Annotated in this window: 121 protein-coding genes, 1 other RNA gene, 2 pseudogenes and 3 other annotated features (1 of these 127 running past the window's edge); of the genes and pseudogenes, 108 read left to right on the forward strand and 16 right to left on the reverse strand. The window is 40.7% G+C overall.

Annotated elements, in window-relative coordinates; all coding sequences use genetic code 11:
- From BMZ06_RS00005 to yajC, 33 genes and pseudogenes are all read left to right on the forward strand, one after another.
- Positions 1–791: reverse transcriptase domain-containing protein (locus BMZ06_RS00005; protein WP_342708195.1), on the forward strand; the 791-nt coding region annotated here is incomplete at its 5' end.
- Positions 686–1,012 carry a group II intron maturase-specific domain-containing protein gene (locus BMZ06_RS21190; RefSeq protein ID WP_342708197.1) on the forward strand — a complete coding sequence of 109 codons (327 nt, stop codon included), beginning with the start codon at positions 686–688 and terminating at the stop codon, positions 1,010–1,012. The genes BMZ06_RS00005 and BMZ06_RS21190, both read left to right, overlap by 106 nt.
- A 689-nt stretch (positions 1,013–1,701) precedes the next feature.
- Positions 1,702–2,454, forward strand: a complete 753-nt coding sequence (locus tag BMZ06_RS00010) for a prepilin peptidase (RefSeq protein ID WP_089748915.1) — start codon at positions 1,702–1,704, stop codon at positions 2,452–2,454.
- 153 nt (positions 2,455–2,607) lie between these two features.
- A complete protein-coding gene (locus BMZ06_RS00015) occupies positions 2,608–3,450 on the forward strand; it encodes a hypothetical protein (protein WP_089748917.1) in 843 nt (280 codons plus the stop codon).
- Positions 3,451–3,612: 162 nt separating this feature from the next.
- Positions 3,613–4,179: a Maf family protein gene (locus BMZ06_RS00020; RefSeq protein ID WP_089748919.1), complete on the forward strand. Its 567-nt coding sequence runs from the start codon at positions 3,613–3,615 to the stop codon at positions 4,177–4,179.
- Between the two features lie 59 nt (positions 4,180–4,238).
- Entirely contained in the window at positions 4,239–4,910 is a 672-nt protein-coding gene (gene radC, locus BMZ06_RS00025; protein ID WP_175477756.1) for a RadC family protein, read from the forward strand.
- A gap of 159 nt (positions 4,911–5,069) precedes the next feature.
- Positions 5,070–6,110 carry a rod shape-determining protein gene (locus BMZ06_RS00030; protein WP_089748923.1) on the forward strand — a complete coding sequence of 347 codons (1,041 nt, stop codon included), beginning with the start codon at positions 5,070–5,072 and terminating at the stop codon, positions 6,108–6,110.
- 11 nt (positions 6,111–6,121) lie between these two features.
- Complete coding sequence (gene mreC, locus BMZ06_RS00035) at positions 6,122–7,003, forward strand: rod shape-determining protein MreC (RefSeq protein ID WP_089748925.1); 882 nt, start codon at positions 6,122–6,124, stop codon at positions 7,001–7,003.
- Positions 7,000–7,527, forward strand: a complete 528-nt coding sequence (gene mreD / locus BMZ06_RS00040; RefSeq protein WP_089748927.1) for a rod shape-determining protein MreD — start codon at positions 7,000–7,002, stop codon at positions 7,525–7,527. Before mreC ends, mreD begins: the two co-directional genes overlap by 4 nt.
- A 37-nt stretch (positions 7,528–7,564) precedes the next feature.
- Positions 7,565–8,251 (forward strand): septum site-determining protein MinC, encoded by a 687-nt coding sequence (gene minC, locus BMZ06_RS00045; RefSeq protein WP_089748929.1) that lies wholly within the window; start codon positions 7,565–7,567, stop codon positions 8,249–8,251.
- The gene (gene minD, locus BMZ06_RS00050) at positions 8,244–9,041 is read left to right on the forward strand and encodes a septum site-determining protein MinD (RefSeq protein ID WP_089748931.1); all 798 of its coding nucleotides are present in this window, start codon (positions 8,244–8,246) and stop codon (positions 9,039–9,041) included. Before minC ends, minD begins: the two co-directional genes overlap by 8 nt.
- 134 nt (positions 9,042–9,175) lie before the next feature.
- Entirely contained in the window at positions 9,176–9,946 is a 771-nt protein-coding gene (locus tag BMZ06_RS00055; RefSeq protein WP_089748932.1) for a M23 family metallopeptidase, read from the forward strand.
- Positions 9,933–10,790: a site-2 protease family protein gene (locus BMZ06_RS00060; protein WP_089748934.1), complete on the forward strand. Its 858-nt coding sequence runs from the start codon at positions 9,933–9,935 to the stop codon at positions 10,788–10,790. Before BMZ06_RS00055 ends, BMZ06_RS00060 begins: the two co-directional genes overlap by 14 nt.
- An 11-nt stretch (positions 10,791–10,801) precedes the next feature.
- Positions 10,802–12,235 carry a ribonuclease E/G gene (locus tag BMZ06_RS00065; RefSeq protein WP_175477751.1) on the forward strand — a complete coding sequence of 478 codons (1,434 nt, stop codon included), beginning with the start codon at positions 10,802–10,804 and terminating at the stop codon, positions 12,233–12,235.
- 36 nt (positions 12,236–12,271) lie between these two features.
- Positions 12,272–12,345 (forward strand) — a sequence feature (ribosomal protein L21 leader region).
- 13 nt (positions 12,346–12,358) lie between these two features.
- Positions 12,359–12,667, forward strand: coding sequence for a 50S ribosomal protein L21 (gene rplU, locus BMZ06_RS00070; RefSeq protein ID WP_089748938.1), 309 nt, complete (start codon positions 12,359–12,361; stop codon positions 12,665–12,667).
- 12 nt (positions 12,668–12,679) lie between these two features.
- The gene (locus tag BMZ06_RS00075; protein ID WP_089748940.1) at positions 12,680–13,009 is read left to right on the forward strand and encodes a ribosomal-processing cysteine protease Prp; all 330 of its coding nucleotides are present in this window, start codon (positions 12,680–12,682) and stop codon (positions 13,007–13,009) included.
- Positions 13,010–13,023: 14 nt separating this feature from the next.
- A complete protein-coding gene (gene rpmA, locus BMZ06_RS00080) occupies positions 13,024–13,314 on the forward strand; it encodes a 50S ribosomal protein L27 (protein WP_014643890.1) in 291 nt (96 codons plus the stop codon).
- A 159-nt stretch (positions 13,315–13,473) separates the two neighbouring features.
- On the forward strand, positions 13,474–13,992 hold the full coding sequence (locus tag BMZ06_RS00085; protein ID WP_089748942.1) for a Spo0B domain-containing protein: 519 nt from the start codon (positions 13,474–13,476) through the stop codon (positions 13,990–13,992).
- 13 nt (positions 13,993–14,005) lie between these two features.
- Positions 14,006–15,286: a GTPase ObgE gene (obgE, locus tag BMZ06_RS00090; RefSeq protein ID WP_089748943.1), complete on the forward strand. Its 1,281-nt coding sequence runs from the start codon at positions 14,006–14,008 to the stop codon at positions 15,284–15,286.
- A 17-nt stretch (positions 15,287–15,303) separates the two neighbouring features.
- The gene (locus BMZ06_RS00095; RefSeq protein WP_089748945.1) at positions 15,304–15,753 is read left to right on the forward strand and encodes an ACT domain-containing protein; all 450 of its coding nucleotides are present in this window, start codon (positions 15,304–15,306) and stop codon (positions 15,751–15,753) included.
- A 14-nt stretch (positions 15,754–15,767) separates the two neighbouring features.
- Positions 15,768–16,643, forward strand: coding sequence for a prephenate dehydratase (pheA, locus tag BMZ06_RS00100; protein ID WP_089748947.1), 876 nt, complete (start codon positions 15,768–15,770; stop codon positions 16,641–16,643).
- A 169-nt stretch (positions 16,644–16,812) separates the two neighbouring features.
- Positions 16,813–16,960 (forward strand): annotated as a pseudogene (gene safA / locus BMZ06_RS21230) (SafA/ExsA family spore coat assembly protein); the annotation flags it as partial.
- 924 nt (positions 16,961–17,884) lie between these two features.
- Positions 17,885–18,847, forward strand: coding sequence for a phosphotransferase (locus tag BMZ06_RS00110; protein WP_089748950.1), 963 nt, complete (start codon positions 17,885–17,887; stop codon positions 18,845–18,847).
- Between the two features lie 32 nt (positions 18,848–18,879).
- Positions 18,880–19,617, forward strand: coding sequence for an NAD(+) synthase (nadE, locus tag BMZ06_RS00115; protein ID WP_089748952.1), 738 nt, complete (start codon positions 18,880–18,882; stop codon positions 19,615–19,617).
- A gap of 73 nt (positions 19,618–19,690) precedes the next feature.
- Positions 19,691–20,254 (forward strand): YhcN/YlaJ family sporulation lipoprotein, encoded by a 564-nt coding sequence (locus tag BMZ06_RS00120; RefSeq protein WP_089748954.1) that lies wholly within the window; start codon positions 19,691–19,693, stop codon positions 20,252–20,254.
- Between the two features lie 73 nt (positions 20,255–20,327).
- Positions 20,328–21,080, forward strand: coding sequence for a YebC/PmpR family DNA-binding transcriptional regulator (locus BMZ06_RS00125; protein ID WP_089748956.1), 753 nt, complete (start codon positions 20,328–20,330; stop codon positions 21,078–21,080).
- Positions 21,081–21,160: 80 nt separating this feature from the next.
- Entirely contained in the window at positions 21,161–21,730 is a 570-nt protein-coding gene (locus BMZ06_RS00130) for a BofC C-terminal domain-containing protein (protein ID WP_089748957.1), read from the forward strand.
- Between the two features lie 189 nt (positions 21,731–21,919).
- On the forward strand, positions 21,920–22,537 hold the full coding sequence (gene ruvA / locus BMZ06_RS00135) for a Holliday junction branch migration protein RuvA (RefSeq protein ID WP_089748959.1): 618 nt from the start codon (positions 21,920–21,922) through the stop codon (positions 22,535–22,537).
- An 18-nt stretch (positions 22,538–22,555) separates the two neighbouring features.
- Positions 22,556–23,557 carry a Holliday junction branch migration DNA helicase RuvB gene (ruvB, locus tag BMZ06_RS00140; protein WP_089748962.1) on the forward strand — a complete coding sequence of 334 codons (1,002 nt, stop codon included), beginning with the start codon at positions 22,556–22,558 and terminating at the stop codon, positions 23,555–23,557.
- Positions 23,554–23,754, forward strand: coding sequence for a DUF2905 domain-containing protein (locus BMZ06_RS00145; protein ID WP_014643877.1), 201 nt, complete (start codon positions 23,554–23,556; stop codon positions 23,752–23,754). Before ruvB ends, BMZ06_RS00145 begins: the two co-directional genes overlap by 4 nt.
- A gap of 19 nt (positions 23,755–23,773) precedes the next feature.
- On the forward strand, positions 23,774–24,799 hold the full coding sequence (gene queA / locus BMZ06_RS00150; RefSeq protein WP_089748964.1) for a tRNA preQ1(34) S-adenosylmethionine ribosyltransferase-isomerase QueA: 1,026 nt from the start codon (positions 23,774–23,776) through the stop codon (positions 24,797–24,799).
- A 37-nt stretch (positions 24,800–24,836) separates the two neighbouring features.
- On the forward strand, positions 24,837–25,973 hold the full coding sequence (tgt, locus tag BMZ06_RS00155) for a tRNA guanosine(34) transglycosylase Tgt (RefSeq protein ID WP_175477752.1): 1,137 nt from the start codon (positions 24,837–24,839) through the stop codon (positions 25,971–25,973).
- A 15-nt stretch (positions 25,974–25,988) separates the two neighbouring features.
- The gene (gene yajC / locus BMZ06_RS00160; protein WP_089748968.1) at positions 25,989–26,252 is read left to right on the forward strand and encodes a preprotein translocase subunit YajC; all 264 of its coding nucleotides are present in this window, start codon (positions 25,989–25,991) and stop codon (positions 26,250–26,252) included.
- A 45-nt stretch (positions 26,253–26,297) separates the two neighbouring features.
- On the opposite strand, the gene BMZ06_RS00165 is transcribed toward yajC, so the two are convergent.
- The gene (locus tag BMZ06_RS00165; protein WP_089748970.1) at positions 26,298–26,681 is read right to left on the reverse strand and encodes a TIGR04086 family membrane protein; all 384 of its coding nucleotides are present in this window, start codon (positions 26,679–26,681) and stop codon (positions 26,298–26,300) included.
- A gap of 127 nt (positions 26,682–26,808) precedes the next feature.
- Here BMZ06_RS00165 and BMZ06_RS00170 point away from each other — a divergent pair, with 127 nt between their 5' ends.
- Complete coding sequence (locus tag BMZ06_RS00170; protein WP_089748971.1) at positions 26,809–28,098, forward strand: ArsB/NhaD family transporter; 1,290 nt, start codon at positions 26,809–26,811, stop codon at positions 28,096–28,098.
- A 10-nt stretch (positions 28,099–28,108) separates the two neighbouring features.
- On the forward strand, positions 28,109–28,807 hold the full coding sequence (locus BMZ06_RS00175) for a YetF domain-containing protein (protein WP_425431741.1): 699 nt from the start codon (positions 28,109–28,111) through the stop codon (positions 28,805–28,807).
- A gap of 22 nt (positions 28,808–28,829) precedes the next feature.
- Here the strand turns inward: BMZ06_RS00175 and spoVB are convergent, their stop codons facing one another.
- Positions 28,830–30,386: a stage V sporulation protein B gene (spoVB, locus tag BMZ06_RS00180; protein WP_089748976.1), complete on the reverse strand. Its 1,557-nt coding sequence runs from the start codon at positions 30,384–30,386 to the stop codon at positions 28,830–28,832.
- Between the two features lie 476 nt (positions 30,387–30,862).
- On the opposite strand from spoVB, the gene secDF reads away from it, so the two are divergent.
- The 6 genes from secDF to dtd all read left to right on the forward strand — a co-directional run bounded on the left by secDF (position 30,863) and on the right by dtd (position 39,370).
- Positions 30,863–33,139, forward strand: coding sequence for a protein translocase subunit SecDF (gene secDF, locus BMZ06_RS00185; protein WP_089748978.1), 2,277 nt, complete (start codon positions 30,863–30,865; stop codon positions 33,137–33,139).
- Positions 33,140–33,331: 192 nt separating this feature from the next.
- On the forward strand, positions 33,332–33,661 hold the full coding sequence (locus BMZ06_RS00190; protein WP_089748980.1) for a LapA family protein: 330 nt from the start codon (positions 33,332–33,334) through the stop codon (positions 33,659–33,661).
- A gap of 57 nt (positions 33,662–33,718) precedes the next feature.
- Positions 33,719–36,046: a single-stranded-DNA-specific exonuclease RecJ gene (gene recJ, locus BMZ06_RS00195; RefSeq protein ID WP_089748982.1), complete on the forward strand. Its 2,328-nt coding sequence runs from the start codon at positions 33,719–33,721 to the stop codon at positions 36,044–36,046.
- The gene (locus tag BMZ06_RS00200; protein ID WP_014643866.1) at positions 36,036–36,548 is read left to right on the forward strand and encodes an adenine phosphoribosyltransferase; all 513 of its coding nucleotides are present in this window, start codon (positions 36,036–36,038) and stop codon (positions 36,546–36,548) included. The genes recJ and BMZ06_RS00200 overlap by 11 nt, the downstream gene beginning before the upstream one ends.
- A 144-nt stretch (positions 36,549–36,692) precedes the next feature.
- Positions 36,693–38,897, forward strand: a complete 2,205-nt coding sequence (locus tag BMZ06_RS00205) for a RelA/SpoT family protein (RefSeq protein ID WP_089748984.1) — start codon at positions 36,693–36,695, stop codon at positions 38,895–38,897.
- A 26-nt stretch (positions 38,898–38,923) separates the two neighbouring features.
- Positions 38,924–39,370 (forward strand): D-aminoacyl-tRNA deacylase, encoded by a 447-nt coding sequence (dtd, locus tag BMZ06_RS00210; protein WP_089748985.1) that lies wholly within the window; start codon positions 38,924–38,926, stop codon positions 39,368–39,370.
- A gap of 69 nt (positions 39,371–39,439) precedes the next feature.
- Here dtd and BMZ06_RS00215 read toward each other — a convergent pair whose 3' ends face one another.
- Positions 39,440–40,498 carry an N-acetylmuramoyl-L-alanine amidase family protein gene (locus tag BMZ06_RS00215; protein WP_089748987.1) on the reverse strand — a complete coding sequence of 353 codons (1,059 nt, stop codon included), beginning with the start codon at positions 40,496–40,498 and terminating at the stop codon, positions 39,440–39,442.
- Positions 40,499–40,660: 162 nt separating this feature from the next.
- Positions 40,661–40,880, forward strand: a binding site (T-box leader).
- A gap of 72 nt (positions 40,881–40,952) precedes the next feature.
- Between BMZ06_RS00215 and hisS the strand changes: the two genes are divergently transcribed.
- The 3 genes from hisS to ssrS all read left to right on the forward strand — a co-directional run bounded on the left by hisS (position 40,953) and on the right by ssrS (position 44,275).
- Entirely contained in the window at positions 40,953–42,233 is a 1,281-nt protein-coding gene (gene hisS / locus BMZ06_RS00220; RefSeq protein WP_089748988.1) for a histidine--tRNA ligase, read from the forward strand.
- Between the two features lie 2 nt (positions 42,234–42,235).
- Positions 42,236–43,999, forward strand: coding sequence for an aspartate--tRNA ligase (gene aspS / locus BMZ06_RS00225; RefSeq protein ID WP_089748990.1), 1,764 nt, complete (start codon positions 42,236–42,238; stop codon positions 43,997–43,999).
- Between the two features lie 83 nt (positions 44,000–44,082).
- Positions 44,083–44,275: non-coding RNA, 6S RNA (ssrS, locus tag BMZ06_RS00230), on the forward strand.
- A 58-nt stretch (positions 44,276–44,333) separates the two neighbouring features.
- Here ssrS and BMZ06_RS00235 read toward each other — a convergent pair.
- Together BMZ06_RS00235 and BMZ06_RS00240 are read right to left on the reverse strand one after the other, a co-directional pair.
- On the reverse strand, positions 44,334–44,996 hold the full coding sequence (locus BMZ06_RS00235) for an RsfA family transcriptional regulator (RefSeq protein ID WP_089748993.1): 663 nt from the start codon (positions 44,994–44,996) through the stop codon (positions 44,334–44,336).
- Between the two features lie 137 nt (positions 44,997–45,133).
- Positions 45,134–46,408: a replication-associated recombination protein A gene (locus BMZ06_RS00240; RefSeq protein WP_089748994.1), complete on the reverse strand. Its 1,275-nt coding sequence runs from the start codon at positions 46,406–46,408 to the stop codon at positions 45,134–45,136.
- Positions 46,409–46,817: 409 nt separating this feature from the next.
- Here BMZ06_RS00240 and BMZ06_RS00245 point away from each other — a divergent pair, with 409 nt between their 5' ends.
- The 19 genes and pseudogenes from BMZ06_RS00245 (at position 46,818) to BMZ06_RS00340 (ending at position 64,926) form a co-directional block, all read left to right on the forward strand.
- Positions 46,818–47,480: a YczE/YyaS/YitT family protein gene (locus BMZ06_RS00245; protein WP_089749420.1), complete on the forward strand. Its 663-nt coding sequence runs from the start codon at positions 46,818–46,820 to the stop codon at positions 47,478–47,480.
- The gene (gene cymR, locus BMZ06_RS00250) at positions 47,434–47,853 is read left to right on the forward strand and encodes a cysteine metabolism transcriptional regulator CymR (RefSeq protein WP_014643856.1); all 420 of its coding nucleotides are present in this window, start codon (positions 47,434–47,436) and stop codon (positions 47,851–47,853) included. The genes BMZ06_RS00245 and cymR overlap by 47 nt, the downstream gene beginning before the upstream one ends.
- A gap of 19 nt (positions 47,854–47,872) precedes the next feature.
- Complete coding sequence (locus BMZ06_RS00255) at positions 47,873–49,024, forward strand: cysteine desulfurase family protein (RefSeq protein ID WP_089748996.1); 1,152 nt, start codon at positions 47,873–47,875, stop codon at positions 49,022–49,024.
- 5 nt (positions 49,025–49,029) lie between these two features.
- Entirely contained in the window at positions 49,030–50,142 is a 1,113-nt protein-coding gene (gene mnmA / locus BMZ06_RS00260; RefSeq protein ID WP_089748998.1) for a tRNA 2-thiouridine(34) synthase MnmA, read from the forward strand.
- Between the two features lie 65 nt (positions 50,143–50,207).
- Positions 50,208–50,866: pseudogene (locus BMZ06_RS00265) on the forward strand (tetratricopeptide repeat protein).
- A 21-nt stretch (positions 50,867–50,887) separates the two neighbouring features.
- On the forward strand, positions 50,888–53,212 hold the full coding sequence (gene recD2, locus BMZ06_RS00270) for an SF1B family DNA helicase RecD2 (RefSeq protein WP_089749000.1): 2,325 nt from the start codon (positions 50,888–50,890) through the stop codon (positions 53,210–53,212).
- 20 nt (positions 53,213–53,232) lie between these two features.
- Positions 53,233–54,048: a sugar phosphate isomerase/epimerase family protein gene (locus BMZ06_RS00275; RefSeq protein WP_089749002.1), complete on the forward strand. Its 816-nt coding sequence runs from the start codon at positions 53,233–53,235 to the stop codon at positions 54,046–54,048.
- A 240-nt stretch (positions 54,049–54,288) separates the two neighbouring features.
- On the forward strand, positions 54,289–55,356 hold the full coding sequence (locus BMZ06_RS00285; protein ID WP_089749006.1) for an AI-2E family transporter: 1,068 nt from the start codon (positions 54,289–54,291) through the stop codon (positions 55,354–55,356).
- A gap of 41 nt (positions 55,357–55,397) precedes the next feature.
- Positions 55,398–55,611: a binding site (T-box leader), on the forward strand.
- A 95-nt stretch (positions 55,612–55,706) separates the two neighbouring features.
- Positions 55,707–58,343, forward strand: coding sequence for an alanine--tRNA ligase (alaS, locus tag BMZ06_RS00290; protein ID WP_089749008.1), 2,637 nt, complete (start codon positions 55,707–55,709; stop codon positions 58,341–58,343).
- 63 nt (positions 58,344–58,406) lie between these two features.
- Positions 58,407–58,679, forward strand: coding sequence for an IreB family regulatory phosphoprotein (locus BMZ06_RS00295; protein WP_014643848.1), 273 nt, complete (start codon positions 58,407–58,409; stop codon positions 58,677–58,679).
- The gene (ruvX, locus tag BMZ06_RS00300) at positions 58,676–59,092 is read left to right on the forward strand and encodes a Holliday junction resolvase RuvX (protein WP_014643847.1); all 417 of its coding nucleotides are present in this window, start codon (positions 58,676–58,678) and stop codon (positions 59,090–59,092) included. Before BMZ06_RS00295 ends, ruvX begins: the two co-directional genes overlap by 4 nt.
- 15 nt (positions 59,093–59,107) lie before the next feature.
- A complete protein-coding gene (locus tag BMZ06_RS00305) occupies positions 59,108–59,392 on the forward strand; it encodes a DUF1292 domain-containing protein (RefSeq protein ID WP_014643846.1) in 285 nt (94 codons plus the stop codon).
- A gap of 128 nt (positions 59,393–59,520) precedes the next feature.
- A complete protein-coding gene (mltG, locus tag BMZ06_RS00310) occupies positions 59,521–60,654 on the forward strand; it encodes an endolytic transglycosylase MltG (protein WP_175477753.1) in 1,134 nt (377 codons plus the stop codon).
- Positions 60,655–60,759: 105 nt separating this feature from the next.
- Positions 60,760–61,389 (forward strand): O-methyltransferase, encoded by a 630-nt coding sequence (locus BMZ06_RS00315; protein ID WP_089749010.1) that lies wholly within the window; start codon positions 60,760–60,762, stop codon positions 61,387–61,389.
- Positions 61,390–61,444: 55 nt separating this feature from the next.
- Entirely contained in the window at positions 61,445–62,086 is a 642-nt protein-coding gene (udk, locus tag BMZ06_RS00320; protein WP_089749012.1) for a uridine kinase, read from the forward strand.
- A 172-nt stretch (positions 62,087–62,258) separates the two neighbouring features.
- A complete protein-coding gene (gene greA, locus BMZ06_RS00325) occupies positions 62,259–62,735 on the forward strand; it encodes a transcription elongation factor GreA (protein ID WP_089749013.1) in 477 nt (158 codons plus the stop codon).
- 415 nt (positions 62,736–63,150) lie between these two features.
- Positions 63,151–63,918 (forward strand): YrrS family protein, encoded by a 768-nt coding sequence (locus BMZ06_RS00330; RefSeq protein ID WP_089749014.1) that lies wholly within the window; start codon positions 63,151–63,153, stop codon positions 63,916–63,918.
- A 19-nt stretch (positions 63,919–63,937) separates the two neighbouring features.
- Positions 63,938–64,630 (forward strand): 5'-methylthioadenosine/S-adenosylhomocysteine nucleosidase, encoded by a 693-nt coding sequence (gene mtnN / locus BMZ06_RS00335; RefSeq protein WP_089749016.1) that lies wholly within the window; start codon positions 63,938–63,940, stop codon positions 64,628–64,630.
- 68 nt (positions 64,631–64,698) lie between these two features.
- Positions 64,699–64,926 carry a YrhC family protein gene (locus BMZ06_RS00340; RefSeq protein ID WP_089749018.1) on the forward strand — a complete coding sequence of 76 codons (228 nt, stop codon included), beginning with the start codon at positions 64,699–64,701 and terminating at the stop codon, positions 64,924–64,926.
- 42 nt (positions 64,927–64,968) lie between these two features.
- Here the strand turns inward: BMZ06_RS00340 and sigK are convergent, their stop codons facing one another.
- From sigK to sda, 8 genes are all read right to left on the reverse strand, one after another.
- The gene (sigK, locus tag BMZ06_RS00345; protein WP_089749020.1) at positions 64,969–65,682 is read right to left on the reverse strand and encodes an RNA polymerase sporulation sigma factor SigK; all 714 of its coding nucleotides are present in this window, start codon (positions 65,680–65,682) and stop codon (positions 64,969–64,971) included.
- A 160-nt stretch (positions 65,683–65,842) separates the two neighbouring features.
- A complete protein-coding gene (mnhG, locus tag BMZ06_RS00350) occupies positions 65,843–66,217 on the reverse strand; it encodes a monovalent cation/H(+) antiporter subunit G (protein WP_175477754.1) in 375 nt (124 codons plus the stop codon).
- Positions 66,198–66,509: a Na(+)/H(+) antiporter subunit F1 gene (locus BMZ06_RS00355; protein WP_089749023.1), complete on the reverse strand. Its 312-nt coding sequence runs from the start codon at positions 66,507–66,509 to the stop codon at positions 66,198–66,200. Before BMZ06_RS00355 ends, mnhG begins: the two co-directional genes overlap by 20 nt.
- A complete protein-coding gene (locus tag BMZ06_RS00360) occupies positions 66,509–66,985 on the reverse strand; it encodes a Na+/H+ antiporter subunit E (protein ID WP_089749024.1) in 477 nt (158 codons plus the stop codon). The genes BMZ06_RS00355 and BMZ06_RS00360 overlap by 1 nt, the downstream gene beginning before the upstream one ends.
- A 6-nt stretch (positions 66,986–66,991) precedes the next feature.
- Complete coding sequence (locus tag BMZ06_RS00365; RefSeq protein WP_089749026.1) at positions 66,992–68,476, reverse strand: Na+/H+ antiporter subunit D; 1,485 nt, start codon at positions 68,474–68,476, stop codon at positions 66,992–66,994.
- A complete protein-coding gene (locus BMZ06_RS00370) occupies positions 68,469–68,807 on the reverse strand; it encodes a Na(+)/H(+) antiporter subunit C (RefSeq protein WP_014643833.1) in 339 nt (112 codons plus the stop codon). The genes BMZ06_RS00365 and BMZ06_RS00370 overlap by 8 nt, the downstream gene beginning before the upstream one ends.
- Positions 68,808–68,810: 3 nt before the next feature.
- A complete protein-coding gene (locus tag BMZ06_RS00375) occupies positions 68,811–71,150 on the reverse strand; it encodes a Na+/H+ antiporter subunit A (RefSeq protein ID WP_089749028.1) in 2,340 nt (779 codons plus the stop codon).
- A 269-nt stretch (positions 71,151–71,419) separates the two neighbouring features.
- Positions 71,420–71,581 (reverse strand): sporulation histidine kinase inhibitor Sda, encoded by a 162-nt coding sequence (gene sda / locus BMZ06_RS00380; protein ID WP_089749030.1) that lies wholly within the window; start codon positions 71,579–71,581, stop codon positions 71,420–71,422.
- A 325-nt stretch (positions 71,582–71,906) separates the two neighbouring features.
- Here sda and BMZ06_RS00385 point away from each other — a divergent pair, with 325 nt between their 5' ends.
- From BMZ06_RS00385 to BMZ06_RS00420, 8 genes are read left to right on the forward strand one after another with little or no spacing between them, the layout of a single operon-like run.
- On the forward strand, positions 71,907–72,431 hold the full coding sequence (locus BMZ06_RS00385; protein ID WP_089749032.1) for a YqeG family HAD IIIA-type phosphatase: 525 nt from the start codon (positions 71,907–71,909) through the stop codon (positions 72,429–72,431).
- The gene (yqeH, locus tag BMZ06_RS00390; protein ID WP_089749034.1) at positions 72,431–73,531 is read left to right on the forward strand and encodes a ribosome biogenesis GTPase YqeH; all 1,101 of its coding nucleotides are present in this window, start codon (positions 72,431–72,433) and stop codon (positions 73,529–73,531) included. The genes BMZ06_RS00385 and yqeH overlap by 1 nt, the downstream gene beginning before the upstream one ends.
- 11 nt (positions 73,532–73,542) lie before the next feature.
- On the forward strand, positions 73,543–74,379 hold the full coding sequence (gene aroE / locus BMZ06_RS00395; RefSeq protein ID WP_089749036.1) for a shikimate dehydrogenase: 837 nt from the start codon (positions 73,543–73,545) through the stop codon (positions 74,377–74,379).
- A gap of 1 nt (position 74,380) precedes the next feature.
- Positions 74,381–74,671 carry a ribosome assembly RNA-binding protein YhbY gene (gene yhbY, locus BMZ06_RS00400; RefSeq protein WP_089749038.1) on the forward strand — a complete coding sequence of 97 codons (291 nt, stop codon included), beginning with the start codon at positions 74,381–74,383 and terminating at the stop codon, positions 74,669–74,671.
- A gap of 12 nt (positions 74,672–74,683) precedes the next feature.
- Positions 74,684–75,259, forward strand: coding sequence for a nicotinate-nucleotide adenylyltransferase (locus BMZ06_RS00405; protein ID WP_089749040.1), 576 nt, complete (start codon positions 74,684–74,686; stop codon positions 75,257–75,259).
- The gene (yqeK, locus tag BMZ06_RS00410; RefSeq protein ID WP_089749043.1) at positions 75,240–75,800 is read left to right on the forward strand and encodes a bis(5'-nucleosyl)-tetraphosphatase (symmetrical) YqeK; all 561 of its coding nucleotides are present in this window, start codon (positions 75,240–75,242) and stop codon (positions 75,798–75,800) included. Before BMZ06_RS00405 ends, yqeK begins: the two co-directional genes overlap by 20 nt.
- A 43-nt stretch (positions 75,801–75,843) precedes the next feature.
- Entirely contained in the window at positions 75,844–76,197 is a 354-nt protein-coding gene (gene rsfS / locus BMZ06_RS00415; protein WP_014643824.1) for a ribosome silencing factor, read from the forward strand.
- Positions 76,198–76,201: 4 nt separating this feature from the next.
- Positions 76,202–76,933 carry a class I SAM-dependent DNA methyltransferase gene (locus BMZ06_RS00420; RefSeq protein ID WP_089749045.1) on the forward strand — a complete coding sequence of 244 codons (732 nt, stop codon included), beginning with the start codon at positions 76,202–76,204 and terminating at the stop codon, positions 76,931–76,933.
- Between the two features lie 93 nt (positions 76,934–77,026).
- Here the strand turns inward: BMZ06_RS00420 and comER are convergent, their stop codons facing one another.
- Positions 77,027–77,836, reverse strand: a complete 810-nt coding sequence (gene comER / locus BMZ06_RS00425) for a late competence protein ComER (protein WP_089749047.1) — start codon at positions 77,834–77,836, stop codon at positions 77,027–77,029.
- 77 nt (positions 77,837–77,913) lie between these two features.
- Between comER and BMZ06_RS00430 the strand changes: the two genes are divergently transcribed.
- From BMZ06_RS00430 to BMZ06_RS00440, 3 genes are all read left to right on the forward strand, one after another.
- Positions 77,914–78,477, forward strand: a complete 564-nt coding sequence (locus tag BMZ06_RS00430; protein ID WP_089749049.1) for a helix-hairpin-helix domain-containing protein — start codon at positions 77,914–77,916, stop codon at positions 78,475–78,477.
- A 70-nt stretch (positions 78,478–78,547) separates the two neighbouring features.
- The gene (locus tag BMZ06_RS00435) at positions 78,548–79,108 is read left to right on the forward strand and encodes a ComE operon protein 2 (protein ID WP_089749425.1); all 561 of its coding nucleotides are present in this window, start codon (positions 78,548–78,550) and stop codon (positions 79,106–79,108) included.
- Positions 79,105–81,369 carry a DNA internalization-related competence protein ComEC/Rec2 gene (locus tag BMZ06_RS00440; RefSeq protein WP_089749051.1) on the forward strand — a complete coding sequence of 755 codons (2,265 nt, stop codon included), beginning with the start codon at positions 79,105–79,107 and terminating at the stop codon, positions 81,367–81,369. The genes BMZ06_RS00435 and BMZ06_RS00440 overlap by 4 nt, the downstream gene beginning before the upstream one ends.
- 40 nt (positions 81,370–81,409) lie before the next feature.
- Here BMZ06_RS00440 and BMZ06_RS00445 read toward each other — a convergent pair whose 3' ends face one another.
- Positions 81,410–81,544, reverse strand: coding sequence for a YqzM family protein (locus BMZ06_RS00445; protein WP_089749053.1), 135 nt, complete (start codon positions 81,542–81,544; stop codon positions 81,410–81,412).
- Between the two features lie 351 nt (positions 81,545–81,895).
- On the opposite strand from BMZ06_RS00445, the gene holA reads away from it, so the two are divergent.
- Positions 81,896–82,918: a DNA polymerase III subunit delta gene (holA, locus tag BMZ06_RS00450; protein ID WP_089749055.1), complete on the forward strand. Its 1,023-nt coding sequence runs from the start codon at positions 81,896–81,898 to the stop codon at positions 82,916–82,918.
- A 94-nt stretch (positions 82,919–83,012) separates the two neighbouring features.
- Here the strand turns inward: holA and rpsT are convergent, their stop codons facing one another.
- Positions 83,013–83,273 carry a 30S ribosomal protein S20 gene (rpsT, locus tag BMZ06_RS00455; protein ID WP_014643816.1) on the reverse strand — a complete coding sequence of 87 codons (261 nt, stop codon included), beginning with the start codon at positions 83,271–83,273 and terminating at the stop codon, positions 83,013–83,015.
- Positions 83,274–83,433: 160 nt separating this feature from the next.
- Here rpsT and gpr point away from each other — a divergent pair, with 160 nt between their 5' ends.
- From gpr to BMZ06_RS00620, 33 genes are all read left to right on the forward strand, one after another.
- Positions 83,434–84,525 (forward strand): GPR endopeptidase, encoded by a 1,092-nt coding sequence (gpr, locus tag BMZ06_RS00460; RefSeq protein ID WP_089749056.1) that lies wholly within the window; start codon positions 83,434–83,436, stop codon positions 84,523–84,525.
- A gap of 96 nt (positions 84,526–84,621) precedes the next feature.
- Entirely contained in the window at positions 84,622–85,770 is a 1,149-nt protein-coding gene (gene spoIIP / locus BMZ06_RS00465) for a stage II sporulation protein P (RefSeq protein ID WP_089749058.1), read from the forward strand.
- Between the two features lie 22 nt (positions 85,771–85,792).
- Positions 85,793–86,080, forward strand: a complete 288-nt coding sequence (locus BMZ06_RS00470; protein WP_089749060.1) for a hypothetical protein — start codon at positions 85,793–85,795, stop codon at positions 86,078–86,080.
- A gap of 90 nt (positions 86,081–86,170) precedes the next feature.
- Positions 86,171–87,985, forward strand: coding sequence for a translation elongation factor 4 (lepA, locus tag BMZ06_RS00475; protein ID WP_089749062.1), 1,815 nt, complete (start codon positions 86,171–86,173; stop codon positions 87,983–87,985).
- A gap of 75 nt (positions 87,986–88,060) precedes the next feature.
- Entirely contained in the window at positions 88,061–89,200 is a 1,140-nt protein-coding gene (gene hemW, locus BMZ06_RS00480; RefSeq protein WP_089749064.1) for a radical SAM family heme chaperone HemW, read from the forward strand.
- A 98-nt stretch (positions 89,201–89,298) separates the two neighbouring features.
- Entirely contained in the window at positions 89,299–90,321 is a 1,023-nt protein-coding gene (hrcA, locus tag BMZ06_RS00485; RefSeq protein WP_089749066.1) for a heat-inducible transcriptional repressor HrcA, read from the forward strand.
- A gap of 119 nt (positions 90,322–90,440) precedes the next feature.
- A complete protein-coding gene (gene grpE / locus BMZ06_RS00490) occupies positions 90,441–90,983 on the forward strand; it encodes a nucleotide exchange factor GrpE (protein ID WP_089749067.1) in 543 nt (180 codons plus the stop codon).
- 41 nt (positions 90,984–91,024) lie between these two features.
- The gene (gene dnaK, locus BMZ06_RS00495; RefSeq protein ID WP_089749070.1) at positions 91,025–92,854 is read left to right on the forward strand and encodes a molecular chaperone DnaK; all 1,830 of its coding nucleotides are present in this window, start codon (positions 91,025–91,027) and stop codon (positions 92,852–92,854) included.
- A gap of 148 nt (positions 92,855–93,002) precedes the next feature.
- Positions 93,003–94,124, forward strand: a complete 1,122-nt coding sequence (dnaJ, locus tag BMZ06_RS00500) for a molecular chaperone DnaJ (protein WP_089749071.1) — start codon at positions 93,003–93,005, stop codon at positions 94,122–94,124.
- A gap of 212 nt (positions 94,125–94,336) precedes the next feature.
- Entirely contained in the window at positions 94,337–95,281 is a 945-nt protein-coding gene (prmA, locus tag BMZ06_RS00505) for a 50S ribosomal protein L11 methyltransferase (RefSeq protein WP_089749073.1), read from the forward strand.
- Positions 95,282–95,287: 6 nt separating this feature from the next.
- Positions 95,288–96,043, forward strand: a complete 756-nt coding sequence (locus tag BMZ06_RS00510; RefSeq protein WP_089749075.1) for a 16S rRNA (uracil(1498)-N(3))-methyltransferase — start codon at positions 95,288–95,290, stop codon at positions 96,041–96,043.
- A 91-nt stretch (positions 96,044–96,134) separates the two neighbouring features.
- Complete coding sequence (deoC, locus tag BMZ06_RS00515) at positions 96,135–96,806, forward strand: deoxyribose-phosphate aldolase (protein ID WP_089749078.1); 672 nt, start codon at positions 96,135–96,137, stop codon at positions 96,804–96,806.
- A 493-nt stretch (positions 96,807–97,299) separates the two neighbouring features.
- On the forward strand, positions 97,300–97,473 hold the full coding sequence (gene rpsU, locus BMZ06_RS00520; RefSeq protein ID WP_089749081.1) for a 30S ribosomal protein S21: 174 nt from the start codon (positions 97,300–97,302) through the stop codon (positions 97,471–97,473).
- 22 nt (positions 97,474–97,495) lie between these two features.
- Positions 97,496–97,942, forward strand: a complete 447-nt coding sequence (locus BMZ06_RS00525) for a GatB/YqeY domain-containing protein (protein WP_089749083.1) — start codon at positions 97,496–97,498, stop codon at positions 97,940–97,942.
- 121 nt (positions 97,943–98,063) lie between these two features.
- Positions 98,064–99,422: an NfeD family protein gene (locus BMZ06_RS00530; protein ID WP_089749085.1), complete on the forward strand. Its 1,359-nt coding sequence runs from the start codon at positions 98,064–98,066 to the stop codon at positions 99,420–99,422.
- The gene (gene floA, locus BMZ06_RS00535; RefSeq protein WP_089749087.1) at positions 99,419–100,414 is read left to right on the forward strand and encodes a flotillin-like protein FloA; all 996 of its coding nucleotides are present in this window, start codon (positions 99,419–99,421) and stop codon (positions 100,412–100,414) included. The genes BMZ06_RS00530 and floA overlap by 4 nt, the downstream gene beginning before the upstream one ends.
- Before the next feature lie 30 nt (positions 100,415–100,444).
- On the forward strand, positions 100,445–100,957 hold the full coding sequence (locus BMZ06_RS00540; protein WP_089749089.1) for a hypothetical protein: 513 nt from the start codon (positions 100,445–100,447) through the stop codon (positions 100,955–100,957).
- A gap of 69 nt (positions 100,958–101,026) precedes the next feature.
- Complete coding sequence (yqfC, locus tag BMZ06_RS00545; protein WP_089749091.1) at positions 101,027–101,311, forward strand: sporulation protein YqfC; 285 nt, start codon at positions 101,027–101,029, stop codon at positions 101,309–101,311.
- A 10-nt stretch (positions 101,312–101,321) separates the two neighbouring features.
- Positions 101,322–102,509, forward strand: a complete 1,188-nt coding sequence (gene yqfD, locus BMZ06_RS00550) for a sporulation protein YqfD (RefSeq protein ID WP_089749093.1) — start codon at positions 101,322–101,324, stop codon at positions 102,507–102,509.
- Positions 102,510–102,511: 2 nt separating this feature from the next.
- The gene (locus tag BMZ06_RS00555) at positions 102,512–103,474 is read left to right on the forward strand and encodes a PhoH family protein (protein WP_089749095.1); all 963 of its coding nucleotides are present in this window, start codon (positions 102,512–102,514) and stop codon (positions 103,472–103,474) included.
- 336 nt (positions 103,475–103,810) lie between these two features.
- Positions 103,811–104,278: an rRNA maturation RNase YbeY gene (ybeY, locus tag BMZ06_RS00560; RefSeq protein WP_089749427.1), complete on the forward strand. Its 468-nt coding sequence runs from the start codon at positions 103,811–103,813 to the stop codon at positions 104,276–104,278.
- Positions 104,253–104,633, forward strand: coding sequence for a diacylglycerol kinase family protein (locus tag BMZ06_RS00565; RefSeq protein ID WP_089749097.1), 381 nt, complete (start codon positions 104,253–104,255; stop codon positions 104,631–104,633). Before ybeY ends, BMZ06_RS00565 begins: the two co-directional genes overlap by 26 nt.
- Positions 104,634–104,711: 78 nt before the next feature.
- On the forward strand, positions 104,712–105,617 hold the full coding sequence (era, locus tag BMZ06_RS00570; RefSeq protein ID WP_089749099.1) for a GTPase Era: 906 nt from the start codon (positions 104,712–104,714) through the stop codon (positions 105,615–105,617).
- An 88-nt stretch (positions 105,618–105,705) separates the two neighbouring features.
- Positions 105,706–105,867, forward strand: a complete 162-nt coding sequence (locus BMZ06_RS00575) for a YqzL family protein (RefSeq protein WP_425431742.1) — start codon at positions 105,706–105,708, stop codon at positions 105,865–105,867.
- 21 nt (positions 105,868–105,888) lie between these two features.
- The gene (recO, locus tag BMZ06_RS00580; RefSeq protein WP_089749103.1) at positions 105,889–106,632 is read left to right on the forward strand and encodes a DNA repair protein RecO; all 744 of its coding nucleotides are present in this window, start codon (positions 105,889–105,891) and stop codon (positions 106,630–106,632) included.
- A gap of 302 nt (positions 106,633–106,934) precedes the next feature.
- Positions 106,935–107,822 (forward strand): glycine--tRNA ligase subunit alpha, encoded by an 888-nt coding sequence (glyQ, locus tag BMZ06_RS00585; RefSeq protein WP_089749105.1) that lies wholly within the window; start codon positions 106,935–106,937, stop codon positions 107,820–107,822.
- Positions 107,815–109,899, forward strand: a complete 2,085-nt coding sequence (gene glyS / locus BMZ06_RS00590) for a glycine--tRNA ligase subunit beta (protein ID WP_089749107.1) — start codon at positions 107,815–107,817, stop codon at positions 109,897–109,899. The genes glyQ and glyS overlap by 8 nt, the downstream gene beginning before the upstream one ends.
- A gap of 83 nt (positions 109,900–109,982) precedes the next feature.
- Complete coding sequence (gene ccpN, locus BMZ06_RS00595) at positions 109,983–110,612, forward strand: transcriptional regulator CcpN (protein WP_089749109.1); 630 nt, start codon at positions 109,983–109,985, stop codon at positions 110,610–110,612.
- Positions 110,613–110,640: 28 nt separating this feature from the next.
- Positions 110,641–111,453 (forward strand): pyruvate, water dikinase regulatory protein, encoded by an 813-nt coding sequence (locus BMZ06_RS00600; RefSeq protein WP_089749110.1) that lies wholly within the window; start codon positions 110,641–110,643, stop codon positions 111,451–111,453.
- 247 nt (positions 111,454–111,700) lie between these two features.
- Positions 111,701–112,171 (forward strand): YaiI/YqxD family protein, encoded by a 471-nt coding sequence (locus BMZ06_RS00605; protein ID WP_245755916.1) that lies wholly within the window; start codon positions 111,701–111,703, stop codon positions 112,169–112,171.
- Positions 112,172–112,206: 35 nt separating this feature from the next.
- A complete protein-coding gene (gene dnaG / locus BMZ06_RS00610) occupies positions 112,207–114,021 on the forward strand; it encodes a DNA primase (RefSeq protein ID WP_089749430.1) in 1,815 nt (604 codons plus the stop codon).
- Positions 114,022–114,059: 38 nt separating this feature from the next.
- Positions 114,060–115,202 (forward strand): RNA polymerase sigma factor RpoD, encoded by a 1,143-nt coding sequence (gene rpoD, locus BMZ06_RS00615; protein WP_089749116.1) that lies wholly within the window; start codon positions 114,060–114,062, stop codon positions 115,200–115,202.
- Positions 115,203–115,294: 92 nt separating this feature from the next.
- A protein-coding gene (locus BMZ06_RS00620; RefSeq protein ID WP_089749118.1) for a hypothetical protein crosses the window boundary here: on the forward strand, positions 115,295–115,343 show its start. It continues 494 nt past the right edge of the window; the window shows 49 of its 543 coding nt (coding positions 1–49); it begins with the start codon at positions 115,295–115,297; its stop codon lies beyond the right edge, outside the window.

Below are 115,343 nucleotides of genomic sequence, written 5' to 3' on the forward strand. Positions count from 1 at the left end.
TAGGTATCCCTACGGTGATGGATCGCACGATCCAACAAGCACTTAACCTCTATCTTCAATCGATGTATGACCCAACGTTTTCCACGCAAAGTTACGGATTCCGACCAGGAAAAAGAGCCCATGATGCGGTGAGACAGGCGAAAACCTATATCAATGAGGGGTACATTTGGGTTGTGGACATCGACCTCGAGAAATTCTTCGACCGAGTCAACCACGATCGCCTGATGCGAACGCTAAGTTTTCGCATCAAAGACCCTGGTGTACTTCGCCTCATTCGAAAATATCTCCAAGCAGGAATTATGGAAGGCGGGCTCACGACTCCAAATCGGGAAGGAACTCCCCAAGGGAGTCCATTAAGTCCTCTCCTTTCGAATATTGTGCTCGATGAACTGGATAAAGAACTGGAATCTAGAGGCATTCGCTTCGTTCGGTTCGCTGATGACGTGCAAATGTATGCAGGGTCCAAACGTGCCGCCGAACGTATCCTCAAGAATATGACAAACTTCCTCGAAAAGACGCTAAAACTCAAGGTCAACCGAGAGAAAAGTGCGGTAAGCCGTCCGTGGAAACGTAAGTTTCTCGGGTTCAGCTTTACACCTTCGGTGAAAGGGAAAGCTAGAGTGCGCGTCCATAAGGATTCGGTTCACAAGGCCAAGCAACGTTTACGCCAATTAACAAGTCGAAAGTGGAGTACCGATATGAAATACGAATTAAGAAAATCAATGAATTTCTTACCGGATGGTATAACTACTTTCAGTTGGCGGAAACGCCTTCTGTCTTCAAAAGAATGATGGAATGGCTGAGGAGAAGACTCCGAATGATTCGATGGAAAGAATGGAAGTTGCCTAAGACTAAGGTGAAGAATTTAATGGCCCTGGGAGTGACGAAGGCGAAAGCCTTCGAATGGGGAAACACAAGAAAAGGCTACTGGCGTATAGCCAGTAGCCCTATTCTCCATCGCACATTCAATGACCATTATTGGCAACGTATGGGTTTGAAATCATTGAACTAACGTTGAATTTTATGAAACCGCCGTATACGGAACCGTACGTACGGTGGTGTGAGAGGACGGAGGTTAGTCACCTCCTCCTACTCGATTATGATTTCAAACGATGGTGATACTTTTTTTTAAGGATTTATTATACAATCGGTCCGGATACTCGAAGACTCAGTTTCGAGATGCTTTGTGCACGTTACGATATGAGGAGAGGGCGTGGGAAATAACTCGTCTTGTTCCATCACCCAGACACTCGAGACATAAGCCGTTCATCAACGGATTGGAAAACTGCCATCCTTTTGATGCTCGGCTTAAGCTGGTCGTGTCTTTCGGGGCGATTCCACATTTGAACACTTTCCTATGGACCTACACGACGTAGGGTCGGAAAGCGAATCGCCCCCCGAAAGACCTTAATCCTAAACTATAATTCGAAATCAAGTATTCAAATATCGGGAGCTTACCTGTAATAGTTTACCGTAGAATTTAATCAAGTTGATATAATGAGGGAGGACAAACAGGGGGTCTTATTTTATAATTGAAATTAATTAATGAGAAAGGAGGAAATATTGAGTTAAAAAGAATAAACCAACTCCTATAGATCCCCCACAGTACTCCACAACAAATGCGAAGCTAACTAAGAAAAAGCATCCTTCTAGTATTACGATCTCCCCCCCAGAAAATTATAGATCCGAAAGGAGAAATTGATGAACACTTTGCTCTTGCTCTATATACTTACAACTGGGCTGATTCTAGGCTCCTTTTACCACGTAGTCGGAATTCGCTTGCCGGTAAGAACTCCATTTCTTACTGGCCGCTCTCAATGTCCCCATTGTCAAACTAAATTGCAGCCTATCGATCTGATCCCTCTTTTCTCTTATCTTCTCACCAAAGGTGCATGCAGGCATTGCTGTACTCACATATCCCTCTCTTATCCAATTGTAGAAGCCTTAACGGGAGTTTTGTTTTTAATCTCATATATCGTTTATGGATGGACACCTTCTTTTTTGGGTGCCTGTTTACTCATTAGTTTAAGTATCATGGTAACTGTCAGTGATCTTAGATACATGCTAATTCCAGACCTTCTCCTTATTTGGTTTGCAGCTATATTTATTATCTATAGAATCCTATATCCGCTTCACCCATGGTATTCCTCAGTAAACGGAGCGTTTATATCCCTTCTTTTAATTGCTTTTATAATTATTCTAAGTAAAGGAGGAATGGGGGCTGGAGATATGAAACTTTTAGGAGTGCTGGGAATTCTCCTTGGAACTCAACATGTACTGGTGACCTTTTTTATAGCTGTATTCATTGGTACGGTAACCAGTCTGCTCATGGTCGGTTTGAAACGTAGTGGTCGTAAAGACCCTGTGCCATTTGGTCCTTCTATTGTTTCCGCTGCAGTTATTGTGTATTTTTTTGGAGAAAACTTAGTTGTTTTATACCTGTCATCCTTTTAGGCTTGGGTACCTCAAATCGTATAATTGTAAAGAAGCTTACTGGACAGGTAGAGGCAGCAAGTGAAATTGTCGAAACAATGCTGACAAATTTCAACGTTGTTTTTGTGGTTGCTGTGATAGGGTTGGGACAAACCTTGCAGGAGTGATTAAACGATGGAATCGAATAAAAAAATAACCATATCTTTCCGCAATGAAAAAGAAAAAGTTCCTGAAAATGAAATAATCCAGGCGAAAGAGGAGGTTGCGGCTTCAGATCCAGACCCAAATAAGATAGAAGAGATACCGGTATTAGAAATTCGAAAACCGCACCCATCACCCACTAAGAAAAAGAAGTACGAGAAGAATTCAGTAAAGTATTTGGTCGTTGCTGCTTCTTCAGCACTCTTATTAAGCTTAGGACTCGGTTTTTTACTCCTGCGTATGTTTGTTACCCTGACCGACGAAACTACCGCTGGTAAAGAAATGGTACCGGCCGCAGTCCCTTCTGAAGAAGCTGTTACAGAGCAGGTTGCTGCTGTAAATCCCAACGCTGTTGAAGCCTACTTGGTTCAGGCAGGAGTTTTTACAACAGAAGAAAAAGCTTTCCAGTGGAAAAGTAAGTTGACTGCTCTATCTGTTTCTTCTATGGTTTGGGAAAGGGATCATCAGTTTTATTTATTTGCAGGAAGCGCGCAGACGGAGACCGAAGCTTCTCAAATAGCTGCAGAGTTATCTTCACGTAGTATCGAAACGTACGTAAAACCCTGGTCTGTGTTGAAGGGAGAAGGATCCTTAACAGGAGAAGAAGCCAAAACGTTTGATCTTTTGATTGATCACTTGGAGAATTTTTCAATTGATCAGCTTTCCGATGCAGATCGTCAGAAGCTGCTGAGCACCCTGGAGAAACAGGAACCAAATTCTCCGTTAATCTCTGCACTGCAAGGATGGGATCAACGTGACAATTACCATTTGAATTGGCTGAAGGTAGCTTATTCTCTTGAAAAAATGATGGAATAGAAAGTAAAGGTCTCTCAATGTAACAAATTTTTAAGAAATTCCCTATGGGATACTTCTTTTTTACTTGTTTTTGGTAACTGGAAATTCTGTTTATGTAAATCAAAGATTGACAGAGATTCCTGTAAAATGAGAATACCTCATGTAGAGTAAGGAGCTTAGTTAATGCCAACACTTATACTTGGATCGCAATCACCCAGAAGGAAAGGATTGCTAAAAGAAGCCGGGTACGAGTTTTTACTACGAGTTTCCGGCACAGACGAAGAATTAGAAAAAGGCGTTCCGCCAGAACAAGCGGTCAGTTATTTATCAAAACAAAAAAGCTTGGCTATCCCTATTGAGGAAAATGAAGTGCTGCTTACAGCCGATACCCTCGTGTCTATAGATGGAGAGATCCTTGGAAAACCTGCTGATGAGAGTGAAGCTTTTAGTTTTCTTACAAAATTAAGCGGTCGCACACATCAAGTGCATACAGGAGTCACATTACGTTCCAAGGAACACATCCATACGTTTGTTGTCAAAACAGATGTTACGTTCTTTTCCCTATCTGATAAGGAAATTTATAAGTATATGGAGTCAGGGGAAGCGTGGGATAAAGCAGGTGGTTACGGCATACAGGGGAAAGGAGCGCTTTTTGTAAAGTATATTCATGGAGATTACTACAGTGTAGTAGGCTTACCTATAGCTAAAGTCGTAAGAGAGCTTGAAGCCTTTGGAGTTTTGCTGGGCTAACGTTCTCTACATGAGGAATGAGTTATAAGGGAGCGAAGAGGGTGACAAATGCAAGTATTATGATTAAGGATGTACCCAAGGAGGATCGTCCCAGGGAAAGACTATTGGAAATAGGCGCTTCTCATCTTTCCAACCAGGAACTACTTGCCATTCTTTTAGGAAGCGGCACTAAAAGAGAGTCAGTTATGGATTTGGCTCAGCGTCTTCTTATTCATTTTGAAGGAATTTTATTACTAAAAGATGCGAGCCTTGAAGAATTGACCGCTATCAGGGGGATCGGCGTAGCAAAGGCCGTTTTGATTATGTCGGCTATTGAAATAGGAAAGCGGATGCAGCAAATGAAGCCGGTGGAAAGATATATGATTCGCAGCCCTGAAGACGGCGCCGATTTCGTTATGGAAGAAATGCGTGACTTAAAACAGGAGCATTTCATTTGTTTATTCCTGAATACTAAAAATCAGGTACTCCATCGCCAGACCATCTTCATCGGAAGCTTGAATGCTTCGATTGTTCATCCTCGCGAGGTTTTTAAAGAAGCCGTGAAACGCTCGGCTGCCTCCATTATATGTGCCCATAACCATCCTTCCGGAGATCCTACTCCTTCTCAAGAGGATATTCAGGTAACAAGAAGATTACAGGAGTGCGGAAAGATGATCGGTATCGAACTACTGGATCATCTTGTCATAGGAGATCAAAAGTTTATATCTTTAAAAGAAAAAGGATACTTGTAACACTATCTATTTTATCTAATTTTTCGTATAATTGAATAGATGGAGATAAAAGGCGCCATTTATAGGAATCTCTTATAAATAGGCGCTTCTTCTAATCCACGAAAAGGCTTATGCCTGACCCCGCCTGAGCAATGCGGGCACTTAGAAAGGAAGATTGAATTGGGTCTATTTGGTTTTTCTCAAGACTTAGGAATTGATTTAGGTACTGCGAATACACTTGTTTATCTAAAAGATAAAGGGGTTATTGTAAGGGAACCTTCTGTCGTAGCCAAAAATAATCAAACAGGTGAAATTCTGGCCGTAGGGAATGAAGCTAGAAAAATGATCGGCCGTACTCCTGCGTACATAACTGTCATTCGTCCAATGAAGGACGGGGTCATAGCGGATTATGAAACCACAGCTCAAATGATGAAATACTACATTCAAAAAGCGTTAAAAACCAGATCTACATTTGCGAGTAAGCCAAACATTATGGTCTGTGTTCCATCCGGTATTACTATGGTGGAAGAACGTGCAGTCATTGATGCTACTAAACAAGCAGGTGCTAAAGAAGCATTTCCAATAGCGGAACCTTTTGCAGCGGCGATCGGAGCTGGACTACCTGTATGGGAACCTACCGGAAGCATGATTGTAGACATTGGAGGAGGCACCACTGAAGTAGCCATCCTTTCCATGGGTGGAATCGTAACCAGTCAATCTATACGTGTAGCCGGTGACGAAATGGATGATTCTATCATTCAGCACGTCAGGAAAAAGTATAACCTTATGATTGGGGAAAGAACGGCAGAAGAAGTAAAAATGGAACTGAGCGGTGCGGGCAGTATTCAAGGCAATGATGAAATGGATATTCGCGGCCGTGATCTGCTCACAGGTCTTCCTAAAACGATTACGGTTCACTCGGAAGAAATTATTAATGTCGTTAAGGATACAGTAGATACAATTATTGAAACAATTATTAATACGTTGGAAAAGACGCCTCCTGAACTTGCTTCAGACATTATGGAACGTGGCATTGTCTTAACGGGTGGTGGAGCATTACTTAAGAATTTGGATACTGTCATCAGTGAACGTACAGAGATGCCTGTCTTTATTGCAGAAGAGCCACTGGATTGTGTAGTCATTGGAACTGGAAAGTCTCTTGAAAATATCCACCATTTCAGAGCCCAGCCTAATGTAGCAAGCCGAGCGAAAATGGATTAGGCGGTCAAGATATGCCAAGCTTATTCCGAAGAAAAAGATTAATGGCAGTATTAATCGGCTTCATTGTATTGGTTGCTTTGATCGGATTTTCGATTCGGGATCGTGACTCTTTAACTACGCCTGAGAAATTCTTTAAAGATACGGTAGGATGGATGCAGAGTATCATCCATAAACCTGTTAGTCTAGTTGACAACTCCGTGGACAATATTCAAAATATGTTTGAAGTGTATGAACAGAATCAGGTTTTAAAAGCGCGTCTTTCCGAGTACAAGGGCGTTATCAAAGATAATCAGCGGTTAAAGAATGACAATGCAGAGCTGCGAAAAACGATGGGGAAAACGGAATCATTGAGTGATTATTCACCTATCCAGGCTACAGTTATAGCCAGAAGCTCGGACAGGTGGTTCGAGCAGATGACCATTAACCGAGGCGAAGAACATGGAGTGGCCAAGGATATGGCTGTATTGACCAGTGAAGGAATGGTAGGGAAAATTAAATCCGCTGGAGCCTTTCATTCGACTGTACAGCTACTGAGCGGGTTTGATCGGTCCAATAAGATTTCCTCGTGGGTGGTAAGAAAAGATAAAAATGAGGCATTTGGTTTAATAGAAGGTTACGATGGAGAAAGTGGCAGATTACTGCTGAAAGGTATTAAGCTGGACAAAGAATTGAAAAAAGGGGATACCGTCATTTCTTCAGGTCTCGGCGGTGTTTTTCCTAGTAATCTGCGAATAGGTACAGTGGAAGAGGTTGTTAACGATCAGTTCGGTTTAACAAAAACCGCATACGTAAAACCTTTTGCTGATCTATTTAATATCAACCATGTTATCGTGGTTGACCGCTCCGTGCAGACCGTTGAAAATGAGGATCAGAAAGAGGATGGAGATTCATGAAAAGGTATTACATCGCTCTGATCTGTCTGCTTCTTCTAGTGATGCAGGGGATGGCTATGAGTTTGTTACCCTCTAAGCTTGTATATTCAAATCTATTAATGACCCCTCACTGGGTACTTCTTTTTTTATTAATAGTTGCTATATTTTATGACCGGGACAAAACTTATTTTGCTGTCTGGTACGGGATGGCATTTGGTCTATTGCTCGATATTGTATATACTGGCATACTTGGAGTTTACATGGTAACTTATGCACTGGTCATCTATGTAATTCACGGTATTAATAAAACGATTCATTCGAATTTTATCGGAGCTTCACTATTAGTGATCCTGGGGATCATTTTGTCCGATACATTACTATACGTAATCTATTCATTTGTACAAATCACTTCTATGCCATGGGGTACTTACCTTATCCTGCGACTGCTGCCTACTGTGGCAGCTAATATGATCTTCTTTATTATTTTATATCCTGTCGTGAAGGATCGGATTACACAATGGTCAGAAGTAATAAATAACGCTTAGAATTTTGTAAAATGTCTAAGGTCTGAGGTGACAGCCTGTGACGGCAAACGATCAGAAAGTATTAATTAAAGGAACTAGAGATGGATTGACACTTAGTTTAGACGATCAGTGTGCTTACAAGGAAATTCTGAAGGAATTACAAAGTAAGCTGTCTATGAAAGGCATTACTGATGAAGAACCTATGATTCATGTGACGATTCAATTGGGTAAACGTTTTGTGACGAAAGAACAAAAAGAGGAACTTGTCGACCTCATTAAAGAAAAGCAAAAGCTTGTAGTGGATCGTATTGAATCAGATGTTATTACGAAAAAAGAGGCTTTTGAATGGAAAGAGAATACAGAAATTACTCCGATCGCCAAGACCATTCGTTCTGGACAATTGGTGGAGGTACGCGGGGATTTACTGCTCATTGGAGATGTTAATCCAGGCGGAAGTATTTCGGCAACTGGCAATGTATATGTGCTTGGCAGCCTCAAAGGCGTGGCTCATGCCGGGGTTGAAGGGGACACAGAGACGGTAATTGCTGCCTCTTATATGCAGCCGAGCCAATTGCGAATTGCCGACCAGGTTAGCCGTGCCCCCGATTATGAAACGGAAGGTGTATATATGGAGTGCGGGTTTATTGATGAACAGGAAGGGAAGATTCGCATCGACCGATTACAGGAAGTTGTGAAGAAGAAACCGGATCTTGCAAGTTTTGAAAGGAGAATGAGGAATGGGTGAAGCGATAGTAATTACCTCCGGAAAGGGAGGGGTTGGAAAGACCACAACTACCGCCAATCTGGGGACCGCTTTGGCCTTACAGAACAAAAAAGTGTGTCTGGTGGATACAGATATCGGTCTCAGGAATTTAGATGTTGTGATGGGTCTTGAAAATCGTATTATCTACGATATTGTAGATGTAGTTAATGAACGCTGCAAAACAAAACAAGCCCTTGTAACCGATAAACGTTTTGACTGTCTGCATTTATTGCCGGCAGCCCAGACTTCCGATAAATCCGAGGTGACTCCAGAAGGAATTAAAGAAATTGTGGAAGAATTGAAGCAAGATTATGATTATATTATAATCGATTGTCCCGCGGGAATTGAACAAGGATATAAAAATGCTGTGGCCGGCGCTGATAAAGCTGTGGTCGTTACAACTCCTGAAAAATCAAGTGTTAGGGACGCAGATCGCATTATTGGTCTTCTTGAACAAGAAGAAATAGAAGCACCTAAACTTATAATAAATCGTATAAGAAATCACATGATGAAAAGCGGAGATATGCTGGATGTAGACGAAATCGTTTCGGTCCTATCCATCGATTTGCTTGGTATTGTGGTAGATGATGACTCAGTTATTACCGCATCTAATAGCGGAGAGCCAGTAGCAATGAAGCCAAATTCCAGAGCTTCAATAGCTTACCGAAACATCGCTCGCAGAATATTGGGTGAAGCGGTGCCGCTAATGAATCTAGATGAAGATAATGGAATGTTCTCAAAAGTAAAACGTTTCTTTGGAATGCGCACATAAATTTTGAAAAAGAGCGGCCTGTTTTATAAAAAACCGGCCGCTCTTTTTTGTGGGCAGCGGACAAGCTTTTACACATATATCCCTCTCTATCTCCATAGAATGTAAAAAAAGATGGCGGAAAGAGAGGGATTATTTTGAGGAGAGACATTGAACACGTCCGTAAAAATATATCAGAGCGTAAGAAAAAAAAGGTTCAGGGCAGCTACGAGCTTCCTAAAAAGTCGTTTGTTCCACCTCAGGATGAAGAAATGCATGGCTATCCACCTTTGTTATCAAATAGTGATTATGAAAAAAAACGACCTCTTCCTGAGTTCCGAAAAGAGACAAGTCGTCTGGGGGTTCAGTTGTTTTTTTCTGTTCTATTATTTGCTGCTGTAGCTCTAGGCAAACAGACAGATATTGCTTTCCTTAATGGGCCCGAGGAATGGATAACTTCTCAACTTCAGGAGGACTTTCCATTTGCTACAGTTACGGCCTGGTATAGTGAACGCTTTGGAGAGCCTTTACAGGTGGTTGCTCCTAAACCATCCTCCACGGAGGAAAATATCGCCATGCCCGTGAATGGAACTGTCACTACATCTTTTCAGAATGATGGTAAGGGAATAGTGCTAACAACGGAAAATAATTCGGAGATAAAGGCTGTCAGAGAAGGAACCGTTATTTTTGCAGGAAATGATGAAGATACTCAAAAGACAGTAATTGTGCAGCACGAAGATGGCTCGAAAAGCATTTACGGATATTTATCCTCCATTGATGTTCATCTTTATGAACATGTACAAGCCCAAAGGAATGTAGGCTCTGTAAAATCGGAAGAAGGGAAATCAGCGGAGTTCTTTTTTGCTATTGAGAAAGATAAAAAATATTTAGATCCTGTAGAGGTAATAAAAGTGGATGAAAGTTCTTAATTTACTCCCAAGCATTCATATCCATCCTCTCTTCTTTCTATTAGCTATTTCTGCATTCCTAACTGGGGCTATTTATGAATTTGTTATCCTGTTTTCTATTGTTATGATCCATGAACTGGGGCATTTTTTTACCGCTAAGCATTTTGGGTGGAGAGTTACGAAAATAGAATTCTGGCTATTCGGAGGTGCTGTGGTCAGTGAAGAACATAATACACGTCCTTTTCGTGAGCAAGTAAGCGTGATTCTGGCAGGACCGCTGCAGCACATTTGGATATTTGCTGTACTTACTATCTTGCAAGTAACTATGGGACCTCATCCGCTCTTAAGTGTAGCTGGTTTTTATAATGGAGTTATATTTCTGTTCAATCTTCTTCCAATCTGGCCATTAGATGGAGGGAAAATAATATTTTATATGATGAATCAGGCAGCAAGTTTTAGAAGAAGCCTCATGCTTACTTTATTCTTTTCATTCCTTGCTATACTTCTGATTGGCAGCTGGCTTACGCTGGACGAACGATGGACGTTTGCAGGTATTCTTCTGGCTGCTTTTTTAATTGTGGAAAATGTTCTGGAATGGAGAAGAAGAACTTACACCCAAATGAGGTATTTAATGCATTGTGCTCTTGAGGACCGCCGTCATTTAAGACCTATATATATAAACGTCCCCAAAGAAATGCTGGTACGAGATGCATTGAAAAATATTAGAAGCAACCGAAATCATCTTTATGTATTGAAAGACTCCCCCCTTTTCTATATAGTAGATGAGCAAGAATGCCTGCAAGCGTATTTTGAAAAGAAAGATTCTGATTTACGCTTAAGGGATCTACCTAAAATTGCATTATGAAGAGGGATGACATGAGGGAAATTGTTTTCCATACACTAACTTCTGAGAAAACAGGAGTTGTGATAGAGAATAATCGTATCAATGAATATGTGATAGACCGCCCCGGAGTAAAGGCGCTTACTGGGGCTGTTTTTGTTGGCAGAGTGGAGAACATTGATCATGGACTTCAGGCGGCCTTTGTTGATATAGGAGAAGGGAAGCATGCTTTTCTAAGGAAGCCTGCTATTCCATGGGCTAAAGAATCGATTCATACCACTTTAAAAGAAGGAGAGTACTTATTTCTTCAGGTAATAAAAGAATCTAAGGGTAATAAAGGGCCCCAGGTTAGTGCAGATATCACTCTTCCAGGTCTTTATACAATCTATCAACCCTATGGTGGGAAAACTTCTATTTCGAAGAAACTAACTTCTGCTTCAACAACTCATCTTCAATTAGAACTTGAGGAAAGGCTGAGCCCTGTAGAAGGTTGTATCATTCGCACGGCTGCCGCTGAAGTTAACCCCGCTCAAGTGCTCAAAGAGCTGGAAGTGTTAAAGGAGCAGTGGTTGAAAATAACAACGCAACAGCTTAGAAAACCTCCACGTCTCTTATGGAAAGATGAGATTATTCCTAGCCAGTTAATTAGAAAGTTCCCGCTAAATACCTTGGAAACTATCATCGTAGATAGGGTAGAGGAAAGCGAACGATTAAAAAATTCATACCCATCAATTAAGGATAAAATCAGCTGGAACCCTAAACGAACAAATGAAGTAGCCCGCAGGTTACAGGATCTTCAAATGGAGCTGATCGACTCTCGCTTGGAGATTGATGGCGGAATCGAGATTGTAATAGAAATAACGGAAGCAATGACAGTTATTGATGTAAATAGTTACAAATATAAAGGAAAAGCTTTTTCCAACTCACAAACTTTAGATGTGAACAGGCGGGCAGGGAAAGAAATTCTAAGGCAGCTGCGCTTAAGAAATATCTCTGGAATAATAATAGTGGATTTTATATCTATGAAAGATACTTCAGCTGCAGATCAACTCATAAAAGAAATGAAGAATCTCGCGAAACAGGATTTAGTACGCACGCAGATTTTAGGGATTACACGCTTAGGTTTAATGGAAATTACTCGCAAAAACGAATGGATGAGCCCAGTCCAGTTATTACAGGAAAATCCTGAATCTGTGTTTACGATTGAAACGGCTGTTTACCGGCTTGAACGTGAACTTCTTTTTGGAGCAGGAAAAAATCAAGAAGCTATTCTCCTGTCTATAAATCCTCAGCTTAAAATTGTTAAAAAACAATTGCTTTCAAGCAGTATTTCTAGTAAAATTCCACAGGAGCTGTTTGTTAGGGAGGATCCAAGTGTTTCTCACTATCAAATTGAGCTTGAAGGGTCCGTGGACATGATTCGTGAAGTGATTCATAAGCGAGGTTATCATGTTGACAACGTGTTTTGAACTGTGGTAACATTGTTTTGTTATTCTAGTAGCACTTCGATGCTACAACCGCACAGAACAGGTTTAGAAAAACCGTTTCCGGTACCTGAATGGCGAGTCTGAGTAAATCGAGGAGGTGCAATTATGTACGCAATTATTGAAACTGGTGGTAAACAAGTTAAAGTTGAGAAAGGCCAGGAGATCTATGTTGAGAAAGTAAACGTAGAAGCTGGTGACACTGTAACTTTCGACAAAGTTCTATATGTAAGTGGAGACGATTCTAAAATCGGTGCTCCTTACGTAGATGGTGCTTCTGTAACGGCTAAAGTTGAAAAACAAGGCCGTCAGAAAAAGCTTACCGTCTTCAAATATAAGCCTAAAAAGAACTATAAGCGCAAACAAGGTCACCGTCAGCCGTATACGAAACTTGTCGTTGAAGATATCAACGCGTAAGGGTCGAACGGTATGATTAATGTGTCGTTGTTTCGTTCACAGGGAGATATCACAGGTTTCGAGATTTCTGGACATGCTGAGAGCGGACCATATGGTCACGATCTAGTATGTGCAGCAGTTTCAGCTGTATCTTTTGGAGCAGTCAATTCGCTGGTGAGTCTTTGTGAATTCGAACCACATGTCGAGCAGGGTGGAGAAGGCGGTTTTCTTAAAATTGTTCTTCCTGAGGGACTGAATAAAGAAACTTATTCTAAATCCCAACTGCTACTCGAAGGCATGCTGGTTTCGCTTCAGACAATTGAACAGGAATACAACCAATATATTACAATATCAAACCAATAAGGAGGTGGAGACCCATGCTACGTCTTGATTTGCAGTTTTTTGCCCAGAAAAAGGGTGTAGGTAGTACAAAAAACGGCCGTGACTCTGAGTCTAAGCGTCTTGGAGCTAAGCGTGCAGACGGACAAACGGTAACTGGTGGTTCTATCCTTTACCGTCAACGCGGTACAAAAGTTTACCCTGGAGCTAACGTTGGCCGCGGCGGCGATGACACATTGTTCGCTAAAGTGGACGGAGTTGTCAAATTCGAACGTTACGGACGCGACCGCAAAAAAGTCAGCGTTTATCCTGTTGCTCAGGAAGCGTAAACTGAATAGTGTACGGGTTCATACGTAAATTGAAGCCGCGCTGTGCCTTTTGCATAAGCGTGGCTTTTTTTTATATAAAAATTCGAAGATTATTTTAGTTTCCTGCCTATGTTTGCTATACTTTTTATTATTATGGATGACCGAAGGAGCTGACCCCCGTTGGATGACAAAGAGATCATTACGCTGCTCAGACATAAGCGTCATGACTGGATGAATCAAATTCAGCTGCTTCAGGGATACGCATCTCTAGGGAAGCAGGAGCGGTTATTTGAGCAAATCGATGACATAAAAGAAGAAGCTGAAAATGAAAGAAGAATATTGAATAGTGATGCAGTCGCTTTTCCTATTTGGCTAATATCGTTCAATTGGAAGTACGACTATTACAGAATTAAATACTCTTTGAGTGAAGAAGTTGATTTATCCCGTCATGATCAAAAGCTGACGGCTTATGGCGAGCGTATGATTGAGTTGATGAATGACTACAGGGTGGATGATGAACTCTATGAGGGAACCGTCCAAATTTATAAGGGCATAGATGAGCATTCGTTAGGGTTAAGCTGGGAGTGGGATGGCCGCTTCCGGCACACAGAAACTTTTATGGAAGAGTTAAATCAGGCAGGGTTTATAGCCACTATTTTAGAGGAAAGAGAACTATCTATCGAAATGATGGTAGATTGAAGAGGTGAAGAGGATGTTTGTTGATCAGGTTAAAGTATTTGTTAAAGCTGGAGATGGAGGGAACGGTTTAGTTGCCTATCGTCGTGAGAAATATGTTCCAAAAGGCGGACCAGCCGGTGGAGACGGTGGTAATGGCGGGAACGTTATTTTTGAGGTGGATGAAGGGCTGAATACCCTAATGGATTTTCGGTACCAGCATCATTTCAAAGCGGCTCGTGGAGAAAATGGTATGAATCAGAAACAGCATGGTAAAAATGCGGATCCTCTAGTGGTCAGCGTTCCTCCTGGAACAACCGTAAAGGATGCGGACACAGATAAGGTCATTGCTGACTTAACTGAACATAAACAGCGGGCAGTAATAGCAAAAGGCGGAAGAGGCGGCCGTGGCAATGCCAGGTTTGCTACCGCAAGAAATCCTGCACCAGAAATTGCTGAGAATGGTGAACCTGGAGAAGAACTTGATGTGGTCGTGGAATTAAAATTGTTGGCTGACGTAGGGTTAGTAGGATTTCCTAGTGTAGGTAAGTCAACGTTTCTTTCTGTGGTAACTGCAGCAAAACCTAAAATTGCAGATTATCACTTTACCACTTTATCCCCCAACCTGGGAGTGGTGGAAAGTCAGGATCACCGCAGTTTTGTAATGGCGGACCTCCCTGGATTGATTGAAGGCGCCCATGAAGGTATCGGACTTGGTCATCAGTTCTTACGGCACGTTGAGCGAACACGGTTGCTGCTTCATGTTGTGGATATGTCGGGTCTGGAAGGACGCGATCCTTACGAAGATTATGTCACAATTAATAATGAGCTATCTTCTTATGACAAGAGACTTGAAAAACGACCTCAAATCATTGTAGCCAATAAGATGGATATGCCGGATTCGGAAGAGAACCTGAAGGTATTTAAAGAGTATTTAGATAAAGATGTTATGGTTTTTCCTATATCTACAATAACTCGTGAAGGGCTGGATGAACTTCTTTACACGGTAGCTGACAAATTGGATCAAATACCGAAGCAGGAAGAAACTGTTGAAGAAGTCGATGAGCGAGTTGTTTATAAATTTGAAAAAGAAGAAGCTCCTTTCCAATTGACAAGAGCAGATGATGGAGCTTATGTATTATATGGTGAAAAGATTGAATCCTTATTTAGACGAACGGATTTCTCCAGGGATCAGTCCATTAACCGTTTTGCCAGACAAATGCGCAGTATGGGTGTGGATGATGCTTTAAGAAAACGAGGAGCGAAAGATGGGGATACAGTCAGAGTACTTGATTATGAATTTGAATTTGTAGATTAATGAGGGGAGAGGATTGGATGACGGATTATAACGAAAAATTTTATTTAGTCCGTAGTGACATTCTCCCTGAAGCCATGAAAAAAACCATAGAGGCTAAAGCGCTATTAGAACGAGGTAAAGCTGAATCTATATTTGAAGCTGTTCAGCATGTAGGACTGTCAAGGAGTGCTTTTTATAAATATAGAGATGCTGTATTTCCTTTTCAGGCAATGGTAAAAGAGCAGATGATTACTCTTTTCTTTCATTTAGAAGACCGTGCCGGTACATTATCCAATTTATTGCGCACGGTGGCACAGTCCGGGTGCAATGTACTTACCATTCACCAGACGATACCATTACAGGGAAAAGCGAATGTTACCTTGTCACTGAATACGACTGGAATGGTTGGTTCAATAGAGAGGATGCTGCAGCAGCTTCATAAACTCGACTTTGTGGATAGAGTAGAAATTCTAAGTACGGGAGCTTAATTGGAGGGGAAGATATGGCGGAACAACGGATTGGGTATTTAGGACCTAAAGGAACATTTACAAAAATGGCTGTCGACGGCTTGTTCGATGGTGGTACTTATATTGGATATGAAAGCATACCAGCCTGCCTGGATGCAGTGGAAAACGGTGAGGTAGATACGGGAGTAGTTCCCCTTGAAAACGCTATTGAAGGGTCTGTCCACTTGACCATAGATTATTTGGTTCATCAGGTGAATCAGTCCATTATTGCTGAATTGACAGTACCGATTAAACAGCATTTGCTTGTGCATCCAGATCATCATAACCATGACCTTAAAAAAATTTACTCTCATAGTCATGCGATTGCTCAGTGTCACCAATATTTACACAAGAATTACCCGCAAGCAGAGCTTGAATATACTGCTTCCACCGGAAGGGCTGCTGAAATTGTAGCGGATATGGGGACTGGAGCAGCAGCGATTGGAAATCATCTGGCTGCAGAAGAGAATGGGTTGAAGATTCTTGCTGAGAACATTCATGACTACGATAATAACCATACGCGTTTCGCAGTAGTCCAAAAAAATCCTATGACATTAAAGGTAAAAGACCAATTCGTAACAAAGCAGAAGACCACAGTAATGGTAACGCTGCCTAAAGATTATGTGGGGGCTCTTCACCAGGTCCTGGCAGCCTTTGCCTGGAGAAAGATGAACTTATCAAAAATCGAATCAAGGCCAATGAAAACCGGGCTTGGCAACTACTTTTTCTTAATAGATGTTGATCAGCCATACGACCAGATCCTCTTTCCTGGAGTGCAGGCCGAACTAGAAGCTTTAGGGTGTCAGTTGAAAATTCTTGGGACTTATCCAAGTTACCAATTAGATATCCCTTCTCCTATTCGGAGAGCTTAATTTATGCCTCGTCGAAACCTTGTTTATATCAAGGTTTTGGCGAGGTTCTTTTTATTATTCAAAAGAAATATAGGCTTTTTCATCAATCTTTTGGCTTAAACTGCATAGAGTGTTATGAAGCTATTATTGCCTTTTTAGTTTTTAGATTCACAGGAAGGGAGTTGCAATGGTGAGAATTCACATTGTGCAAAAAGGGGATACACTCTGGAAGATTGCCAAAAAGTATGGGGTAGATTTTGAAGAATTGAAATCAGTTAATACCCAGCTTTCTAATCCTGATATGATCATGCCGGGTATGAAGATTAAGGTTCCGCAAGGCACGAAGCAAGTCAAGAAAGAAGCGCCTAAGCAGATGATGCCGAAGAAAGAAATGCCTTCCATGCCACCTTATAAAGACACATCACCTAAACCGATTCCTGTCATCAAAGAGGACGAGAAAAAGCCTGTCAAAAAAGGTGTTATGGATAAACCTATGATGCCTGTACAGCCTATTCAAATGAATATGCCGATTCAAATGCCAAGTATTGACCAGCAAATGCAAAATTATTACACGACTTTTCACTTACCTCAAATGCCAATGCCGAAAGCTCCGAAAGAAGAAGAAATGGCTTCTGAGGAATCGCCAAAAGACGGCGGGAAATCACATTATCAGGAGTCCTCTCAGCAGCCTTACTATCAGCCTATGCAACAGCAGCCCATGCAGCAGCCTATGCAACAGCCAATGCAACAGCCAATGCAACAACAGCCAATGCATCAACAGCCAATGCAGCCTCAATTGGTGCATACAGACTTTTATTGTTGCCCGCCTCATCCTGTAATGATGCCAGCTTATATGCCTATGCAGATGCCTTCCCAGCATAATATGCCTATGTACCCTCACCAGCAAGGCTATATGGGAGCAGAATATGAGGAAAGTTCCTCACCTATGGTCCAGGGAGCTCAAGCAGGAGGGGACTGCGGATGCAGCGGGGACGGTGCTGGGGGGCCTCAGGACTGGTCTCCGGCAATGGGATATGGAGGTCAGCCAATGTATCCGGGTTATCACCATCATGGCTACCCTCACCATGGTTACCCTCAAGGCTATGGTCCTATGCAATACCCAATGGGCGGTTGGGGACCGCATCAGGGCGGAGGCCCCTATGGAATGAGTCCGTACAGCATGCCACAATCGATGGGGAGTGATTACTCGCAGGCAGGGCCAATGGGACCTTATCAGGGTCCTTGGCGGGACGATGATGTAGATGAAAGTTGAGCATACAGAAGGCGATTCATATACGGATCGCCTTTTTCAATGGCTCTGGCAAGAAGAAAAATTACCTATTAGATTAGAAAAGGTAATTAAGCCTAAAGTTTATAAAGTCCGCTATAATGATCATCCGATGATATTAAAAGGATACAGGAGAGCGCAAACGTTAGAACAGCAGATCAACTTCTTTCAGGATTGGAACTATGCCTCAATCTCAGCTGCTCGTCCTCTGCCTTTTCAAGACAATATCTACACAAAAAGTAAGCTGGGGTGCGCGTGGGGGCTTTTTGAATGGGTCCAAGGTAAACATGCGGATTTTGACAATCATTATGATAGAGAAAAAGCTGTGCAAGTGCTGCAGCAATTTCATCGCACTACCAAAGGGATCGCTACTTTAGCTATCCCACGAGATCCACTTTATATTAAATGGGAAAGACGTTTGGAGCAATTTGAGGAAACGCAGGATGTCTTTTCAGAGTACAGAAAAAGAAGTATCTATCAAGAGCTTCGTTTAAACATGATCATCCAACTTGAACGCTTTTCTAATCATCCTTGGGGAGAAGTAGAAGAAAAGGCATGGGAAAATAACGAATGGCTGCACGGCGATGTCGCTCATCATAACTTTATAATTAATAATAAACATGAGATAAAACTAATTGATTTTGATTTGTTACACACCGGACCTCATCTATATGATCATATTCAATTGGGGCAGCGGTTTCTTCCTTATCTGGAGAATCAGCGAGCTTTACTTCTTCAGTATTTCAAGCACACTCCGGACCCTGACATTTGGCTAAAAGGAGTATTGGTTCCTGCCGATCTTCTCAGAGAGTGGTTGTACGGTTATAGACGATGTCTTAGGGGGGAAGTATCTTTTTCCAAGCATATAAAAAAATTAGAGAAAGCATGGGAAAGCCGGAGGAAGTTTGTCCGATATGCTGAACATATGCTAAGATAAAGTATCATATGTGTGAGAGGATGAACAATCCGGTGGAACATAAAGTTAATGAATTAGTTACATGGTTACGAGAACAAGTGGAACAGGCAAATGTAGAAGGCTTACTTGTAGGAGTGAGCGGGGGAATTGACTCCGCGGTAGTCGCAAACTTAATTAAACGCGCTTTTCCAGATCAGTCTCTTGGAGTGATTATGCCTTGTAAAAGTCAGGGAAGCGACCAAAAACACGCTGAAGTAGTGACTAACGCATGCGGTTTATCCTCGATAACAGTAGATTTGACTGAAACTCATGAAGTTATGTTTCAAACAATCAAAAGCCAACTCAAATCAGACGGAATCTTCGACGCTAACCAGGAAAAACTGGCAGACGCAAATTTACGTGCAAGGCTGCGTATGAGTACATTATATGCCATAGCTCAGAACCATAAATATTTAGTAGTAGGTACAGATAATGCTGCTGAATGGTACACCGGATACTTTACTAAATACGGGGATGGTGGAGTGGATCTCGTACCATTAGTTCACCTGCCAAAAGGTGAAGTGCGCGAAATGGCTGCTTATTTAGGCGTTCCTGATGAAATAATAAATAAACAGCCAAGTGCTGGGCTTTGGGAAGGTCAGACAGACGAAAATGAAATGGGAACAAGTTATAATAAAATTGATGCCTTCCTACGCGGCGAAGAAATTCCTGAAGAAGATAGAAAGATTATAGAGTCCATGCATAAAAAATCAGCTCACAAACGTAATCTTCCCCCTTCACCGCCTCAATAAGCTGTTGGGTAAAATTAACTGTTTAAAACATTCTCCTGAAACCATAGTAATGGTAAAAGGAGAATGTTTTTTTATGTGGAAATATTTTATGGTTCTAATGTTTACAATTTTACTAACGGCTGGATGTGGTGCACAGCCTGATGAGCAGACTGGAGACGAAACCACTTACTACGAACCCATCACCTATGGAGGGGACCCTGGCATCAAACGAAGAGGCCAGATTCCCACTGGAGAAGACAGCTGGTTCAAACGTACAGCAGAAGAAGAATTCCGTAACTCCAAATTTAAAGAAACCAACAGAGGGCATGATAATGCGTTTAACAACGAAGAGTCCATGACGATCATGAAGAAGGTTAATGAATTAGAAGAAGTCACGATGACTCAGGCTTTTACGGATGATAAGAAAGTGTATATCGCGGTGATGATTAATCCATATAACCGCAGAGATCAGTCCATTCCTAAAAAGGTTGAGGCAAAAGTCAAAGAAATCACAGATAAACCAATCATCATCTATACCAATAATAATAATTGGGATCACATGAAGGATTTGAACGCCAGGTTAAAAGCTTCGCAGGCTCCAGCTCAGCTAAAAAGTCAGATCAGAGATTTCTTTCAGCAAAACCAGACCGGTAAGTAAGTCGCTTTATTCTCACCGGGAAATTGTGGTATATTGATGAAGGAAAAGATTTGCTTTGGAGAGGAGAATGTCCATGGCTGGTCATTCAAAATGGAGTAATATAAAACGCCGAAAAGGCGCACAAGACGCCAAACGGGGTAAGCTTTTCATGAAGCTGGCAAGAGAGATATTCATGGCTGCCAGGCAAGGCGGCGGGGATCCAGAGATGAATCCCAATCTGCGCTTGGCTGTAGATAAAGCTAAATCAAATAATATGCCGAATGAAAATATCGATCGTGCCATTAAGAAAGCAACAGGTGATCTTGAAGGAGTAAACTATGAAGAGTACACCTATGAAGGCTATGGTCCTGGCGGTGTAGCTGTTATGGTTAAGGTATTAACAGATAATAAAAACCGGACCGCGGCAGACGTGCGGCATGCCTTTAATAAAAACGATGGAAATCTTGGTGAAAATGGCTGCGTCTCCTTTATGTTTGACCGCAAAGGCTATTTAGTGGTTGATCGCGGGGAAACAGAGGTGGACGAAGAAGAAATGATGCTTGAGGTAATCGAAGCCGGAGCGGAAGAAATGGAAACCACAGAGGATCAATTCGAAATTTACGCTGAACCTGAAACCTTTTCTGAAGTGAAGGCTTCGCTTGAAAAAAGCGGGTATTCATTTGTGACGAGTGAAGTTACGATGATTCCAGAAACGTACACGCCTCTGGATGAAGAGGGCGTAGAAAAGATGCTTAAATTAATTGATATGCTTGAGGATAACGATGATGTTCAAGAGGTATATCATAACTTAGATGCTGATGAAGCCATCTTAGAGAAATTATCTTAATCGCTGTCTTTCTATCATAATAACTTCTGTTCCTGGACATACTAGGGACAGAAGTTATTTTTTAGTTAGGGGGACCTGCGATGAATCGATGGTTATGGATTATACCGGCCAGTTTAATTTTTGCAGGATGGCAATGGTTTGCTGCGGAAGAAGAAGTCTCTCTTAGAGCAGAGGATTTATCTCATCAAAGAACGGTCATTAATAAAACACAAGAAAATGCTGTGGAAACTCTAGTGAATCCGGAACCTTTAACGATAAAGGTGGTATTGAAGCAAAATTATCTGGATGGTGTAACAGAGACCATTAATAAGGAAGAAACGATATGGTCTATGGTGGATTTCTGGTCGACTTATGAAGGATGGTCCATAGAATCTCAGGAGCTGGATCAGATTGTTTTCAAAAGACAAGTGGAAGATATCTCACCACTGACTAAGCAGCAGGGGTATTTTGGACTTACGGAAGATGGAGAACTGGCAGTATTTGAGGGCGCTCCCTCTCAAGGGAAGGTTATAGAATCCTTTAAACCTATCCCTATAGAACCATTAGAATCGAAGAGAAAGTCAGAATTGATAGATGGTATTAAAATTAAGGATGCCTCTCATTTTGAGCAAGTCGTTAAGCAGTATGCAGGAGAAGAACAGCCGCTATGAATGCTCATAGACGGCTGTTTTATTTTTGTGTAAGTTGGGAGCCTCGATTATTTTTGAAACAAGTTGATTAAATCTGGTTGAACACGGCAGGAATCTACATTTTTCTTCCGGTTCTGTCATGGGCGAACATGTGCTTGTGTGTTACAATAGAGAGTGCTAAGCAATACAGGTAAGAGAGGACTTCCAACTATGATTACTTATGTAAAAGGACAATTAAGCTTAATTGAAGATGCGTCTATAATTCTTGAAACAGGCGGTATCGGTTATGAGATTCTATGTGCTAACCCTTACAACTTTCAAGATTATTTAAACCGAGAGATCAAAGTTCATACATACCACTATATCCGAGAAGATCAACAAACATTATTTGGCTTCAGGAAAAAAGAAGATAAACAGCTGTTCGCCCAACTTTTAAATGTTTCTGGAATCGGTCCGAAGGGTGCTTTAGCTATACTTGGTACGGTAAGTGTGCCCGAGTTCGTCTCAGCTATTGAACAGGAAGACGATAAGTACTTAACTAAATTCCCTGGTGTCGGAAAAAAGACCGCGAGACAGATGATATTGGACTTGAAAGGCAAATTGATTGTATGGCTGCCTGATGAGCAGAATGAAGATACAATTTTCTATCAAGAGGAACTAACTTCAAAAGAAAAAAGAGAGCGTATAGAAGATGCACTTGAAGCATTAAAGGCTTTAGGATATACAGAAAAAGAAATTAAATTGGCACGAACAGAACTTCAAAAAACCAGTGAAGGCAGTGTTGATGATTATGTAAGACAAGGGTTACAGATATTGATGAAGTCATAACTGGAAGGGGGAACTAATGTGGAAGATCGAATGATTTCCGGCGAGTTGCAGGAGACAGATCAGGACATTGAACTTAGTTTGAGACCGGAAACGCTCAAACAGTATATTGGTCAGGACCAGACTAAACGAAATCTGCATATTTTTATTGAAGCAGCAAAGATGAGAGAAGAACCTCTGGACCATGCACTTCTCTACGGCCCTCCTGGACTCGGGAAAACGACGCTTGCTTCTATTATTGCCAATGAAATGGGGGTGCAGTTCAGGACAACGGCTGGACCTGCCATTGAGAGGGCGGGAGATCTGGCGGCAATTTTATCTTCACTGGAGCCTGGGGATGTTCTTTTTATAGATGAAATTCATCGATTACCAAGATCGGTAGAAGAAGTGCTCTACCCGGCCATGGAAGACTTCTGTTTGGACATTGTAGTAGGCAGCGGCCCCAGTGCAAGATCAATGCGCCTTGATCTGCCTCCATTTACTCTGGTCGGAGCCACCACAAGGGCCGGTTTGTTATCGGCTCCGCTTCGAGACCGATTCGGTGTTCACAGCAGGTTAGAATATTATGAAACAGAAGCTTTATGTTCGATTGTAGAGAGGACGGCAGATATTTTTCATGTGGAAATTGATCTTAATGCTGCTGTGGAAATTGCCCGGCGTTCGAGAGGAACACCGCGTATTGCCAACCGATTATTTAAACGGGTGAGGGATATAGCTCAGGTCAAAGGTGAATCCGTGATCTCTCTCGAAACGACACAAGAAGCGCTAGAAATGCTTCAAGTAGACGCTGAAGGACTCGATTATATAGACCACAAGCTTTTAAAAGGCATTATGGATGGGTTTCGAGGTGGACCAGTGGGGCTTGATACTATTTCGGCTACAATTGGAGAAGAGTCTCAGACTATTGAGGATGTGTACGAGCCGTTTCTTCTTCAAATTGGATTTATACAAAGAACTCCGCGTGGACGTGTCGTAACACCTAAAGCATACGCTCACTTCCATAGGGAGGTGCCCGGAACTTGACTGGGTTCGGAAAAATATTTATTGTTATAGGGATTGTATTTATCGTGATAGGACTTTTATGGAGTTTTGTTGGCAGACTTCCAGGTGATTTGTCTTTTAAAAAAGGGAATACAACCTTTTATTTTCCAATTATGACGTCCATTGTTGCGAGTATTGTTCTATCACTTATATTTTATATTATTGGTAAAATACGCTAAGGAAGAATAGGGGATTTAAATGGATATTAAGCAGTATGATTTTGAACTGCCCGAAGAGCTTATTGCTCAGGTTCCGCTTCAGGATCGTTCTTCTTCACGCCTCATGGTTTGCGACCGGAGCGCTGAAACAATAGAACATTACCATTTTTCAGATATTGAACGGCTATTAAAGCCAGGCGACTGCCTCGTTTTAAATGATACACGCGTACTCCCGGCAAGGCTATTTGGAGCAAAAGAAGACACGGGAGGAAAAGTAGAGGTTCTTCTCCTTCATCAGGATTCGAAAGACGAGTGGGATGTACTTATCAAACCTGCTAAAAAAGTAAAACCAGGTTCTCGTATTGTGTTCGGGGACGGACAGTTAATAGCCGAATGCACGGAGCTTCAAGAGCATGGAGGAAGAAAAGTCAGGTTCTCTTATGAGGGGATTTTTATGGAGGTACTGGAATCCCTTGGTGAGATGCCGCTTCCCCCTTATATTAAGGAGCAGCTGTCGGACAGGGAACGTTACCAGACTGTATATGCGAAGGAAGAAGGATCTGCAGCAGCACCTACTGCCGGACTTCATTTTACTAATGAACTACTTGAAAACCTTCAAGCTTCCGGTGTAACTATAGCCTATCTCACCCTTCATGTCGGCCTTGGAACCTTCCGTCCTGTTAGTGTCGATAAGGTGGAAGACCACGATATGCATGCTGAGTTCTACCAAGTATCTCAAGAAACGGCTGACCAATTGAATCAGGTGAAAAAACAGGGAGGTCGAATTATCTCTGTAGGTACAACTTCCACAAGGACTTTGGAAACAATCATCCGTGATTACGGTACTTTTCAGGAAGCTAGCGGATGGACGGATATATTTATCTATCCACCCCAAAAGCTGAAAGCGATTGACGGACTGATTACTAATTTTCATCTGCCTAAATCCACGCTGATTATGCTTGTCAGTGCCTTTGCGGGTCGTGATTTTGTTCTGGAAGCATATGCTAGAGCTGTGGAGAATAAGTATCGATTTTTCAGCTTTGGAGATGCGATGCTGATTATTTAGTTAGATTATTGCTTGAAGTGGAGAAAGGAAAGAAATAATGGCAATCACATATGAATTAATTAAAACATGTAAACAAACTGGTGCACGTCTCGGCAAAGTTCATACCCCTCACGGATCATTTGAAACTCCAATGTTCATGCCGGTAGGTACGCTTGCAACGGTAAAAACGATGAGTCCCGAGGAACTTGAGCAAATGGGAGCTCCAATTATACTTTCTAACACGTACCATTTGTGGCTGCGTCCCGGGGAAGATATCGTTGAAGAAGCAGGAGGTCTTCATTCTTTCATGAACTGGAATGGATCGATCCTTACAGATTCAGGAGGATTTCAAGTATTCAGCTTAAGTGACTTGAGACAGATTGAAGAAGAAGGTGTGCATTTCCGTAACCATATCAGCGGAGAGAAGTTATTTCTTTCACCTGAGAAAGCCATGCAGATCCAAAATTCACTTGGTGCTGATATTATGATGGCTTTTGATGAGTGTCCTCCGTACCCGGCCGAGCATGACTATATGAAAAAGTCAGTGGAGCGGACCAGTCGTTGGGCTGAACGATGCCTGGAAGGCCACCAGAGACCTCATGATCAGGGGCTATTTGGGATTATCCAAGGAGGAGAATATGAAGATTTGCGCCGCCAAAGCGCAAGAGATCTTACTTCAATGGATTTCCCAGGTTATGCTATTGGAGGGCTTTCCGTTGGTGAGCCGAAAGATGTTATGAACCGAGTGCTTGATTTTACGGCTCCTCTCCTGCCTGATGAAAAACCACGTTATTTAATGGGAGTAGGCTCACCCGATTCACTAATTGACGGAAGCATGCGGGGCATAGATATGTTTGATTGTGTTCTGCCGACCCGGATTGCACGTAATGGTACATGTATGACTTCTAATGGCCGATTGGTTGTCCGTAATGCAAAATTCGCCCGGGATTTTCGCCCGATTGATGAAAATTGTGACTGCCATACGTGCCGCAATTACAGCCGCGCGTACATCAGACATCTTGTTAAATCAAGTGAAACATTTGGCTTTAGATTAACTACTTATCATAACCTGTATTTTCTGTTAAAATTAATGAGGCAAGTGCGTGAAGCCATTAAAGAAGATCGACTCGGAGACTTTAGAGAAGAATTCTTTGAACAATATGGTTTCAATAAACCAAATGCGAAGAACTTTTAGAAGGGGGGAAATTAAATGGATACATTAGTCGGTTTATTACCAATTATTCTAATGTTTGTCATTTTCTATTTCCTATTAATTCGTCCGCAGCAAAAGAAACAGAAAAAAGTACAACAAATGCAGGCGGACTTGCAAAAAGGCGATAGAATCATCACAATCGGAGGTCTCCATGGTACGGTCCATGCTATAGATGAAGGATCTCTAGTTATTACGGTACAGGATGGAACGCAAATGAAATTCGATCGTTCATCTGTTCGTGAGAAACTAAATCAGGACTAATGATTACAATCCCGCTGTATTTGCAGCGGGATTTCTCATGTTCAATTATCTTTTTGCCGTTCGTCTTGGCAAATTGACCCCAATCATACCTCCGAGCCAGGCTGCTAGAACCAATCCTCCGAAATAACTGAGCTGCGGCAGTGATATCCATTGGTTCTCAAAAATGATTTGGAATAAAGCCATAGCCGCTACGAAAATTAGACCTGTCATAACCCCGGAAAGCCACCCCTTCTGCTCTCCTTTGTAAGCAGCCATCATTCCACCAAATGCTAAAATACTTAAACCGGTGATCAGGGCTGCTTGATTAAGGGTTTGATATTCCATAGATGTAAAACGAAGGAAAAGAGCCAGTACAGCCGCTGAAATAATCATGAGTAGAAGAATAGAGCCGATTCCATATCCAAGGACGCCCTGCGTAAATTTTTTCATAAAATAAATCCCCCTTCTTAAGCTTGTCATTAACACTATATGCATGTTTAAGCCTTAGATAGAAGTAGATATTTTCCTACTTACTTGAATACGTATAGAGTAAAGACCTTATAAAAGGGGAAGGTGTATGGCAACTCTACTTGCATTACTCATATTCGTAGCGAGCTATGTTTTAATTATGACGGAGAAGTGGAATCGGGCACTTGTAGCCTTAGCCGGCGGTGTTCTTCTATTAGTGACGAAAGTGTACGAGTGGGAGGAGGCATTTGGGTTTATTGATTGGGAGACAGTGGCTTTGCTTTTTTCTATGATGGTGCTGGTTTCCATTACGAAAAAAACCGGCGTATTTACCTATATGGCTATTCGTTTAGCTCAGATGGTGAAAGGACGTCCTATACCTTTGCTTGCCGTAAGTGCAATATTTACTGCTGTTGGCTCTGCCTTTTTAGATAACGTAACAACCGTTCTGCTATTCGTTCCTGTACTCCTTACATTAATTGACCGATTACAACTTCCGGCTTTTCCTTATTTACTTGTTACGATATTCAGCTCAAATATCGGCGGGACTGCGACTTTGATCGGTGATCCACCTAACATTATGATAGGACAGGCGGTAGAGCATTTTAGTTTTCTATCCTTTATTTATCATTTAGGTCCAGTGGTGCTCGTGATTTTTGGATCTGTGTTAACTATCTTACTGCTTATATTCCGCAAGCAATTAATCTACAATCCGGAACTAGCTGCTGCTCTTTTGGAAATGGACGCGCGTGAACATCTAAAGGTCTCCCGTTTATTATTCCAGTCCGTTTCTGTACTGATTTTAACCATCATGGGTTTTATGATGCATCCATTTGTACATATGGATATTACCACCATTGCTGTCAGCGGAGCTTTATTACTCTTGTTTTTAACTGACAAAGAGCTCGATGTTGAACACGTTTTTCAAGAGGTGGAGTGGGTAACCTTATTCTTCTTCATGGGGTTGTTTATGCTGGTAGGCGGCTTAGAAACAGTCGGTGTTATTGATGAACTGGCCCGTATGATGGTGTGGGTTTCTGGAGGGGATCTGCCTATTACTTCAATGGTCATGTTATGGAGTGCGGGTTTGCTTTCAGGGGTAGTAGACAATATTCCGTTTGTGGCAGCTATGATTCCAGTTGTGCAGGAGCTCCAGGGTTACGGAATGATGAATGTGGATCCTATATGGTGGTCACTTGCTTTAGGTGCATGTCTTGGAGGGAATGGAACGCTGGTGGGCGCATCGGCGAATGTTGTGGTAGCGGGTATAGCTGCGAGTCACCGTCAGCCCATACCGTTTCTTAAATTTTCAATTTATGGAATTCCTGTCCTGATTTTATCTTTATTGATCGCGTCCATTTACGTTTACTTTAGATATTTGCTTCCCTTTTCATCATAAAAAAGTAAGAATGGGTCATCTTATAAGAGAGTATCCTCTTGAAAGGTCGTGGGCACGAGTGGCTTTCCTGGCTCTTATATTAAGAACCCTTCTTACCTATTTAATTATTCTATTTGTGTTTCGATTTATGGGCAAAAGAGAAATCGGTGAACTGAGTGTCATGGATTTGGTTGTTTTTATTATGCTCGCTGAAATCGGAGTGTTTTTAATTGAACAACCTGATTCTTCGATCTGGAAATCAGTCGTCCCAATGGCGGTGTTATTAATTATACAACTCGGCAGTGCCTGGATATCATTAAAGAATCAGAGGTTTAGAACATGGTTTGATGGAAAGCCTTCTGTTATCATTAAACACGGTAAAGTAGACGAATACGAGATGAAACGGCAGCGCTATAATTTTAATGATTTACTTATACAATTGCGTGAACATGGGATTCAACAAGTAAATGATGTAGCTTATGCTATCTTAGAACCTTCAGGTAAACTCTCGGTTTTTGAAAAAGATGATCAGGGTCATTCCTCATATGCTGTAGTCCTCGTCGCGGATGGAGAAATTCAATATAGCGGATTGAAAAACGTACGTAAAAATAAGAACTGGCTTTTAAATGAACTTAAAAAACAGGGATATGATTCTGTAGATAAAGTTTCTTTATGTACTATTAATGAGGAAGGCGAAGTTTCTATAGATGAAAAAAATCAATTTCAATAAAATAACCGCTTTCTATAAGCGGTTATTTTTTATGAAAGATTTTCTTCCACGGTATCAACTTCCACTCGTCTTTGCGTAAAAGTTTGAATAGAAACAGAAGTGCCAGATAAAGAAGCGTAAGGATGAAACCCATCCATAGGAGCTGTGGAATCGGCCTGCTTTCATGAAGCAGGTACTGCTTCATTGTGAAACCAACGTAGCCGGTAATACCAACAACCAGTGCGAAACGGATAAACATGTCCAGTGGGAGGGTCATGACTTTGTGTTTAATAAGTACTCCAAGATGCAGAAGAGTAACAACAACAACGCCTACTACCATAGCTATGGCCACACCGTGAATTCCAAACTCGGGGCGGGAGCTTAAACTGACTAATACAATAAATTTAATAATCGAACCAATTAGCGTGTTCCACATCGCGGGCTGTGCTAAATCTAATGCTTGCAAAGTAGCCTGCAGCGGTGACTGAATGTAATGCAGCAAGAAAAATGGAGCCATAAACTGAAGCATAAAAGCAGCTTGGCTGGTACCGTACACCGTCATGAGGATAACGGCAGGGAAAATCATGAAAACGACTGTAATGACGCCTCCGGAAGCTAATGAAAGGCGGATGGACTGCATAATTCGGTACTGAATGGTTTCTTTTTTACCTACAGCCGCTGCTTCACTAATTGAAGGAACAAGGGCAGTTGAAAGAGCATGGGTTAAAAAAGTAGGTAAGAAAAGCAAGGGAAGTACATATCCAGTGAGTTCCCCGTATAGTTTAGTTGATTCTGTTGCAGCGAAGCCAGCTATAGCAAGACTCTGGGCAACAAGAATGGGTTCAAAGAAATAGGTAAGGGAACCGATAAAGCGGCTGCCCGTGGTAGGAAGCGCGATAGCCATTAACTCTTGAAAAGTTTGTCTTCCTTTCCCCACGTGTTTTTTCCAGGTCTTGCGCAGTTTAAACGATTTTTGCAGATTGAACTGTCTCAGCATATAAATCAATGAAACGAATTCACCTAAAACCACGGCCGCCATAGCTCCTGCTGCGGCATATTCGACACCATAAGGATAAAGGAGTTTAGTTAAAACTAGTACTCCTCCGATACGGACTACCTGCTCAATAACTTGAGACAGAGCCTGAGGCTTCATATTCTGTCTTCCTTGAAAATAACCTCGAATTACCGACGCAACAGCAATGATGGGTATAATCGGTGTGACCACTAATAAAGGAAAAAGAGCACGCGGGTCAGTTAGAAAATAGGAAGCGATAACAGGGGCAAGTATAAATAAAGCGCCTGTAAAGATAATACTTAAGGAACCGGTAATCGATAAGGAGACTATTAAGATACTTTTAATTTTCTTCTCATTACCTGTGGCTTCAGCTTCCGATACGCGTTTTGATATAGCTACAGGAAGACCGAACTGTGTAATGGTAATGGCAAGAATCAGAGTAGGCAGGGCCATCATATAAAGCCCTACTCCTTCGGCTCCCATCACACGAGCAACAACAATCCGGTTGATAAACCCAAGCAGACGAGTGACCAGCCCCGCAGCTATCAGGATGAGGGCCCCATGTAAAAAGGTTTGCTTAGACATAAAAACAATCCGCCTTCTCAAAGTATTAAAATTCAGCTACAATGAAGTATATGCTTAGCCTTGGACAAGGCATGACAAAGGTTTAGAATTAACGAGAAGAGAGGGCGGGGACAGGAAAATAGTAAAAAATTTTCATAATAGATCAATGATTAGAAGCCGCCAAAAATTGTGCGAAGTTGTTCAAAAATATGATCACTCTTTTGTTACATAGATGATGGATTGCCTCGCACGCTCTATAAACAGCTTGATTAGAGAATAAGGATCGAAATATCACATAACACAGGGTGGATAGAATTCTTAACTGGACCATAGAAACGACTTTGGATGTTGTCAAAAATAAAAATAGTAGTAAAATTGGTACGGATAGACAAACAACGAAACCCTGACAACTTAGGAAACAGACACGTACTTACTGCAAGTACATAAGTTTTTCAAAAATGAACAGGCGGGCAAGATTAAAGGAGGAAATGAACGTTATGGTGAAACGGGGGCGTATCGTCGCCTTTTTTCTAGTAGTGCTTCTATTAGCGGCTACAATAGGGACGACTGTAACAGGTGTAACTAAAAATATAAACTTAGGACTGGATCTGCAGGGTGGATTTGAAATCCTGTATGATGTGGAGCCTTTGAACGAAGACCAGGAAGTTAACGATAATGTCCTGGAAGCGACCGTTGAATCCCTGAACAGACGAGTGAATACCCTGGGGATTAGTGAAACGAATATTTCCATTGAAGATGGCGGACGTATCCGAGTTCAACTCGCTGGAATTCAAGATCAGCAGGAAGCCCGGGATTTACTGGCTACTACAGCTGAACTTTCTTTCCGCGGCGCGAATGGAGAAGAATATTTAGATGGATCAGACCTGGTGGAGGGAAGCGCCCAGCAAACCTATGATCAGAACAATGCTCCGGCTGTTTCTCTTGGCGTAAAAGATCCTGGTAAATTTTATGATGTTTCTGAAGAGGTTGTTAATACCCCTGATGATCCAAATACGCCTTATCCAGAGGATGTGCTGGTTATATGGCTTGATTATGATGAAGAAACGTCCTTTGCTGAAGAGTATGGAAAGGCCGATCCGGCTTATCTATCAGCACCAAGATTTCCAGATGGACCAGTTAGAAGTTCCACTGTACAGATTACAGGGGACTTTACAGTAGAGTCAGCGAAAGAACTAGCGGATCTCTTAAATGCAGGTTCCCTTCCAGTAAATCTGGAAGAAACCTATTCTACCTCAGTAGGAGCTCAATTCGGTGAACAGGCGATGAATAAAACGATCGTGGCTGGTGCCATTGGTATAGCTACTATTTTCTTATTCATGATGGCTTATTACCGCTTTCCAGGAATCATAGCGGTTGTGACATTGACCGCATATGTTTATCTAATATTAGTGGTCTTTGAAGCCATGAACGGGGTGCTAACCCTCCCAGGGATAGCTGCTCTTATACTCGGTGTAGGTATGGCGGTTGATGCCAATATTATTACCTATGAAAGAATTAAAGAGGAATTAAAAGCCGGCAAATCAGTGATGTCAGCTTTTAAAGCTGGTAATAAACGTTCTCTAGCTACCATTCTCGATGCGAACATTACCACACTGATCGCAGCTACTGTCCTTTTCATCTTTGGGACAAGTTCTGTAAAAGGCTTTGCTACGATGCTGATTGTAAGTATTTTAGTCAGCTTCATTACCGCTGTATATGGAACGCGTCTTCTTATGGGGCTATGGGTCAAGAGCCGCTTTTTAAATAAACGGCCTAAGTGGTTCGGTGTGAAGCAGGAAGATATTCATTCTCTTGAGGATGGCGAAGAAGTTGAAGCAACGGTTATGAACCGTAGGTTTGACTTTGTTGGTTTAAGGAAAAGGTTCTTTGCAATTTCCATTATCTTGATTGCAGCCGGTATTCTGGCTCTTGCTGTTTTCCGTCTGAACCTGGGTATTGATTTTACAAGCGGCTCAAGGGTCTCCATTTTATCTGATGGAAATATCAATGCTTCACAAGTTGAGGAGACCATGGAAGAAGAGTTTAACGTTATCCCTAAGAAAGTAGTAATATCGGGAGACAATGATGAAATTGCTGTGGCTCGTTTTGACAGCGAATTAAGTAAAGATAAAGTTGGAGAAATTCAAAGTTACTATGAAGATGAATTCGGCAATACGCCAAACGTAAGCACGGTATCCCCTGTAGTTGGTCAGGAGTTAGCTAAGAATGCAGCATTGGCTGTTTTGTATGCATCTATCGGGATTATTATTTATGTAACCATTCGATTTGAGTTTTTCTTTGCAATGACAGCTATCATAGCCCTGCTTCACGATGCTTTCTTTATCATTGCCCTCTTTAGTCTTACAAGGCTTGAGTTTGATATTACAATTATAGCTGCGATCTTAACGATTGTCGGTTATTCAGTTAACGATACCATCGTTACGTTTGACCGGATTCGTGAAAACTTGAAGCTTAAGAAGAAGGTCAAGTCCTTTAAAGAACTCGCTAAAGTTGTGAACGACAGCTTGATGCAGACATTAGCCAGAAGTATTAATACGGTGATCACCGTAATATTCGCAGCAATAATGCTTATGTTATTTGGAGCCTCGTCGATTACAAACTTCGCCTTTGCTCTTGTAGTAGGACTACTTGCAGGAACGTATTCTTCCTTATTTATTGCCTCACAGCTATGGCTGATCTGGCGTGGGAAGAACATCAAAGATAATCCGATTCAGTTTGTTAAGAAGAAGAAAACAGATGGACCTCAAGTGTGACCAAATGAAGCAGCCTCATCTACGGATGAGGCTGCTTTTTTGATTGAGAATTAGCAAATTTGGGTATAGTTAAATGAATAGTATTATTGATCTAAAAAGCTTTATAAATGACTTTTGGTTTATAAAAGCAAGATTAAACGATCAATTTCTGGCTTTTAAAAACAGATAAGTATGATAAAAGGAGGAAAAAACGTGAAAGGGCAATCTTACATTATTTTTGCACTTATTTTTGCTTTAATTATTGCTATATTTGCTGTGATCAATGTGGAACCTGTACAAGTTAATTATATGTTTGGGACAGGTGAAGCGCCTTTAATCCTGGTTATCTTAATATCCGTTCTATTAGGCGGGCTTGCTACGGCGTCTGTAGGAGCCGTTCGTTACTTTAAGTTAAAGAGAGAAAATCGTTCTTTGAAGCAAAAAGTCAATCAATCTACCGAGTCTGCACCTTCTACTGGTATTGGGGAAGACCCTGAAGCAATTGATTCTAACGAAGATAATGAGAATAGAAATGTTACGTAAAAGTCGTTTGCCACCCCTCGTCCCCTCTTGTATAATAGATGGGTCAGGGGTGAACTTATGATACAAAGTAAGATGAAATGGCAGTTTACATATAATGATAATGTTGAAGGATTTGAGGTTCAGAAAGGTCTGACCCCTTTAACACAGCAAATGCTTGAGAAGCGGGGCATTATAGAGCCGGACGCCGTTGAGCAGTTTTTGAACCCTTCTATTAACTATTTACATGATCCATTCCTAATGGAAGGGATGGATAAAGCAGTAAAACGAGTTAAAGCTGCAATTGATCGTCAAGAGTCCATTCTTGTTTTTGGAGACTACGACGCGGATGGTGTTAGCTCAACGACTTTAATGATTGAGGCTTTAAGAGAAGCTGGCGCTAATTGTGATTTTTATATACCCAACCGTTTTACAGAGGGCTATGGACCAAATGAAGAAGCCTTCTTATTCGCGAAGGATTCTGGATATTCCGTAATCATTACGGTTGATACGGGAATTGCAGCCATTCATGAAGCGGAAGTAGCTAAACAACTGGGAATGGATCTGATTATAACCGATCACCATGAAGTTCAAGAAGTATTACCAGATGCCTATAGCATCATTCACCCAAAAACCTCCAGCCGCTATCCATTCCAGGAATTGGCGGGGGTAGGTGTTGCTTTTAAATTTGCGGAAGCTTTACTAGGAAGATTTCCTAAGGATTATCTGGATCTGGTCGTCATTGGGACCATTGCCGATCTGGTTCCGCTTCAGGGAGAGAACCGAGTACTGGCTTCGATGGGCCTTTCGGCTATTTCCCAATCAAAACGCCCAGGAGTACAGGCTTTGCGTGAAGTTTGCGGCATTGAAGGTGAGATGAATGAAGAAACGATTGGATTTACCATCGGTCCTCGTATGAATGCTGTAGGACGATTGCAAGACGCTACTCCGGCAGTGGAATTGCTTCTTTCTAATGAGAGGGAAGAGGCTCAGCAGATCGCTTCATTTATTAATCAAATTAATCAGGAACGTCAGAAAATAGTGGCAGAGATTGCCAAAGAGGCAGAAGAGCTGCTATCTTCAAGGTCTGAGGATCTTGAAAACGTAATCGTGGTTGCTAAAGAAGGTTGGAACCCGGGAGTCTTAGGGATCGTTGCTTCTAAACTTGTGCGTCAATTCGACAGACCTGCTATTGTTCTGGGAATTGACCCTGAAAAGGGAGAAGCAAAAGGTTCTGCTCGAAGTATCGATGCGTTTGATCTCTTTGCTAATTGTATGGAAGTCAGGGACCGTTTTCTTCATTTTGGAGGTCATGCTCAAGCGGCAGGAATGACTTTAGAAGTAGAGAAAATTGACGAACTAAGAACAGCACTAAACGATCTTGCAGAGCAGAAGTTAACGGAGGATGACTACCAGCAAGTATTGGATATTGAAGCCACTCTTGAACTGGGTGACATCTCTATAAAACAGATAGAAGAAATCGATCAACTCCGGCCTTTTGGGATGGGGAATCCTAAACCGCTGTTTCACTTGAAGCATACTCCTAAAGAGCTCAGGCTGATTGGAAGTAAAAAAAATCATTTGAAATTGCAATTTCAAAAAGAACAGTCACGAGTAGATGGTATTGCCTTCGGTATGGGCGATGTTTATCCGCACCTGACTCCCTCAGACCCTTTAGAGGTAGTGGGAGAATTGGGAATTAACGAATGGAATGGTCGAAAAAACCTTCAGATTATGGTTAAAGATTTACGAGTGAATGACTGGCAGTTATTTGATCTGCGGGGATCAAAGCATGTGGAGAAAAAACTTGCAATACCTGCAAATGAGTATTATGCAGCGATATCATTTCAAGGAGAACTTAATGCACCTCACGATATTCCTGTGTACACTCCGGAAGAAATTACTGAGGGTGACATGATTGATGGACTATTGCTATTAGATTTACCTGAGCGGATAAGTCAATTAGAGGAACTTCTCAGCCGTGTTTCTGTAAGTAAAGTTTTTGCCTGTTACCGTCTGGAAGAAAGTACCTTTTTAAAAACCTGGCCGACCCGTGATCATTTTAAGTGGTTTTATGGTATGCTGTTGAAGCGTAAGGAATTCAACCTGAAACAGGAAGGTGAACAGCTGGCTAAGAGAAAAGGCTGGGATCAATCTATGGTTGAATTTATTTCGAAGGTGTTTTTTGAACTTGAATTTGTTAGAATAAAAGATGGAATTGTAACGATAAATTCAAAACCTTCGCAGAAGGATTTAAAAGAATCTACCTTATATAAAGAGCGTGAAGAGCGTTTATACATGGAACAAATCTTGTATTATTCCACTTACAAGGAGTTAAAAGAATGGTTCAATAATTATTTGAACCAGAGTTCCAAGCATTCCAAGGAGGAAGTAGTTAATGGATTATAAAGAACATATCGCTATTGTAGAAAACTGGCCTAAAGAAGGCATTCAATTCAAGGATATTACACCTTTGATGGACAACGGTCCGGCATTTAAATCAGCGGTTGACGATATCGTTGACTATGCGAAAGATAAAGAGATAGACATCGTAGTTGGACCTGAGGCACGCGGATTTATTGTCGGCTGTCCTGTTTCCTACGCTTTAGAAATTGGTTTTGCTCCTGTCCGTAAAGAAGGGAAGCTTCCAAGAGAGACGATTAAAGTAGATTATGGACTTGAATATGGCAGTGACATCCTTACGATTCATAAAGACGCTATTAAACCAGGTCAGCGTGTTATGATTGTAGATGATCTCCTTGCCACGGGGGGCACAATTGAAGCGACGATTAATCTCGTAGAACAGCTGGGCGGAGTGGTTGCCGGCTGTGCTTTCCTGATAGAACTTACGTATTTAGATGGACGCAGTAAGCTTGATGGGTACGATGTATTAACATTAATGCAATACTAACTTAGAAAGAGTGCCCTCAATTAGGGCGCTCTTTGTTTTACAGGTGAGGGGGCAGCATCTATCTCTTTACATTTCATCTGCTTTTTTTGATAATATAAATCAAATATCTTTTTAAAGAAAGTCTACAGAAACCAGGGTGATTGAATGGCGAAAGATACAGTTCTAACAGCTGAAGAAGTAATAGAACAAGCAAGCACATACTTGAATGAGGATGACCTTGCCTTTATTCGCCGTGCCTATCAGTTTGCTGAACAGGCACACAGCGACCAGTTCCGTAAATCCGGGGAGCCTTATATAATCCACCCTATTCAGGTAGCAGGGATTCTTGTGAACCTGGAAATGGATCCGGAAACGATAGCAGGAGGGTTTCTTCATGATGTAGTTGAAGATACAGAAGTGAGTATTGAAGAAATAGAAAAAGCCTTCAATACGGAAGTATCCATGCTAGTCGATGGGGTTACGAAGTTAGGAAAAATTAAATATAAATCTAAGGAAGCTCAGCAAGCGGAGAATCACCGGAAAATGTTTGTGGCAATGGCCAAAGACATCCGTGTTATTCTTATCAAGCTGGCTGACCGCCTTCATAATATGAGGACATTGAAGCACCTTCCTGCTGAAAAGCAAAGAAGAATTTCCAATGAGACTTTGGAGATTTTTGCTCCTTTGGCTCATCGTCTTGGTATATCTACAATTAAATGGGAACTCGAAGATACAGCGCTGCGTTATTTAAATCCACAGCAATATTACCGGATTGTACACCTAATGAAACAAAAGCGTAACGAGCGGGAACATTATATTGAAGAAGTTATGGATGAGATTCGCAGTCAGTTGAAGGACGTTAATATTGATGCAGATCTTAATGGAAGACCTAAGCATTTATACAGTATTTATAGAAAAATGGTTTTGCAGAATAAACAATTTAATGAAATTTATGACCTGCTTGCTGTTAGGATTACGGTAAACAGTATAAAGGACTGTTATGCTGTTCTTGGGATCATTCACACTTGCTGGAAGCCGATGCCTGGTCGCTTCAAAGACTACATTGCTATGCCAAAACCTAACCTTTATCAATCTCTGCACACGACTGTAATTGGTCCAAAAGGCGATCCTTTGGAAGTTCAAATCCGCACCCATGATATGCATGAGATAGCTGAGTATGGAATTGCTGCACACTGGGCTTATAAAGAAGGGCGTCAAAGTGCTGCGGAACAGTCGTTTGAAGAAAAATTGACCTGGTTTAGAGAAATTTTGGAGTGGCAAAGTGAAACTCATGATGCCGAAGAGTTTATGGAATCTTTGAAAGTCGATTTATTTTCAGACATGGTCTATGTGTTCACACCAAAAGGGGATGTAATTGAGCTGCCTTCTGGTTCTGTCCCTATTGATTTTGCTTATCGTATACACACTGAAGTAGGCAATCAAACGATCGGTGCTAAAGTAAACGGAAAAATGGAACCATTAGATTATGTGCTCAATACCGGTGATATTTTAGAAATCATGACTTCCAAACATTCCTATGGCCCTTCCAAAGACTGGATTAAATTAGCACAAACTTCTCAGGCAAAGAATAAAATTAAGCAGTTTTTCAAAAAACAGAGAAAAGATGAAAATATCGGGAAAGGCAAAGAGCTGGTAGAGAAGGAAATTCGTAATTTCGGAATTCAGCCTAAAGATGTACTTACTCCTGATAATTTAATTCGTGTTTCTGAAAAGTTCAATTTTAGCAGCGAAGATGATATGTTTGCGGCTGTAGGTTATCAAGGAATTACAGCAGCCCAAATCGCAACCAGGATTACAGAAAAATGGAGAAAACAGAAACAAAAACAGCAGAACCTGGAACAAACATTGGCGGATGTAAGTACAACTGAAATTAAAACGCCCGCGAAGAGCGGTAAGAAAGATTCAGGAGTGCGTGTGGAGGGAGTAGACAATTTGCTCGTTCGGTTGTCTAAATGCTGTAACCCTGTACCTGGTGATGATATCGTGGGATACATTACGAAAGGGAGAGGTGTTTCTGTTCACCGAACGGATTGTCCTAATGTGAAAACGGAAGAAGCACAAACCCGGCTCCTTCCTGTTCAATGGGAAACTTCTGTCACGGATTCAAAACAGTACCATGTTGACCTTGAAATATGGGGATATGACCGCAGAGGGCTTCTAAACGAAGTTCTCCAGGCAGTTAATGAGACAAAAACTAATATTACCGCGGTTTCTGGTAAATCCGACAGAAACAAGATGGCCACCATTCATATTACAATTCTGATCCAAAACACGAGTCACTTACGGAGAATTGTGGAGCGTATCAAGCAGATTCAAGAGGTTTATACGGTCCGACGGGTTATGCAGTAATAGGATACAAAAGGGGTGGCATTGAAATGAAAGCAGTGGTACAGCGTGCTTCAAGAGCGAGTGTAGAAGTTAATAACGAGGATGTTGGTTCAATTCAAAAAGGACTAGTCGTTCTTCTTGGAGTGACTCATGAAGATACGGAAGAGGATGCAAGGTATTTAGCTAAGAAAATTCCTTACCTGAGAATTTTCGAAGATGATGATGCAAAAATGAACCATTCACTTGTAGATTTGGGTGGAAAGCTTTTGTCTATTTCTCAATTCACCTTGTTCGGAGATTGCCGTAAAGGCCGGCGCCCAAATTTCATGCAGGCAGCAAAACCTGATCAGGCTAAAGAACTCTATGAAACGTTTAATCATATGGTTGAAAATGAAGGTGTTGGAGTCGAAACAGGAGAATTTGGCTCTATGATGAATGTTGCCTTGACTAACTCTGGGCCAGTGACGTTGATCCTGGACAGTAAAGAAAGATAAGAAGATAAAGCCCTGGAAGTCGTTATAAACTTCCAGGGCTTTATGTTTTGCTGTGGATATTCTGAAAAATTAATCTGAGAAGTACCGACTCAACCCTCTGGCTATTCCTTGGCCGACAGTTGTGTGGTAAGAAGGCGAGGTCACTACACCCTCTTCAGACTTATTGGAAATGAAGCCAAGTTCTAAGAGTACAGCGGGTTTATTGTTTTCTCGTAACACATGAAAGTTTCCGAGTCTTACCCCTCTGTCTGTCAAACGAGTCTCATGAACCATTTCCTGTTGAATCAATGCCGCGAGATGTTTATCTTTAAAGTGATAGTAGTAACTGCTGATTCCATTTGCAGAAATATTTGCAGGGGCACTATTAAAATGGAGGCTGATGAAAGCATCAGCTTGTGAATTTAAAGAATGATAATTGCGGGCAGCAAGCGCTAAGTATTCATCTTTGTTTCGTGTAAATATAACATTTGCTCCCTGACTTTGCAGTTGTTGTTTCAAGGCATCAGCGGTTTCTAACGTTAAGTCTTTCTCCAAAATCCCCGTGAAACCAATGGCCCCGGGATCTCGGCCTCCATGGCCAGCATCAATTATGATAGTTTTACCATGCAGATTAGCTTGGGAATCGGAAGCCGTTTCATAATTTCCTGTCTGCTTCTGCTGGGTTTTTACAATCCAGTCTGCCACATAAGCTTTTTGATTCTGAAAACGGATTTCATACCAGGAACCATCTTTTCCTATAATTTTAAATTGCTCGTTCTTATAACCACGCCCCAGGATAGAGGCTTCTGTAGAAGGACCGCTTCTAATGTTGGTGCCATTGTAATTCAACGATAAATGTGAGTTTTCTTTCTTATCAATAGTTTGATCGTTTTTCTGAACCAGCCACCCGGCTACCCAGCCCTGACGATCATTACTGAGTTGAATTTGAACCCACTCCCTTTGTTCATTTATGTATTCATACACTTCATTTTTATGAACCTGGGTAATCTGTTCATGGTTTGTCCCTGGACCGCTTCTAACATTGACCACATCCTCTTTGACGACCATCTGATCGGCATAGACAATGAAATTACTGGTACCTAGAATTCCGAAAATTAGAACAAGTAGCATGAAACCTGTCTTCTTCATATTAATTTCACCTCCTTATTTTTTGGCCACGTGTATTATTCGACAGGCATGATAAACGTACCTGCCAAAGGAATTAAAATATAGTAATAAATATTTTAGAGAATAGCTTGACATCCTAAGGAAAAAGCCTATATGATAGTAATCAATTCTATAATGATACGACTAAAACCATTGAGGGAAAAAGTAGTCCATTCCCACGTAACCAGAGATGGAATGCCAGATAGGCTGAAAGCATTCCTTTATGATGGATGGATGAAAGACATTTCTTAGGTTCTGCATCGAAATGAAGTAGGTGTAGACGTACCACAGGCGTTAACTGTCTTTGAGTGGAAGCTGAATGCTTCAATCAGGGTGGCAACGCGGGTAAATCCCCGTCCCTTTTCCTATTGTCAGGAAAAGGGACGGGGATTTTTTGTGGTATTTTATGGTGGAAAAGTATAAAGGAGGAGTATTAATGAGTATAAATGCCCCAAGAGGTACACAGGATATTCTTCCTGGAGCCTCAGAAAAATGGCAGTATGTAGAGAAAAAGTTGGTGGACTTATGCCGCCGCTATCACTATAAAGAAATTCGCACTCCCATTTTTGAACATACTGAATTATTTCAACGTGGAGTTGGAGATAGTACAGATATTGTCCAGAAAGAAATGTACACATTTGAGGATCGTGGAGGGAGAAGTGTTACGCTTCGCCCAGAAGGAACGGCTTCAGTAGTGAGATCCTTCGTTCAAAATAAAGTGCATGGATCACCTAATCAGCCGACTAAATATTTTTATATTGGTCCTATGTTTCGATATGAGCGACCTCAGCAAGGAAGACAGAGACAATTTGTCCAATTTGGAATTGAAGCTCTCGGAAGCGATGATCCAGCTATAGATGCTGAAGTTCTTGCGCTGGCTCTTGATTCTTATCGGGAGATGGGCTTGACTTCCTTACGACTTGTGTTAAATAGTCTTGGGGATCTTGAGAGTAGAGAAGCTCACAGAAACGCCCTAATTCGCCACTTTGATCCGCATCGTGAAGAATTATGTGCAGATTGCCAAGTCCGTCTTGATCAGAACCCGCTTCGCGTTCTAGACTGCAAGAAGGACAGAGACCACCCGGCCATGGAAACTGCCCCTTCTATTTTGGATTATTTAAATACGTATTCAAAAGAATATTTTGATAAGGTAAAAGAATACTTAGATTTGATGGGCATCGAATATGAAATCGATCCTAACCTGGTTCGCGGGCTGGATTATTACAATCATACTGCTTTTGAAATTATGAGCGACGCTGAAGGATTTGGAGCTATTACCACTCTGAGCGGCGGCGGACGCTACACCGGTCTCGTGGAAGAAGTTGGTGGTCCGGCTACTTCCGGCATTGGTTTTGCCATGAGTCTGGAACGCTTATTAATGGCTCTGGAGGCAGAAGGTGTTCAGCTTCCGATCGATGAAGGGCTGGATTGCTATCTGGTAGCTTTAGGCGAAGAAGCAGAGAAGGTTTCGGTCCGTGTAGCTTATCAATTGAGAAAAGCGGGCATTCAGGTAGATAAAGATTACCTGGGCAAAAAAATGAAAGCCCAGTTTAAAACCGCAGACCGCCTTGGTGCAAAATTTGTGCTTATTCTGGGGGACCGTGAAGTTGAAGAAAATGTGATAAACGTGAAAGATATGGTAAGTGGAGAGCAAAAAGAAATTCCTCTAGATGATATTGAGACTCATATGAAAAATCAGCTGTTAGGAGGCGAATAAATATGGAACGTGTGCAAAGCGGATCTTTACGTAAAGACCATTTAGGTCAAGAAGTCACTTTGAAAGGCTGGGTGCAAAAGCGCAGGGACCTTGGGGGTTTGATTTTTATCGACCTGCGCGACAGGTCCGGACTTGTTCAGGTAGTATTTAATCCAGAAACATCTAACGAAGCATTAAATACAGCTGAGAATGTTCGCAGTGAATACGTGCTGGAAATAATAGGTGAAGTAGTCGCCAGGGATGAGAAGACGATTAATCCGAGTATCGGCACAGGAGAAATCGAGGTGGCAGCTCAATCTGTAACGATTCTAAATAAAGCGAAAACACCTCCATTTATGATTGAAGAACAGTCCGAGGTTTCTGAGGATCTTCGTTTGAAATATCGCTACCTTGATCTTAGAAGAAAGGAAATGCAGGATACCTTTAAGCTTCGCCATCAAGCTACTCAATCCATCCGTAACTTTTTAAATGAAGAGGAATTCCTGGAAATGGAAACTCCTATGCTAACAAAAAGCACGCCAGAAGGAGCAAGAGACTACCTTGTGCCGAGCCGTGTACATGAGGGACAGTTTTATGCATTACCTCAATCACCACAGTTATTTAAACAAATGCTGATGATGTCTGGTTTCGAAAAGTATTATCAGATTGCCCGTTGTTTCCGCGATGAGGATTTACGCGCGGACCGACAGCCAGAGTTTACGCAAGTGGATATTGAAACATCGTTCATGTCTAAGGATGAAATTATGACTATGACCGAACGCATGATGAAGAAAGTAATGAAAGAAGTTAAAGGGATCGAGGTTTCTACTCCATTTCCAAGGATGTCCTACGAAGAGGCAATGGAGCGGTATGGGTCGGATAAACCCGATACACGATTTGGTTTAGAACTTGTAAACTTATCGGAAGAGGTTGAAAATTCTGGTTTCAAAGTATTCAGTGGAGCTGTTTCTTCCGGTGGTCAGGTTAGCGCCATTAACGTTGAAGGCAAGGCTGATGAGTTCTCCCGTAAAGATATTGACAAAATGACGGAAGATGTTAAAGTCTACGGTGCAAAAGGACTAGCGTGGCTTAAAGTAAAAGATGGGGAATTTAATGGACCTATCGCTAAATTCTTTACAGAAGAAGAAGCGGACCTGATTAAATCGAAGACAGGAGCAACTGAAGGAGATCTTCTACTATTTGTAGCCGATAAAACATCAGTCGTATATGACAGTCTTGGAGCACTGAGACAGAAGTTAGCCCGTCGTCTTGATTTAATTGAAGAAGATCGCTTTAACTTCTTGTGGGTTACCGACTGGCCGCTACTGGAGTACGATGAAGAGGAAGAGCGATATTTTGCAGCTCATCATCCATTTACGAAGCCAGCGGAAAAGGATATGGAGCAACTGCATACAAATCCTCAGGATGTTCATGCAGAAGCCTACGATATTGTACTAAATGGTTATGAACTGGGCGGAGGTTCGCTGCGTATCCATCAAAGAGAAGTACAGAATCAAATGTTTGAAGTTCTTGGGTTCAGTCAGGAAGAAGCGGAAGAACAGTTCGGTTTCTTACTTGAAGCTTTAGAATATGGAGCACCGCCTCATGGAGGTATTGCCCTTGGATTTGACCGATTTGTTATGCTGCTTGCCGGTCGTACGAATCTTCGTGATACCATTTTATTTCCAAAGACAGCTTCAGCAACAGATCCAATGACCAATGCACCCGGAAGTGTAAGCAAGGCTCAATTAGACGAGCTTCACCTGCAATTAAAGCCTAAAGAATAAATAGAAAATCTGTCTTAAATCTGGCTTGTTATTGTTGATAAGGATATATATATATGCTATGATTGTTTTACAAATTAAACGGATCAATCCTGATGTGTACGTTGTTCGAATGTACGTTTTGACCGAACATTTTTGAAACGGGAGCCCGGTGTTTCCATACGGAATGCATGCCTCTTAACCATCACTGATGGGAGGACGCAGGAAGTGTGGAACAGGGCACCCACCTGCCTGGAGCGGGTTCAAAACTCATGATACAACGGCACAATTGGGATTGGTCTTTTAATTTAATTACATAAGATAAAAAAGGAAGCCCTCTCTTAGAGGGCTTCCTTTTTTATCTTGCCACATTTTCCAGATTACCGTTTTTCTCCATACGGAACTGAGGTTTATAAGCATAGTCCTGTTCTTCAAACATAACCATTTTTCTTGCTCGATCCATAATTTGGATTAATGCCTGGTAATCTTCTGTCATAGTTTCTAATTGTCTATTTAACTGTTGGTTCTGATCCAATAGTTGTTTATTTTTCTCTTGAAGCTCGAACAATTGTTTTTTAGCTGAATCACTGCCCAAGGTTTCTTTTTGAAGGTTTTTTAAATATCGAATGACATGGGAAAGCTGGATCTCTGGTTCTGGCTGATAGTGCATCGCTGGCTGCTCACTCACAATCTTACTTTCTTCGAATATAACAGGCTCTTCTGCAGGTTCTGACTCATAAGTCACACGTGCAGGCATTTCTTTGTAAACTGGATTTTGGCGAGCTTCACTACGTTTCTTCTCTTTTCTTTGCTTTTTAGCCAGTTCTACGGCCTGCTCATATTTTTGACGAACTTCGGCATTCCACCTGAATCCGCAAGCAGCGGATGTACGGTTTAATGCATCTCCTACTTCGTCAAACGCTTTTAATTGGGTGCTTCCTTCACGGATATGGCGAAGAACCGTTTCTGCTAGTAATAAATCATCTTCATGAGACCATGCATCTTGTCTTACTTTAGGCATATTTTCCACTCCTGTATGTTTTCCAGGTTTGTATGATAAAGCTCTTTTTTAAGTTGGAATGCTTTGCTTTGTCCACACCTAGAAAAGTAGTTTTTCAGATTTAGTTGTAGTGTAGCCAACAGAAAGTGGAAATATACTTAAGTAGATTTACGATTTTTTATTTTTTTCCATACTTGCTGTAGAGCTTGTTCGAATTTTCCGGTAGCTTTTGGTTCGTAATACGTGCGGTTCTTGATGGTGTCAGGTAAGTATTGTTGGTCCACCCAGCCATTTTCAAAATTGTGAGGATACTGATATTCTAGGCCTCTGCCTAATTGTGAAGCTCCCTTATAATGAGAGTCTTTCAAATGGGCAGGAACTTCTCCGCTTTTACCATTTCGAATGTCTGATAGGGCTGCATCGAGTGCTTTATAGGCACTATTTGACTTAGGTGACAAAGCAAGTTCCGTAACGATAACAGATAGAGGAATCCGAGCTTCGGGAAAACCAATTCTTTCTGCTGCCTGTATAGCGGAAAGTGCTCTTGGACCAGCCTGGGGATTGGCAAGCCCGATGTCCTCATAGGCGATGACCACAAGCCTGCGCCCAATACTATCGAGATCTCCGGCTTCTATCAAACGTCCAAGGTAGTGAAGAGATGCGTCTACATCGCTGCCTCGGATTGATTTCTGAAAAGCAGAGAGTACATCATAGTGGGCATCTCCATCCTTATCATGAGAAAAGCTTTTCTTTTGCATACACTCCTCAGCGATCTCCAAATTAATAGGAATACGTTTGTCTTCCATAGGGGTGGAGAAAGCGGCAAGCTCTAGTCCATTCAAGGCAGCTCTGAGGTCTCCGTTCGCCGCATGGGCAAAATGATCGACAGCTTCGGAGGTAAGCTCAAGTTCTAAATCTCCAATCCCCTGTTCTTTGTCCTCTGTGGCCCGGTAAATCGCCTGCTTGATTTCATCTGGTGTGAGTTTATAAAGTTCAAATAGATGACAACGGCTCCTGATCGCTGGATTGATGGAATGGTATGGATTACTTGTCGTACAGCCGATTAGAGTTAACCGATTACTCTCAAGATGAGGAAGCAGAAAATCTTGCTTTGCTTTATCCAGGCGATGGACTTCGTCAAGGATGAGAACGAGCTGTCCATGCATCTTGGCTTCTTCAACAGCAATTTCCATATCTTTCTTTTTATCAGTAACGGCATTTAAGTTTTTGAAGGGGATTTTTAGGCTTTTAGCTAGTGCGGTAGCCATCGATGTCTTACCCGTGCCGGGAGGACCGAATAGGATCATGGAAGCCAGGCGATTCGCTGTTATCATTCGGTGAATCGTTTTTCCTTCGTCCACCAGGTGGGACTGTCCTATAATTTCGTTTAAATTGGAAGGACGCATGCGGAATGCGAGTGGTTGCTGGCTCATACATCAAGCTCCTTTTTAAGTATGTTTATGCTAAAGTTAATTGCTGATCTTTATAAGATGATATTCTGTTATACGTTACGTAGAAAGGGAATGAGTATTTTCCCCGCTTCTTGGCTCGACATGGATGTGTAAAATTGATGTTCGATGAAAGAGCGTCACATTCGTTAAACCGTCGAACTTGATCAAAGAAAAGGTCATATACCAAACCCCTTGAAATCGAACAAAGGGTTTATCCATAGTAAGGGAACTTATATTAAGAAAAATCTAACATTGAACTATATCAGATTTAGTTATAAATGTAAGGTTAGATGGATTACTGAGAAAATGCAAGAGACTTGCCATTCATGCTATAATAACGTTTGGTATAATAGAGAGAGGAGGGATTAGGTTGAGTTTAAACCACCCTCAGATGCATGAGAATTTTGTTAGGTGGACTTTTTTTATAGTAGGAGTGATTATACTTGGTCTTGGTATATCCATGACCATGCAAGTAAAGGATTTTGGAATCGGGCCCTGGGATGTTTTCCATTACGGACTTTTTCTCCAGTTTGGTTTAACAGTAGGAACCTGGTCCATTATCGCTGGGCTTGTTATCGTTACTTTACATGCTCTCTATAAGAAGAGACTCCCGAAGATTGGTACCATATTAAACATGATTTTTATTGGTATATTTATTGATTTTTTTAATTGGCTGCTTCCAAGTCCTGAAATCATGACCGTTCAAATTATCGTATTTGTTCTAGGTACTATTGTAATCGCCTTAGGAATTGGTATATATGTATCTTCCGGCATAGGGGCGGGACCGAGAGACAGTTTAATGTTGATGATCTCTGAAGCAATGGGTTGGAAAGTTTCAACCGTAAGAAACGGCATTGAGATCACAGTGGCTGTGCTTGGTTTCGCTCTTGGCGGTCCTGTAGGAATTGGAACTGTATTTATTGCGTTATTTTTAGGAACTTTTGTAGGATATACGCTACCTGCGTCCCAACGATTGTTACAGTTTTTAATAATGAAAGGTGACTTATATGAAGATATCTACCAAAGGCCGTTACGGTCTAACCATTATGATTGAATTAGCCAGGAAATATGGAGATGGTCCGATATCTCTAAAGCAGATTGCAAGAGACAATGGACTGTCTGAGCATTATTTGGAACAATTAATTGCTCCTCTACGAAATGCAAGTTTAGTTAAAAGCGTAAGGGGGGCTTACGGCGGCTATATGCTGACAAAAGCACCTCACGAAATTACTGCAGGAGATGTTATTCGTATCCTGGAAGGACCGATTACCCCTGTGGAAGGCATTGAAGATGAGGAGCCCGCCAAACAAGCTCTATGGAAAAGAGTGCGTGATGCTGTTAAGGATGTACTGGATACGACCACTCTTGAAGATTTGAAAGATCATGTAGACGACCAGACTCAGGATGCGTACATGTTTTATATTTAATAGGTGGAGGTGAGAATGAATGAAGGGAATTTATCTGGATCATGCTGCTACTTCTCCCGTTCACCCAAAGGTAGTTGAGTCCATGATTCCTGTGTTGGAAGAGACCTATGGCAATCCCTCCAGTGTTCACCAATTTGGAAGACAGGCAAGAAAAATTCTTGACGAAGCAAGAAAGGTGATTGCAAGGAGTATTCATGCAAATGAAAAAGAAATAGTTTTTACAAGTGGCGGTACAGAAGCTGATAACTTAGCAATAATTGGTACAGCCAGAGCCCGTGAGCAGGAAGGTAAGCATATTATTACCACTCCAATTGAACATCATGCTACATTACATGCAGTCGAATTTCTTGAAGAAGAAGGTTTTGAAGTTACGTATTTACCTGTTGATGACCATGGTGCCGTTCGTGCGGAAGATGTAAAGAAATCATTAAGAGATGATACGATTCTAGTCTCCATCATGATGGTAAATAATGAAACAGGGGTTATGCAGCCTATAAAAGAAGTTGCTGAACTCTTAAGAGAACATTCCACTTCTTTTCATTCTGATATTGTTCAGGCATACGGTCTCATGGAAATTGATGTAACTGAGCTGGCGGTGGACTTGATGGCGGTTTCTGGTCATAAAATAAACGGTCCAAAAGGGATCGGCTTTCTTTATGTCAGGGAAGGGACCAAGCTTGAGTCCCTGCAGTATGGTGGAGAGCAGGAAAGAAAAAGACGTGCAGGCACGGAGAACCTTCCGGCTGTGAAAGGACTCCAAACAGCAGTAGAACTGATTGAAGGAGAGCGCAGTCAAAAAAGGAAGCAGTACAAAGAATTAAAAGAAACATTTCTGCATGCTTTAAACGAAGAAGGCGTGAATTACTCAATTAATGGTGCGGAAGAATATAGTATTGAATCAATTATAAACATTAGTTTTCCAGAAATGAACGTGGAAACAATGCTCACAAACTTTGACTTATCGGGAATTGCTGCTTCAAGCGGCAGTGCTTGTACAGCTGGGTCCGTAGAACCTTCACATGTACTTTCGGCTATGTATGGTACTGGCGACCCTCGAACGACTAATTCAATTCGATTTAGTTTTGGCCATAGTAATAGCAAAGAGGACCTCACACAAGCAGCACAGAAAATCAGTCAAATCGTACAAAGACTGAGCATAACAGGAAGGTGAAAAAAATGAAAGAACCGAAAGACACTCGTGTTGTGGTCGGAATGAGCGGAGGAGTCGATTCCTCTGTAGCTGCTCTTTTATTAAAAGAGCAGGGCTATGATGTAGTCGGAATCTTCATGAAAAATTGGGATGATACTGACGAAAATGGAGTATGTACGGCAACAGAAGATTATGAAGATGTAATTAGAGTGTGTAATCAACTCGATATTCCTTATTACGCCGTAAACTTTGAAAAGCAATACTGGGATAAAGTATTTACCTATTTTCTAGAGGAGTACAAAGCAGGCCGAACGCCCAACCCTGATGTCATGTGTAACAAAGAAATCAAATTTAAGGCATTTTTAGACCATGCCCTTTCTCTTGGCGCAGATTATCTAGCTACCGGACATTATGCTCAGGTGCGAGAAAACAATGGAGTTTATGAAATGCTTCGCGGGATTGACAGGAATAAAGATCAAACGTATTTCCTGAACCAGCTGACTCAAGAAATGCTTGAAAAAGTGATGTTTCCTCTCGGCCATTTAGAAAAGAAACAGGTGAGAGAAATAGCAGAGCAGCATGATTTGGCTACGGCTAAAAAGAAAGATTCAACAGGAATCTGCTTTATAGGTGAGCGGAATTTCAAAGAATTCCTGAGTGAATATCTTCCGGCCCAGCCTGGTAACATGGAAACTCTGGATGGTGAAGTGAAGGGTAAACACGAGGGACTTATGTATTATACTCTGGGTCAGCGTCAAGGTCTTGGAATTGGGGGCGCTGGAGATCCGTGGTTTGTAGTAGGTAAAAATGTGGAGAAAAATATATTATACGTTGGACAAGGTTTTCACCACGATGCATTATACTCTGATGGTTTAATTGCTTCTGAAGCAAACTGGACAACTGGATATGTTCCTGAAGAAGCCATGGAGTGTACAGCAAAATTCCGTTATCGACAAGAGGACAGCCACGTAACGGTGCAGCCCATGACAGATGGGCGCTGGAAAGTAATCTTTCATGAACCGGAAAGAGCCATTACTCCTGGACAAGCTGTTGTGTTCTACGATGGAGAAGTTTGCCTGGGCGGTGCCACTATTGATACGGTCTTAAAAGAGGATGCTGCTGTCACATATGTCGGCTGAGCAAATGGTCATGTCCGTTATTAAGGACATGACTTTTTTACATATTTTTAAAAAGGAGCGAGAACATGGATAAACTAAAGCAAGGTATTGAAGAGATGCAAAATCATAATTATGAGGAGGCGGCCCGTCTTTTCACTGAATCCATTGATGAAAATCCTAAACAGCCGGTTGGTTATATTAACTTTGGAAACCTGCTTACGCACATGAATGATTATGAACGTGCAGCCCGTTTTTTAATAGAGCTATTGAGCTTGATGAAGAAGCCGCTACAGCTTATTACGGACTGGGGAATGTTTATTATGAACAGGAAAAGTTCACAAAAGCTCAAGAGCAGTTTCTTCAAGCCATTCAAAAAGGTTTAGATGAAGCCGATGTCCACTTTATGCTGGGGATGACTTTTGTACATCAAGAGTATACGAAGCTTGCTCTTCCTTATTTACTTCGAGCTGCTGAACTGGCTCCTGAAGATGTAGATATCCAATTTCAATATGGTCTCTGTTTAGCTCAGAACGGCCAGATTGAAGGTGCTGAACAGGCTATGAAACGTGTGCTACAATTGGAGGAAGAACATAGTGACGCTTACTACAATTTGGGAGTGGTCGCTCTTCATAAAGAAGATGCGAAATCAGCACTCTTCCATTTTAATCGAGCACTTGAAATTCAGCCAGAGCACATGCTGGCTTCTCATGCAAAGGCCCAAGTGGAACAAGCGTTAAACGAGTAATAATTGAAGGAGAAAGATGGCATGACACAACAAACGCTCTTTTCTGAATCGAACGAAGAACGTCCTTATGTTAAAGGTGAACTCAATCGAATGATCTTTCACAATGAGGCTGAGCATTTTTCCATCGCTGCGATCACCGTAACTGAAACAAATGAAGAGACGGATGTGGACTCACTGGTGATTAAAGGACACTTTTCTCCTCTGGAAGAAGGAGAAACCTATATCTTTTATGGTCAATTCCGTAACCACCAGAAATTTGGACTACAATATGAGGTAGAGATGTATAACCGTGTCTTGCCTGAAACAAAAGATGGGCTGGTTCACTATTTATCGAGTGATTTGTTTCACGGCATAGGTAAGAGGACGGCTGAGCGTATCGTTGATCATTTAGGGGAACAAGCGATATCGTTTATATTAGAAGACAGAGATGCTTTAGATAAAGTACCTAAGCTTACTAAGGAAAAAGCAGATCAATTATATAAATCGCTAAAGGAGCATCAAGGTTTTGAGCACGTGATGATTCATCTTTCTCAATACGGTTTCGGGTTGAAGTTATCTCAGAAAATTTATGAGGTCTTTAAAGATCAAACCCTTGCCATTATTGAAGAAGATCCTTATCAGCTTGTATTTAAAGTCGAAGGTTTCGGTTTTCATCGTGCAGATGAAATGGCTAGGATGCAGAATCTATCTCATGATCATCCTACCAGACTCAGAGCAGCATGTTTGTACATGATGCAAAAAAGCATGTCTGCCGGGCACACTTACCTTCCTACCGAAGAATGTCTTGTCCAGGTTGATCAGTTACTAAACACAGGACTTGAAGCTTCTATCTCCTTCGATCAACTATCAGAGCAAATCATCCATCTGGGGCAGGAAAAGTATGTATATATAGAAGAAGAGCGTATTTATTTACCTACGCTATATTTCGCAGAAAACGGCTTTTGCCGTAATATCGAACGTATTCTAGAAGGAGAGTTGGAAACCCAGCATACTCAGGCGGATCTCATGAAAATTATTGGAAGCATTGAAGAAGAGGAAGCAATGAGTTATGGAGAAGACCAATTTAACGCAATTGAGAAAACGTTACAGTCCAAGCTTATGATTTTGACTGGAGGCCCCGGAACTGGAAAAACAACGGTTATCAAGGGAATCATTCAGTCTTATGCAGAGTTAAATGACGTCTCAATTGACCCGGAAGACTATGATTCGGATCAGCCTTTCCCTTTTGTCTTGGCTGCACCAACAGGACGGGCTGCTAAACGTATGACGGAATCCACTGGCATGCCTGCAAGCACGATCCACCGTTTGCTGGGATGGGACGGTCATGAACAATTTGAGCGCAACCAGAATAATCCTTTAGAAGGTAAGGTTCTCATCATCGATGAATTTTCCATGGTGGATATTTGGCTTGCTAACCAATTGTTCCGTGCCGTTCCTTCAGGTATGCAGGTCCTCATAGTAGGTGATGAAGATCAACTTCCCTCTGTAGGCCCCGGTCAAGTTCTTGCCGATCTGCTTGCTTCCGAACAGCTCCCATCTTCCAAACTGACGGAAGTGTATCGTCAAAAAGAAGGTTCAAAAATCATTCAGCTTGCGCATGAGATTAAAAATAATCAATGTACTGCGGTATCACTGGCTAAAGAGCATGATTTTAATTTTATACCTGCTCGGGAGAATCAGCTTGCTGATATCGTTACCCATATTGTAAAAAAAGCGATTGACAAGGGTATTAACCTTAGAGAATTGCAAGTTCTTGTTCCGATGTATCGCACAGAAGTTGGTATTCATAAGTTGAATTCGGAGATTCAGCGAGTGGTAAATCCTAAAAGCAAACAGAAGCGGGATATCCAATTTAATGATCAAACATATCGAAAAGGAGATAAAGTCATTCAGTTGGTAAATCAGCCCGAAGATGGAGTTTATAATGGGGATATAGGCGAAATTGTTGCGATATTTCGTGAGGAAGAAAACGTAGATGGTGTAGAACAGGTCGTCGTTGATTTTGACGGAAAAGAAATTGTTTATCCAAAAAAAGATTTGAACAATGTAATGCTCGCTTATTGCACATCGATCCACAAATCGCAAGGAAGTGAGTTTTCAATTGTCATTCTTCCAGTAGTACGAAGCTACAAAAGAATGCTTAGGAAAAATTTGCTCTACACAGCTATTACTCGTTCTAAGCAATCGCTAATCATCTGTGGAGATCGCAATGCATTTCTTGAAGGCGTAAAGTCTACGGATACAAACCTTCGTTATACAAGGCTGAAAGAAAAACTTCAGGAGAAGGTGGTCCCGGAAGTGACGGAAAATGAGGAAGAAGAATTGTCCCCTTACGATTTTATGTGAAGTTAAGGAGGAGATAAACTATGGAATCTAAACTGGGGATGTCCGGCAGTACTATTTTAAGTGACCCTGTCCAATTTGATCAGTTATTTAAATCAGGAATTGACCATATTGAAATTGGAGAATTTCCAGATGAAGCTTCTTTTTACCGCTTTCTTAATATGGCGAGGCGGAATCAAGTCTCTTTTGGGATTCATTCGCCCCTTATTAGAGGGAACAGCAAGTACGATCTAATCGAACATGTGTCTGTGGATCCTCTGGATGCTCGAATAAATTTTGAAAAGGAAGTCGCTTTGGCAGCAAGTGTCGGAGCGGAATACATTCTCGTTCACTTTCCATACTTTAAAGGTCCTGTGAGTTCTAACCCTCGGACTAAGATTGAAGAAGGACTTCGTTACCTCTCTGAGCTGCAGAAAAAATACAAAATCTCTATTGTCTGCGAACCTAAACTTGGTCATAACCGCTCTTCTGCAGGGATCCACTACCTTCACCAATTCCCTAAAGAGGTGTGGGGTACCTATCAATTATCTCTTTGTATTGACATGGGAGATTATCGAATGGCAGCCGATGATAAATGGAAAGAATACATCGTTCCTTTGCTTCCGTACACAACAGTTGTCCATGTACATAATGTAAGTTTTTTAGATGAGAAATATTACTGGGTGCCGATTCATCCAGAACTAAATTCAAAAGAAGGTCACTTTGATATGAAGTCAATGATTGAAATACTGGCTGAAGAAAAAGGAAGATATTTTATCCTGGAGCATACCCCTCACTCCCGGCCAACTGAATCATATGTGGTGGAAGGTATGGAGTGGCTTCATAAACTTATAGAATAATGTATGAATATATTTCGGACGGACATACTGTTTTGTAAAAAAGGAGTATGTCTCCCCATGAAATGTCCGAATTGTAAGAGCAAAAATCTAGGCAAAATAGGAAACGAACAATATTATTGTTGGAATTGTTGTCTGGAGTTAGCTATTGAGAACGGTAAAATGAACATAAACCAAATTGAAGAAGATGGCAGTCTAAGTTCTCTCAATGACATATTCTATCAACAAGGATCTTAAGCAAGGATGAGTGATCAAACAGCCAAGTGGGTACGCCGGTTCATCATCTTCTTCATTATACTTCTCAGTCTATTACTACTAGCCTGGCTGTTTCCCTATTATGATCATATTATTATCATAATAGGTAGAATCCTTTTGCCCTTTGTCTTGGCTCTTGTGCTTTCCTTGCTGCTTCATCCTCTTGTAAATCTGCTGGAAGAGACGGGGATCTCAAGGCCTCTTGCTATCTTGCTTATATTCCTCGTTTTTTTTTCTTTAGTAAGTTTAGGAATCTATAAAGGCTATCCCCGTCTGTTAACACAGGTAAGACTGTTGAGTGAGCAAGTTCCTGCTTTAACGGAATCTTATCAAGGATGGACGAAGCAGTTATACGCTCAAACTGAAAGGTTTCCAGATGGTATTCATAAAAAATTGGATGGAAGTTTTTCAGATTTCGAAGAATGGATAAGCACAAAATTAATGAACTTGCTTACAAGTTTAACCGGTATCTTTGATATGGTCTTTTTGGTCGCTGTCATTCCCGTAATGACCTTCTATTTTTTAAAGGACTACCAAATGATCGGTCGCTCTTTGATGACTTTATTACCTGTTTCCTGGCATGATGAAGCCGTAAGACTGAGTAGGGAACTTAGTCATTCCTTGGGAGGATATATTCGCGGGCAGCTTCTAATCAGTCTATTTGTGGGCGCTCTTGCCTCGTTAGGTTTTTGGCTGGTGGATCTCCCATACGCTCTTATTCTTGGAATTATAGCAGGAATAACGAATATTATTCCGTATTTTGGTCCTTTGCTTGGGGCCGTACCGGTCCTGATTGTAGCCGCTACCATTTCAGTAAACATGCTTATATTTAGTCTGCTGGTGGTCCTTGTAATTCAAGTACTTGAAGGAAATTTGCTTTCGCCATATATTATGGGGAGAAGTATTCACATCCACCCATTGGTTATTATCTTTGCCTTACTTGCTGGTGGTGAACTTGCAGGAATTCCTGGTTTAATTTTAGCTGTACCGGTTCTTACATGTCTAAAAGTAATTGTTAGTGAGGTTCATAAAGGACGCATTCATATTGACAGATAGGGAACAGTTATCTATAATAGCGCATATCGACACTATACGAACGAAAAACAGTGAAGGAAAAAAGTAAGCAACTACCCATAATTAGAGAAGCATATTCCAGGCTGAGAAGTATGCTATGGACAGGGTTGCTGAAAGCTATTCCTGAGTGCGGTTAATCCCCGCCGGAGTCGCGCCTCGTTATTGGCGTCTGAGGTGATAGACAGTTTTATGTCTATAATCAGGGTGGTACCGCGGATTTAAACTCCCGTCCCTGCCAATGGCAGGGACGGGAGTTTTTTGTTCGTACAGATAAATAGAGTGTTTATAAAAGAGCATTAAGCTTGATGCACATAACATAAGGAGGTAATGATATGAAATCATGGACATCTGCTGAAGTCCGCCAAATGTTTCTGGACTTTTTTAAAGAAAAAAATCACAGTGTGGAACCAAGTGCTTCTCTTGTTCCTCATGAAGATCCTACACTCCTTTGGATAAACAGTGGAGTAGCTACGCTGAAAAAATACTTTGACGGGCGGGTTATTCCTGAGAATCCAAGAATTGTGAACGTACAAAAATCAATTCGCACGAACGATATAGAAAATGTTGGGTTTACAGCCCGCCACCATACTTTTTTTGAAATGTTAGGTAACTTTTCTATTGGAGATTATTTTAAAGAAGAAGCGATGAAGTGGGGGTGGGAATTCCTGACCAGTAAAGATTGGATTGGATTTGACGAAAGCAGGTTATCTGTTACGGTTCATCCAGAAGATGATGAAGCCTATACGATATGGCGAGATATTGTCGGAATTGATGAAGAGCGGATTATCCGTATTGAGGAAAACTTCTGGGATATTGGTGAAGGCCCGAGTGGTCCAAACACTGAAATCTTTTACGATCGTGGTGAAAAATACGGGAATGATCCTCAAGATCCTGAACTTTATCCGGGTGGAGAAAATGAACGCTATTTAGAAATCTGGAATTTAGTATTCTCACAGTTCAATCATAATCCTGATGACACGTACACGCCCTTACCTAAGAAAAACATCGATACAGGAATGGGATTGGAGAGAATTGTCTGCGTCATTCAAGATACACCTACCAATTTCGAAACAGATTTATTCAAACCCCTAATTGAAGCAACAGAGTCGATCTCGGGAAGGAAGTATGGAGAAAGTGAGGAAGAAGATTCTTCCTTTAAAGTTATAGCTGATCATATGCGTACGGTTTCTTTTGCGGTCAGTGACGGGGCTCTGCCGTCCAATGAAGGAAGAGGATACGTTCTGCGCCGTTTGCTGCGCCGAGCTGTAAGGTTTGCTAAACAAATAGGTATAGATCAACCTTTCATGTACAAATTAGTACCGGAAGTAGCTAAAATTATGGTCGACTTCTATCCTGAAGTAAAAGAGAAGCAGTCCTTTATCCAAAACGTGATTAAAACGGAGGAGGAGCGTTTCCACGAAACATTAAATGATGGACTTGCCATCTTATCGACAATTATGAAGCAGGAATCAGAAAAGGGGAGTAATATATTCCCTGGGACAGAAGTATTTCGCCTATACGATACGTATGGTTTTCCAAAGGAGCTCACAGAAGAATATGTAGCTGATGCTGGTTTTACCATTGATGAAGATGGGTTTATGCTTGAAATGGAGAAGCAACGGGAGCGTGCAAGGAACGCTCGTCAGAAAGCTGGTTCCATGCAGGTCCAAGAAGGTGTCCTCGGGGACGTTCATGTAGCCAGTGAATTCACCGGTTATGATCAGCTTCATACAGAAGCAGAAATTATCGAAATGATTAAAGGTAAAGAGTTTAGTGAACAAGCAGAAGAAGGTGATACAGTCTATGTTTTTTTAGATAAAACACCTTTCTACGCAGAAAGCGGTGGACAGATCGCTGATAAAGGCCGTATAGAAAATGATAACGTCTTATTGGAAGTAACGAATGTTCAAAAAGCACCAAATGGTCAGCATATGCACGAAGCCGTGATTCAAAAAGGTTCGCTTCATAAAGGTGACAGGGTTCATGCAGAAATAGATGAGAAATCCCGTTCATTTATTGTCAAGAATCACACGGCTACCCATTTGCTACATCAGGCCCTGAAGGATGTATTGGGTGACCATGTCAATCAAGCAGGTTCTCTCGTAGCTCCAGATCGTTTACGATTTGATTTCTCCCACTTCGGTTCAGTTTCCAATGAGGAGATGGAGAAGATTGAAACTATCGTAAACGAAAAAGTATGGCAGTCTATTCCTGTAAGAGTAGAATATAGCTCTATCGAAGAAGCTAAAGAAAAAGGCGCCATGGCATTATTTGGAGAGAAATATGGAGACACTGTCCGTGTTGTGCAAGTAGGTGATTACAGTCTGGAACTCTGCGGAGGGTGCCATGTGGTAAATACTGCTGAAATTGGTTTATTCAAAATTGTATCAGAGACAGGTATTGGCGCTGGAACTAGACGTATGGAAGCTGTAACAGCTAAAGATGCTTACTTGTATATGAATGGCAAGGAATCGTTGTTAAAGCAAGCTGGTGAACGTTTAAAGACAAAACCGGAGCAAGTACCTGAACGAATAGATGTCCTTCATAAAGAGATTAAGGATCTGCAGAGGGAAAATGAATCCCTAAGTGCTAAAATCTCTAATATGGAAGCTTCAACCATCCTTGATGAAGTTGAAGAGATTAACGGCGTCAAGGTGCTGGCAAAACAAGTGGATGTGAAAGATATGAATGCTTTACGTTCCATGATTGACGATTTAAAGCAAAAAATTGAATCTGGTATTATATTGCTTGCTGCACCAAATGGAAATAAAGTTCAGCTAATTGCAGGAGTATCCAAAGACTTAGTAGAAGAAGGTTATCATGCAGGACATTTAATTAAAGAAGCAGCTTCCAGATGCGGAGGAGGCGGCGGAGGCCGTCCGGACATGGCTCAGGCGGGAGGCAAGGATGCTTCTAAGATTCCTGAGGCCTTAGAATTTGCAAAAGAGTATGCAAATCAAGGTTCTTAGTTTTCCATTAAGTAAACTTAGGTATATAATGGAGTAAAGACTAACAAGTGCGAGGTGACATGAATGAGCTCAATGGATAAAACAATGAGATTTAACTTCTCAGAGGAACCGTTTGACCAGGATGTGCGCTCTGTATTGCTTTCTGTACACAGTGCTCTTCAAGAAAAGGGCTACAACCCTATCAACCAGATAGTCGGTTATTTACTCTCTGGAGATCCAGCGTACATCCCGCGTCACCAGGATGCCAGAAACTTGATTCGCAAAATTGAACGTGATGAACTAATCGAAGAGTTAGTTAAGTTTTATATTAGAGAGAATAAAGAGGGCAATGAATGAAAAAAATAGGTCTAGACGTTGGCGAAAAAACGGTAGGAGTGGCTATTTCCGATGCCTTAGGCTGGACAGCCCAGGGACTAACTACTATACATTGGGATGAAACTGATTTTAATACGGTTCGCGGACCGCTTCAAAAGATCATTGAAGAGCATGAAATCACTGAAGCAGTGGTAGGTTTTCCTAAGAACATGAACGGAACAGTAGGACCTAGAGGAGAAGCCAGCCAGCGTTTCGCCGCGTGGATAAAAAAAGAATATAAAATACCATCCCATCTTTGGGATGAACGTTTAACGACAATGGCAGCAGAGCGGGTATTGCTGGATGCAGATGTCAGTCGAAAGAAGCGAAAGAAAGTCATTGATAAAATGGCCGCTGTTATCATTCTGCAAAGTTATCTAGATTCTAAACAATAAGGAGGACGTTTTATCATGGCACTAGAAAAAGAAGAACGTATTGTAATTCCAGATGAAAATGGAGAGGAACATTTATTTGAGGTATTGTTCACATTCGATGTAGAGCAGACGGAACAGTCCTATATTGCCGTCATTCCTGCTGAGCAGAAAGAGGGAGACGAGGTAGAAGTTTTTGCGTTTCGATATGAAGAAAAAGGAAACGAAGAAGATGACCTTGCACTCTACCAGATCGAATCGGATGAGGAATGGGAAATGGTTGAAGAAATGCTGAATACTTTGACAGATGAAGATTTAACCTAAATAAAAAAGAGCCTGCAAACTGCAGGCTTTTTTTATGTGAAGCTTCTGAACCATAGAAATTATACCACTGATGTGGAAAGGCTCTCGCATTTTGTAGTATAATGTACCGGATGGAAGGAGGAAGTCTGTTGTCCGAAAGAAATTTTAAAAAAAATTACAAAGCTCGACTAAAAAAACGTAAAGAGGAAGCAAGCACGGTGCGAAAAATTGTAGCTTCCATACTTACAATATTTGTTCTTCTTCTACTAATCGGAGGATTAAGCGGTTATTTTTATATTAAATCCGCCCTGGAGCCTGTGGATCCAAACGATGAAAGCCAAAAAAGTGTGGAGATACCTTTAGGATCATCCACGTCTCAAATTGCGGGGATTCTAGAAAAGAATGAAATTATTAAAAATGATTTAATTTTTAGATTCTATACAAAATTTAAAAATGAATCAGGATTCCAAGCTGGAGAATATCAGCTTACTTCGTCTATGAAACTGAATGAGATTATTGATTCACTGCAGTCAGGTAAATTAATTAAAGATCCGGCGTTTAAGGTAACCATTCCTGAGGGGCGGACGCTCGATCAAATTGCTGGTACTTTAGCAAAGAAATTTCCATTTACTAAAGACGAATTTTTAGAAAAAGTGAATGATAAAGAATATGTAAAAGAACTTATGGAACAGTACCCTGAGCTCTTGACAGAAGAGGTATTAAATGAAGAGATTAAATATCCTCTCGAGGGATACTTATTTGCTTCTACTTATCCTATTTATGTAGAAGATCCTACAATAGATCAGATTGTCCATAAAATGTTAGATCAGACGAAAGAGGTTGTACTGCCTTACAAAGAACAACTGAATCAGCTGGATTTACTTAATGAGGATATGACCGTACATGACCTAATGACAATGGCTTCGTTACTAGAGAATGAAGCCAGAACCTCTGAGAATCGAAAGAAAATCGCTAGTGTATTTTATAATCGTTTAGAAGAGGAAATGCCATTACAAACAGACCCTACTGTATTATACGCTTTGGGAGAGCATAAGGACAGAGTCTTATATGAGGATCTTGAGGTCGACTCTCCTTATAATACGTACGAAGAAGAGGGATTGCCCCCAGGGCCGATCTCTAATTTTAATGAAAATGCTTTGAAAGCTGTTGTGCAGCCTGCTGATACAGAATTCTTATACTTCCTGGCAGACGACGAAGGAAATATTTATTATTCAAAAACTTTGGAAAAGCACAACGAAAAGAAAAATAAATATATTAATTGATTATGGAAGAGGAATGCGAGATTACTCGCATTCCTCCATTTTTGTATGTTAAAATAGTGGGGTTGTAAAATGGATGTAATCTTAATATGAAGGGATGTTAACATCATGGAGCAAGATGCGTATCTGCAATCATTGCTGCCGTCTTCCACAGGACCATTGGCGGATATGGAGGCATACGCTGCGGAAAAGAATATACCCATTATGGAGCAAGCAGGTATATATTTTCTAATGCAGCTCATTCGTATGCATAGACCTGAACGCATTTTGGAAATTGGAACAGCAATAGGATATTCGGCCCTTCGTATGTTGGAGGCTTCACCTAAAAGTAAAGTTGTATCAATAGAAAGAGACGAAAATCGTTTTAGAGACGCCCAGCATTTTGTTCATAAGCAAGGAGCTGAAGACAAAATTCAACTCCTGTTCGGGGACGCTCTTGATCTTAAGGAAGATGTTCAGAAGGAGGGTTCTTTCGACTTCCTCTTTATTGATGCTGCTAAAGGTAAGTATGAAGAATTCTTTCATCTATACGAACCATTATTAAATGAAGGTGCAGTAATTGTCTCGGATAATGTTCTATTTAAGGGGTATGTTGCAGACGATTCACATGCAGACAAACGTATGGCCAAAATCGCTCGAAAAATTCGTGATTTCAATAATTGGCTGGTTCAACATCCCGATTATCATACGACAATTGTACCAATTGGCGATGGTGTAGCTATTACAATAAAAAAATAACTGAACCGCGTAGAGTTCAAAGATTATGTTTGGGATGAAAGGAGAAACCAGAAACATGAAAGATAAACCCGTAGTTATTGGAGTAGCCGGAGGTACAGGGTCAGGGAAAACAAGTGTCACCCGATCTATCATCCAGCGATTTGCTGATAAAACAATTCTAATGGTGGAGCAAGATTATTATTATAAGGATCAGAGTCACCTTCCTTTTGAAGAAAGGCTGCAGACTAACTATGATCACCCTCTTGCTTTTGATAATGATTTGCTAATTGAACACCTTAAACAATTAATTGATCAGAAATCGGTAGAGAAACCTACCTATGATTATAAGGTGCATACGCGTTCGGAGGAAACGATACACGTGGAGCCTAAAGAGGTTATTATTGTTGAAGGTATTCTTGTGCTGGAAGATGAGCGCTTACGCGATTTAATGGATATAAAGGTCTTCGTAGATACTGATGCCGATGTGAGGATCATTCGCAGAATGATGAGAGATATTAATGAACGGGGACGCACACTGGATTCTGTCATTGAGCAATATATTAATGTGGTCCGTCCAATGCACCTGCAATTCGTGGAACCCACGAAGCGATACGCAGATCTTATTATTCCAGAAGGGGGCCAAAACCACGTTGCTATAGACTTAATGGCTACAAAAATTCAAACGGTCCTTAATGAAACGCAAGATCATTTCAATTGAGAAAATAGTTGAAAACCTTCCAGAAATCTGGCATAGTTTTCAATAGTAGTTCTAGAATAAAGAATCCTCGTGTAAAGTATAGTATTTCATTAATGAGCATACGCTGGTATCGCTCATTTCCTATATGGGGGAACATCAATTTTTTGATGGATTAAAGGAGTGTTCAAAGAAGATGGCAGAAGAAAAAAACTTTTACATGACAGAAGAAGGAAAGCAAAAGCTCGAAGACGAACTGCATCACTTAAAAACAGAGCGTCGTAAGGAAGTAGTAGAGCGTATTAAAATTGCACGCGGCTTTGGAGATCTTTCTGAGAACTCTGAGTATGATGCGGCTAAAGATGAACAAGCATTTGTGGAAGCACGCATTACTCAAGTCGAAAACATGATTAGAAATGCTGTTATTATTGAAAATGATAATGACAATCCGGATACAGTAAGCTTAGGTAAATCTGTTACCTTTCAAGAACTTCCTGATGGAGAAGAAGAGACTTATACAATTGTAGGAAGTGCGGAAGCTGATCCATTTGAAGGGAAAATCTCTAATGATTCACCTATGGCTCAAAGTCTCATTGGGCATGTAGTAGGGGACAAAGTCTCTGTAGCTACTCCAGGTGGAGATATTGATGTTAAGATTGTTACTGTAGAATAGTATTTATAAATAAAAGGCAGGGGCTTCCCTGTCTTTTTATTATAGGTTTCTTTAATAATACTCCTGTGGGTTATTGTTGATTTTTAAAGAGGCTAATTACACAATAAGGCCGGATACTGTAAGACTCGACTTTCGAGATATTGTTTGGAGAAAGGGGCTTCAGGAAACGGCTCGCTTTCCGCGGCCCTGCGTCGTGCAGGGCCGGAAAGCGAAATCAACCCCGCAGGACCTGATTCTCACAAAAGTCTCGAAATCGGGTCTTCCAGTATTGGGAGCTTTTCAGTAAGATTAATATTGAGATTCAGCAAAGCCTGTAATTTAAGACATTACCTATAAAATGGAAAAAGAATGAAAGTGTTGGTCACTGCGCCCTATTGTTGTATAATTAACAACGAATTCAAAGGAGGAGACTTGAATGGCTAATAAACATACCCAGGGATCAAGGGCTCATCGTTTTGAAAAGAAACGAAAGAGTACTATTCTTATGAATTGGTTAGTAGGTGCCGGCAGTGCATTATTGATTGTTTTCATAGCTATGATGGCTTTTGGAGGAGACGATCAACCAAGTAATGCCAAAGGTTCTGATGAGGAAAAAACAGTTTTGAATAGTGAATCGGATCAGGAAGAAAACACAGAACAGGGCAAGAACAATGATGGTTCGAAAAACAATCAGACAAATAAACAAGAATCAGAGCAGGACGAATCAAAAGGATCTGATCCGAATAGTAGTTCAAATTCTGATGATGAAGACGATTCCAATAATGAAGAGAGTTCTAATGATGATGAATCTTCTAATAAGGAACAGGATAAGGATGCTTCTGAAGAGGAAAACGATGTAGTGATTGAAGAAAGTGACAAAGAAAACGTAGCGAAAATCGTTAAGAAAGATTGGGAGCCTGTTCCTACAGAAATGAATACAAGCGGGAATCATAATATTTCTTATAACAAAGACTCTCAAGATTGGAATGAATTAATTAAGGCTGTCAGTAAGGCTACAGGTCTTTCAGAAGATAATATGATCACGTGGTGGGTTGGGAATGGGGGCAGTCCTCAAAAAGCTGAAGCCACGGTTTCAAACAAAGAAAAGACCGAGCATTACCGTGTATTTATTCAATGGGTAGATGGAGAAGGATATAAGCCTGTTAAATTAGAAGTGTTAGAAGAAAAAGAAGTGAATCGCTAATCAAAAGGGAGAGTAAAAAATGGCAATAGGTATTATCGGAGCAATGGATGAGGAAATTGAAAAACTTCAAACGGAGATGCAGAACACGAACAGAGAAGTAATTGCGGGAAGTCTTTTTATTCATGGTAATCTCCGTGGAAAAGAAGTGGTCCTTTTAAAATCAGGAATAGGAAAAGTGAATGCAGCGGTTGCAACTAGCATTCTGCACGAGCGTTACGATGTTGAAGCTGTGATTAATACGGGCTCGGCAGGAGGTTTTGCTGAGCATTTAGAAGTAGGGGATATTGTTATATCTGAAGCGGTTACGTATCATGATGTTGACGTCACGGCCTTCTCTTATGAGTATGGACAAGTTCCGGATATGCCTGCTCGCTACCAAGCGGATGAAAAGCTTGTAAAAAAAGCGTTGAAAGCGGTGGATCAAACAGATGCGGCCTCGGCAAAGGGACTGATTGCTACAGGAGATACTTTCATGCAGGAAGAAAGTAAAGTCCAGTTCGTACGCAATAAGTTTCCGCAGATGGTGGCTGCAGAAATGGAGGCAGCAGCAATTGCCCAGGTTTGCTACAGATACGGGACGCCATTTGTTGTAATCCGAGCCTTGTCAGATATAGCAGGCAAGGAATCTTCGGTTTCTTTCGAACAATTCTTACCAAAAGCTGCCGAAAATGCGGCAGCTATGATAATAACTATGGTTACTCAGTTTGAATAGATAATATTACCATCTCCACTGCAGGGTCAATATGTTACAATAATAGCCGTGCAGGAGGTGATCTATCCATGAAATCAACGGAATGGATGGAAAAGAAAATCTCAGATTACAAACGCTTTATTATGACTCTATTAATATTAATTAGTTATTTATATATAGGGACCTTAATTAGTATTTTTGAATATCACACTACCGTTCACTATTTTCTATACCCGGTCATCGGGGCCGGATTGATTTACGCTTTCCTATTAATTAAAAAAATTAAAAAGCTGCAACAGATTTTAACAAGTGAATAGCCTTACTAAAGCCACTGATCATTAATCGTTCAGTGGCTTCTTTTATACCTTCTTTCCTTGCTTGCTTTGCTTGTAAAATTCGTGGAAGATTTTCATCAACGCTCTTTTTTCAATTCGTGATACATAACTTCTGGAAATTCCGAGTTCTTTTGCTATTTCCCTTTGTGTCTTTTCTTCGGTTTGATTGAGTCCATACCTAAAGATAATAACCTCTTTTTCGCGTTCATCTAATATAGTAATAAAGTCTTTTATTTTTTCAAGTTCCATGTGAAGCTGAATTTCTTCCACTATGTCTTTAACATCTGCTTGCAATATATCCAATAAATTAAGTTCATTTCCTTCTTTGTCATGACCAATTGGATCTTGAAGGGAAACATCTTTATTCATTTTTTTAGTGGATCTAAGGTGCATCAATATTTCATTTTCAATACACCGTGCTGCATAGGTGGCTAGTTTTGTACCTTTACCCGTAGAGTAACTTTCAATCCCTTTAATTAGTCCGATTGTTCCAATGGAAATTAAATCTTCGAAGTCTTCTTTTGTATTCTCAAACTTTTTCACGATATGAGCTACCAGCCTCAGGTTATGTTCGATAAGTATATTTCTCGCCTCGTGACTTCCTTCTTGCATTAATTTAAGCTGCTTAGCTTCTTCCTCAGAGGAAAGGGGGTTGGGGAAAGCCTGATTCTTGACGTAAGACATAAAGAATAAAGATTCTTTAAAAAAGTAAAGGATGGAAGCGATAATACTGCTCATACGACGCGCACCTCCTCGATATTTAGGCAATTGCCTACAACATATCTATGTGTCAAAATGGCAGGATGTGCTTGTACAGGAACAAAAAGGCCTGACCAAGTTTTCTCATAAAAAATGAGGGTCCTGTAGGAACAGGACCCTCATTTTTATTATGGGGTGTTTATTTCTCTTCTTGTTCAGCCCGTAAGACTTCATTATAATCATCTTTGACGCTATTTTCCCATAAAGGAACACCACTTCGGTGAGCTGCTCTTGCTATTACATGTCCTGAAACAGGAGCTGTGAGGAGCACAAATAAAATTCCTAAGAGAAGCTTTCCGCTAACAATGTCATGCTCAATGAACAGAAATAAAAAGGCACCTATCATAATTCCCGATACACCCAGAGTCGAACTTTTAGTCGCGGCGTGTAGTCTCGTGTAAACATCAGGCAAGCGAAGAATTCCGATCGAACCTGAAATGATGAAAAAGGTACCTGATAGTAAGAAGAAACAAATGAGGATGTCAAAAATTAAATTAATCCATGTCCCGCTCAATAATAACACCCTTTTCTAAGAATTTCGCTAAGGCAACCGTTCCGATAAATAGTAAAATACCAATCAGCAGAATAACATCATTAAATTTGGTGGTTACAAGCAAGACCGCGATGATCCCTGCCAAAGCCATTAAGTTAATGCCAATGATATCAAGGGCAACTGCCCGATCTGGATTGGTCGGACCTTTAATAGCACGGTACAATAAAATCATAACGGAAACAGAAACCCCCAAGACCGCGATGGTCGCTGAATACTCGATCAGTTGCTGGGTAACATCTAAAATATTGTCCATTAGCGAGTCACCTCCATAATAGCTTTTTCAAAGGTTTCCTTAATTTCGTTAATGGACTGTTCGACGTCCGGGATGTCCATAGCGTGTACATAAATTTTTGTGTGGTCGTCACTGACAGCTATGGATAGGGTACCAGGTGTCAAAGTAATTAGATTGGCCAATAAAGTTATTTCGAAATTACTTTTTAACTCTATAGGAAGAGCGAATATTCCTGGTTCTATATCCAGTTTTGGTTTGTAGACAACTTTAACGATATCGATGTTTGAAAGGACAAGCTCTCTTATGAATAAAAGCATCAATTTAATAAAATTCCATACACGGTGCATATAGAACGAGTCCGGAATGAATCTCCTGAGAATAAATAAGAGACCGATCCCGAGGAGATACCCGACAAGAAAGGTGGAAAATTGATAGCTTTCACTGAGAAACATCCACATGATCGCAATAATAATGTTTAAGACGATTTGAAAAGGCATCAGCTACTACTCCTTTAATACAGAATCAATGTAGAGTTGCGGATCCATTAAGTATTTAGAAATGGATTCAATGGATGGATAGAACCACTCAGCACCGACCCCTAGTAACACGGAAAAGGTTAAAAGCAATCCTATCGGCCAGGCCATCATTTTGCCTTTATGTTCTCTTTCAGGCAGTGGAATTTCAGTTTTCTCTCCCCAGAACCCGCGAATGAATATACGAATCATAGAGAATAGAATAAGAAGGCTCGTTACAAGCCCGACTATGACAATCAAGATTTCTTCCTCTGCTAGACCGCCTCTGAGCAGAAGCAGTTTACCAATAAAGCCGCTGAACGGAGGAATACCTGCAAGTACCAGGGAAGCAATAAAGAACAACCATCCTAGAACCGGATAATGGTGAATAAGTCCACTCATTTTTCTTAAATCTGAAGTTCCCGCTACATAAGCTACAGCTCCAACCAGCAGGAATAGAGCACCTTTGATAATCATATCATGGACTAGATAGTAGATGGTGCCGCTAACGGATACTTCAGTGAAGATACCTATACCCATCAGCATAAAACCAACAGCGGGGATTATATTGTAAGCCACGACCAGTTTGATATTGTTTGTAGATAAAGCTCCCACTACTCCAAAAATCATGGTTAGTGCCGCTAAGTAAATGAATAGTGTGTGTGTCAGCTGGACGTCCTGGTTGAAGATTAGAGTGAAAATCCTCAAGATCGAATAAATTCCTACCTTAGTTAATAAAGCACCAAATAACGCTGATACGACAGGATTAGGCGAAATATAAGGTCTTGGAAGCCAATAGTACAAAGGAAAAACAGCTGCTTTTGTTGCAAATACGAAAAAGAACATGATGGCTATAGTCGTAAGAATACCTTGTTGCTCGACCTCTTGCACTCGTTCAGCGACTTGTGCCATATTGACCGTTCCAACTACTGAATACAAAAAAGCAATAGTCGTGACAAAGAGCATCGAGGAAAATAGATTAATTAAAACATATTTAATGGATTCTCTAAGTTGAGCTTTTCCATTCCCCAAAACGATCAAGCCGTAAGATGCCATTAACAGTACCTCAAAGAATACGAACAGGTTGAATAAGTCACCTGTCAGGAACGCACCGCTAACACCGGCAATCAGCATAAAGAAGAAACTGTAAAAGTAAAAGGCTTCCTGCTCCTTAGAAAGTGACTTTGGAGCATAGAATACACACGCTGTAGCTACAAGGTTAGAGGTGAGAACCAGCGTCATGGAAAGTAGATCACCAACCAGAATAATGCCGTAAGGAGCGGCCCAGTCGCCCGTTTCAAGAATGATGGCTCCGTTCTGCAGTACGTAAAGAAAAATTCCTCCAACAACCAGCAAGTTGAACACAGTGAATACTTGGGAAAGTCTTCTTACTATAGTAGTTTTTTTGTGAATGAAGGCCATTATAATTCCTGCAATTAGCGGTAATATAATGGGCAATGCTGTTAAATTACTCATAATCCGTACCTCTCATTTGTTCCATATTATCCGTGCCATTAATTTTAGAAGTTCTGTAAGCCAGCACGAGCAGTAAACTTGTTACACCAAAACTGATAACAATAGACGTTAAGATTAAGGCTTGAGGAAGGGGGTCTGTGTATTTTTCCACTCCCTCAGAAAGAATTGGAGGAGCTCCCGTCTTTAATTCGCCCATCGTTAAGATAAACAAGTGGGCACCATGAGAGATAAGCCCCGTACCAATGACAATCCGTAACAATTGCTTTTGAAGGAGGTTATAAATACCTGTGGTAAATAAGATACCCGCGAGTATCGCCATGATGATTTCCATTTGTTATTCCTCCTCCTCTTCTTTACCTCTTAAACGAACAAGACCATAAATCGCCATAGCGGCAATTCCAAGAACAACGATTTCAAATAAAGTATCTAATCCACGAAAGTCTACAAGGATTACGTTTACTACATTATCGCCTCCGCCCAGGGAATGGGACTTTTCAAGGAAATAATTTGCGATTGATTCAAAGTATTTAGAACTATGGGCCGAAATAGCGATCATGGTCATTAAAGCCCCAAAGCCAATAGAAATGATCAGATTCAACGTTCGTGTACTTGCTGATTCCTCTTTTTTCCTCATTTTTGGAAGGTGGTAGAAAGCAAGTAAGAACAAGGCGACTGTAACAGTTTCTATAATTAATTGAGTTAAGGCTAAATCAGGAGCTCTGTATAGGACAAATAACATAGATAGGCCATAACCTACCACTCCTAATATGAGAATGGCAGCTATACGGTTATTTGTAATAATCGTACCTACAGCTGCACATATCATCAGTACCGCCACAAATATTTCGGGTAAAGTAATCTCTGCTAAATTGCTTGTATCAACTGTAAATCCACCAGTAATCGCCATAAAGGCAAAAGTTATGACGAGAATGGCGGCAAGCACCAGACGTACATACCGACTTAAAGAGCCATTCATATACCCTTTAGTTACTATGGATGAATAAGACTCAAGGCGGTCGACCATTCCATCGTATACCTTATTGAAACTTAAGCGGCCGGGCAGGTAGTTATAGACAGGCTGCCAGACCTTACGAGAAAGAACTAAAACGGTACCTAAAAATACAACCGTTAATGACATAATGAGCGGCGTTTTAATACCGTGCCAAAATTTAATATGATGTTCGTGAATCTCCATCCCTTTTACTGCACTAGCTGCATGCTCTATAAAAGGTTGATTGATCAAGTGGGGAAATAGACCGATTACAATAACCGCAGCCACTAGAATAATAGGTGATAATAACATGCCCCACGGAGCTTCATGCGGTTTTTTCGGTAATTGTTCAATATTTGATTTACCACGGAAGCTGCTGAAGAAGAAATACATAGAATAAACAAACGTAAAGATACTTCCAAAAACAGCTAAATAAGGAATGATAGACATCAGAAAACCGGTAATGCCTTCTCCAGAAACCTCTAAATGCAAGGAAGCGTCAAAGAAAAGCTCCTTACTGTAGAAACCGTTTAAGAAGGGCAGAGGTACCCCGGCCATAGAAAATGAGGCTAACAAAGCTATGGTAGCTGTAATAGGTAAAAAGGTCATTAATCCGCCGAGTTTACGAATGTCGCGCGTTCCTGTTTCGTGGTCCACAATACCTGCAACCATGAACAAGCTGCCTTTAAAGGTAGCGTGGTTTAAAATATGGAAAACAGCTGCAAATACCGCGATTTCTGTACCAAATCCAAGCATAGCCATGATCATTCCTAATTGGCTGATTGTTGAAAAAGCAAGGATGGCTTTCAAATCGGTCTGTCGGACAGCCATATAAGATCCCCAGCAAAGGGTAATGATACCGACAGTGGATACAATAATAAAAAACCACTCACTTGATGACAGCATCGGTGAATAGCGAGCGACCAGGTAAATCCCCGCTTTTACCATAGTAGCGGAATGGAGGTACGCACTGACCGGAGTTGGAGCTTCCATTGCATCAGGTAACCAGATGTGAAATGGAAACTGAGCTGATTTTGTGAAGGCTCCTAATAAAATAAGTCCCAAAATTAATGGGAAGAATTCGCTATTCAAGATTAGTTGTTGCTGATCGATCATACCCTGAATGCTTGTTGTTTTAGTCAGTACACTCATGAAAATAAGTCCGCCAAGTAAACTTAGTCCGCCAAATACGGTAATAAGCATGGATTTTAACGCGCCATACCGGGATTCTTGCTTATAGTTCCAGAACCCAATCAGCAAAAAGGAGGATAATGAAGTGAACTCCCAAAAACTGTATAGAACGAACACATTATCAGAAAGGACTACTCCAAGCATAGAACCCATAAATATTAAAAAGTATACATAAAAATGTCCCAGTTGCTCTGATTTATGTAGATAGTAAATCGAGTAAAAGGCAACTAGGGCACCAATCCCGCTTATTAATAACACAAACAATAAACTGAGACCATCTAGATAAAATACAATGTTCATATCTAATGAAGGTATCCAAGAGTACTCTCTTGTTAAAGGTTCAAACCCTGTCCCAATAAAACGTACAAAATAAATGAAGATAATCGCGGGAATCAAAGTGACGAAAACCCCCGGATGAAATTTATCTTTCCATTTACTTATAAATGGAATTGCAATTGCAAAGATAAAAGGCAATAATACTACCAGCAGCATCTTGGCTGTTCCTCCCTCAACAAAAATTCTTTAATATAAAACAATCTTTCTCAATCTTACTGTACATTTAATTGTAATCAAAAGCAGGGGCATTATTCAACTCTAGCCTTCTGGACAGCGCATATTAGAGACACCTTTTAGTATTCCCTATTAAATAAGAAGAGACACCTCAAATTAAAGAGATAAAATTTTTATAAAAAAACTCGCTGATTACAAATCAGCGAGTTTTTTAAGGTAGAAAAATTCTATAGAATGGAAATTGTAGAAAGTTAACCGACTTGGATGGATAATTTATCCACATTAATAGACCTGGCTATTAGTTCTTCTCTCATTTGAAGAATGAAGTCATCTGAGAGATTCAGTTCAATTGCTTTGTGGTAAGATTGTATTAACAGGGAATCAGATAATTGTTTAATACCTCTGTCACTCATGTGACAGCCACCTCCTGAGTGTTCGAAATGAACGTTTCGAGTAATGTATTCTTACCTTACCATGAGCTGAAATTCCCTACAATATGGCAGTTATCTACAAGTAAATGTAGATAACTTTCTCATTTTTAATGAATGAATTAGAGATGCCATAGTAAGTCGGGTGTGGAAATTGTGTATAAACTTATCCACAGTTCAGAATTGTCGGGAATTGTCGAACGATTTACGTTCTAGTTCAAGCATTTAAATTCGTTTTTGAAACATGAAGATTTTTTGTATATGATGTATAAGGAGATTTTGTCTGTGTTTATGAGATGGAGTGAAAGAAATGTTAAATAAGTTTTTACCAAACGAGCACGTACCTAGCATATTTGATGTAGACCCCAGTGAACTGAAAAACAAAGGAATCAAAGGGGTTATTACTGATCTTGATAATACACTGGTTGCTTGGAATGTGGAAGATGCCACGGAAGAAATCAAGGACTGGTTTCAAAAAATGAATGATCTTGGAATCCAGGTGACGATTGTTTCTAATAATAAAGAAGCACGAGTTAAACTATTCTCTCAGCCGTTAAATGCAACGTTTATTTATAGTGCCAGAAAACCTTTAGCTAAGGCATTTAAGAAAGCTAGGAAACAAATGAAGCTTAGAAAAGATGAAGTCGTAGTAGTCGGAGATCAGCTTCTTACGGACGTATTGGGTGGGAATATGGCTGGTTACCATACTATCCTAGTTGTTCCGATCGTAGAAACGGATGGCCTACTGACGAAATTTAATCGACAAATTGAGCGGAGAATATTAAATTGGATGAGAAGAAAAGGGAAAATTACTTGGGACAGGAGTGATCGTTGATGAACGAAATATATTGTCAGGGGTGCGGAGCGGAGATTCAGACATCGCATCCAGAGCAGCCCGGGTACGCCCCGCCTTCAGCTTTAGAACGGGAAGATGTAATTTGTAAACGCTGCTTTCGTTTGAAGCATTATAATGAGGTGCAGGATGTTCCTTATAATGCTGATGATTTTTTAGAGATGCTTCATCAGATTAGTGATACTAAAGGGTTAATTATCCAACTGGTAGATATTTTTGATTTCAATGGAAGTTTTATTTCAGGCTTAAAACGTTTGACAGGTAATAATCCTGTCATCCTTGTAGGAAATAAAATGGATGTACTTCCTAAATCTGTAAACCACGAAAAGGTTAAACACTGGCTGAAACGATCAGCAAAGGAGCAAGGGCTTATTGTGGAAGATGTATTTCTCATCTCTGCTGAAAAAAATCAAGGAATCACAAACCTCTCACAGGCTATGGATCAATACCGAAAAGGTGGGGACGTTTACGTAGTAGGAACAACAAACGTAGGTAAATCCACTTTTATTAATACGTTGATTTCAAATACTTCGGGAGAGAAAGATGCTATTACTACTTCTTACTTTCCAGGTACCACCCTTGGTTTTATAGATATTCCATTAGATGAAAATAGTTCTTTATTTGATACTCCAGGAGTTATCCAACGCCATCAAATGGCACATTATGTATCAGAACAGGATTTAAAAGTCATTACTCCTAGAAGAGAAGTAAAACCGAAAATTTATCAGCTGAATGAAGCTCAAACGCTATATTTTGGTGGGCTTGCAAGGCTGGATTTTGAAAGTGGCTCTCGTACTTCGTTTGTATGTTATTTTTCAAACGAACTCCACATTCACCGAACAAAATTAGAGAAAGCTGATGATCTATATCAGAATCACCTTGGAGAACTACTTGTTCCCCCAGACAGCCGTACGATGGAAAAACTACCACCGCTTAAAAAACAAACGTTCAGAATTAAAGAAGATAAAACAGACATTGTGTTTTCCGGGCTGGGCTGGATTACAGTTCCGGAGGGACATATAAATGTAACCGTCCATGTCCCTGAAGGTGTTAAAGTGTCTTTACGTGAATCGTTAATATAGGAGGGGAACTATTGCTTAGACTTGGTTTAATTGGTCATCCAGTTGGTCATTCATTATCTCCTTGGATCCATGAACGACTTATGGAACATGAAGGACTGGAAGGAACCTATGAGTTATTTGATATTGATCCGGAAACGTTCGATCTACAAATTCAAGAATTAAAAGATAAAGGCTTAGATGGTTTTAATATTACCGTCCCGTATAAAGAAAAGATTATTCCATACCTTGATGAAGTCGACAGCAGTGCGCGTGAATTAGGGGCTGTGAACACAGTTAAAAACACGGCACGCGGATGGGTAGGTTACAATACAGACGGCATAGGATTCGCTGTCTCCGTTAGAAATAGATATCCTGAGTTATTTCATAACCAACAGCGAGTTCTTGTTATTGGAAGCGGGGGAGCTTCGAGGGGCATATATCACGCCCTTTTAGAAGCAGGACTGTCTAAAATTGATATTGCCAATCGCACAATTGAGAAGGCAGAAGAGGTTATAAATAGTGCTTCGACAAACAGTGAATCAAGAGCATTGTCTTTAGATAAGGCAGTGGAAAAATTAAATGACTATGGTTTGATTGTACAGACAACAGTTGTCGGTATGAGTCCCAATGATAATACTGCCATCATTCCTCTCGATAATTTGAAAGAGGGGACAGTAGTAAGTGATATTGTATATCGGCCGCTTGAAACCCGTTTTCTGCGAGAGGCTAAAACCAGAGGAGCTAAGCTGCATTTCGGACATGAAATGCTTCTGCAGCAAGCGGTATATGCTTTTCATATTTGGACGGACACCAATCCGGACGCTTCCTTATTATTGGAAGGTTTCGAAAAAAAACTGAAAGGGGTATAGAATGTTAACAAGTAAACAAAAAAAGAAGTTACGTGCTGAATCTCATCATGTACAACCCATTTTTCAAGTAGGAAAAGCAGGGGTAAATGAAAATATGACTACACAAATTGAAGAAGCCCTTGAAAAGAGAGAGCTGATTAAGGTGAGTATCCTGCAAAATTGTTTTGAAGATAACAATGAGGTGGCTGATCAAATTGCGAAGTCTACAGGGGCTCATATTGTTCAGGTCATAGGTAATACCATTATTCTTTATAAAGAATCGAAAGAAAACAAACAAATTGAGCTGCCGTAAAGGAGTTCTTATATGAAACGAATCGGTATTCTTGGAGGGACCTTTGATCCTCCTCATCAAGGCCACTTGATTATGGCAGAATATGCATGCAATGAAATGAAACTGGATGAGGTGTGGTTTCTACCATCCCATATTCCACCGCATAAACAGGAAGCAGCGGTATCAGCTGAAACCCGTCTCTCCATGGTGGAAAAGGCGGTGGAAGATAATCCGCGTTTTAAAGTATGTAATGCAGAGTTGACTAGAAAAGGTACGTCTTATACGGTAGATACCATGAAGTATTTAATGGACCAATATGAAAGTCATACCTTTTACTTTATCATCGGTGGAGATATGGTAGAGCATCTGCCCAAATGGAACAGAATTGATGAACTAAATTCTATGGTTGAATTTGTAGGTATTAATCGGCCAGGTTACGACTGGAATCCCCCGATGCCCGTGCATCAGGTAGAAATCCCATTAATTGATATATCTTCTTCTCATATCAGAAAAAGACTCAGCTCTTTAAAAAGTGTAAGATATCTCGTTCCTGAATCTGTAAACCTTTATATAAAGGAGCATCAATTATATGCAGCTGACTCGAAATGAAGCATTGGATTATGTGAGACCTGCTTTAAAGAAATCCAGATATGAACATACTATACGTGTAACGGATGAAGCCGTTACACTCGCTGAACGTTTTGGAGCAGATGTGAAGAAAGCTGAATTGGCCGCAGCGTTGCATGATTATGCGAAGTATAAACCTTTGGATGAAATGAAGCGATGGATTGAGCAAGAGCGCAGACTTCCCAAAGATTTACTCGACTACCATCACGAATTATGGCATGGACCTGTAGGAGCCTACATGCTCGAAAAGGAAATAGGGATTGAAGATTCAGAAATTATTTCAGCTATTGCTTGCCACACCACTGGTAAGAAGCACATGAGTGTGTTAGATAAAGTAGTATTTTTAGCGGATTATATTGAACCTGGAAGAGATTTTCCCGGCGTGGAAGAAGTAAGGGACAAATCCCTTACAAGCTTAGACCAGGCTTGTCTGCTTGCATTAAAAAATACAGCAGTTTTTTTAATAAATAAGGAAAGAACCGTTTATCCGGATACGTTTCATGCATATAATGATTTAATATAGAGTTTTTGTAAAAGAGACAAAGAATGAAATAGGGAGGAACAGAATGGAAAGTAAAGAATTAGTAACTATAGCCGCGCAGGCATGTGATGAGAAAAGAGCCACAGATATTGTGGTGTTAGATATGTCGGATGTATCCTTAATTGCCGACTATTTCTTGATATGTGAAGGCTCTAACGAGCGTCAAGTGCAGGCGATAGCCAGAGAATTAAAAAACCAAGCCGAAGAAAATGGCATCGATGTAAAAAGGATGGAAGGCTTTGAACAGGCTCGATGGATTCTTGTTGATCTAAACGACGTTATCTGTCATATCTTCCACAAAGATGAACGTCACTATTATAATCTCGAACGACTTTGGGGCGATGCTTCTACAGTAGCTCTTGAGGGGTTAGAAGGCTGAAGGCATGAGCTATCAACAAATGGCTCAGGTATATGATCGGCTGATGAAGGATGCACCTTACGACCATTGGGTTGACTTTACGAACAAAATGATTGAACGTTTTCTTCCCGATACTCAGTCTATAGTAGATGCTGGCTGTGGCACTGGGGAAGTGACACATCGGCTAAATGAGGAAGGTTATCACCTCACTGGTGTTGATTTGTCTGAGGATATGCTGTCAGTCGCACATCAAAAGAATTCATCAGCTAAAATTCAATGGCTTCAACAGGATATAACTGATTTAGCCGGTCTAAAAGATGTGGAATGTGTCATTAGCTACTGTGATGTTATGAATTATTTACCAGCTGACAAAGATGTAATTCGAGCTTTTCGCAGTATATATGAATCGCTTTCTCCTTCAGGTTTATTTATTTTTGACGTCCATTCTATTGATCATATTCAAAATAATATGCTCGGTGCAACCTTTGCTGAGGTTTATGATGATTTATCCTATATTTGGTTTTGTGACCCTGGTGAATTTGAAAATCGAATGGTACATGACCTAACTTTTTTCGTGCAAAATGGTCCTAATTACGAAAGATTTGATGAACAGCATATTCAGCAAGGTTACTCACCTGAACAATTAAGTGAATGGCTGATGCAGACTGGCTTCAAAATCCAGTTAATCAGCTCAGATTTTCAAATGGAATTCGTGGACAGCGGAGAGCGGATATTTTTTGTGTGTCAAAAAAACTAGAGTGTGAAAAGGAGTGCGTAAGTTACGTACTCCTTTTTTGTTTTTTTAGAGGATTTACGATTTTTATGTCGTATTATATTATTTAAGCTATGATTAAAGATCAATCTCAAACTTATCTTCCTTGTGCTTGGTTTGTGTTGCTTTAAACATCTCTTGAAAAAGAGAGCCAATGTGTGCTTCAAGTGCTTTCAGACCTTCCCCTGTCACTCCGCCTTTAACTGTTACTTTCTCCATTAACTCATCGAGTGTGAAGATCTCCTTTGATAATAAACTTCCTAATCCAATCATCATGTTTTCCGTAAGTTCGGTAGCTTTCTTCTCAGAGATCCCCGTTACCTCACCGGCAGCCTCAATCCAATTTTTTAATAAAAAACTGATGAAAGCTGGTCCACAGGAGACCATATCCGAAGCCGCCCGTATATGATCTTCTTCAATGGCTGAAGGCTTTGAAATATACTCGAATGTGTTCAGCAGACTTTGTTTTACAGAGTCTGTAACCCTTGTTCCAAATGTAAATAAGCTTACGCCAGCGTGAGCATGATTCGTAATAGAAGGAACAATTCTTGCTACTTGGCAAGAGACTTTGTTTTCCAAATCTTCTACAGAAACTGGACTTGTAATGGATACAAGACATTGGTTCAGAGTTAGATCATTTTTTATCTCATTCAAGACTTGGCTGTAGTGATGCGGTTTAACACATAAGAAAAGAATATCACTTTTTTTCGCAACTTCCTCTAAACTCTCAGCAACGGTAAGTTTAGCCTCGTCCTTTTGTAAATCCAAAGCTTTCTGTGCTGTACGGTTGTATATAATAAGATCACTTGCGCACACTGCTCCACTCTTCACCAAGGAAGTTACGAGCATACTCCCCATGTTACCAGTACCGATGATTCCCCATTTCACTGGAATCCCCTCCTTAGGTAGTTACCTAATTATTTTTATTCTAATGAATTCTAATTATGAAAGGCGGTTTTATTTACATGAGCTTGTTGCGGAGATATATCTGGATAATAATGGTGGTGATTGCGGCCGTATTATTGATTTTATTTAATAACCCTGCTAAAGAAAAGAATTCAGTATCAGTAGAAAAGTCAGAACACGTATTGGAGGAGGAATTGGAGAGTAATTCTTCAGAAGTTGTAGTAGATGTGAAAGGAGAAGTGGTCAATCCGGGGGTTTATTCGGTAGAGTCAGGACTAAGAGTAGATGGTGTGATTAAAATGGCCGGGGGTTTAACTGCTGACGCTGATCCTTCCAGTGTGAACCTCGCTCAGAAATTACAGGATGAGATGGTCATATCTGTGCTGGCTTTACCTTCGGTCGTAAATGAAGAAGCAGGAGAAAATAATGAATTACTTGCAATCAATCAGGCTACTCTGGAAGAAATTGAAAGCCTTAATGGAATTGGACCCTCTAAAGCAGCAGCTATCCTTCAATATCGAGAGGAAAATGGTCCATTTAAAAACTCTAAAGATTTATTAAAAGTATCTGGTATTGGTGAGAAAACCCTTGAAAACCTGGAGGAATATATCCGAATACCGTAAAGGAGTGGCTCTGTTTGACGAAAAAAAAGGTGGAGGGTACACTGATAAAAAATCTACAGGGGGCTACATAGTGGAAAGAATTTCGTGGAATCAGTATTTTATGGCTCAAAGTCATCTTTTGAAATCAAGAAGTACGTGTGAGCGGCTAGCCGTTGGAGCTATCATTGTAAGAGATAAACGGATGATTGCAGGGGGATATAATGGAAGCGTCTCCGGAGGTGTTCATTGTATTGATGAAGGATGTTATGTGATTGATGGACATTGTGTCCGTACGATTCATGCAGAAATGAATGCGCTGCTTCAGTGTGCGAAATTCGGTGTAGCAGCTGAAGGATCAGAAATTTATGTCACTCACTTTCCCTGTCTGCATTGTACAAAAGCTATTATCCAGGCTGGGATACAAGCCGTATATTACAGTGAAGACTACAAAAATCACCCATATGCGATTGAATTATTAGAGCAGGCAGGTGTCACAACCGAAAAAGTACCGCTCGAGACGGACCCTGTTCATTATGAACAACAAAAGCTTGTGGAGGAATTGATTGATAAGCTTGAAGGTCATAATGACCCTGATGTCGAGAGTGTAAAACAGAAAGCTGGGAATTTATTTCAGCTGATGGAAAAGAAATGATCGGAAAAGGAAGATGGCATATCCCCGTCACAGCTTTTGTTTTGGGCGGGGTGCTTGTCCGATTATCAGGAATGCCGTTCTGGTTACTAGGCAGTATAGTGATCGGATGGATTTTCTTCATAAGGAAATCTTGGCCCTATATGGTTGTACTTATCTGTTTTTGTCTGTTTGGTTACTATTATTTGTCTCCTTTGACACCCGCCTCCATTAAACCAGGCCCAACAGGGCTGCTATCAGCAATTATCTCCTCAGATGTGAAAGAAACCCCTCAAACTATTCAAATGGAAGTTACATTGCAGGATTCACAAGAGAAAGCAATGGTGATTCTTTTCAACAATCAAATGGAACCAGGAACTCGTCCACATAACTGGCACCATGGAGCGGTCTGCAGTCTGAAAGGGAGTATAAAAGAGATAGACAAGGCAACGAACCCGGGACAGTTTAATTACCAGGCGTTTTTAGCTAATCAAGAAATATACTCTCAAATTGAAATCGAAGGTACTGATGGATTATCATGCAATGATCGATCTATCCTAAGTTATGTCTATGAATGGCGCAAAAACCTGATGGGGCACGTGGAGAACGTGGTGGATGCTCAGGCTTATCCCTGGATGGCAGCGCTTATTTTTGGAGAGTCGAAGCACCTAAAAGAATCGACCATAGAATGGTTCAGAGATTTTAATCTGTCCCATATCCTCGCAATCTCAGGTCTTCATGTTGGATTAACCATTGGAGGCTTATACTTTCTAATTTATCGCACGGGTCTTGGAACAATTGAGCAGGCAAGATTACTTGTAATTCTCATGCTTCCTGGCTATAGTTTTTTAGCTGGAGCAGCTCCTTCTGTGGTACGGGCTTCACTAATGGCTTTCCTTATACTGATTTTCAGAAAGATAAATGTAAAAATTCCAATAACAGACCTTTTATCTTTGGTAGCTATAAGTTTATTGTTATTGTCTCCTGGTTACTTCACAAATATTGGATTTCAGTTTTCTTTTTTAGTTACCATGAGTTTAATTTATTCTCTCCCGATTATTGAAAGGTCTCCGTTTGTAGTCGTCCAGTCAGCTTACATTAGTTTGATCAGTCAATTGTCTATACTTCCTATTCAACTTTCCTATTTCTACGAATTTAATCCCCTTTCACTATTTGCCAATCTGATTATAGTTCCGTACTTCTCATTTATTGTCATCCCGCTGCTCTTACTTTTATTCTGCGTATGTTTGATCACTCCCGAAATTGCATTTTGGCTCTCTAAAATAATCATTTACCCCCACGAAAAAATTCTTCATACTCTTCAGAGTATAGGTACTCCCTTTAATATTCAATGGACTGTAGGAGAGCTGGAACCTTTATATATCGTTTTGTATCTTATCGCCTTCGGATTCATGATGAAGGAGTGGGTAAAAGAACGTTTGTTCAGGGGATTTACAGCTGGGTCAATTGCTGTATGCGTACTTCTATTCTTTAGTGTACTTCCTTATTTTTCGCCTAGTGGCAAAGTTACAATGCTGGATATCGGACAGGGAGATTGTTTTGTAGTGGAACTTCCTTATCGGAGAGGGGTAATGATAGTGGATGCGGGTGGTCCGCCTGTTTTTAGCAAGGATAAAAATAAAACAGTGGAACAGATCATTACCCCTTACTTAAAATCACGTGGGATACGATCCATTGATGGTATATTCGTTTCGCATAAAGATGTAGATCACAGTGGAAGTGTCCAAGCAATGGTTGAAACATTTCGTGTGAGTAAATTATTTGTCAGTGACTATTATGAAGCAGATGAAAAAGGTGTTGAAATTGTCCGTGTAAGTCCTGAAGATCGAATTCTTATTGCGAATCATTCTTTTCGGGTGCTTCACCCCAAAGATGATTCGGGTAACCCTAATAATAACTCTCTGGTTATATGGAGTGAAATCGGAGGGTTAACCTGGTTATTTACTGGTGATATATCAACCGAGAACGAAGAGGAGCTAATGGAGTCTTATCCAGGCATCCAGGCAGATGTGTTAAAAGTAGCCCATCATGGAAGCAATACTTCAAGTTCTGAAGAGTGGGTGAAATGGCTGCAGCCGCGGATTAATCTTATCTCAGCCGGTAGAGAAAATCGTTATGGGCATCCTCATAGAGAGGTAACTCAAAGGCTTGAAGAATATGGAAGTTTGTATGTGACCAAAGACCATGGAGCTGTGCAATACACTTTCTCTGGTTCATCAGGAACATTTTCCACCTTTCTGCCGTATAATGCGAGCAGAGAATAAAAAAAGACTGCAAACGCAGCCTTTTTGAATTTTGTATTCATTATTGTCCTATAACAGAGAATACAACGCCGATTGCGAAAATAACAAAGAAGAAAACAAATGAGAATACAAACCCTAATCCAGAGTCGATAACGTCATTAGTTTTGGACTGAATATCCTTCTTGAATTCGTTCATTGTGACCCCTCCTATATCAATTATTAAGTATAAGTCATTATAAAGCAAAAATCTACATTCAACTTTGAGTGATTATAAAAAATTCCCTTTTAGCTTCATTCATTGCCTCAGCTAGCAAGACTTGTCACAGATAATTCTCGATTAGAGGGTCAAACTATATTCAAGAGAGGAACAGCATCGTCCTCTTCAAAAGCTTCCGGGGTTTTTGAAATGACGTTTATATAGATGATTCATGCGGCGGCTCTGTGTCTCTATTTTGACAGATATGTAAAACAACCATAAAATAGTGACACTGACCCCCCATTAACAAGGGGGGCCGCCGTATTTTCTTAAAAAGGAAGGACCTAACTAATGGGGAAAATTAAGCAGTCACAGGTATATTTATTGTATGGAGAAGAATCCTATTTAATTCAAGAGAATAAGAATAAAATCATTCAGCAGACATTAAAAAAAGAAGATCAGGAATTTAATATCTCCCAGTTTGATTTAGAGGAAACGCCAATTGAAGAACTGGTAACAGACGCGGAAACTTTTCCTTTTTTAGGTGAAAGAAAAATCGTGATTGGAGAACAGCCTGTATTTTTAAAGGCAAAGCCGGACAAGTTGTCATTTGAGCATGATGTAGATGCGCTTCTACAATATCTTCAGTCTCCCGCTGAATACACCATTTTAATTCTTGTGGCACCCTATGAAAAAGTAGATGAAAGAAAAAAAATATTCAAGGCTCTTAAGAAGCACGGAGAAATTATTTCATGTCAGCCTGTAAAAGAATGGGATGTTTCTAAGTGGGTTGATTCAATTGCTAATGATTTACATATTTCGGTGCCGGAAAATTTGCACGAACTATTTGCTCAGGAAGTGGGAACCAACCTGTTAGCGCTGAGGTCTGAAATGGAAAAACTTGCATTAAATGTAGGTGAAGGCGGTGTGGTAACAAGAGAACTTGCAGAGCAGTTGCTTTCTCACAGTGCGGAAGCTTCTGGCTTGAAATTAGTGGATGCTGTAATGGAAAGAGATTTAGGAAGGGCCATTCGGCTATTTAAAGATTTAGAGAAACTGAACGAAGAACCTATTGCTCTTACAGCACTTCTTGCTTCTCAATTCCGCATTATTAGCCAGGCTAAGGTCTTAAAGCAAAAAGGCTATGCGCAAAATCAAATGAGAAATTATATAAAAGCCCATCCATTTGTTATAAAGATGGCACTAAAAAGAGAGAGATACTTTACTCTTGAAGAGCTTAATGAAATTATGACGGAACTTGCTCAAACAGATCACGCCTTAAAACAAGGGAAGATGGAAAAATCTCTAGCATTTGAAATGATGCTTTATAAGTTGATCCATATCAAACAAAATCAAATGCAATCCTTATCTTAAAAAGAGCCTTCCGAAAACGGAAGGCTCTTTTTCATGAAAAAACGACCCATACACTGGAAGGATCGTTTGTTGGTCATAATTAACGAAAAAAGTATTATAATGCGTTTACTTTTTTAGATAGGCGAGATTTTGTACGGTTCCCATTATTTTTATGAAGGGCACCTCGCTGAACAGCTTTGTCAATTTTCTTAACAGCTGTACTAAGAGCATCTTTCGCACTATCTTTTTCATTACTAGAGACAAGTTTCTCTACACGTTTAACAGCTGTACGCATATCTGATTTAAAAGCTGCATTTAGGTAACGGGCTTCATCGTTTATGCGTACGCGTTTTTTCGCTGATTTAATATTAGGCATGGTTTCACCTCCTAGGTAAAAACAAAAGACTCATTCATATCGAACAAGAGACATTTTACCAAAGCGGAGCCTTGTTTTCAATAGATTTATCCATCTCCATAAAGATTTGCATAGTTTTTATGAGTATGGGAGAAGATGGGCATAAGGAGGCGGGTGTTTCATGGAATATGAAAAAGAATACGTTATACGCACAGATTTGGCTCTTGAAGCTCAGGAAATGAATGTAAAGGATGATCCTGATTCGTCTGATAATGACGGTGTTAAGGTAGAAGAAAATGAAAAAGATGACATAAAGATCACTTACGTTACAGTAGATGATGAAGGAGCAGCCCGTATTGGGAAAAAAGCAGGTCATTATATTACGCTCGAATCACAAGCTATTAGGAAACAAGATACAGATCTTCAAGTGAATTTAGCCAAAACACTTTCAGGTCAGCTTCGCAAATTGCTATTGGACAGTGGTGTACAGGAAATGGATCGCTGCTTACTTGTAGGACTTGGGAATCACCAGGTAACCCCGGATGCTCTAGGACCGCTGGTTACAGAAAAAGTACTGGTGACCAGCCATTTATTTGAACTTCACCCTGAGACTGTAGCAGAGGGATACCGTCCTGTTTCGGCTGTGACGCCTGGCGTTATGGGAGTAACAGGAATCGAAACAAGTGATATGGTGAATGGGATAATTGAAGAGACGAAACCTGATTTTGTCATTGTCATCGATGCTCTAGCTTCTCGCTCTATAAGCCGAATTAATTCTACCATCCAGTTGTCAGACACGGGTATTCATCCTGGGTCTGGAGTAGGGAATAAACGAAAGGAAATCAGCAGAGAAACTTACGGAATTCCTGTTATTTCAATTGGTGTGCCAACCGTTGTAGATGCGGTAACCATAACAAGTGATACGATTGATTTTTTACTGAAACACTTTGGTAGAGAATGGAACGAAAAAGATCGTCCATCTAATGCATTATCTCCAGCTCTAAATCCTTTTGAAAGAAAAACATTAACGGAGGAAGATTATCCAAACGAGGAGCAGAGTAAAGCCGTGCTTGGAATGTTTGGTCAGCTTGGAGAGGCTGAAAAAAAACAGCTGATCAAAGAAGTGCTTACTCCCCTTGGACACAATTTAATGGTAACCCCAAAGGAAGTAGACGGTTTTATCAAGGACATGGCTCATGTGATCGCTACAGGTATAAACGGAGCTCTTCATCCAGGTGTAGAGGACGGGGAAGCTCAGTCTTATTCCCGTTAATAAAGGATTGAATTAAATACAGAAGAGGGTTCTATTAAAATCCTCTCTCTCATACCATTTACTAGATAGAGTTTGGATGAGGAGAGGATTTTTCTTATGCCTAAGTACAAAAAGTGGAAAAGGAAACGTCCCCATATCATAAGGTTATGGTCCAAATGGCTGGTCGCAGGGACGGCTGTATTAATTTTGCTGTTTATAGGCATAGGTTTGTTAACGGGTGCTAAAACAACTTACCGTCTGTATTCGGATACAATTCAAGAATGGACAACACAACTAAAAGGAAGCTCGTTTATTTACTTATTTGAAATGGAAAATCGAACATTTTCAGGAGCTCATCCTGATGAAAATCGTATTCCGGGCTTATCAACTTTAGCATTCAAACTTTTGACAAGCTTAACACCTAATGACCCGAGAAGTCTTCTTGGACGTGAAATTCCTGGTCTCTCATTTTATAACAGCCAGATCATTATAGCTGGGGAAGGTACGAACTTCGCCACTCTTCCTATAGAGTCGGAACCACCACTGGACGTGGATCACAAAGGAGAGGAAGGGGAAGTGGAGGAAAAACAACAGGATTCACCTGAAGGCAATCAAACGATTAAAGAAGATCGTGTATTCATTTCCCATACTCATAACACGGAATCCTTTTACCCTCATTTGCCTGATCGTTCAACCGCTTATGATGGGAAAGTAAACATTACTCTTGTAGGTAAGCGGCTGGCAGAGAGCCTAGAAAACCAGGGGATAGGGGCAATGGTCGATTATACCGATGTGGCTTCTCTCTTAAAACAAAAAGGAATGAAACACTATCAGTCCTATGATGCAATGAGACCTTTAATCAAGGAAGCAAAGAGTCAGAATGAATCACTTCAATATTACTTTGATCTTCACCGGGACAGCCTTCCTAGAGAGAATACTACCGTCAACATCGGTGGAAAAGAATATGCGCGTTTTATCTTTGTTATTGGAGCTGAACATAGTCAGTATGAACAAAATTTAAAATTCGCATCTGATATGCATAAGCTTTTGGAAAGTAAATATCCAGGAATTAGCCGCGGAGTTATTACGAAAAAAGGTTCTGGAGTAGATGGAGTATATAATCAGGATCTCGATCCTAATCTAATCGTGGTAGAGTTCGGAGGAGTAGAAAATAACCTGGATGAATTGTATCGTTCTGCAGATGTAATGGCAGAAGTGTTCAGTGAGTATTATTTTAATGCTGAAAAAGTTTCGAACGACTCTTAGAGAAGGGGAGGGAGGAGAGATCATGAAGTGGCTGTTAGCTATTCTGTTAAGTGGAGCGTTTTTTGTGGCAGGGTCTTTATATGGAATAGACAAGGTTCAGGAAAAAGAGATAGAACCGACTCCAATTGTGCAAGAAAAAGAACCGAAGAAAACGTCTGTCGTCCGTCCATGCTCTCCCCCTGAAACCATAGAGGATATTCCGTTTATTGTGAAAGTTGCTGCTGGAATAGGGGAAGGAGTGGCGGCAAGCTTTAATGGAATTATTTTGGTACTGGCTGAGTTTATACACTCCAATCCGGGTTCTCCATAGAATCGATTCTGCTTAGACATTGAATAATCAAGCTCCTATTGCTATAATCAGGCTAGTTATGTGTGCCGAATTAAGTAGGAGTGATGTAAGTTGACTAGTCAATATAATCAGGATAGAGTCCGCAACTTTTCGATAATTGCCCATATTGATCATGGGAAATCAACGCTTGCTGACAGAATCCTTGAAAAAACAAAAGCATTAACGCAAAGAGAAATGAAGGAACAGTTTCTTGATGCGATGGATTTAGAAAGAGAGAGAGGCATTACCATTAAGCTGAATGCTGTTCAGCTTAACTATGCAGCAAACGATGGAGAGGATTATACTTTTCATTTGATTGATACACCAGGGCATGTCGATTTTACATATGAGGTGTCCCGTAGCTTAGCGGCCTGTGAAGGGGCTATTCTAGTGGTTGATGCCGCTCAGGGTATCGAAGCCCAGACTTTAGCAAATGTTTATCTAGCTTTAGAGAACGACCTCGAAATTATACCAGTTATTAATAAGATTGATCTTCCAGGAGCAGATCCTGAACGGATTAAGCAGGAGATAGAAGATGTAATTGGCATTGATGCGTCTGATGCAATATTAGCTTCAGCAAAAGAAGGGGTAGGGATCGATGAAATTTTAGAACGTATCGTTTCCGATATCCCTGCACCTGCAGGAGAAGCCAAGGCACCAACCAAGGGACTGATTTTTGATTCTCTTTATGATTCCTACAGAGGGGTTATTGCCTATACCTGTGTACGCGAAGGGTCTATTAAAGTTGGCGACAAGATCAAAATGATGGCAACAGGAAAAGAATTTGAAGTAAATGAGGTGGGTGTGTTCCGACCGACACCAACCCCTTTAAAAAAATTACAGGTAGGTGATGTCGGTTATTTAACCGCTTCTATAAAAAATATTGGAGACTCACGCGTAGGGGATACAATAACCTTAGCCAATAATCCTGCCAAAGAACCGCTTCCAGGTTACAAAAAAATGAATCCAATGGTATTCTGCGGAATGTATCCGGTAGATGCTAATAAATACAATGATTTAAGAGATGCTCTTGAACGTCTTGAACTAAATGATTCCTCTTTGCAGTATGAAGCTGAGACTTCTCAGGCTTTAGGATTTGGATTCCGCTGTGGTTTTCTGGGAATGCTTCATATGGAAATTATCCAGGAGAGGATAGAGCGCGAATACAAAATTGATCTGATTACTACAGCACCGAGTGTAATTTATAAAGTGAAACTGACCGACGGAGAAGAGAAAGAAGTCGATAATCCATCCATGATGCCGGATAATCAAACCCTTGAAGAAGTACAGGAGCCCTTCGTAAAAGCAACTATTATGGTTCCCAATGATTATGTGGGTCCTGTCATGGAAATTTGTCAGCGGAAACGCGGGAATTTCATGGATATGCAGTATCTGGATGATAATCGCGTTAATATTGTATATGAAATTCCACTATCAGAAATCGTTTATGATTTCTTTGACTCCTTGAAGTCTCAGACTAAAGGTTATGCTTCTTTCGATTACGAACTGATTGGATACCGTTCTTCTAATTTAGTTAAGATGGATATCCTGTTGAACGGAGATACGATTGATGCTTTATCATTCATCGTGCACCGTGATTTTGCTTATGAACGTGGGAAACTGATTGCTGAAAAGTTGAAGAACCTCATTCCGAGACAGCAGTTTGAAGTCCCTGTACAAGCAGCGATTGGAACTAAAATTGTTGCCCGGACGACGATTAAAGCGATGCGTAAAAACGTACTCTCCAAATGTTACGGAGGCGACATTTCCCGTAAGCGTAAACTTCTTGAGAAACAAAAAGAAGGTAAAAAACGTATGAAGATGGTTGGTTCGGTAGAAGTTCCTCAAGAGGCCTTCATGTCCGTGCTGGATCTGAGTGAAGATTAATCAAATGAAGATAATGAATAAAGCCGCAGGAGTGAATCTCTTGCGGTTTTCCTTATGAAAGGTGGAACAACATCTATGAATATACCTTCCGCTTATATTCACATCCCTTTTTGCCAGCAGATTTGTCATTACTGTGACTTTACAAAGTTTTTTTATAACGAGAAACTCGCTGATGAATATTTGGAAGCGTTAGAAAAAGAAATACACACTTACGTACCTGGAGAAAAGGCTGTAGTAAAAACCATTTTTGTCGGCGGGGGCACACCAACAGTTGTGACTCACAAACAGCTGAGAAAGCTCCTTGAAATGATTCATAATCATTTTGATATAGCTGCATGTGAAGAATATACGTTTGAAGCAAATCCGGGAGATCTGGATTTGGAGAAAGTTCAAATGCTGAAAGATTATGGAGTGAACCGAATTTCATTAGGCGTTCAGGTTTTCGACGATGACATGCTTGAAAAAATCGGTCGTGTCCATCGTGTGAAAGATGTGTATACCAATATTGACCGTCTTCTACAGGTAGGGTTATCTAACGTGAGCATTGACCTCATGTATGCTCTTCCAGGGCAAAGTGTTGAAGATTTCGAAAAGACGATTGATGAAGCTCTTCAATTCGGCTTACCCCACTATTCCTCTTATTCGCTGCAAATTGAACCTAAAACGGTGTTTTATCAGCGATATAATAAGGGTACTTTAGTGAAGCCTCCTGAAGAAGATGAGGCCCAAATGTATGAAATGCTTCAGGAGAAACTTGAGGCAAACGGTGTCCAGCAGTATGAGATCAGTAATTTTGCAAAACCAGGGTTTGAAAGCAAACATAACCTGACATACTGGAATAATGAATATTATTACGGAATCGGTGCCGGATCACATGGATATCTACCAGGAAAAAGGACGATTAATATACGTCCTCTCCCCGCGTATGTGAAACAAGCAATGGAAAACGGGAAACCAGTTCTTCATGAGGAACCCATAGGTGTGAAAGAGCAAATGGAAGAGGAAATGTTTCTAGGCCTCAGAAAAACGTCCGGGGTTTCATTGACAAGATTTCGTGAAAAGTACAATCGTGACGCAGAAGAAGTGTTTGGAGAGGCATTTCCATCTCTGAAAAAAAGAGGATTAATTGAGCAGCAAAGCGAAAAAATTAGTTTAACACCTCGCGGACGGATTCTGGGAAATGAGGTATTTCAAGAATTTCTTATTGATGATTAAAAATTAAATGTTATCCGTTGACATCCTCAAACCCTTTTGATAATTTATTATTAGATTTAGCACTCACTTTCTTCGAGTGCTAACAGAGGTGATCATCGATGTTAACTGAAAGACAATTGCTCATTTTGCAAGTGATTATTGATGATTTCATTCTGACTGCACAACCTGTGGGGTCGCGGTCAATTGCTAAAAAAGATGCTGTAACGTTTAGTTCAGCTACAATTAGAAATGAAATGGCAGACCTTGAGGAGATGGGATATATTGAAAAGACCCATTCTTCTTCTGGACGAGTTCCATCTGAGAAGGGATACCGTTTTTATGTGGATCACCTTCTTGCTCCTTTACGTCTGTCGAACAAAGAAATAATGACTATTAGGGAAGCCTTCGACGACAAGATGCTTGAATTTGAAAGAGTCGTGCAGAAATCTGCCGGTATTCTATCAGATTTAACAAATTATACGTCCATTATTCTTGGTCCTGAAGTGTTTGAAACCAAATTAAAACAGCTTCAGATTGTTCCTTTGAATGATCAATCAGCGATTGCTATTCTGGTTACCAATACAGGCCATGTGGAACATAGAGCATTCAATGTTCCTGTGGAAATAAACTCTTCAAACCTTGAAAAAATGGTTAACATTTTAAATAGTCGTCTTCAAGGTGTGCCCTTAGTGAAGCTGCATGAAAAGCTGCACACTGAAATTAGTGATTTGCTCAAGACCCATACAGATCAGCATGAACAGGCATTCTCTTACTTACAGGCTGCTCTTCTGGATGATCATAGCACTAAGCTTTATATTGGTGGCAAAACGAACATTCTGATGCAGCCTGAATTTCGGGACCTCGATAAGGTGCGGTCCTTATACGCTACGATTGAGCAGGAGAATGATATTGCAGACTTACTGCGTTCAGGTGAGGAAGGCATTAATGTGCGAATAGGTCAGGAAAACCCTTTTGATGCAATGCAGAACTGCAGCCTGATTACAGCTAGTTATAAACTAAGCAATAACCAAATAGGTACTATTGCTTTGTTAGGTCCCACACGTATGGAGTACAACCGGATGTTTTCATTAATGAATGTTTTGTCTAAACACATGACGGAAACGTTCAAAGGGTGGTACTAACCTTTTATCATAAAGAGCGGTTTTTTATCCCATCGCTTCTTTATTGTATATTGCTTTTTCAGCATATCAATTCATGTTATAGTCATTAACGGTGAATTGGAATTTAGGAGGTGGAAGTCGTGGAAGAAAGTAAGCAGCAGAATCAAGAAATTATTGATGAAACGAATGAAGAAAATCAAACAGCTGATGAAGAAGTAGAAGTAGCAGAGGAAAACTCTGAATTGGAGCAGCTGCGTGAGGAAAAAGAAGAAGCGCAGAACCGTTTACTTCGTCTTCAAGCTGATTATGATAATTTCCGACGCCGTACTCAAAAAGAAAGAGAAGCGGATCGGAAATATAAATCCCAAAGCTTAGTTGAAGAGTTAATCCCTGTTATGGATAACTTTGAAAGAGCTTTGCAGGTGGAAGTAGATGGAGAGTCATCTGAAAAATTTGTTGAAGGAATCAAAATGGTTTATCAGCAGTTCCACAGTGCTCTTGAAAAAGAGGGAGTGGAAGAGATTCCATCTAAAGGAGAAGAGTTTGATCCTCATCTCCACCAGGCCGTGATGCAAGTCGAAGATGAAAACTTTGACTCCAACATTGTAGTAGAAGAACTGCAAAAAGGGTATCGGCTGAATGACCGGGTTATACGCCCGGCTATGGTAAAAGTAAATCAGTAAATTAACATTGGATGTAGTAAGGTAAAGGAGGACACAAAACCATGGGTAAAATTATTGGAATTGACTTAGGTACAACAAACTCTTGTGTAGCTGTAATGGAAGGTGGAGAATCAAAAGTTATCCCTAATCCAGAGGGTAACCGTACAACTCCATCAGCTGTAGCTTTTAAAAATGGGGAACGTCAAGTAGGGGAAGTGGCTAAGCGTCAAGCAATCACAAACCCTAACACGATTCTTTCCATTAAACGTTATATGGGTACAGATCACAAGGTAGAAGTGGAAGGTAAAGAGTACACTCCACAGGAAGTTTCTGCGATCATCCTACAGTACATTAAGAATTATGCAGAAGATTATCTTGGAGACACAGTAGATAAAGCGGTTATTACTGTACCTGCTTATTTCAACGATGCTGAACGTCAAGCTACGAAAGATGCTGGTAAAATTGCAGGTCTTGAAGTTGAGCGTATTATTAACGAACCTACAGCAGCAGCTCTAGCTTATGGTATCGATAAAGAAGATCAGGATCAGACAATTCTTGTTTATGACCTTGGTGGAGGTACGTTTGACGTATCCATTCTTGACATTGGCGAAGGTACTTTTGAAGTAGTAGCTACTGCCGGTGACAACCGCCTTGGTGGTGACGACTTTGACCAGGTTATCATTGATCATATGGTAGCTGAATTCAAAAAAGAAAACGGTATTGATTTATCTCAAGATAAAATGGCGAAACAGCGCTTAAAAGATGCAGCTGAAAAAGCGAAAAAAGATCTATCTGGTGTAGCGCAAACTCAGATTTCTCTTCCATTTATCACAGCTGGAGAGGCTGGACCTCTTCACCTTGAAATGAATCTAACACGTGCTAAATTCGAAGAACTTGCATCAGATCTAATTGAGCGTTCTATGAAGCCGACTCGTCAAGCTATGAAAGATGCTGGCATGAGCGCTAGCGACATTCATAAAGTACTTCTTGTAGGTGGTTCTACTCGTATTCCTGCAGTTCAGGAAGCGATTAAGAAAGAAGTAGGTAAAGACCCTTCTAAAGGAGTAAACCCTGATGAAGTAGTTGCGCTTGGTGCATCTATTCAAGGTGGAGTACTTCAAGGTGATGTGAAAGATGTTGTCCTTCTAGATGTGACACCACTTTCTCTTGGTATTGAGACTATGGGTGGAGTTACAACCAAGCTTATTGAGCGTAATACAACGATCCCAACCAGCCATTCTCAAGTATTCTCTACAGCTGCTGATAACCAAACAGCGGTTGACATCCACGTCCTTCAGGGCGAACGTGAAATGGCACAGGACAACAAAACGCTTGGCCGTTTCCAACTAACTGATATTCCACCTGCTCCACGCGGTGTGCCTCAAATCGAAGTAAGCTTTGATATTGATGCAAACGGAATAGTTAATGTACGTGCGAAAGATATGGGTACGAACAAAGAGCAGTCCATTACTATTAAATCTTCTTCAGGTCTTTCTGATGAAGAAGTTGAAGATATGGTTCGTCAGGCTGAAGAAAATGCAGAAGAAGACAAGAAGAAACGTGAAGCAATCGAGCTTCGCAATGAAGCAGACCAGCTTATCTTCACAACAGATAAGACCATTAAAGATCTTGGTGAGCAAGTGAGCGAAGAAGAGAAACAAAAAGCTGAAACAGCTAAAGAAGAACTTCAGACCGCACTTGAGGGTGAAGACCAAGAAGCGATTAAAGAGAAGAAAGATGCTCTTCAAGAACAAGTTCAAGCTCTATCTGTGAAGCTTTACGAACAGGCTCAGCAGCAAGCTGAAGCACAGCAAGGTCAAGAAGGCGGCGCTGATGAAGATGTTGTTGATGCTGACTATGAAGAAGTTAACGATGACGAGAACAAAAAATAATAATAGGTAAAAAAGAAAAGTCAAAGTCAGGATCTTCTTGACTTTGACTTTTTTTCACGTAAGGATGAACTCCATCCTATTTGCTTCAACAAACCAGTCAATGTTAATATAAACGTTATGTAATAGTGTCCGGGAGAGTGATCGACAAGTGAGTAAACGCGATTATTATGAGGTGCTGGGTGTATCCCAGGATGCCTCTAAAGACGAAATTAAAAAAGCGTACCGAAAACTAGCAAGAAAGTACCATCCTGATGTTAGTGAAGAGGAAAATGCTTCCGAGAAATTTAAGGAAGCGAAAGAAGCTTACGAAACGTTAAGTGACCAGCAAAAACGTGCTCAGTACGACCAGTTTGGTCATCAGGATCCTAATCAAGGATTTGGTGGTTTCGGAGGCGGTCAAGACTTTGGCGGCTTTGGAGATATTTTCGATATGTTCTTTGGTGGTGGTGGTCGTCAGCGTGACCCAAACGCTCCACGTAAGGGCGCTGATTTGCAATACACCATGACTTTACAATTCGAAGAAGCCATATTTGGTAAGAGCACAGATGTTGAAATCCCGGTTGAAGAAGCCTGCGATACTTGTGATGGTTCTGGTGCTAAACCAGGTACTACGCCAGACACGTGTCCACACTGTGAAGGCAGTGGGCAAATCAACCAGGAGCAGAACACGCCGTTTGGCCGCGTAGTTAACCGCAGAGTATGCCATTACTGTCAGGGAAGCGGTAAAATTATTAAAGATAAATGTCAAACTTGCGGCGGCGATGGCCGGGTAACAAAACGTAATAAAATTCATATTGATATCCCGGCAGGTATTGATGAAGGTCATCAAATTCGTGTCCAAGGAAAAGGTGAGGCAGGAGTAAATGGGGGACCTGCAGGCGATCTGTTTGTAGTAATCCGCGTTCAGCCTCATGAGTTCTTCCAGCGCGATGGAGACCACATCTTTTGTGAGATTCCGCTGACTTTCGCTCAAGCGGCACTCGGGGATGAGATTGAGGTGCCAACTGTGCACGGAAAAGTCATGCTTAAGATTCCAGCAGGTACTCAAACTGGTAAAACATTCCGTTTGAAAGAAAAAGGTGCTCCAAATGTTCATGGGCGCGGTCAAGGAGACCAGCACGTAAAAATGAAAATTATTACACCGAAAAATCTTACAGAACGGCAAAAAGAACTGCTGCGTGAGTTTAATGATATTAGCGGAAACGAAGCTACAGAAGAGCAGCACGGTAACTTTTTTGAACGTATGAAGCGCGCCTTTAAAGGTGACTGATAGAATAAAAAGGAGAGTGTCTGGAACGAAACGGTTCACAGGGTTTTTAAATCTGTAAGGTCCCGTAAATCGTTCAGGCACTCTTTTTTTATATGAGGAAAAATTCGATTTGCTGTCATCAATTATGGTGAATAACGTAACCGATGCAGAAAAATCCAGCCTTCAGGTATTCGTAGCCTGGCAATAAAAAACTATAAAGTGAGTTGAGTCCAATGAAATGGTCTGAATTTTGTATTCATACAACTAACGAAGCGATTGAACCAATATCTAATATTTTACACGAATCAGGAGCAAGCGGAGTCGTAATTGAAGACCCGCAGGATATGATGAAAGGCCAGACGGACCTGGGAGAAATTTATGAATTGAACCCTGAAGATTATCCGGAAGAAGGAGTATATGTTAAGGCTTATTTACCTATGAATAGCTTTCTGGGAGAGACGATCGAGGAAATTAAGCAATCTATAAACAACCTCCACGAGTTTGGGATAGATGTAGGAAGAAATGTAGTAACACTTAGCGAGGTTCAGGAAGAGGACTGGGCGACAGCCTGGAAAAAATATTACAAGCCGGTTAAAATCTCTGAAAGGATTACCATTATGCCGACTTGGGAAGATTATACCCCTGTTTCCAGTGATGAAATAATCATCGAAATGGATCCCGGTATGGCTTTCGGGACAGGTACTCATCCGACAACTGTTCTTAGTATTCAGGCTTTGGAACAGTATTTACAAAAAGACGATTTAGTATTGGATGTAGGGACAGGATCTGGAATATTAAGTGTGGCATCTGTTTTATTAGGGGCAAGCCAAGTTCATGCATTTGATCTAGATGATATTGCAGTAAAGAGTACCATGATTAATGCCGAGTTGAATGGGGTTGAAAATCAAGTTTCCGCTAAGCTTAATAATCTTCTTGAAGGAGTTGAGCAAGAAGCGGATCTGATTGTTTCTAATATACTGGCTGAAATCATCGTTCGATTTACGGATGATGCTTTTAAAGTCGTTAAGCCTGGAGGATATTTCATTACGTGCGGAATTATATCTGGTAAAAAGGAAATGGTGCTGGAACGTCTGAAAAGTTCCGGTTTTGAAGTTGTGGAAACAAATAAAATGGAAGACTGGATCAGTATTATTGCCAGAAAGCCAGAGTCAAGGTGATTTTGCATGCAGCGTTATTTTGTAGAAGGATCTAGTTGGGAAAACGAGCACTTGTGGATTACAGGAGAAGACGTACATCATATATCTCGAGTCATGCGCATGGATAAAGGAGACAAGCTGATCGGAATTCATCCGGAACTTGGACCGGCTATATGCAAAATTTTAGAAGTGACGTCCAATCATGTAGAATGCTGTGTAGAAGAATGGTTAGAGGAAAACCGAGAACTTCCTGTTCAGGTAAGTATCGTCCAAAGTCTCGGTAAAGGGGACAAGCTAGAGCAAGTCGTTCAAAAAGGAACCGAACTTGGAGCCTATTCATTTATTCCTTATCAGGCTGAGCGTTCAGTGGCTAAATGGGATGATAAAAAGACAGCAAAGAAAATTCAGCGGCTGCAAAAGATTGCTAAAGAAGCTAGTGAGCAATCGGAAAGAATTCGTATTCCTGAGATTCATTCTCTATTATCCTTTCAAGAGCTCATTCATTTAACTAATGAATATGACTGGTGTATCCTGGCACATGCAGAGGAAGCACGCCGCAAATCATTTCGACCGCTAGCCTCTATGTTAGAAATGATTAAGCCACACCACAGGGTTCTGGTCATTTTTGGACCAGAGGGCGGTTTTTCTGAAAAAGAGGTTAGTGAATTAGTGAATGCAGGCTTTTTGACGGTGCGCCTTGGTCCGAGAATTCTTCGTATGGAAACTGCACCTTTATATTTCCTATCCACTCTTTCTTATCATTTTGAGGAATTGAGGAAATAATAGCTGAAGAAGCGTGGATTCCTTAATGTGCATAGGTATGTTAAAATTACTTGTACGAACAACTCCAAAATCAGAAGGGAAGATTAAATACATGGGACAAAATCTTGCAAAGATGATTGACCATACACAATTAAAGCCAGACACAACCAAGGAAAAGATTAATCAAATATGCGAAGAAGCTGCAGAGTACGACTTTGCCTCAGTTTGTGTAAATCCTTACTGGGTAGACTACTGCTATGAAAAGTTAAAGGATACGGATGTAAAAGTATGTACGGTTATAGGCTTTCCATTAGGAGCTTCCACTAAAGAAACAAAAGCCTTTGAAACCCGTCAGGCGATCGAAAAAGGTGCTGAAGAAGTGGATATGGTTATTAACATCGGAGAGCTTAAGTCAGGAAATGCTGAAGCCGTGCAATCAGACATAGAAGCTGTTGTCCGTGAAGCAGCAGGAAAAGCAATCGTAAAAGTAATTATCGAAACGTCCCTATTAACTGAAGAAGAAAAAGAAAAAGCTTCTCACCTTGCTAAAGAAGCAGGAGCAGATTATGTAAAAACATCAACCGGATTTTCTGGTGGCGGGGCAACTGTTGCCGATATCAGTCTTATGCGAAAAACGGTAGGCCCGGAAATGGGAGTTAAAGCTTCCGGCGGTGTTCGCGATTATGAAGGTGCGAATGAAATGATTGAAGCTGGTGCTACACGTATAGGTGCCAGTGCGGGAATTTCTATTCTTAAGGGCGAACAGGGCACGTCAGATTATTAATATTGTAAGAGAGCCGTCCTGCTGAAAAGCTAGCGGCTTTCTTTTTTTCATATCTGTTACAATTAGATATAAAGTGGGATGCTTAATTATCAACCTCCCGCGTATGGATTAGTCATTGGCCGAGAACGTTATACATATAGATAAGTGAAAGAAGCAAAGCGCCTATCTATCGATTTTCTACCTTACAGGAGGCTGATTTAATTCAATATTCCGGTAACTTTGGGTGTTGACCTAGATACGATTTGAAGGCTGGCTTTATAAAGATAAATTTTTCTATAAGATAGACTTCTAGATTTTGAAAGGTTGTAAATCCCTTTCTATCTAGGCAAATTCACATATTTAAAACTGAATCATCACATGAAAAATAGGTGATTTATCAAAAAGTATTGAATAAAAAAGTTGACCGCTTTTAAACCATATAATATAATTGTCAAAGGTATGGGAGGTTCCTATACAAAGAATCAGGTTTTTGCTTCGGAGGGAGGGAAATTGCATGTCAAACACAACTCGCGTTCGTAAAAACGAGTCTCTTGAAGATGCTCTTCGTCGCTTTAAGCGCGATGTATCAAAAAGTGGTACATTAGCTGAATATCGTAAGCGTGAATATTACGATAAGCCTAGCGTACGCCGTAAGAAAAAGTCTGAGGCGGCTAGAAAGCGTAAGTAGTAACTAAAGAGGGTGCGGAACGATGACTATAACTGAAAATCTGACCCAGGATATGAAAACTGCTATGAAAGCTCGTGACAAAGAAAAACTGTCTACGATCCGTATGGCTAGAGCTTCTTTGCAAAATGAAGCGATTAAATTGGGGAAAGATTCATTAACTGAAGAAGAAGAATTAACTGTATTAACCCGTGAGGTTAAGCAGAGAAAAGATTCCCTCCACGAATTTAAAGAAGCTGGACGCGAAGATCTTGTAGAAGGACTCGAGCGTGAAATTGAGATTTTACAAGTATATATGCCGAAACAGCTCTCAGATGAAGAACTTGATCAAGTTGTTCAAGAAACAATTCAAGAGGTAGGAGCTACATCGAAAAGTGACATGGGTAAAGTCATGAGTGCGGTAATGCCTAAAGTTAAAGGTAAAGCCGATGGCTCCAAAGTCAATAAGCTTGTACTTCAGCAATTATCTTAAATATAAAGACCTCTCTTTTTAAAGAGAGGTCTTTTTATAATTTTTGAAACCTGGAGGATGTTCTATTCGTATATGTAGTATTCCTTGGGAAAGCTAATAAGCATAAGGAGGTGATCGTTTAATGAAAAAGACTTTTCGTTTATCCATAATCTTTTGCATGGTAGTTTTAGCTGCTGGTTTGTCCATCTTTCACCTTTATTCTTCTGTTCACGCTCAGGGAGAAGGGGAGCAGGTTTATATTATTCCTGTACAAGATACAGTTGAACGGGGAATGGCTGCTTTTCTAAAAAGGACCACGGAAGAAGCTGCTGAAAATGGTGTCGATCACATTATATTCGAAATAGATACACCTGGGGGCAGGGTAGATGCTGCTGGGGATATAGGTGAGATTTTTCAGGACCTTGATATCCCGAATACAGCTTTTGTCACTAGCCGTGCATATTCAGCAGGGTCTTATATAGCTCTCAATGCGGATAATATTTATATGAAACCGCAAGCAACTATGGGTGCTTCAGGGGTAATAAACTCAGATGGTACAGCTGCTGATAAAAAAGCTCAGTCTGCCTGGATATCCTCAATGGTAGCTGCAGCTGAATCCAATGGACGGGATCCTATTTACGCCCGTGCAATGGCTGATAGTAGCATAGACCTTCCCGAATATAACGCCGCTGAAGGAGAATTTCTAACACTTGGACCAAATGAAGCCGAAGAAGTAGGCTATGCAGAAGGTATTGTAGAAGATCGTGTTGAATTACTTAATGAGTTAGGATTGTCTGAAGCAAAAGTAACTGAAAATAATCCTACCGTGGCAGAGAATTTAGCCAGATTTTTAACCGATCCGGTCGTCATTCCTATTTTGCTCTCCGTGGCAAGTCTCGGGCTGATTGTGGAGTTGTATTCCCCGGGGTTTGGAATACCGGGAATAATGGGACTGCTTTCACTCGTTTTATTCTTTTATGGACACATTGTAGCAGGACTTGCTGGATATGAAGCTATTATTTTGCTAATACTTGGAATAGGCCTTGTTATAGCGGAAATCTTTTTACCAGGAGGTATTGCTGGAATTGCGGGAGTCGTTTCCATTGTAGCCTCTCTTATGCTTTCATCTGCAGATATGGGGCATATGGCTATGAGTATAGGAATAGCCTTAATTGCGACCATTATTGTCTCCGTCATACTGTTTAAAACTATGGGGCTGGAGCGAGGTTTTTTCCGTCATATTATCCTTCAGGATTCTACCTCTGCAGAGAAAGGATATTTATCCTCTACCAGTCGCTTAGAGTTGATTGGAATGGTTGGAGAAACCATGACTCCTCTCAGACCTGCAGGTACTGCGGTTTTCGATGGTGAACGCCTGGATGTAGTAACTGAGGGAGGATTTGTTGGCACTGGACAATCGGTTAAAGTGTTGAAAACAGAAGGTTCCCGTATAGTAGTACGTGAGCTTTCATCAAAAGAGAAAGAGGAGGAGAAAGAATGACGTTACAAGAACTTATGCCAATTATTGTCATTGGTGTCATTATCATTGTATTAGCTGTATTATTTACTTTTATCCCGGTGATGCTTTGGATTAGCGCTTTAGCAGCTGGAGTCAAGATCAGTATTTTCACTCTAGTTGGTATGCGGTTACGAAGGGTTGTGCCTTCCAGAGTCATTAATCCATTGATTAAAGCTCATAAGGCCGGTGTAAATGTAGATACCAACCAATTGGAAAGCCACTATTTAGCCGGTGGTAATGTCGACCGGGTGGTTAACGCGCTAATTGCTGCTCAGCGTGCAAATATTGAATTGAGTTTTGAGCGCTGCGCTGCGATTGACCTCGCAGGCCGTGATGTCTTGGAAGCTGTTCAAATGAGCGTAAATCCAAAAGTTATTGAAACCCCGTTTATTGCGGGGGTTGCTATGGATGGTATAGAAGTGAAAGCTAAAGCACGAATTACCGTACGTGCTAATATCGACCGCTTAGTCGGTGGTGCGGGTGAAGATACAGTTATAGCCCGTGTAGGAGAAGGAATTGTATCGACAATTGGTTCAAGTAAAAGCCATAATAAAGTGTTGGAAAACCCTGATATGATCTCACAAAATGTATTAGGAAAAGGTTTAGATGCCGGGACGGCTTTTGAAATCTTATCTATAGATATTGCGGATATTGACATTGGTAAGAACATTGGTGCGATCCTGCAGACAGACCAGGCAGAAGCTGACAAAAATATTGCACAGGCTAAAGCCGAAGAACGCCGGGCTATGGCGATTGCTCAAGAACAAGAAATGCGCGCCCGCGTTCAGGAAATGCAGGCTAAAGTGGTGGAAGCTGAAGCTGAAGTTCCACAGGCTCTTGCAGAAGCTCTTCGTTCAGGAAAAATGGGCGTCATGGATTATATGAATTACCAAAATATTAATGCTGACACCGACATGAGAAATACACTTGGCAAAATGTCTGAGGGTGAGCAGGGCGAAGGTGAAGAAAGTTAATCCCCTTGATTAGTGAAAAGGAGAATTATTATGGGTGAACTTTTTGAACTATTATTCAGTAATTTTCTCATCGTAGCTGCTGTTATAGGTGGTATCATTAGCTTTTTCAGCCGAATGGGAAATGATCAGGAAGATGAACGTAAACAAAATCGTCCGGAACCCTCCAGGTATCCAAGCGCACCTTCTGAGGAAGCGGAGGATCGAGGTCCTATAAGGACGGAAGCGGGTCAGAAAAATCTGCAGGAATATTATGAAGAACAACAGGAAAAAATCAAAGGGTATTCAAAAGATAAAGTTTCTCGAGACCCTCAGAGAACGTTCACGTACGAAACACCGAACAAGGACATTCATACCACTGGGAAGATCCAGGAAGGGCAAATGGAGCGTTATGTGCCCCAGGAAGACCATGTACCTGATCTTCCTAAACTTAAAAAATTAAATAAATGGGATAAGAAACGATTAGCTGAAGGGGTTCTTGCAGCAGAGATTCTCGGGCAGCCCCGAGCGTATAAGCCTCATCAATCTCATCCAAGAAAAAGATAAACGAAACGCACGAATTGTAGTGATACAATTCGTGCGTTTTTCGTATAAATAAAAAGAGGGGGTAGTCGAATGACTAAATGGCAAAAGCAAATCCGTACGTGGATCGGACGTTATTTCGATTTACCTTCCGATGTGATGCTTGATTTACCCAGAATTACGACAATTGGGTCGATTCATGTGTACATAGAAAATCACACGGGTCTTTTGCATTTTTCTGATAATGAAGTAAGGATCCAATATAAGCGGGGCCAAGTGAAGATAATTGGAAAAGATCTCGGAGTAAAGATGATGCTGAAAGAAGAACTATTGCTAGAGGGAGAAATAAAATCGGTGGAATTCCTGCCTGAAGCTTAAGGGGGAGTAGATGACTATGAAAATGCAGCGTGACTTCTTTCAAGGCAGCATGAGAATTAAGGTACAAGGAAAAATGATTGAACCATTCCTCCAGGCATGCGTCCGAAGGGGAAGTGTAATTTCAAATATTAAGCGAGTCAATGAACATGAAGCAGTAATGACCATTAGACTTAGTGAATGGAAAACTTTCAGACAGTTACGGAGAAAGTATCGTTGTAAGCTTTCGATCTTGGAAGGAAGAGGCCTTCCGTTCTATTACAGGAAAATCACACAGAGAAAAGCTTTAATGGCCGCTTTCATGCTTTCCGTTATAGTCGTTTTTTTATTAGCTAATACACTTTGGTCTATTAAAATAGAAGGCTTGACTCCCGAGCTTGAAGCTAACGTCGAAAAAAAATTAAAAACCTACGGAGTTTCCCCGGGCAAGATGTCTATCGGTATGGATGACCCTAATGATATACAAAGAAAGCTGCTTGATGATATTCCTGAGCTTTTATGGATAGGAGTTAATAAGAAGGGGACAAGTTATCAGCTGTACGGTGTAGAAAAGACCAGACATGACACAAATAAGAACCTTCGTCCCTCTGACTTGGTGGCAGAAAAAAAGGGCATGATAGTAAAAACGTTTATTGAAAAAGGAAGACCACTTGTGACGGTGAATGATGTAGTTAAAAAAGGCCAAAAACTGGCTACAGGGCAATTGGTAGAAGATAAAGATATACTTGTCCATACGGAGGGGGAGGTCATCGCTGAAACGTGGTATAAAGTCGATCAAAACCTTCCTATGAACCAAGTACTTTTGCTTACTGACGGACTGGAAGTAAGAGAATACCAATTAAAAATTGGATCCTTAACTCTTCCTCTATGGGGATGGTGGGAGGGAGAGGGCTCACAATTTAGAAGTGAGAACGAAGAGACAAATTGGGAATGGTTCGGGTGGAAGTCACCGATTGACCTAAAAGCCATTCACCATTATGAAGTAGACGGAAAAAAATATGCACAATCCAAAAATAAGATTCAAGAATTGGGAATTATAACGGCAAGAGAAAGCTTGAATCAATACCTTGGAAAAGAGGCTGAAATCATGAAAGAAAAAGTTTTGCACCTTCGTGAGGAGAATGGTAAAGTAAAATTAATCCTATTATTCAAAGTTCATGAAAACATAGCAGTGACCAAGTATATAAGTCAAGGAGATTGAGTATGCCGGAAGATTTAAAAACAATGGACATTCAATTAGATAATACAACGGAAGCGCTGGCCCTGTTTGGGACAGAAGATAGAAATTTAAAGCAGATCGAAGAACAATTAAAAGTAACCATTATCTCAAGAGGTGAAACGGTTCGAGTGTCCGGACAAGCCGAGCAGGTCCAATTAGTGGAGGATATTCTTCATTCTGTGCTTGCTATTATTCGTAAAGGATTAACCATTACGGAAAGAGATATTGTGTATGCAGTAGAACTAGCTAAAAAAGGTAAAATAAATCAATTCGAAGCTTTATTTGAAGATGAAATCACAAGAAACAGTAAAGGTAAATCAATTCGTGTAAAAACACTTGGACAAAGAAACTACATCTCTGCTATTAAGAACAATGATTTAGTTTTCGGTATTGGCCCAGCAGGGACAGGTAAAACTTATCTGGCCGTCGTTATGGCAGTAAATGCTTTGAAAAATGGTGATGTAAAACGAATCATTTTAACTCGACCAGCAGTTGAAGCTGGCGAAAGTCTAGGATTTTTACCTGGAGACTTAAAGGAAAAGGTGGATCCTTACCTCCGACCGCTTTACGACTCCCTTCATGATGTATTTGGAACGGAACATACCGCACGTCTCATTGATCGAGGTACGATTGAAATAGCTCCTCTTGCTTACATGCGAGGGCGTACCCTGGATGATGCCTTTGCGATCTTGGATGAAGCTCAAAATACCACACCAGAACAGATGAAGATGTTTCTGACACGTCTTGGATTTGGTTCCAAAATGATTATTACAGGTGATATTACTCAAGTTGACCTCCCCAAAGGGGTGAAGTCAGGCTTGAAGGTTGCAGAAGAAAAGCTCGGCAAAGTAAAGGGCTCTGCCTTCATTCATTTAGATCAATCTGATGTAGTTAGACATCCGTTAGTACAGCGGATCATCGACGCTTATGAGAAAGATAATTCCTAAGGCCCTTTATACGGGCCTTATTTTATTTCGTTTCATGGAGAAAGATTAGAGTTATTTACATAGGAAAAGCTTGGATTACGTTAAATTTATTTTTTGCTGGGTGGATTTGTTTTCCTTCTCTCTTGGAGGTATCATGGTCTATAAGAACTTATATTATTAAAGAAATCCAAAATGTCTACGTTGTTTAGGAAAGTTAGGACGTGGGTAATACATCCAACAGTCATTAGCTATCTTTGATGAAAATAACCGAAGAAGCTATAATAAACCATTGTATAAATTACATTCCTGAATACAGCATGGTTAGTAAAAATTGCAGCTTGAGGAGGAAATAGTATGATTCAAATCGATTTTCAAGATGAAACCAATTCAGTCGATGAAGCTTATGTGGATTTAATTCAACGCATCATTCGTTTTGCAGGCGATAAAGAGGGTGTACAACCGGACGCTGAAGTTTCAATAAGTTTTGTTGATAACAACGAGATTCAAGAAATTAATCGAAATTATCGTCAGAAAGATCAGCCTACTGACGTAATTTCTTTTGCTATGCAGGAAGAAGGAGAAGGCGAAACAAAAATTCTCAGCGAAGATCTTCCTCTCATGCTTGGCGATATTGTGATTTCTTTAGATAAGGCGAAGGAACAGGCTGAAGATTACGGTCATTCTCTAGACAGAGAATTAGGTTTCTTAGCCCTTCACGGCTTTTTGCATTTATTAGGATATGATCATGAAAATGAAGAAGAGGAAAAAGCGATGTTTAATAGACAAGAGGAAATCCTTCATGAGTTCGGACTTGAAAGGGCATAAAAAAAAGAAGTCCATCGGCTTTCGTTTTGCATGGAATGGGATAAAGGAAGTTTGGAGTGCAGAAAGAAACTTTCGCATTCATTTGATTGCCGGAGTTCTATGTATAGCAGCAGGTGCAGGTTTAAGAGTATCTACGGTGGAGTGGGCACTGCTTATCATTGTGATGGCCATTGTCATTACCCTGGAGATGATTAATTCAAGTATCGAGCGGGTGATGGACTACCTGGCACCTCAATACCACCCGCTTGCAGGTCTTGTGAAGGATATTGCTGCAGGAGCTGTATTAATAGCTAGTATTGCTTCGTTAATTGTAGGGGCGTTTATCTTTGTCCCACGCTTGATCACCTTATTTTAATGCATGAAGAAATAAATGGAATTTTTATAGTGAATTTAGAAATAAAGAAGTGACGTAAGAAACATTGGAGGCTCAACTATGAATGAAGATTTCAAGTCTGGCTTCGTCACGATTGTGGGTAGACCTAATGTAGGTAAGTCTACTTTTATGAACCGCGTAATTGGAGAAAAAATCGCAATTATGAGTGACAAGCCACAAACAACCAGGAATAAAATTCAAGGGGTTATGACAGATAAGGAGTCTCAAATCGTCTTTATCGATACTCCAGGTATTCATAAACCTAAGCATAAGCTCGGAGACTATATGGTCAATGTAGCGGAGAATACATTAAACGAAGTGGATGCTATTCTTTTTATGATCAATGCCGAAGAAGGATACGGCCGTGGTGACCAATTTATTATTGATCGTTTGCAGCGTGTAAATCAGCCTGTATTTTTAATTATTAATAAAATAGATCAAGTACATCCAGATCAGTTGCTGCCTCTTATTGAGCAGTACAAGGAAAAACTGGATTTTGAAGAAATCATTCCTATTTCTGCGCTAGAAGGTAATAACGTTAATCATTTGCTTAATGTATTAAAAGGTCATTTACCCGAAGGGCCCCAATTTTATCCTGAAGATCAAATCACAGATCATCCTGAAAGGTTCGTAATCAGTGAATTTATCCGGGAGAAAGTATTGCACTTAACTCATGAAGAAATCCCGCATTCTATAGCTGTAGTAATTGAAGGAATTGAGCCCAGAGAAAATAAGAATGCTGTTTATATACAGGCTGCGATAATAGTAGAAAGAAAGTCGCAAAAAGGGATTATTATAGGTAAGCAGGGAAGTATGCTCAAGGAAATAGGCAAACGCGCCAGACATGATATTGAATCTTTATTGGGCAGCAAAGTCTTTTTAGAACTTTGGGTAAAAGTTCAGAAAGACTGGAGAAACCGCCAAGTACAGCTTAGTGATTTTGGATATAACGAAGAAGATTATTAAGAGTTGGAAAATATTAAGTCTTATGATTTCACCTTTAAGAAGCATGCTAATGATGTAATTCCGATGCTCAGTGAATATAAGAAAGGCGGTGTTTCTTTTGCTCGAAAACCTTCCATGGAATGTATTCAGACAAACAGGAAACATTGAAACTTATTTATTGATGAAGGAAATGAAGGAACAAAATCAGCAATCTCCTGAACATCAAGCTTCCTCTATCGAACAGGAGTCTCAAGAGGACTTAAATTTGTAAGACTAAAAGCAGGTGAGTGCTTTGTTAGAAAAGATCGAAGGCATTGTTATCCGGACGAGAGATTACGGGGAGACCCATAAGATTATTACGCTTTTTACACGTGAAAAGGGAAAAATAGGGGTGATGGCCCGCGGGGCTAAAAAACCTAAGAGCCGCACCTCCTCTGTAACCCAGCCATTTATTCATGGGATGTATTTAATTCAGATAGGATCGGGACTGGGATCTTTGAGTCAGGGAGAAATGCTCTCCTCCCTGCGCTCAATACGCGAAGATATTGTAAAAACCGCTTACGCCTCTTATCTGGCGGAACTTGTCGACAAGTTGATAGATGAAAAACAGCCGGATCCATTTATGTATGAGCAATTTCTTCAGACCTTGCTCTGGATGAATGAGGGGAAAGATGCAGCAGTATTATCGATGATTTATGAACTTAAATTATTTAAAAAAGCTGGTTTTTCTCCAGTGGTAGATCATTGTATAAATTGCGGCAGTCAAGAAGGACCTTATTCCTTCTCCATTCGTGAAGGGGGGCTCCTTTGTTACCGTTGCAAGCACAAAGATCCAAACGCCTATGGACTGCCGGATCCTTTGCCTAAACTATTACGTATCTTTGTACATATGGATGTTAAACGGCTGGGGCAGATTTCCATGAAAGAGAAGAACAAAAAGATATTGCGTTTAATTATGGATGAATATTATGATCAGTACGGTGGGTATTTAATTAAATCGAAAAAGTTCTTGAAACAATTAGATTTGTTTACATGATCTCGATTGACATTCGTTTATTTATTCAGTATGATTCAACTACTTAATAATACGTTGTGAAGAAGGAAAGTAGTAGCTGAAAACCAGACTATCAAGCGAGCTTGTGACGGTGGAAGACAAGCGTTATGGTTCAGTGAAGGCAGTCCTGAGCATCATTTTTAAAAGCGGCTTTCCATAGTGGAAAGCAAGTAGGGTGGAACCGCGGAAATCCCGTCCCTATGTCTTATGCAGACATAGGGACGGGATTTTATTTGTTTGAAAGAAGCTGTGTACTTTTTTCTATTAGAAAGAGGAGGAAGAAAATGAATATACAAGATATGATTCTTACGCTGCAAAACCACTGGTCAAATCAGGGTTGTTTGCTTATGCAAGCTTATGATACGGAAAAAGGAGCAGGAACTATGTCTCCTATGACACTTTTGCGAAGTCTGGGTCCTGAACCATGGAATGTAGCTTATGTGGAACCTTCACGTCGTCCTGCGGATGGGCGCTACGGTCAAAATCCGAACCGGTTATACCAGCACCACCAGTTTCAAGTCATTATGAAACCATCTCCGGATAACATCCAGGAACTTTATCTTGATTCTCTTCGTGCTTTAGGTATAGATCCGAGTCAGCATGATATACGCTTCGTCGAGGACAACTGGGAAAACCCTACACTTGGCGCAGCAGGACTGGGCTGGGAAGTATGGCTTGACGGAATGGAAATTACACAGTTCACTTATTTCCAGCAAATTGGAGGACTGGAAGCACGGCCGGTATCTGCTGAAATCACTTATGGTTTGGAACGTCTTGCGTCTTATATTCAGGACAAAGAAAATGTATTTGAACTGGAATGGACCAGCGGTGTTACAGTTGGAGATATTTTTATGCAGCCTGAATATGAACATTCTATCTACACTTTTGAGGAATCTGATGAGACCATGCTTTTCAATCTTTTTTCAACTTATGAAAAAGAAGCAGAAAGAATTATGGAAAAAGGATTAGTATTCCCGGCTTATGACTACGTCTTAAAATGTTCTCATACTTTCAATCTTCTAGATGCAAAAGGAGTAATCAGCGTCACGGAGCGCACAGGTTATATATCTCGTGTGAGGAACCTGGCCAGGAAGATTGCTAAAACGTATGTTGAGGAAAGAGAACGATTAGGATTCCCGATGTTAGCGAAGGAGGTTGAGAACCATGAGTAAAACAGTTTTATTTGAACTTGGAGTAGAAGAGCTTCCAGCCCGATTTATTGATGACGCTCTGCAGCAATTAGAACTAAAGACAGAAACGTGGTTCCGCGAACAGAGAATTCCTTACGGAGAAGTGAAAGGATTTGCTACTCCGAGAAGACTGGCTGTGCAGATTAGTGATGTAGCTGAAAAACAACCAGATATAGAAGAAGAAGCGAAAGGGCCTGCTAAGAAAATTGCTCTGGATGAAAATGGAGAATGGACGAAAGCGGCTGTTGGATTTTCTAAAGGACAAGGGAAAGATGTAGAAGATATATACTTCAAAGAAGTAAAAGGCACTGAATATGTCCATGTGTCGAAGTTTATTCAAGGAGAGGAAACGAAAGAATTACTTCAAGACTTTCGCTCTGTGTTTCTAAGTATTACCTTTTCCAAGAATATGCGCTGGGGAAGCTACGATCTAAGGTACGCCCGACCTATTCGATGGATGGTCGCCCTGTTCGGTGAGGAAATTATTCCTTTTACTATTGAAAATGTAACGACTGACCGGATTACATACGGCCATCGTTTCTTGGGTGATAAAGCATCTCTTCGTTCAGCTGAAATTTATGAAGAAGTTTTAAACGACGAATATGTTATCAGTAATGTAACGAAGAGAAAAAATGCCATACGGGAACAACTATTAACACTTGAAGAAAATAAAGGCTGGAAACTTATTATTGATGAGGAACTATTAACGGAAGTCACTCATCTGGTCGAATATCCGACGGTCTTTTTTGGAGCTTATAATGAAGAATTCCTGGAGCTCCCAGAAGAAGCTTTAATTACATCCATGAAAGAACATCAGCGTTATTTCCCTGTTCGTTCTCAAGAAGGTGCTCTTCTTCCTTATTTTGTAGGAGTTCGAAATGGTGACGACAAACATTTAGATACGGTCTCCCGTGGAAATGAAAAAGTTTTGAAAGCGCGCTTAAAAGATGCCCAGTTCTTTTATGAAGAAGATCAAAAAGGTACAATTGATCAAAAACTGGAAAAGCTGTCAAGAATGGTATATCAAGTTGAGCTTGGAACCCTTGCGGATAAAGTAAAGCGTATTAGAGCAATAACTGGTAAAATCAGTGAGTGGCTTAACTTGAATGACTTAGAAAAACAGCAAGCTGAACGAGCTGCTGAGATATGCAAATTTGACCTTGTTACTCAAATGGTTGATGAGTTTACAGAGCTTCAGGGAGTGATGGGAGAAAAGTATGCTCGTTTATTTGGAGAAGAAGAAGCTGTAGCGCGAGCTATTAATGAACATTATATGCCGAGGCAGGCTAACGGCGCCCTTCCTTCTTCAACAATCGGTTCAATTGTAAGTATAGCGGATAAGCTTGACACGATTGTAGGAAGCATCTCAATTGGTATCATTCCAACAGGTTCTCAGGACCCTTATGGGTTACGGAGACAGGCACTTGGGGTTTTACAGACGCTGCAGAGTCAGCAGTGGAATATTCCTGTAGAGAAATTAATAGACCTTGTCCATCAATTCTATCGTGAATTAAATCTTCCAACACGTACAGAAGAAGAAGTGCATCAGGATTTACATGAGTTCTTTAAACTTAGAGCTGCTTATCTATTAAGAGAGAAGGGCATTGATCCTGATATTGTTGAAGCAACGCTTACGAATGGCGTACAAAACTTTGCGGCAACCATTGAAAAAGCTAAGCTGCTTGTAGACAAGCGTCAGGATCCTACTTTCAAATATGTACATGAAGCATTAGGAAGAGTGCTTAACCTCGCGAAAAAAGCAGATGCCGTGGAAGCAAAGCCGAAGTATTTTGAAAATGATTCAGAAGTTCGTTTATATGAAGCCTTTAAACTGGTCCACCCAGAGTATGTGCAAGCTATGCAGGAAGACAGTCCATCTCAGGCTTTAGAGAAACTTTCTGAATTGGCTTCTCCTATCCATGACTTCTTTGATGGAACGATGGTTATGGCAGAAGATGAGAAGGTTCGTAATAATCGATTAGGTTTATTAAGTCAGATTGCTGCAGACATTAAAGAGTTTGCAGACTTAAATGCTATTGAATGGAAGCAGCAGTTCTAAGCCCCCTTCTTTTACCCGGTTATTAATATGGTCTATAATAATTAAATAGAATAGTATGTCACAGTGAGCAGGGTGGTGAAAGATTGGAACTCTCTAACCGACAAGAACAAATCATTCAAATAGTAAAAGACAATGGGCCTATAACGGGAGAAAATATAGCAGACCATTTAAGCCTTACAAGGGCCACTTTGCGTCCTGACCTTGCCATTCTAACTATGGCAGGTTTTCTGGACGCAAGACCCCGTGTTGGATATTTTTTTACTGGAAAAACGGGTTCTGAATTGTTAACGGAAAAGTTGAAAAAGTTTAAAGTCAAAGAGTATCAATCTATACCAATCGTGGTAGAAGAGGATGTGTCAGCTTACGATGCCATTTGTACTATGTTTTTGGAAGATGTCGGTACATTATTTGTAACGAATGAGCATGGACATTTGGTAGGTGTGCTTTCCAGAAAAGATCTTTTACGGGCAAGTATTGGGAATCAGGATTTGTCTTCGATACCTGTTCATATTATTATGACACGGATGCCGAATATCACCATTTGTAAACCAGAGGATTTATTACTGGATGCCGCTCAAAAGCTTATAGAAAAGCAAATTGATGGTCTTCCAGTTGTTGAACCTGCTGAGAATGGATTAGAAGTAATAGGCAGATTGACAAAAACCAACATTACTAAAGCTTTGGTTGAATTAGGACGCGATCAGCATCTATAAAGGAGCAGGAACAGCGAGGAGGGAGAAAATGGGGAAACCATTGATTTACGTATTATCAGATTCGGTTGGGGAAACCGCAGAGCTTGTTGTGAAAGCAGCTCTTAGTCAGTTCGATGATGGGCCTTTTGATCTTCAGAGAATTCCATATGTGGAGGATAAAGGCACAATTAATGAGGCTCTGGTTCAGGCTAAGGAACAGGGTGCGATGGTAGGGTTCACATTTGTCATACCAGAATTCCGCACCTATTTACTTGAGGAAGCAAAAAAGTATGATATTGAATGTGTGGATATTATGGGTCCGATGATGGAAGCCATGGAAAGACATTTTAATTTAGAACCTCGTCTTGAACCTGGTCTCGTTCATAAATTGGATGAAGATTACTTTAAGAGAGTAGAAGCGATAGAGTTTGCTGTACGCTACGATGATGGAAGAGATCCTCGAGGAATCGCTAAAGCGGATATTGTTTTGATTGGTGTCTCAAGAACCTCTAAAACTCCGCTCTCCCAATATTTGGCCCATAAAAGATTAAAGGTAGCCAATGTTCCCATTGTGCCGGAAGTTGAGCCACCAGCTGAACTATACCGAGTGGACCCTGATAAATGTATCGGATTAAAGATCAGCGCAGAAAAATTAAATGACATTAGAAAAGAGCGCTTAAAATCCCTGGGGCTTGGAGCGCAAGCCAGTTATGCAAATATGAATAGGATTCATCAAGAAATTGAACATTTTAATCGTGTAGTAGATCGGATCGGTTGCCATGTTATTGATGTATCCAATAAAGCTGTTGAAGAGACGGCGAATGTCATTACGAATAAATTACGGCAAGATTCCCAAGAATAGTACCAATACTTAAGGTCGCGCTGTGATTAAGCGCGACTTTTGTTGGGAAGGATGAAAATAGGTAAAATAGTATATAGCGTAAATCTATATAATGTATTATAATGTTTATTTGCGGTAAAAATGATCCTATACATGTAATCAGTTGGTATATAGATTTTACTAAAAGAGAAAAGTGTGCACTTTTCAGAAAAATAAAACATTCTAAAATTAGAAGGATTCTATGTATTATTGTAGAAGTACAGTAACTATGTCAAAGTCAAATCAAATTCCGAAAATATGGGTAGATGCAGACAGTTGTCCAGTTCAACAGGAAATTTATAATGTGTGCAGAAAATATGAAGTTACTCCCGTTTTCATAGCTACTGTTAATCATTATAGCCCTGAGAAGGCAGAACAAGGATGGGTTTTTTTAGATCATGGGTCTCAAGCAGTAGACCTTTACATTCTTAATCATGTCACTGTATCCGATTACGTAATAACTCAGGACTTGTCTTTAGCTGTACTATTGACAACTAGAGGGGTTTATGTTCTTACTCCAAGAGGTAAACTAATCAAAGATGCTGATGCAGATGAAATAATGAATAACAAGTACTTGAGGCAACAGACCATGAAGAAAAATAAAAAGTGGAAAGGTCCTTCAGCTTTTAAAAAAGAAGATAGCGAGTATTTTCAGCATGTATTTGAAAAATTGTTAGCTGCTCAGGAAGGTATTCAATAGTCTATCTCGAATAATTGTTTAGTATGGTGATGCGTATGGCTGGGCATATTCCAGAAGAAAAAGTAGATGAAATCCGCCAATCCACAGATATCGTGGATATTATTGGTGATTATGTAGAATTAAAAAAACAGGGTAGAAATTATTTTGGTTTGTGTCCTTTTCATGGAGAAAGCACTCCTTCTTTTTCCGTTTCTGCTGATAAGCAAATATTCCATTGCTTTGGATGTGGAAAGGGAGGGAATGTATATACCTTCCTTATGGAAATGGAAGGCTTCAACTTCATACAGGCTATTAAACAACTGGCTGGCCAGGCACAAATAGATTTACCTGAGGAAGCTTCCCAAGAGGATTCTTCACAAATAAGTACTGAATCCCAAAGTATTTTAGAAGCCCATCAATGGCTTGCAAAGTTGTATCATCATATGCTTCTTAATTCTAAAGAAGGACAGGATGCTTATCAATATTTAATCAACCGGGGATTTAGTGAAGAAACGATTAAAAAATATCAAATTGGATACTCACCGAATTCCAAAGAGTTTGTGGTCACTTTCCTTGAGAAAAAAGGTTTCCATCCACAAACAATGGTGAAAGCAGGATTATTAAATGCTAATGATCAAGGAGAATATGCTGATCGTTTTAGAGGGAGATTAATTTTCCCGCTGCGCAACCACTTAGGGAAAACGGTGGCTTTTGCCGGTCGTTCACTGGGGCATCAAGAACCTAAGTATTTGAATAGTCCGGAGACGGAGCTCTTTCAGAAAAACAGGCTGCTTTACAACTTTGACCTGGCAAGAGCTGCAATTCGTAAACAGAAGTCCGTGATCTTATTTGAAGGATATGTTGATGTAATCTCTGCTGACCAGGCAGGCGTTCACAACGCAGTAGGAACGATGGGAACCTCGATTTCTAGTTCCCAGGCGAATCTTCTCAAACGTTATGTGGATCAGGTTATCATATGCTATGACGGAGATCAGCCGGGTGTAGAAGCTGCTGTGAAGGCTGGCCGACTGCTGAAAAACACTGGGTGTCAAACATTTGTAGCCAGAGTTCCAGATGGTTTAGACCCAGATGATTTTATCCAAAAGCATGGTGGAGACCGCTTTAAGAGAGAAGTTTTGGACACGAGTGACACGTTCATAGCTTTTATCATGAGTTATCTGCGAAGAGATTATAATCTCCAGTTGGAAGGAGATCGAATTGCTTATATCGAAAAGGTACTACAGGAGGTAGCTCTCCTCGACCGGGCAGTAGAGAGAGAGCATTATTTAAATGAACTGGCCTCAGAGTTTCAGATGTCTGTGGATACTCTTAAAGAAGAAGTTCACGACATCAGAGGTAAAAACACATTTAAACAGGATAACAGAGACCAAAACCGATATACTAACCGTAAAAGTCAGTATTCCATTCAGAATAAACTCCTGCCGGCTTTTCATAATGCGGAAAGAAAGCTGATCGCTTATATGTTAAGAGATCCTTTCATAGCTGAGAAAGTTCAAGAGGAACTAGGAGGAGCATTTAATATTTCAGACCATCAGGTTATAGTGACCTATCTGTATGCCTACTATGAAGATGGTAATCAGTCAGATGTGAGTCAGTTTGTGGAAAAACTTGATGACCCTGCTTTGAAAAATCTAGTAATTGAATTGGCTATGGCACCGGTTAGTGAAGAAGTGTCTGATCAGGAAATCCACGATTACATTTTTCGGATTAAAGCTGAACAAAGTGACCGTACGGATATTAAAACCTTAGAAGATGATTTAAAGCGGGCGGAGCAGCAAAATGAACCAATTAAAGCTGCTGAAATTGCTATGAAGATCATTGAGAGGAAAAAAGAATTAAAAAACACCTAGGTATAGTTGGTATAGATATGTTGGAAGGAGGGGGACTTATGGCGGATAATAAGCAACAGCAGCCATCACGTTCTAAAGAAAAGGAAAGTAATAATACAAATGAAATGACACTTGAACAAGCAAAAGATCAGGTGTTGGAAATAGGGAAAAAGCGAGGAGTACTTGCTTACGAGGAAGTGGCTGAAAAGCTATCAAGCTTTGAATTAGACTCTGATCAAATGGACGAATTTTATGAGCACTTGAACGAACAGGGTGTTGAAGTTATTGGTGATTCTGAGACTGACCCTAGTATGAAACAGTTAGATAAAGAAGAGGAGTTTGATCTTAACGACTTAAGCGTACCTCCAGGTGTTAAAATCAATGATCCAGTTCGAATGTATCTAAAAGAAATCGGACGTGTAAACCTCTTATCTGCTAAAGATGAAATTAGTCTTGCTCAAAGAATCGAAAATGGTGATGAAGAAGCTAAGAGAGATCTAGCTGAAGCTAACTTGCGTCTAGTTGTAAGTATCGCTAAAAGATATGTAGGCAGAGGCATGCTTTTTCTTGATTTAATTCAAGAAGGGAATATGGGTCTCATCAAAGCTGTAGAGAAATTTGATTACCGTAAAGGTTATAAATTCAGTACGTATGCTACTTGGTGGATCAGACAGGCCATTACGCGTGCAATTGCGGACCAGGCTCGTACCATTCGTATTCCTGTCCATATGGTGGAGACCATAAATAAACTTATTAGAGTACAGCGTCAGCTTTTACAGGACCTTGGACGCGAGCCTACTCCAGAGGAAATCGCTCAGGATATGGAACTTACGCCGGACAAAGTACGGGAAATTCTGAAGATTGCTCAGGAACCAGTGTCTCTTGAAACTCCTATCGGGGAAGAAGACGACTCCCATCTTGGTGATTTTATTGAAGATCAGGAAGCCACATCCCCTTCCGACCATGCGGCATATGAACTCTTGAAAGAGCAATTGGAAGACGTTCTAGATACACTTACAGACCGTGAAGAAAATGTATTACGTTTAAGATTCGGGTTAGACGATGGACGGACGCGTACACTTGAAGAAGTAGGAAAAGTGTTTGGTGTAACGCGGGAAAGAATCCGTCAAATTGAAGCAAAAGCGCTTCGCAAGTTGAGACATCCAAGTCGTAGTAAACGTCTGAAAGACTTTATGGAATAAAAAGATTTTATGACTCAGGTATCCATCGGCTGCATAGTGCTTAGATGGTTACCTGGGTTTTTTAATTCTCTAACTGGCGGGGGATACTGTGTATGAAAGAAAATCGTATAGAAACTATTGTTAATGAAATCCATTATTGGA

The organism is Halobacillus alkaliphilus, from assembly GCF_900113125.1.
GTDB lineage: Bacteria > Bacillota > Bacilli > Bacillales > Halobacillaceae > Halobacillus > Halobacillus alkaliphilus.

Excerpts from the sequence above, each read along its gene's own strand:
- BMZ06_RS00010 (WP_089748915.1), top strand. The coding sequence starts at position 1,702 with ATGAACACTTTGCTCTTGCTCTATATACTTACAACTGGGCTGATTCTA.
- BMZ06_RS00015 (WP_089748917.1), top strand. The coding sequence starts at position 2,608 with ATGGAATCGAATAAAAAAATAACCATATCTTTCCGCAATGAAAAAGAA.
- BMZ06_RS00020 (WP_089748919.1), top strand. The coding sequence starts at position 3,613 with ATGCCAACACTTATACTTGGATCGCAATCACCCAGAAGGAAAGGATTG.
- radC (WP_175477756.1), top strand. The coding sequence starts at position 4,239 with ATGATTAAGGATGTACCCAAGGAGGATCGTCCCAGGGAAAGACTATTG.
- mreC (WP_089748925.1), top strand. The coding sequence starts at position 6,122 with ATGCCAAGCTTATTCCGAAGAAAAAGATTAATGGCAGTATTAATCGGC.
- mreD (WP_089748927.1), top strand. The coding sequence starts at position 7,000 with ATGAAAAGGTATTACATCGCTCTGATCTGTCTGCTTCTTCTAGTGATG.
- minD (WP_089748931.1), top strand. The coding sequence starts at position 8,244 with ATGGGTGAAGCGATAGTAATTACCTCCGGAAAGGGAGGGGTTGGAAAG.
- BMZ06_RS00060 (WP_089748934.1), top strand. The coding sequence starts at position 9,933 with ATGAAAGTTCTTAATTTACTCCCAAGCATTCATATCCATCCTCTCTTC.
- BMZ06_RS00065 (WP_175477751.1), top strand. The coding sequence starts at position 10,802 with ATGAGGGAAATTGTTTTCCATACACTAACTTCTGAGAAAACAGGAGTT.
- rplU (WP_089748938.1), top strand. The coding sequence starts at position 12,359 with ATGTACGCAATTATTGAAACTGGTGGTAAACAAGTTAAAGTTGAGAAA.
- BMZ06_RS00075 (WP_089748940.1), top strand. The coding sequence starts at position 12,680 with ATGATTAATGTGTCGTTGTTTCGTTCACAGGGAGATATCACAGGTTTC.
- rpmA (WP_014643890.1), top strand. The coding sequence starts at position 13,024 with ATGCTACGTCTTGATTTGCAGTTTTTTGCCCAGAAAAAGGGTGTAGGT.
- obgE (WP_089748943.1), top strand. The coding sequence starts at position 14,006 with ATGTTTGTTGATCAGGTTAAAGTATTTGTTAAAGCTGGAGATGGAGGG.
- BMZ06_RS00095 (WP_089748945.1), top strand. The coding sequence starts at position 15,304 with ATGACGGATTATAACGAAAAATTTTATTTAGTCCGTAGTGACATTCTC.
- pheA (WP_089748947.1), top strand. The coding sequence starts at position 15,768 with ATGGCGGAACAACGGATTGGGTATTTAGGACCTAAAGGAACATTTACA.
- BMZ06_RS00110 (WP_089748950.1), top strand. The coding sequence starts at position 17,885 with ATGAAAGTTGAGCATACAGAAGGCGATTCATATACGGATCGCCTTTTT.
- BMZ06_RS00120 (WP_089748954.1), top strand. The coding sequence starts at position 19,691 with ATGTGGAAATATTTTATGGTTCTAATGTTTACAATTTTACTAACGGCT.
- BMZ06_RS00125 (WP_089748956.1), top strand. The coding sequence starts at position 20,328 with ATGGCTGGTCATTCAAAATGGAGTAATATAAAACGCCGAAAAGGCGCA.
- BMZ06_RS00130 (WP_089748957.1), top strand. The coding sequence starts at position 21,161 with ATGAATCGATGGTTATGGATTATACCGGCCAGTTTAATTTTTGCAGGA.
- ruvA (WP_089748959.1), top strand. The coding sequence starts at position 21,920 with ATGATTACTTATGTAAAAGGACAATTAAGCTTAATTGAAGATGCGTCT.
- queA (WP_089748964.1), top strand. The coding sequence starts at position 23,774 with ATGGATATTAAGCAGTATGATTTTGAACTGCCCGAAGAGCTTATTGCT.
- tgt (WP_175477752.1), top strand. The coding sequence starts at position 24,837 with ATGGCAATCACATATGAATTAATTAAAACATGTAAACAAACTGGTGCA.
- yajC (WP_089748968.1), top strand. The coding sequence starts at position 25,989 with ATGGATACATTAGTCGGTTTATTACCAATTATTCTAATGTTTGTCATT.
- BMZ06_RS00165 (WP_089748970.1), bottom strand. The coding sequence starts at position 26,681 with ATGAAAAAATTTACGCAGGGCGTCCTTGGATATGGAATCGGCTCTATT.
- BMZ06_RS00170 (WP_089748971.1), top strand. The coding sequence starts at position 26,809 with ATGGCAACTCTACTTGCATTACTCATATTCGTAGCGAGCTATGTTTTA.
- BMZ06_RS00175 (WP_425431741.1), top strand. The coding sequence starts at position 28,109 with ATGGGTCATCTTATAAGAGAGTATCCTCTTGAAAGGTCGTGGGCACGA.
- spoVB (WP_089748976.1), bottom strand. The coding sequence starts at position 30,386 with ATGTCTAAGCAAACCTTTTTACATGGGGCCCTCATCCTGATAGCTGCG.
- secDF (WP_089748978.1), top strand. The coding sequence starts at position 30,863 with ATGGTGAAACGGGGGCGTATCGTCGCCTTTTTTCTAGTAGTGCTTCTA.
- recJ (WP_089748982.1), top strand. The coding sequence starts at position 33,719 with ATGATACAAAGTAAGATGAAATGGCAGTTTACATATAATGATAATGTT.
- BMZ06_RS00200 (WP_014643866.1), top strand. The coding sequence starts at position 36,036 with ATGGATTATAAAGAACATATCGCTATTGTAGAAAACTGGCCTAAAGAA.
- BMZ06_RS00205 (WP_089748984.1), top strand. The coding sequence starts at position 36,693 with ATGGCGAAAGATACAGTTCTAACAGCTGAAGAAGTAATAGAACAAGCA.
- dtd (WP_089748985.1), top strand. The coding sequence starts at position 38,924 with ATGAAAGCAGTGGTACAGCGTGCTTCAAGAGCGAGTGTAGAAGTTAAT.
- BMZ06_RS00215 (WP_089748987.1), bottom strand. The coding sequence starts at position 40,498 with ATGAAGAAGACAGGTTTCATGCTACTTGTTCTAATTTTCGGAATTCTA.
- hisS (WP_089748988.1), top strand. The coding sequence starts at position 40,953 with ATGAGTATAAATGCCCCAAGAGGTACACAGGATATTCTTCCTGGAGCC.
- aspS (WP_089748990.1), top strand. The coding sequence starts at position 42,236 with ATGGAACGTGTGCAAAGCGGATCTTTACGTAAAGACCATTTAGGTCAA.
- BMZ06_RS00235 (WP_089748993.1), bottom strand. The coding sequence starts at position 44,996 with ATGCCTAAAGTAAGACAAGATGCATGGTCTCATGAAGATGATTTATTA.
- BMZ06_RS00240 (WP_089748994.1), bottom strand. The coding sequence starts at position 46,408 with ATGAGCCAGCAACCACTCGCATTCCGCATGCGTCCTTCCAATTTAAAC.
- BMZ06_RS00245 (WP_089749420.1), top strand. The coding sequence starts at position 46,818 with ATGCATGAGAATTTTGTTAGGTGGACTTTTTTTATAGTAGGAGTGATT.
- cymR (WP_014643856.1), top strand. The coding sequence starts at position 47,434 with ATGAAGATATCTACCAAAGGCCGTTACGGTCTAACCATTATGATTGAA.
- BMZ06_RS00255 (WP_089748996.1), top strand. The coding sequence starts at position 47,873 with ATGAAGGGAATTTATCTGGATCATGCTGCTACTTCTCCCGTTCACCCA.
- mnmA (WP_089748998.1), top strand. The coding sequence starts at position 49,030 with ATGAAAGAACCGAAAGACACTCGTGTTGTGGTCGGAATGAGCGGAGGA.
- recD2 (WP_089749000.1), top strand. The coding sequence starts at position 50,888 with ATGACACAACAAACGCTCTTTTCTGAATCGAACGAAGAACGTCCTTAT.
- BMZ06_RS00275 (WP_089749002.1), top strand. The coding sequence starts at position 53,233 with ATGGAATCTAAACTGGGGATGTCCGGCAGTACTATTTTAAGTGACCCT.
- BMZ06_RS00285 (WP_089749006.1), top strand. The coding sequence starts at position 54,289 with ATGAGTGATCAAACAGCCAAGTGGGTACGCCGGTTCATCATCTTCTTC.
- alaS (WP_089749008.1), top strand. The coding sequence starts at position 55,707 with ATGAAATCATGGACATCTGCTGAAGTCCGCCAAATGTTTCTGGACTTT.
- BMZ06_RS00295 (WP_014643848.1), top strand. The coding sequence starts at position 58,407 with ATGAGCTCAATGGATAAAACAATGAGATTTAACTTCTCAGAGGAACCG.
- ruvX (WP_014643847.1), top strand. The coding sequence starts at position 58,676 with ATGAAAAAAATAGGTCTAGACGTTGGCGAAAAAACGGTAGGAGTGGCT.
- BMZ06_RS00305 (WP_014643846.1), top strand. The coding sequence starts at position 59,108 with ATGGCACTAGAAAAAGAAGAACGTATTGTAATTCCAGATGAAAATGGA.
- BMZ06_RS00315 (WP_089749010.1), top strand. The coding sequence starts at position 60,760 with ATGGAGCAAGATGCGTATCTGCAATCATTGCTGCCGTCTTCCACAGGA.
- udk (WP_089749012.1), top strand. The coding sequence starts at position 61,445 with ATGAAAGATAAACCCGTAGTTATTGGAGTAGCCGGAGGTACAGGGTCA.
- greA (WP_089749013.1), top strand. The coding sequence starts at position 62,259 with ATGGCAGAAGAAAAAAACTTTTACATGACAGAAGAAGGAAAGCAAAAG.
- BMZ06_RS00330 (WP_089749014.1), top strand. The coding sequence starts at position 63,151 with ATGGCTAATAAACATACCCAGGGATCAAGGGCTCATCGTTTTGAAAAG.
- mtnN (WP_089749016.1), top strand. The coding sequence starts at position 63,938 with ATGGCAATAGGTATTATCGGAGCAATGGATGAGGAAATTGAAAAACTT.
- BMZ06_RS00340 (WP_089749018.1), top strand. The coding sequence starts at position 64,699 with ATGAAATCAACGGAATGGATGGAAAAGAAAATCTCAGATTACAAACGC.
- sigK (WP_089749020.1), bottom strand. The coding sequence starts at position 65,682 with ATGAGCAGTATTATCGCTTCCATCCTTTACTTTTTTAAAGAATCTTTA.
- BMZ06_RS00355 (WP_089749023.1), bottom strand. The coding sequence starts at position 66,509 with ATGGACAATATTTTAGATGTTACCCAGCAACTGATCGAGTATTCAGCG.
- BMZ06_RS00360 (WP_089749024.1), bottom strand. The coding sequence starts at position 66,985 with ATGCCTTTTCAAATCGTCTTAAACATTATTATTGCGATCATGTGGATG.
- BMZ06_RS00365 (WP_089749026.1), bottom strand. The coding sequence starts at position 68,476 with ATGAGTAATTTAACAGCATTGCCCATTATATTACCGCTAATTGCAGGA.
- BMZ06_RS00370 (WP_014643833.1), bottom strand. The coding sequence starts at position 68,807 with ATGGAAATCATCATGGCGATACTCGCGGGTATCTTATTTACCACAGGT.
- BMZ06_RS00375 (WP_089749028.1), bottom strand. The coding sequence starts at position 71,150 with ATGCTGCTGGTAGTATTATTGCCTTTTATCTTTGCAATTGCAATTCCA.
- sda (WP_089749030.1), bottom strand. The coding sequence starts at position 71,581 with ATGAGTGACAGAGGTATTAAACAATTATCTGATTCCCTGTTAATACAA.
- BMZ06_RS00385 (WP_089749032.1), top strand. The coding sequence starts at position 71,907 with ATGTTAAATAAGTTTTTACCAAACGAGCACGTACCTAGCATATTTGAT.
- yqeH (WP_089749034.1), top strand. The coding sequence starts at position 72,431 with ATGAACGAAATATATTGTCAGGGGTGCGGAGCGGAGATTCAGACATCG.
- yhbY (WP_089749038.1), top strand. The coding sequence starts at position 74,381 with ATGTTAACAAGTAAACAAAAAAAGAAGTTACGTGCTGAATCTCATCAT.
- BMZ06_RS00405 (WP_089749040.1), top strand. The coding sequence starts at position 74,684 with ATGAAACGAATCGGTATTCTTGGAGGGACCTTTGATCCTCCTCATCAA.
- yqeK (WP_089749043.1), top strand. The coding sequence starts at position 75,240 with ATGCAGCTGACTCGAAATGAAGCATTGGATTATGTGAGACCTGCTTTA.
- rsfS (WP_014643824.1), top strand. The coding sequence starts at position 75,844 with ATGGAAAGTAAAGAATTAGTAACTATAGCCGCGCAGGCATGTGATGAG.
- BMZ06_RS00420 (WP_089749045.1), top strand. The coding sequence starts at position 76,202 with ATGAGCTATCAACAAATGGCTCAGGTATATGATCGGCTGATGAAGGAT.
- BMZ06_RS00430 (WP_089749049.1), top strand. The coding sequence starts at position 77,914 with ATGAGCTTGTTGCGGAGATATATCTGGATAATAATGGTGGTGATTGCG.
- BMZ06_RS00440 (WP_089749051.1), top strand. The coding sequence starts at position 79,105 with ATGATCGGAAAAGGAAGATGGCATATCCCCGTCACAGCTTTTGTTTTG.
- BMZ06_RS00445 (WP_089749053.1), bottom strand. The coding sequence starts at position 81,544 with ATGAACGAATTCAAGAAGGATATTCAGTCCAAAACTAATGACGTTATC.
- holA (WP_089749055.1), top strand. The coding sequence starts at position 81,896 with ATGGGGAAAATTAAGCAGTCACAGGTATATTTATTGTATGGAGAAGAA.
- rpsT (WP_014643816.1), bottom strand. The coding sequence starts at position 83,273 with ATGCCTAATATTAAATCAGCGAAAAAACGCGTACGCATAAACGATGAA.
- gpr (WP_089749056.1), top strand. The coding sequence starts at position 83,434 with ATGGAATATGAAAAAGAATACGTTATACGCACAGATTTGGCTCTTGAA.
- spoIIP (WP_089749058.1), top strand. The coding sequence starts at position 84,622 with ATGCCTAAGTACAAAAAGTGGAAAAGGAAACGTCCCCATATCATAAGG.
- BMZ06_RS00470 (WP_089749060.1), top strand. The coding sequence starts at position 85,793 with ATGAAGTGGCTGTTAGCTATTCTGTTAAGTGGAGCGTTTTTTGTGGCA.
- hemW (WP_089749064.1), top strand. The coding sequence starts at position 88,061 with ATGAATATACCTTCCGCTTATATTCACATCCCTTTTTGCCAGCAGATT.
- hrcA (WP_089749066.1), top strand. The coding sequence starts at position 89,299 with ATGTTAACTGAAAGACAATTGCTCATTTTGCAAGTGATTATTGATGAT.
- dnaK (WP_089749070.1), top strand. The coding sequence starts at position 91,025 with ATGGGTAAAATTATTGGAATTGACTTAGGTACAACAAACTCTTGTGTA.
- prmA (WP_089749073.1), top strand. The coding sequence starts at position 94,337 with ATGAAATGGTCTGAATTTTGTATTCATACAACTAACGAAGCGATTGAA.
- BMZ06_RS00510 (WP_089749075.1), top strand. The coding sequence starts at position 95,288 with ATGCAGCGTTATTTTGTAGAAGGATCTAGTTGGGAAAACGAGCACTTG.
- deoC (WP_089749078.1), top strand. The coding sequence starts at position 96,135 with ATGGGACAAAATCTTGCAAAGATGATTGACCATACACAATTAAAGCCA.
- rpsU (WP_089749081.1), top strand. The coding sequence starts at position 97,300 with ATGTCAAACACAACTCGCGTTCGTAAAAACGAGTCTCTTGAAGATGCT.
- BMZ06_RS00525 (WP_089749083.1), top strand. The coding sequence starts at position 97,496 with ATGACTATAACTGAAAATCTGACCCAGGATATGAAAACTGCTATGAAA.
- BMZ06_RS00530 (WP_089749085.1), top strand. The coding sequence starts at position 98,064 with ATGAAAAAGACTTTTCGTTTATCCATAATCTTTTGCATGGTAGTTTTA.
- floA (WP_089749087.1), top strand. The coding sequence starts at position 99,419 with ATGACGTTACAAGAACTTATGCCAATTATTGTCATTGGTGTCATTATC.
- BMZ06_RS00540 (WP_089749089.1), top strand. The coding sequence starts at position 100,445 with ATGGGTGAACTTTTTGAACTATTATTCAGTAATTTTCTCATCGTAGCT.
- yqfC (WP_089749091.1), top strand. The coding sequence starts at position 101,027 with ATGACTAAATGGCAAAAGCAAATCCGTACGTGGATCGGACGTTATTTC.
- yqfD (WP_089749093.1), top strand. The coding sequence starts at position 101,322 with ATGACTATGAAAATGCAGCGTGACTTCTTTCAAGGCAGCATGAGAATT.
- BMZ06_RS00555 (WP_089749095.1), top strand. The coding sequence starts at position 102,512 with ATGCCGGAAGATTTAAAAACAATGGACATTCAATTAGATAATACAACG.
- BMZ06_RS00565 (WP_089749097.1), top strand. The coding sequence starts at position 104,253 with ATGAGTTCGGACTTGAAAGGGCATAAAAAAAAGAAGTCCATCGGCTTT.
- era (WP_089749099.1), top strand. The coding sequence starts at position 104,712 with ATGAATGAAGATTTCAAGTCTGGCTTCGTCACGATTGTGGGTAGACCT.
- glyQ (WP_089749105.1), top strand. The coding sequence starts at position 106,935 with ATGAATATACAAGATATGATTCTTACGCTGCAAAACCACTGGTCAAAT.
- glyS (WP_089749107.1), top strand. The coding sequence starts at position 107,815 with ATGAGTAAAACAGTTTTATTTGAACTTGGAGTAGAAGAGCTTCCAGCC.
- BMZ06_RS00600 (WP_089749110.1), top strand. The coding sequence starts at position 110,641 with ATGGGGAAACCATTGATTTACGTATTATCAGATTCGGTTGGGGAAACC.
- BMZ06_RS00605 (WP_245755916.1), top strand. The coding sequence starts at position 111,701 with ATGTCAAAGTCAAATCAAATTCCGAAAATATGGGTAGATGCAGACAGT.
- dnaG (WP_089749430.1), top strand. The coding sequence starts at position 112,207 with ATGGCTGGGCATATTCCAGAAGAAAAAGTAGATGAAATCCGCCAATCC.
- rpoD (WP_089749116.1), top strand. The coding sequence starts at position 114,060 with ATGGCGGATAATAAGCAACAGCAGCCATCACGTTCTAAAGAAAAGGAA.